This window comes from Streptococcus sp. 2342, assembly GCF_013276795.1.
Taxonomy (GTDB): domain Bacteria; phylum Bacillota; class Bacilli; order Lactobacillales; family Streptococcaceae; genus Streptococcus.
On the sequence record NZ_VMLR01000003.1, the window covers coordinates 57,672 to 173,014 of the forward strand.

Annotated in this window: 86 protein-coding genes and 1 pseudogene (2 of these 87 cut by a window edge); 68 read left to right on the forward strand and 19 right to left on the reverse strand. The window is 40.0% G+C overall.

Features of this window, described 5'->3' with window-relative positions; genetic code table 11:
* From HT689_RS02890 to HT689_RS02910, 5 genes are all read right to left on the reverse strand, one after another.
* Positions 1-673, reverse strand: the 5' portion of a protein-coding gene (locus tag HT689_RS02890; protein WP_173224883.1) for a site-specific integrase. It extends 494 nt beyond the left edge of the window; 673 of the gene's 1,167 nt are visible here — the first part of the coding sequence; its start codon is at positions 671-673; its stop codon lies off the left edge, out of view.
* 188 nt (positions 674-861) lie between these two features.
* The gene (locus HT689_RS02895) at positions 862-1,836 is read right to left on the reverse strand and encodes an Abi family protein (protein WP_173224887.1); all 975 of its coding nucleotides are present in this window, start codon (positions 1,834-1,836) and stop codon (positions 862-864) included.
* 199 nt (positions 1,837-2,035) lie between these two features.
* Positions 2,036-2,704: a Fic family protein gene (locus HT689_RS02900; protein WP_173224890.1), complete on the reverse strand. Its 669-nt coding sequence runs from the start codon at positions 2,702-2,704 to the stop codon at positions 2,036-2,038.
* Between the two features lie 141 nt (positions 2,705-2,845).
* The gene (locus HT689_RS02905; protein ID WP_173224893.1) at positions 2,846-3,385 is read right to left on the reverse strand and encodes a hypothetical protein; all 540 of its coding nucleotides are present in this window, start codon (positions 3,383-3,385) and stop codon (positions 2,846-2,848) included.
* 133 nt (positions 3,386-3,518) lie between these two features.
* Entirely contained in the window at positions 3,519-4,157 is a 639-nt protein-coding gene (locus HT689_RS02910; RefSeq protein WP_173224896.1) for a helix-turn-helix transcriptional regulator, read from the reverse strand.
* A 177-nt stretch (positions 4,158-4,334) separates the two neighbouring features.
* Here HT689_RS02910 and HT689_RS02915 point away from each other — a divergent pair, with 177 nt between their 5' ends.
* The 20 genes from HT689_RS02915 to HT689_RS03005 all read left to right on the forward strand — a co-directional run bounded on the left by HT689_RS02915 (position 4,335) and on the right by HT689_RS03005 (position 20,431).
* A complete protein-coding gene (locus HT689_RS02915) occupies positions 4,335-4,523 on the forward strand; it encodes a DNA-binding protein (protein ID WP_061438568.1) in 189 nt (62 codons plus the stop codon).
* 232 nt (positions 4,524-4,755) lie between these two features.
* Complete coding sequence (locus tag HT689_RS02920) at positions 4,756-5,361, forward strand: Rha family transcriptional regulator (RefSeq protein WP_173224900.1); 606 nt, start codon at positions 4,756-4,758, stop codon at positions 5,359-5,361.
* A gap of 11 nt (positions 5,362-5,372) precedes the next feature.
* Positions 5,373-5,633, forward strand: coding sequence for a hypothetical protein (locus tag HT689_RS02925; RefSeq protein WP_049539448.1), 261 nt, complete (start codon positions 5,373-5,375; stop codon positions 5,631-5,633).
* 336 nt (positions 5,634-5,969) lie between these two features.
* The gene (locus HT689_RS09690) at positions 5,970-6,170 is read left to right on the forward strand and encodes a hypothetical protein (protein WP_004261925.1); all 201 of its coding nucleotides are present in this window, start codon (positions 5,970-5,972) and stop codon (positions 6,168-6,170) included.
* 1 nt (position 6,171) lies between these two features.
* Positions 6,172-6,381 (forward strand): hypothetical protein, encoded by a 210-nt coding sequence (locus HT689_RS02930; RefSeq protein WP_069288583.1) that lies wholly within the window; start codon positions 6,172-6,174, stop codon positions 6,379-6,381.
* A 1-nt stretch (position 6,382) separates the two neighbouring features.
* A complete protein-coding gene (locus tag HT689_RS02935; RefSeq protein ID WP_069288584.1) occupies positions 6,383-6,655 on the forward strand; it encodes a hypothetical protein in 273 nt (90 codons plus the stop codon).
* Positions 6,642-7,532, forward strand: coding sequence for a conserved phage C-terminal domain-containing protein (locus HT689_RS02940; protein ID WP_173224904.1), 891 nt, complete (start codon positions 6,642-6,644; stop codon positions 7,530-7,532). Before HT689_RS02935 ends, HT689_RS02940 begins: the two co-directional genes overlap by 14 nt.
* 11 nt (positions 7,533-7,543) lie before the next feature.
* Positions 7,544-8,389 (forward strand): ATP-binding protein, encoded by an 846-nt coding sequence (locus HT689_RS02945; RefSeq protein WP_050252585.1) that lies wholly within the window; start codon positions 7,544-7,546, stop codon positions 8,387-8,389.
* A 5-nt stretch (positions 8,390-8,394) separates the two neighbouring features.
* Entirely contained in the window at positions 8,395-8,550 is a 156-nt protein-coding gene (locus HT689_RS02950; protein ID WP_000344069.1) for a hypothetical protein, read from the forward strand.
* A gap of 89 nt (positions 8,551-8,639) precedes the next feature.
* Entirely contained in the window at positions 8,640-8,834 is a 195-nt protein-coding gene (locus tag HT689_RS02955) for a hypothetical protein (protein WP_042900408.1), read from the forward strand.
* An 84-nt stretch (positions 8,835-8,918) separates the two neighbouring features.
* Complete coding sequence (locus HT689_RS02960) at positions 8,919-9,770, forward strand: phage major capsid protein (RefSeq protein WP_173224907.1); 852 nt, start codon at positions 8,919-8,921, stop codon at positions 9,768-9,770.
* A 10-nt stretch (positions 9,771-9,780) separates the two neighbouring features.
* Entirely contained in the window at positions 9,781-10,332 is a 552-nt protein-coding gene (locus HT689_RS02965; protein ID WP_173224910.1) for a hypothetical protein, read from the forward strand.
* A 382-nt stretch (positions 10,333-10,714) separates the two neighbouring features.
* A complete protein-coding gene (locus HT689_RS02970; protein WP_173224913.1) occupies positions 10,715-11,125 on the forward strand; it encodes a DUF722 domain-containing protein in 411 nt (136 codons plus the stop codon).
* Between the two features lie 134 nt (positions 11,126-11,259).
* Positions 11,260-11,604 carry an HK97 gp10 family phage protein gene (locus HT689_RS02975; RefSeq protein ID WP_173224916.1) on the forward strand — a complete coding sequence of 115 codons (345 nt, stop codon included), beginning with the start codon at positions 11,260-11,262 and terminating at the stop codon, positions 11,602-11,604.
* A 479-nt stretch (positions 11,605-12,083) separates the two neighbouring features.
* Positions 12,084-12,542 carry a CtsR family transcriptional regulator gene (locus HT689_RS02980; protein WP_024057371.1) on the forward strand — a complete coding sequence of 153 codons (459 nt, stop codon included), beginning with the start codon at positions 12,084-12,086 and terminating at the stop codon, positions 12,540-12,542.
* A gap of 1 nt (position 12,543) precedes the next feature.
* Positions 12,544-14,976, forward strand: coding sequence for an ATP-dependent Clp protease ATP-binding subunit (locus tag HT689_RS02985; RefSeq protein ID WP_173224919.1), 2,433 nt, complete (start codon positions 12,544-12,546; stop codon positions 14,974-14,976).
* A 527-nt stretch (positions 14,977-15,503) separates the two neighbouring features.
* The gene (gene rr06, locus HT689_RS02990) at positions 15,504-16,157 is read left to right on the forward strand and encodes a two-component system response regulator RR06 (protein ID WP_049513297.1); all 654 of its coding nucleotides are present in this window, start codon (positions 15,504-15,506) and stop codon (positions 16,155-16,157) included.
* Positions 16,154-17,497, forward strand: a complete 1,344-nt coding sequence (locus HT689_RS02995) for a HAMP domain-containing sensor histidine kinase (RefSeq protein WP_061438579.1) — start codon at positions 16,154-16,156, stop codon at positions 17,495-17,497. The genes rr06 and HT689_RS02995 overlap by 4 nt, the downstream gene beginning before the upstream one ends.
* A gap of 167 nt (positions 17,498-17,664) precedes the next feature.
* On the forward strand, positions 17,665-18,192 hold the full coding sequence (locus tag HT689_RS03000; RefSeq protein WP_050252578.1) for an isoprenylcysteine carboxyl methyltransferase family protein: 528 nt from the start codon (positions 17,665-17,667) through the stop codon (positions 18,190-18,192).
* A gap of 76 nt (positions 18,193-18,268) precedes the next feature.
* Complete coding sequence (locus HT689_RS03005) at positions 18,269-20,431, forward strand: RICH domain-containing protein (protein WP_173224922.1); 2,163 nt, start codon at positions 18,269-18,271, stop codon at positions 20,429-20,431.
* 77 nt (positions 20,432-20,508) lie between these two features.
* On the opposite strand, the gene dusB is transcribed toward HT689_RS03005, so the two are convergent.
* On the reverse strand, positions 20,509-21,489 hold the full coding sequence (gene dusB / locus HT689_RS03010) for a tRNA dihydrouridine synthase DusB (protein WP_000183308.1): 981 nt from the start codon (positions 21,487-21,489) through the stop codon (positions 20,509-20,511).
* Positions 21,476-22,348 (reverse strand): Hsp33 family molecular chaperone HslO, encoded by an 873-nt coding sequence (hslO, locus tag HT689_RS03015; protein ID WP_000357854.1) that lies wholly within the window; start codon positions 22,346-22,348, stop codon positions 21,476-21,478. Before hslO ends, dusB begins: the two co-directional genes overlap by 14 nt.
* 164 nt (positions 22,349-22,512) lie before the next feature.
* On the opposite strand from hslO, the gene HT689_RS03020 reads away from it, so the two are divergent.
* From HT689_RS03020 to HT689_RS03135, 23 genes are all read left to right on the forward strand, one after another.
* Positions 22,513-23,940, forward strand: a complete 1,428-nt coding sequence (locus HT689_RS03020; RefSeq protein ID WP_173224925.1) for a helix-turn-helix domain-containing protein — start codon at positions 22,513-22,515, stop codon at positions 23,938-23,940.
* A gap of 158 nt (positions 23,941-24,098) precedes the next feature.
* The gene (gene glpK, locus HT689_RS03025) at positions 24,099-25,607 is read left to right on the forward strand and encodes a glycerol kinase GlpK (protein WP_049511829.1); all 1,509 of its coding nucleotides are present in this window, start codon (positions 24,099-24,101) and stop codon (positions 25,605-25,607) included.
* Positions 25,608-25,648: 41 nt separating this feature from the next.
* Positions 25,649-27,475 carry a type 1 glycerol-3-phosphate oxidase gene (glpO, locus tag HT689_RS03030; protein WP_173224928.1) on the forward strand — a complete coding sequence of 609 codons (1,827 nt, stop codon included), beginning with the start codon at positions 25,649-25,651 and terminating at the stop codon, positions 27,473-27,475.
* 70 nt (positions 27,476-27,545) lie between these two features.
* Positions 27,546-28,250 carry an MIP/aquaporin family protein gene (locus tag HT689_RS03035; RefSeq protein ID WP_173224931.1) on the forward strand — a complete coding sequence of 235 codons (705 nt, stop codon included), beginning with the start codon at positions 27,546-27,548 and terminating at the stop codon, positions 28,248-28,250.
* 331 nt (positions 28,251-28,581) lie between these two features.
* Positions 28,582-28,713 carry a teichoic acid D-Ala incorporation-associated protein DltX gene (locus HT689_RS03040; protein WP_000813667.1) on the forward strand — a complete coding sequence of 44 codons (132 nt, stop codon included), beginning with the start codon at positions 28,582-28,584 and terminating at the stop codon, positions 28,711-28,713.
* 20 nt (positions 28,714-28,733) lie between these two features.
* Entirely contained in the window at positions 28,734-30,284 is a 1,551-nt protein-coding gene (dltA, locus tag HT689_RS03045) for a D-alanine--poly(phosphoribitol) ligase subunit DltA (RefSeq protein WP_173224934.1), read from the forward strand.
* Entirely contained in the window at positions 30,281-31,525 is a 1,245-nt protein-coding gene (dltB, locus tag HT689_RS03050; protein WP_173224937.1) for a D-alanyl-lipoteichoic acid biosynthesis protein DltB, read from the forward strand. Before dltA ends, dltB begins: the two co-directional genes overlap by 4 nt.
* 13 nt (positions 31,526-31,538) lie before the next feature.
* Positions 31,539-31,778 (forward strand): D-alanine--poly(phosphoribitol) ligase subunit DltC, encoded by a 240-nt coding sequence (gene dltC, locus HT689_RS03055; protein ID WP_000351967.1) that lies wholly within the window; start codon positions 31,539-31,541, stop codon positions 31,776-31,778.
* Positions 31,771-33,039, forward strand: coding sequence for a D-alanyl-lipoteichoic acid biosynthesis protein DltD (gene dltD, locus HT689_RS03060; protein WP_173224940.1), 1,269 nt, complete (start codon positions 31,771-31,773; stop codon positions 33,037-33,039). Before dltC ends, dltD begins: the two co-directional genes overlap by 8 nt.
* A 631-nt stretch (positions 33,040-33,670) precedes the next feature.
* Positions 33,671-35,263 (forward strand): glycosyltransferase family 52, encoded by a 1,593-nt coding sequence (locus tag HT689_RS03065; protein WP_173224943.1) that lies wholly within the window; start codon positions 33,671-33,673, stop codon positions 35,261-35,263.
* Positions 35,256-36,500 (forward strand): glycosyltransferase, encoded by a 1,245-nt coding sequence (locus HT689_RS03070; protein WP_173224946.1) that lies wholly within the window; start codon positions 35,256-35,258, stop codon positions 36,498-36,500. Before HT689_RS03065 ends, HT689_RS03070 begins: the two co-directional genes overlap by 8 nt.
* 89 nt (positions 36,501-36,589) lie before the next feature.
* On the forward strand, positions 36,590-41,209 hold the full coding sequence (locus tag HT689_RS03075; RefSeq protein WP_173251451.1) for an SIALI-17 repeat-containing surface protein: 4,620 nt from the start codon (positions 36,590-36,592) through the stop codon (positions 41,207-41,209).
* Between the two features lie 232 nt (positions 41,210-41,441).
* Positions 41,442-42,146, forward strand: coding sequence for an acylneuraminate cytidylyltransferase family protein (locus HT689_RS03080; RefSeq protein WP_173251449.1), 705 nt, complete (start codon positions 41,442-41,444; stop codon positions 42,144-42,146).
* Positions 42,147-42,338: 192 nt separating this feature from the next.
* Positions 42,339-42,779 carry a zinc-dependent transcriptional regulator AdcR gene (gene adcR / locus HT689_RS03090; RefSeq protein WP_001249314.1) on the forward strand — a complete coding sequence of 147 codons (441 nt, stop codon included), beginning with the start codon at positions 42,339-42,341 and terminating at the stop codon, positions 42,777-42,779.
* Positions 42,779-43,483, forward strand: a complete 705-nt coding sequence (locus HT689_RS03095) for a metal ABC transporter ATP-binding protein (protein ID WP_001269496.1) — start codon at positions 42,779-42,781, stop codon at positions 43,481-43,483. Before adcR ends, HT689_RS03095 begins: the two co-directional genes overlap by 1 nt.
* On the forward strand, positions 43,476-44,282 hold the full coding sequence (locus HT689_RS03100) for a metal ABC transporter permease (protein ID WP_049535472.1): 807 nt from the start codon (positions 43,476-43,478) through the stop codon (positions 44,280-44,282). Before HT689_RS03095 ends, HT689_RS03100 begins: the two co-directional genes overlap by 8 nt.
* Positions 44,283-44,291: 9 nt before the next feature.
* The gene (adcA, locus tag HT689_RS03105) at positions 44,292-45,797 is read left to right on the forward strand and encodes a zinc ABC transporter substrate-binding lipoprotein AdcA (protein ID WP_173224956.1); all 1,506 of its coding nucleotides are present in this window, start codon (positions 44,292-44,294) and stop codon (positions 45,795-45,797) included.
* Positions 45,798-48,157: 2,360 nt separating this feature from the next.
* Positions 48,158-49,042 (forward strand): SPFH domain-containing protein, encoded by an 885-nt coding sequence (locus tag HT689_RS03110; protein WP_050390559.1) that lies wholly within the window; start codon positions 48,158-48,160, stop codon positions 49,040-49,042.
* A gap of 202 nt (positions 49,043-49,244) precedes the next feature.
* Positions 49,245-54,152 (forward strand): ZmpA/ZmpB/ZmpC family metallo-endopeptidase, encoded by a 4,908-nt coding sequence (locus HT689_RS03115; RefSeq protein ID WP_173224958.1) that lies wholly within the window; start codon positions 49,245-49,247, stop codon positions 54,150-54,152.
* Between the two features lie 237 nt (positions 54,153-54,389).
* Entirely contained in the window at positions 54,390-58,178 is a 3,789-nt protein-coding gene (locus HT689_RS03120) for a sugar-binding domain-containing protein (RefSeq protein WP_173251447.1), read from the forward strand.
* 1 nt (position 58,179) lies between these two features.
* Positions 58,180-59,868, forward strand: coding sequence for an alpha-L-fucosidase (locus HT689_RS03125; protein ID WP_173224963.1), 1,689 nt, complete (start codon positions 58,180-58,182; stop codon positions 59,866-59,868).
* Between the two features lie 99 nt (positions 59,869-59,967).
* The gene (locus tag HT689_RS03130) at positions 59,968-60,903 is read left to right on the forward strand and encodes an Rpn family recombination-promoting nuclease/putative transposase (RefSeq protein WP_173224966.1); all 936 of its coding nucleotides are present in this window, start codon (positions 59,968-59,970) and stop codon (positions 60,901-60,903) included.
* A 705-nt stretch (positions 60,904-61,608) separates the two neighbouring features.
* The gene (locus tag HT689_RS03135) at positions 61,609-72,873 is read left to right on the forward strand and encodes a DUF1542 domain-containing protein (RefSeq protein ID WP_173224969.1); all 11,265 of its coding nucleotides are present in this window, start codon (positions 61,609-61,611) and stop codon (positions 72,871-72,873) included.
* A gap of 218 nt (positions 72,874-73,091) precedes the next feature.
* Here HT689_RS03135 and HT689_RS03140 read toward each other — a convergent pair whose 3' ends face one another.
* Positions 73,092-75,188, reverse strand: coding sequence for a GH92 family glycosyl hydrolase (locus HT689_RS03140; protein WP_173224972.1), 2,097 nt, complete (start codon positions 75,186-75,188; stop codon positions 73,092-73,094).
* Positions 75,189-75,358: 170 nt separating this feature from the next.
* Between HT689_RS03140 and HT689_RS03145 the strand changes: the two genes are divergently transcribed.
* From HT689_RS03145 to HT689_RS09695, 10 genes are all read left to right on the forward strand, one after another.
* Positions 75,359-76,639 carry a glycoside hydrolase family 125 protein gene (locus HT689_RS03145; protein WP_173224975.1) on the forward strand — a complete coding sequence of 427 codons (1,281 nt, stop codon included), beginning with the start codon at positions 75,359-75,361 and terminating at the stop codon, positions 76,637-76,639.
* Positions 76,640-76,729: 90 nt separating this feature from the next.
* Entirely contained in the window at positions 76,730-79,375 is a 2,646-nt protein-coding gene (locus HT689_RS03150; RefSeq protein WP_173224978.1) for an alpha-mannosidase, read from the forward strand.
* A gap of 83 nt (positions 79,376-79,458) precedes the next feature.
* Positions 79,459-80,328 carry an ROK family protein gene (locus tag HT689_RS03155; protein ID WP_173225253.1) on the forward strand — a complete coding sequence of 290 codons (870 nt, stop codon included), beginning with the start codon at positions 79,459-79,461 and terminating at the stop codon, positions 80,326-80,328.
* Entirely contained in the window at positions 80,322-82,202 is a 1,881-nt protein-coding gene (locus tag HT689_RS03160; RefSeq protein ID WP_173224982.1) for a beta-N-acetylhexosaminidase, read from the forward strand. Before HT689_RS03155 ends, HT689_RS03160 begins: the two co-directional genes overlap by 7 nt.
* 206 nt (positions 82,203-82,408) lie before the next feature.
* Positions 82,409-83,338 carry a sugar ABC transporter permease gene (locus HT689_RS03165; protein WP_007284784.1) on the forward strand — a complete coding sequence of 310 codons (930 nt, stop codon included), beginning with the start codon at positions 82,409-82,411 and terminating at the stop codon, positions 83,336-83,338.
* A gap of 13 nt (positions 83,339-83,351) precedes the next feature.
* Complete coding sequence (locus HT689_RS03170) at positions 83,352-84,275, forward strand: carbohydrate ABC transporter permease (RefSeq protein WP_000818350.1); 924 nt, start codon at positions 83,352-83,354, stop codon at positions 84,273-84,275.
* 103 nt (positions 84,276-84,378) lie between these two features.
* Positions 84,379-85,857 (forward strand): ABC transporter substrate-binding protein, encoded by a 1,479-nt coding sequence (locus HT689_RS03175; protein WP_061438605.1) that lies wholly within the window; start codon positions 84,379-84,381, stop codon positions 85,855-85,857.
* A gap of 263 nt (positions 85,858-86,120) precedes the next feature.
* The gene (locus HT689_RS03180; protein WP_166730973.1) at positions 86,121-87,107 is read left to right on the forward strand and encodes a rhodanese-related sulfurtransferase; all 987 of its coding nucleotides are present in this window, start codon (positions 86,121-86,123) and stop codon (positions 87,105-87,107) included.
* A 227-nt stretch (positions 87,108-87,334) separates the two neighbouring features.
* Positions 87,335-88,195, forward strand: a complete 861-nt coding sequence (locus HT689_RS03185; protein ID WP_173251656.1) for a DUF4299 family protein — start codon at positions 87,335-87,337, stop codon at positions 88,193-88,195.
* 74 nt (positions 88,196-88,269) lie between these two features.
* Positions 88,270-88,422 carry a hypothetical protein gene (locus HT689_RS09695; RefSeq protein WP_240148106.1) on the forward strand — a complete coding sequence of 51 codons (153 nt, stop codon included), beginning with the start codon at positions 88,270-88,272 and terminating at the stop codon, positions 88,420-88,422.
* On the opposite strand, the gene HT689_RS03195 is transcribed toward HT689_RS09695, so the two are convergent.
* The 5 genes from HT689_RS03195 to HT689_RS03215 all read right to left on the reverse strand — a co-directional run bounded on the left by HT689_RS03195 (position 88,419) and on the right by HT689_RS03215 (position 92,661).
* Positions 88,419-89,483 carry a DUF6574 domain-containing protein gene (locus HT689_RS03195; protein WP_173251658.1) on the reverse strand — a complete coding sequence of 355 codons (1,065 nt, stop codon included), beginning with the start codon at positions 89,481-89,483 and terminating at the stop codon, positions 88,419-88,421. The two genes, HT689_RS09695 and HT689_RS03195, sit on opposite strands and share 4 nt — an antisense overlap.
* 62 nt (positions 89,484-89,545) lie before the next feature.
* Positions 89,546-90,457, reverse strand: a complete 912-nt coding sequence (locus HT689_RS03200; protein ID WP_173251660.1) for a DUF4097 domain-containing protein — start codon at positions 90,455-90,457, stop codon at positions 89,546-89,548.
* Entirely contained in the window at positions 90,450-91,043 is a 594-nt protein-coding gene (locus HT689_RS03205) for a DUF1700 domain-containing protein (RefSeq protein WP_000198699.1), read from the reverse strand. Before HT689_RS03205 ends, HT689_RS03200 begins: the two co-directional genes overlap by 8 nt.
* Positions 91,030-91,356, reverse strand: coding sequence for a PadR family transcriptional regulator (locus HT689_RS03210; protein WP_000273857.1), 327 nt, complete (start codon positions 91,354-91,356; stop codon positions 91,030-91,032). Before HT689_RS03210 ends, HT689_RS03205 begins: the two co-directional genes overlap by 14 nt.
* 138 nt (positions 91,357-91,494) lie before the next feature.
* The gene (locus HT689_RS03215) at positions 91,495-92,661 is read right to left on the reverse strand and encodes an MFS transporter (RefSeq protein WP_173251662.1); all 1,167 of its coding nucleotides are present in this window, start codon (positions 92,659-92,661) and stop codon (positions 91,495-91,497) included.
* A 57-nt stretch (positions 92,662-92,718) separates the two neighbouring features.
* Here HT689_RS03215 and HT689_RS09950 point away from each other — a divergent pair.
* The 3 genes and pseudogenes from HT689_RS09950 to HT689_RS03225 form a co-directional block, all read left to right on the forward strand.
* Positions 92,719-92,860: pseudogene (locus HT689_RS09950) on the forward strand (glycosyltransferase family 2 protein); the annotation flags it as partial.
* A complete protein-coding gene (locus tag HT689_RS03220) occupies positions 92,846-93,646 on the forward strand; it encodes a glycosyltransferase (RefSeq protein ID WP_188110372.1) in 801 nt (266 codons plus the stop codon). The pseudogene HT689_RS09950 and the gene HT689_RS03220, both read left to right, overlap by 15 nt.
* An 85-nt stretch (positions 93,647-93,731) precedes the next feature.
* Positions 93,732-95,582 (forward strand): nucleoside-diphosphate sugar epimerase/dehydratase, encoded by a 1,851-nt coding sequence (locus HT689_RS03225; protein WP_173251666.1) that lies wholly within the window; start codon positions 93,732-93,734, stop codon positions 95,580-95,582.
* 309 nt (positions 95,583-95,891) lie between these two features.
* Here HT689_RS03225 and HT689_RS03235 read toward each other — a convergent pair whose 3' ends face one another.
* Genes HT689_RS03235 through sdaAB form a run of 3 tightly spaced genes read right to left on the reverse strand, consistent with a single transcriptional unit; the run spans position 95,892 to position 98,098 of the window.
* Entirely contained in the window at positions 95,892-96,524 is a 633-nt protein-coding gene (locus tag HT689_RS03235; RefSeq protein WP_173225006.1) for an HAD family hydrolase, read from the reverse strand.
* 21 nt (positions 96,525-96,545) lie between these two features.
* Positions 96,546-97,418: an L-serine ammonia-lyase, iron-sulfur-dependent, subunit alpha gene (sdaAA, locus tag HT689_RS03240; protein ID WP_000500043.1), complete on the reverse strand. Its 873-nt coding sequence runs from the start codon at positions 97,416-97,418 to the stop codon at positions 96,546-96,548.
* Between the two features lie 8 nt (positions 97,419-97,426).
* Positions 97,427-98,098 (reverse strand): L-serine ammonia-lyase, iron-sulfur-dependent subunit beta, encoded by a 672-nt coding sequence (gene sdaAB / locus HT689_RS03245; protein ID WP_000838910.1) that lies wholly within the window; start codon positions 98,096-98,098, stop codon positions 97,427-97,429.
* A 241-nt stretch (positions 98,099-98,339) separates the two neighbouring features.
* Here sdaAB and HT689_RS03250 point away from each other — a divergent pair, with 241 nt between their 5' ends.
* Complete coding sequence (locus HT689_RS03250) at positions 98,340-98,960, forward strand: LysM peptidoglycan-binding domain-containing protein (RefSeq protein ID WP_173251601.1); 621 nt, start codon at positions 98,340-98,342, stop codon at positions 98,958-98,960.
* A 51-nt stretch (positions 98,961-99,011) separates the two neighbouring features.
* Here the strand turns inward: HT689_RS03250 and HT689_RS03255 are convergent, their stop codons facing one another.
* Entirely contained in the window at positions 99,012-99,875 is an 864-nt protein-coding gene (locus tag HT689_RS03255) for a helix-turn-helix transcriptional regulator (RefSeq protein WP_001268183.1), read from the reverse strand.
* 409 nt (positions 99,876-100,284) lie between these two features.
* On the opposite strand from HT689_RS03255, the gene HT689_RS03260 reads away from it, so the two are divergent.
* From HT689_RS03260 to mnmG, 10 genes are all read left to right on the forward strand, one after another.
* Positions 100,285-100,842, forward strand: a complete 558-nt coding sequence (locus HT689_RS03260) for a hypothetical protein (protein ID WP_054383455.1) — start codon at positions 100,285-100,287, stop codon at positions 100,840-100,842.
* 585 nt (positions 100,843-101,427) lie between these two features.
* Positions 101,428-102,015: a hypothetical protein gene (locus tag HT689_RS03265; RefSeq protein WP_173225015.1), complete on the forward strand. Its 588-nt coding sequence runs from the start codon at positions 101,428-101,430 to the stop codon at positions 102,013-102,015.
* A 149-nt stretch (positions 102,016-102,164) separates the two neighbouring features.
* Positions 102,165-104,273: a bacteriocin-associated integral membrane family protein gene (locus HT689_RS03270; protein WP_173225018.1), complete on the forward strand. Its 2,109-nt coding sequence runs from the start codon at positions 102,165-102,167 to the stop codon at positions 104,271-104,273.
* Complete coding sequence (locus HT689_RS03275) at positions 104,270-104,911, forward strand: ABC transporter ATP-binding protein (protein ID WP_173225021.1); 642 nt, start codon at positions 104,270-104,272, stop codon at positions 104,909-104,911. Before HT689_RS03270 ends, HT689_RS03275 begins: the two co-directional genes overlap by 4 nt.
* A gap of 206 nt (positions 104,912-105,117) precedes the next feature.
* Positions 105,118-105,924 carry an ABC transporter substrate-binding protein gene (locus HT689_RS03280; RefSeq protein WP_173225024.1) on the forward strand — a complete coding sequence of 269 codons (807 nt, stop codon included), beginning with the start codon at positions 105,118-105,120 and terminating at the stop codon, positions 105,922-105,924.
* A gap of 16 nt (positions 105,925-105,940) precedes the next feature.
* Positions 105,941-107,137: an argininosuccinate synthase gene (locus tag HT689_RS03285; RefSeq protein WP_173225027.1), complete on the forward strand. Its 1,197-nt coding sequence runs from the start codon at positions 105,941-105,943 to the stop codon at positions 107,135-107,137.
* Between the two features lie 28 nt (positions 107,138-107,165).
* Positions 107,166-108,557, forward strand: coding sequence for an argininosuccinate lyase (gene argH / locus HT689_RS03290; protein ID WP_173225030.1), 1,392 nt, complete (start codon positions 107,166-107,168; stop codon positions 108,555-108,557).
* Between the two features lie 712 nt (positions 108,558-109,269).
* The gene (mnmA, locus tag HT689_RS03295; protein WP_173225033.1) at positions 109,270-110,391 is read left to right on the forward strand and encodes a tRNA 2-thiouridine(34) synthase MnmA; all 1,122 of its coding nucleotides are present in this window, start codon (positions 109,270-109,272) and stop codon (positions 110,389-110,391) included.
* 140 nt (positions 110,392-110,531) lie between these two features.
* The gene (locus tag HT689_RS03300; protein ID WP_172930787.1) at positions 110,532-110,987 is read left to right on the forward strand and encodes an NUDIX hydrolase; all 456 of its coding nucleotides are present in this window, start codon (positions 110,532-110,534) and stop codon (positions 110,985-110,987) included.
* 9 nt (positions 110,988-110,996) lie between these two features.
* Complete coding sequence (gene mnmG, locus HT689_RS03305) at positions 110,997-112,910, forward strand: tRNA uridine-5-carboxymethylaminomethyl(34) synthesis enzyme MnmG (protein ID WP_000220956.1); 1,914 nt, start codon at positions 110,997-110,999, stop codon at positions 112,908-112,910.
* 141 nt (positions 112,911-113,051) lie between these two features.
* On the opposite strand, the gene HT689_RS03310 is transcribed toward mnmG, so the two are convergent.
* Both HT689_RS03310 and HT689_RS03315 read right to left on the reverse strand, forming a co-directional pair.
* Positions 113,052-114,731 (reverse strand): ribonuclease J, encoded by a 1,680-nt coding sequence (locus tag HT689_RS03310; RefSeq protein ID WP_060805918.1) that lies wholly within the window; start codon positions 114,729-114,731, stop codon positions 113,052-113,054.
* Between the two features lies 1 nt (position 114,732).
* Positions 114,733-114,966: a DNA-dependent RNA polymerase subunit epsilon gene (locus HT689_RS03315; RefSeq protein ID WP_000639572.1), complete on the reverse strand. Its 234-nt coding sequence runs from the start codon at positions 114,964-114,966 to the stop codon at positions 114,733-114,735.
* A gap of 279 nt (positions 114,967-115,245) precedes the next feature.
* Between HT689_RS03315 and HT689_RS03320 the strand changes: the two genes are divergently transcribed.
* Positions 115,246-115,343, forward strand: partial view of a hypothetical protein gene (locus HT689_RS03320; RefSeq protein WP_173225036.1) — the 5' end (the start) only. It continues 118 nt past the right edge of the window; only the first 98 of its 216 coding nucleotides appear in the window; its start codon is at positions 115,246-115,248; its stop codon lies beyond the right edge, outside the window.

Sequence of the window (115,343 nt, forward strand, 5' to 3'; positions counted from 1 at the left end):
GACATTCACGGATGCGCAGTCCAGTAGCTAGGAGTGTCTTATAAAGCACGGTATCATAAAAATTGATAAAGGTATTTTCTAGGCTATCGAGATAGGAGAGGAAGTTTTTAAGTTCCTGATCTTGAAAGTATTTAATTTCTTGTTTATCTCTGGTTATCTTTCTGGGAATGACAACATCACGAGCAGGGTTATTGTCTAATGCCTGGATAGAAACTCCATACTGTAGAATACGTTTATTTAAGGCATGAAGATGATTGTATTCTTTATACCCCGTTCCGTCCTGATTGTACTCATCCGCCCATTTATTTACCTGAGTTTGGATAATGACAGGTGTAAGTTTATCTAGTTTGTAAGTACCAAATGAGGGCAAGAGGTAGTTATTTAAGCAACCTTTTATCTTAATCTGCGTATTAGTCTTTACGGTATACTGGTAGGTTTGCCAAAATAAGTCCACAAGTTCGCTATAGGTTGTTATATGTGAGCGTTGTTTCCGTGTCGAGCCGTTTTTCTCAAATTCTACCTTAGCCTGGGTGGTCTTGTTTTTGAGTTCTTTCTTTGTTCGTGCTGATATGGTAGTCTTGACCTTCTTACCAGTTACAGAATCAATGCCAAGATAGATACTGGAGCGGTAGACTGCTGATCCGTCTTTTTTCGTGTGTTGTGTAATTTTCATGGTTTACTCCTTTTCCATCAGCAGGCAAGCAATTAGAAAAGGTTTTGAGTTTAGACCATGCGAGGGGCTACGAGAACCCCTTATTTTCGATTTTAAGCAGTCAGACGGTAAATTGTACCAGAATAGGAAACAAGGCGGATATGGGGCTGATATGAGGGTTTTAAAAAGCCCATATATTGCAAGTAGTTCTATCTTAATGTGTCAGTGATATTATACCAATTATTCGGAAATCCAAGTGTGTCCAATACAATGCCGGCTTCAATGGAGTGCGCTTTTTTATTTAGAGCTTTGGTTCTTTTAATAATAGTGTTATGTAATTGAGCGTATTGTGTGGAAGCAAGTAGGCATTGCAAGGCAAGAAAAACATAATATACAGATTGTCTTGATGTATTGGCATTGTTATTGTAATAATGGAAATAAGCTAGTTGTGGAAGATTCTCACGACATTTATAATTGAAAAGCTTATTATTATGAGCAGTGATATTTCTAATTTCTAGTATATTTTTAATAATACTTTCTAAAGCCTTTCCACTTAAAAGGTCTTTACTAGGTCTATTTTGGATGTATTCAATATTTTCTTGTAAGAATGGTGATAAATCTCTAGCTATTTGATTTTTTATATCAGTGTTTAGATTTCTATAAAAGTTAAATGCTTGTCCTAATGTAAGTTCATTGATGATAACCCAGAAAGGAACAACGCCATGTTGTTTATAGTGGTGTTTTATAGAATTGTTTTGCTTATCCCTATTATAATCATTGAGTATTCTAGCTAATATACTGATTAAGTTTGTAATTTGTGCGAGCCTTTTTGCATCTTTTTGTGTTTCAAAATTATTAATATCTAGATAAGAGTATGGCTTTGGATATGATTCTGAAAAACGATATGCCAGTACGGATTTAAAGTGTTTTTCTGCATCTATAATTGCTTTTAAAAAAGCTGATTTAATTTCTTTATCGTAAAAGTGTGTTGCAGCTATTTCTCTAAAGTCTGCACCAGTTATAAATTTATCTTTTGATGTTTGAAAAAATTTACTATATCCGTTGACGACGTTGTAATAGTTGTTAGTTAGAAGGTATCTTTTACATTCTACTATGTTATCTATTTCTAAACCTCTAGACTGGAGAAGTTTTATTTGTTCATCTAATGTTTGAAATGGTTTCATATATGTTCCTTATATACAAAAACACCACCTAGTAGAACTAGGCGGTGTTTCGCGTACTCTGCTCCCTTGGGAGCAGAAACTCTTCTCATTGCCTAATAATACTGTAATTTTTAGTTTTTGTCAATCTTTTTGGTTTGTTTTTTAAAAATTTTTGAGTATCGAAAAATCTCAACGCTGGGAAAGTTCGCCTTTTTTCGTCCTAAAACTGTCCTTTCCGTGTTGTTTCGTAGTCCAGTGATTCTTTGAAGAGGTCAGCTAGTCCAGTTACGTCTTGATTCGCGAGGAGTTCCATATAATGCGCCCTTGAGTCTTTTGAGATGATGATAGGAGCGTTTAGATACTTCATAGCTAGGTACATGAGTAAAAGGCGCCCTGTACGGCCGTTGCCGTCGCTAAATGGGTGAATCCGTTCAATCTGGATATGGGTATCTGCTAAAATCTCTAAGATTTCTTTTTCATTCTGAGCATGATCTAAGCGATAAGCGGTATTATCAGCCCATTGCGTCATCAGGTAGGGTGTTTCTGCTGGGCTAGCCGTTTGAAATTCAGCCCCGATAATAGCATTTTGAACTTGCTTAAATTGTCCGCGATCATGTTGCAGTCTATCCACTAATAAGGCGTGAAAATCTTGAACCAGCCCCACAGTAAGGGCTTGATGATTTGCCAATGAGTCCAAGAGATAAGAAAAGGCCTGTTTATGGTTTTCAATCTCATAAAACTCACGAATACTTTTGCCGTTGCGTGGCAAGGTGCTTTCTAAGATAATGCTGACGGTTTCGGGTAGGGAAATAGTGTTTCCTTCAATACCGCTAGAATGGTAGGCCATTCGTACCAGTATATCGTCCAGGTAGTCTTGAGCGTAGTTCATGTTTCTCCTTTCTATTTGTCAATTTTGCCGTTTTTTTTGCACTTTAGTCTGTAAAATCAGTTTTCTATTCTTCAATTTCCCCTGTTTTTGCACAATAGACCTTAGAAATAGGGGCGCTATTGGCGAATATGGGGGAGTTTTTTAATTTACGATGATTTCTCCAACAGGGATAAAATCTTTTTGTTTTGAAGATTTTGCGATTAAGTCGTATTGATCAGCGGATTTTTCATATCCAAGGGAAAGAGTAGTATTGTCGTCTGGTAATTTTTTAGCAAACTCAGATATAGACATCCGAAATACGGTAATTGCATTTTGCTGATTAGTTGTAGCAGAATTTGAATTGATTGCGTCCATAGTCTCTTTTGCGCTATCTTTAGCCGTTCCAGTTAGCAAAATCATGATTGTATCATGCGGTTCGGATGAGTCTGAATCGATTACGTTATTTTGAATTTTTACGCTTATTGCGCCAGTTGATTCAGGATCTAATTTTGACTTGATTTCAGAAATTAGATTGTCGTATTTACTGTTATCTACTTTGGCTTTTGTGTTTGTTGAAGTAGTGTTTTTTTGCTCCGTTTTTGCTTGTTCTGAGCTATCTTTAGTAGTTGATTGATCGTTAGAGCAAGCTACTAGAACGGTAGCAGAAAGTAAAATAGCTGATGTGCTTAGTAATTTTTTCATAAGTAGTCTCCTATATGCTGGTGTTTTTCTGATAAAAGATTTAGTGGGCTATCCCATCTTTTTTACAATAGACCTATGGGATAGAGTATTTATTGGCGGATATGGAGCTTATATAGTGATTAGCGATTTTATATTAGTCATCATAATCTTTATGAAGAACAGGATTATCGGCTAATGAGGAAATTATTGTACTAATAGCTTCCCTTTCTTTCTTGTCTAGTGTTAAAAAATCAATAATAGTAATTTTAGTCTTATCAGGAAAGGTCATTAGACCTGCAAGAAATCTTCCGATATTTGAATCAGCATAGTCTTGCATTCCTTTTAACATAAGATCTTTTTTTTCTTGACTCCAATTTTTAAATTCTTCTTTAGCACATCTTCTATGTCCATAATAGTCTGTGATTTCTCTAAGGTTTTCTATTACGGTATCCCTTACTTTTTCACCACGAGTTAGCGCCAACAAACCATATCCTGCGAAATCTACTGGGGATTCCATGTTATCACTATATTTCTCTAGAGTAGAGGTTAGGTAGGTTGTTCTTCTTTCGTCTTCCCCTAAAAGATATCCAACATTTACCCCGAAATATTCTGCAAGTAGTAGAGCAGGTTTTGATTTGATTTCATTATTTGGATTTTCCCAATTTTGATAAGTTCGTAAAGTAATATTCAAACCTAGTTCTTTTTTTATAATATCTTCGTAAAATTCTTTTTGGGAGAATCCTTTTTCTATTCTAAGTTTTTTTAGATTATTTTTAGGTGTTTGTTTTTCCATTAGTTATCCTCTTATACGTTTATCTAAAGTATAACATAGTAGAGAGAAAAAATAAAATCATAGACGAAAAAAATTTCATTTATCGCTTGACAACGAAAATAAATTCGTTTATAATTCAAAGTGTGATGAAAAAACTTTCGTCCAAATCAAGATTTTTTAGAAAGGAGTGAGTTGATAATGTTATTAACAATAGAACATGCAAAAAAAGTTCGTCGAAAACGAGGGGAGCTTCAGCTTGGAAAAGTTCAGTTAGCCAAGAAACTAAAAATTACACCTCCTACTCTAGCAAAAATTGAAGCTGGCAACTACGATGCACCTAAGCGCATTTACGAAAGTGTGATAGAGTGGCTTTTAGAAGATTATTAGAAAGGAGCGAACCAATCGCAATACTACTCTACGTTTACAGATTTCTCATGTGGTGCTTTACCACTGGGGATTGATAAACGGATCTAGCTAAATTTTTACTAGACTACTTTGCTTGCTACCTATGGCAGTATCAAGGGTTTGTAGGGGGTGACTCCTTTCTCCCTAGAAAGTTCTTCCCCTTGGTACTGTTTTAGGTGGTAAGCATTGACAAAAATAAGAAAGGAGTGGACCGATGGAATTGGTTTACATGGACGGCAAGAAAGAGCCGTATACTACGAGCGAGATTATCGCTGAATGTGCTGAAGTACAGCACCATACTATTACACGCTTAGTCAGAGACAATAAAGCTGATTTTGAAGCGTTGGGAATACTTGGATTTAAAATCCATAAATTAGATAAGAGAGGGCAACCGAAAAAAATCTATCTTCTGAATGAACAACAAGCAACATTGCTGATCACTTACTTACGAAATACAGACCCCGTAAAAGAGTTTAAGAAGAACCTAGTCAAAGCCTTTTTTGAAATGCGTAATGAACTTTCTAAACGCTATCTTCAAAGAGAACTGGAAAAGCCAAAGCGTAAAAGCTTAACTGAAGCTATTCAAACATGGGAGAAAGCCCCCAAGCATGCCTATAGTACTCTTACAAACTTACTACTAAAGGGAGTGACAGGGAAGAATAAAGCGCAACTCATGAAGGAGCGAGAAAGTAAGAACGGCATTGATGGCTTGACAAGTGCAGAACTGACAAACTACCAACGTTTGGAAGATATGGCAATAGCTATGATTAACTTGAATAGGGGGTATTCAGAAATTAAGGAATTAATTTTTAAAGTATAGGAGTATAGAAAATGGAAAATGATTTTAAGACAGTTACAAATGCCAAGGGGTTAGAAATTCCTAAGTATCCCAAGGATTTTAAAAAGCTAGTTGAGAAAGACAGACAACTAGCCGAATATCTTTGTATGAACTACGAGAACTTGGACAGTGAAGACCTGGGCGCATTTCTTGAAACAGTAGAACAGGGAATCAGTTGGATTCTAGATCTTATCGAAAGTAAAGACTTGCTTTATAAACCAAAGTCAGGTAGTAATCATGCAAAAAGAAAATAAAAAAATCACTTGCTCAAATTTTGGCCAAGGCGAGCAAGCGACACAATTCAGAGTATAGAAATTTTTTCTATGCTTTGATTATAGCAAAAAATATCTATTTTATCAAATACCTAAAGAAAAACCGAAGAGCAGGCAAGCAATTAGAAAAGGTTTTGAAATCAAGCGCTGACAGGGTGATTCTAAGGCCTTGTTTAGCTGAAATGTGGGTGATTACCCACGAAACATCACTACAAGCGTTCGCCAACTTGGGGCAATCGCTCAGCGTTTGGAGTGGTGAAGTATACCATATAGAAAACAGGTAGGAAAAAGGACAAGGAAAGACTAATGGAGAAAAATATGACTCTAGACCTAGATAACATGACACGATCAGAATTTGATAAGCTAATGACTAAAATCAAGGATAGAAATCCGAACCTATTTCAGTTCATCATTGACTTTTTAGATGATAAAGTAACTCCAGAAGAGGTGTACGACTTTCTGAAGATGGAGCGAAGCTATCAAGTAAATTATATCAAGAATTACAAAGCGAGGGCATAGCATGAATGAACTAGATTTAAGCAATACACAGGCGATTATTTTTACCGTGATTTTGATTGGCTTTCTCATTTACCTGAACCATCGAGACCGCAAAAAAAGCGCCCAAATCGAGCGAGAAAGTACACAGACGATAGAAACAACTAGCGAGGATTTAAGCCCTGATTATGGGCGATATATTCAGCTTGCAGGGGTTAAGCCATGGGGGTACTAAGATGTTTGAAAAAATGATTGAAGATTTAAAGTCTAAGATTTTGGAAGCAGTGGAACGATATTTAAGAAGCCATGAGAAAGCACCTCAAAAAAGATTAGATTTGATAAGCAAGGTGGAACTAAAGGAAGAACTGGGCATAGGAGATAAAACCTTGACAAAATGGGAAGGTGCAGGACTACCGCAGTATATACCGCCTATTGAAGATACTAGAAAAGCGTATTATAAAGTCTCAGATGTTTTAAAGTTTTTGGGGGTAGATGATGGCAAAGACTAAAGTATATTTTTGGTTAAAAATTGATAAGAAATTTTTTGATAACCTATTTATTAAGCGACTAAAAAGTATGCCTGGCGGCTACACTATGATAGTGATTTATATCCGTCTTATGTTAGAAAGTCTTGAAAGTGATTGTATTCTGTATTACGAAGGATACTTTGAAACCTTAAAAGAAGAACTGGCCTTGAAATTAGATGTTTCTGAGGATGATATATCTATGACTATAGCTTATTTTACGCAATGTGGCCTGATTCAGATTGATGAAGATAAAAATGCCGAGTTAACACAAGCAAAAGCTTTGGTACAACAAGAAACAAACCACGCTGCATATATGAGAAGCTACCGCAAAGAGCAACAAGAGAAAGAAAAAAATCTTACATTGTTATCTAATAATTTTACAACGTTATCTACATGTAAGACAGAGAAAGAGATAGATAAAGAGAAAGAGTTAGAGCAAGATTTAAAGTTAGATATAAATAAAGAATATATAGTCGAGGGAAACTCGCCTAATGAGCAAAGCTCATCTTTCACTTTTCCTACTTGGCTTGAAGAAACAGCTATAAAAGATTTAGAGAAAACAAAACATAAAGAACTTTGGATTCCTATTGTTTATCTGAATCAAGTAGCTAATAAGCGGTATAAGTTTGTTGATAAGACAAAAAGGCTTTTACTAGCACGATTCAAAGAAGGCTATACACTTGAAGATTTTAAACAGGTGATAGATATTAAAACGGCAGAATGGAAGGATAGTCCTGAATTTTCTAAATATCTGAGACCTGAAACACTTTTCGGATCTAAGTTTGACGGTTATTTGAATCAAAAGCCTAAAACCATAAAAGGGGAGTCTAGAGATAACTTCCCAGACCTACCATTTTAGGAGTTGCAAGGATGAAGGAACAATTTAAAGAATTTAATAACAGAAAAATATCAGATAAAGTTTGTGATATTCATCAGGTAAATTACTGGGAAATTTCTATACCTGTAGTAGGGGGTTCAGAAAGAAAAATACAACCATTTTGCCCGGAGTGTGTGAAGGGGGATATTAAACAAAAAGAGAAAGACCTATTACAGCGGTTTGATGATAGACAAACATATTTTAAAACTTATGATGTATTAATGCGTGATAGTACAATTCCTAAAGAGTTAAAGGGAGCGACATTTGATAATTTCTTTGTTAAGACTACAGAGGAAGGTCAGATGTTAGAGTTTGTAAAGGGTCAAGCCCAGAAATACCTTGCAGGTATGACGGGAAATACTTTAATCAGCGGTAGCACAGGAATAGGAAAAAGTCATTTATCGCTTGCCCTGGCCAAAGAAATCAATGAGAGTTTCAGAGAGAAGAACGATCCTAAGAGTGTCTTATTTGTCAGTTTAACCGAGATTATCAAGCAGATAAAAGAAGGATGGGCTTATGGAAGAAATGCAAACTTAACAGAGTATGAGGCAGTTAAAAAGCTAGTTGATGTTGATTTTCTAATCATCGATGACCTGGGGGCAAAAAATGGAACAATCACTCCTAAGAGCGATTGGGAACAGGATTTCTTGTTTGATATTATCAACAATCGAGAAACTACGATTTTCAACACGAACCTAGATAGTAGTGAACTGCGGACGGTATACAATGCTAGAAATTCAAGTAGAATTTTGAAAGGTTTAGAGGGGAACACTTTTAAGGCTTTCACAATCAAAGATAAGCGATATACGATTAACACAGTGAGAGGAGAGAAAGGTTAATAGATATGGATGAAATGAAATTTTCAACAGAAAAAGGCTTTATTGTCTACGAAAAATGTGGTATAATAGAGATAGAAAAAGTTCCAAGATTTGGAGAGATAACTTTAGTCTACTCAGATGGGAAATTTACTCATCTAGTCAAAAAAGAAACTAAAAAATAAGTCTATTGAGAACAACTCAGGGGCATACCGTAAGCATATGATGCTAGTGGTATGTCCCTTTTTGCTTGAGAAGAAAGGAGGTGAAGAAGATGACAGTAGATACATCCTTAGGGTATGTGGTAGCTAGTAAGTTTTCTATTGATCCAGAAAAAAGACAGAAAATATTTTCAAAATGTAAAAATGAAGATAGCAGTTTAGAAAGTGGGAACCATGAAATACTAGAAAAATATGCTAACGAAAACACAAAATCAACAGTTAGAAAAAATGATTTTAAAAGCTCGTAGAGTTCTAAAAGAAAAGCTAAGAGCTAAGAACTTTAGAAAAAATTATAAACAACGAGGAGCAATAAAGAGATAAAGGAGTATAAAATGGCTAAAAAATTTAGTTTGGTAGAAAAGTATGTAAGAAGTAGAGGAATGAGTATCGATGATAAAAATTTAAAAACAGGTTTAATATTATCACAAGATATAACAAGTATCTATGACGTTCCTGAAGAAGGAAAAGAACTAGTGGATCTTGTTAATGTTATTGAGTATACGGGTACTGGTGGAACATATGAAACTGTAGATTTTGACGATGAACATCTATCAGAACTTGAATCGGAAGAGTTTAGAGAAAGTAAAATTGTAGAACTTAGAAAAAAACAGATTAGAACTAAGTTCGAACACAAGACATTTTCAGGCCGTCTCCCCTTATCGTCTGAACAAGTTGATGATGGAGAATATAATATATTAGACTTCTTAAGTAACAAAATTACCCGTCTTTGTCGTAAAACACGTAATATTGAAATTGGAAAAATTCTAAAAGAAGCACCTGAAAAAAATGTTTCTAATTTTGACGAATTGAAAGACACCATAAACGATTTGAATCCTGAACGTCATAATACTCTTGTATTAAGTCAGTCGCTATTTAAGTTTTTAGATAAAGAGAAATCTAGTGATGGAAATTATATTTTAAAAATTAACAAGAAGGAACGATACTCAGAAAACTTATACGTTGATGATGTTATTGTTGTGTCTGATGAAGTACTAGGAGTAAAAGGCGATAAAGTTGCTTTCGTTGGGGATTTGTACAATTTCGCTACTTTATTTGAAAGAAATAAAAATAGCTTACGTTGGGTAAGTGAATCCGTTATTTATGGAATGAGTTTAATGCTTTATACTCGTTTCGTTGTGAAGAAAATTGAAACGGATTGCGCTTTCTTTATAAAATGGAATTAGGAGATAGGGGATGGATATTAGAGAAGTATTATCAACATTAGAAAATCTTGATGATAAAAAAGATAATATTGCAAAAGCAAGAACAAAGTTGGAAGAAAAAAGAAAAACAATTACTGGAGAGAAGAAGGTTTCATTTGATAATATTGATTCTTTTCTTGAGGATAATACTACTTCTTTAGGACAAATTGCTAAAATGAGTGAATCAATCAATCTTTTAGAGAAAGAGTATGATACTTATTTCTGGGAGGCAAAGGCAGCGATATTTGAATATATCTTTAAAGAGACTAAACGAAGAGCTGAAGAAAAGAAAATCTATAAACGTTACCAGAAGAAACTTAGAATAATTTTAGATGCCTACGATGAAATTCAAGTACTAAAGAAAGATGTAGAAGAAATACATAAAGGCGTAGTTGGAGAAATAACTCAGGAGCATTCTCTTGCAGTATATCGGACAGAAGTAAATCCAATAAGTATCCTTCCGTTCTTAAATCCTGATGTCAGTGGGCATATGAATTTTTCTAAGGAATATCGTGAGATTAAAGAGTATTTAGGTAAAGAGTAATTCATTAGAAACAAGGCTGATTTGAATATCAAGAAATTGATAGCTATATCAAAAATGGCCTTGTTTTTAATTTTAGTAAATTAGTTTCACAAAATGAAGAAAGCATAAACTAAAACAGAGTATAGGCTTGGAAGCCATGTATATCAGTAAGTTATAGAATGGGGTGAGTTTCACAGAATGTAAGATATGAGAAACTGAGGGGATAAATTAAAGAAATTTCCCTTGAACTTGTCATACTGAAGAGTTGTCAAACTTAAAACAATGATACCTGGTAAGTGGAGTGTTGGAAGGCTTTTAGCGCTTTTTGTCAGTTTGACAGAATTTACAATTTGACAAATTGCAAGATAAAAAAATTTTTAAATTTAAGTGGAGGTACTTGCCTATGTACGAGTTGAGTAACAGAGATCTGGACGGGATAGATATTGAGTTAGGACGATATAGAACGCTTGCTAATAAAATTTATTTGAGAAGACAGGAACTGATACATAATAAGAAACATAGCACTGAAGATTATACTGGTGGGAAAGGAAAGACAGTATCTAGTCCTACTGAAGCGACAATCATTAGAATTGAAGAAGACCAAACACTAAGATATTTAGAAGGCTTCAAACTAGTTGTAGATACCTTGATGGAAAACTTAATTGAAAGTGATCTAGTCATTTTTAAAATGAGATTTTTAGAAGCTGGTATGACCTGGGAAGACGTGGCAGAGAAACTAAATAAAACTACTCGTTATATAAATAGTCGAAGAAAAGTAATCGCTAAAAGATTTATAGAACTGAAAGGATATTGACACTCCCCCCACTTTGTAAAGCATTTTCGTTGATTTTAGGTACCGGGAGCGGTAACTTTTTCCAAGTCGGAAGCTGTCAACCAAAAAGGGGGTAAAAAGTTGATATTTAAAAAAATAGAAGGAGTTTTTAGAAAATGGATCTAGCAACACAATTAGCAAATATTCTAGAAGAATATTGTGAAGAGGTTAATGAGGAAGTTGATAAAATTGCGGAGCAAGTCGCTAAAGAAACAGTCCAAGAATTAAGGGAAACTAGCCCTAAAAGAACAGGTAAATATTCAAAAGGATGGCGTAAGAAAAGAGTGAGAAAAGGGGTTTGGGTTGTATATAGTTTTAAATACGGCTCTCTTACTCATTTACTTGAATTTGGACATATTAAACGAAATGGGGGGAGGACTAAAGCGTACCCTCATTTAAGACCTGCAGAACTGAATGCGATTCAAAAATTTACAGAAAGGATTCAGCATATTTCAAAGTAAACTATAATTTAATAGTGTTAAGCGTTTTAATTAAGTGAGCGAGCTAACACATCATTATTTAAGTTCTCAGATTTATCTGAGGGCTTTTTATCCTTGCTTCTCATCATGCTATTCATTCAATAGAATAAAAGTGAGAGGGGCTTTTGCATTATCCTATATACTTTTATCTTTATATTTTGCGTGATTTTGGCTATATATAAGTTGAGAGAATATGATACAATATTAGCAGGTAATAAAAAAGCACGTTTGACCGTGCTAGTTTCTTGCCTGCTGAACTCGTCAATATTTCGCCCTTTTTAGGGCTTTTTTTATGGACTTTTTTAGGAACTTTTAAGAAAAACTAAGGCGATTTAATGCCTAAATGTTTTTAAAGAAAGTCAGTATTTTCAAGGGCTGAGCCCTAAAAATTTGACTTATAGAGTGTTAAATGATAGTATAGTCAAAGATAGTCAAGGTTTAAAGAGAGAGGTGGGTTTGTAATGAGATTTAAAAATACATCGGATCATATTGAGGCCTACATCAAGGCGATTTTAGATCAATCTGGAATTGTGGAGTTGCAACGGAGTCAGTTGGCAGATACTTTTCAGGTTGTTCCTAGTCAGATTAACTATGTGATCAAGACACGCTTTACGGAAAGTAGAGGTTACTTGGTTGAAAGTAAGCGTGGTGGCGGAGGCTACATTCGCATAGGACGGATTGAGTTTTCTAGTCATCATGAAATGCTCCGCGATTTGCTTTACTCGATTGGTGAGCGGGTCAGTCAAGAAATTTATGAGGATATTCTACAGCTTTTGGTTGAGCAGGAATTGATGACCAAACAGGAGATGAATTTGCTAGTATCAGTAGCTTTGGATCGCGTTTTAGGAGAAGAAGCTCCAGTTGTTCGTGCTAATATGCTACGACAGGTCATACAAGAGGTAGATAGAAAAGGGAAGTAAGATGAACTATTCAAAAGCATTGAATGAATGTATCGAAAGTGCCTACATGGTGGCTGGCCATTTTGGAGCTCGTTACCTAGAGTCTTGGCACTTGTTGATTGCCATGTCCAATCACAGTTATAGTGTGGCAGGGGCAACTTTAAATGATTATCCATATGAGATGGACCGTTTAGAAGAAGTAGCTTTGGAACTGACTGAAACGGACTATAGCCAGGATGAAACCTTTACGGAATTGTCGTTCTCCCATCGTTTGCAGGTTCTTTTTGATGAAGCAGAGTATGTAGCGTCAGTGGTCCATGCTAAGGTGCTAGGGACAGAGCATGTCCTCTATGCGATTTTGCATGATGGCAATGCCTTGGCGACTCGTATTTTGGAGAGGGCTGGTTTTTCTTATGAAGACAAGAAAGATCAGGTCAAGATTGCTGCCCTTCGTCGAAATTTAGAAGAACGGGCAGGTTGGACTCGTGAAGACCTCAAGGCTTTACGTCAACGCCATCGTACTGTGGCTGACAAACAAAATTCTATGGCCAATATGATGGGCATGCCGCAGACTCCGAGTGGTGGTCTCGAGGACTATACGCATGATTTGACAGAGCAAGCGCGTTCTGGCAAGTTAGAACCAGTCATCGGTCGGGACAAGGAAATCTCGCGTATGATTCAAATCTTGAGCCGGAAGACCAAGAACAATCCTGTCTTGGTTGGGGATGCTGGTGTCGGGAAAACAGCCTTGGCGCTTGGGCTCGCTCAGCGTATTGCTAGTGGGGATGTGCCTGCGGAAATGGCCAAGATGCGCGTGTTAGAGCTTGATTTGATGAATGTCGTTGCAGGGACACGTTTCCGTGGTGACTTTGAAGAACGCATGAATAATATCATCAAGGATATTGAAGAAGATGGCCAAGTAATCCTCTTTATCGATGAACTTCATACCATCATGGGTTCTGGGAGCGGGATTGACTCAACTCTGGATGCGGCCAATATCTTGAAACCAGCCTTGGCGCGTGGAACTTTGAGAACGGTTGGTGCGACCACTCAGGAAGAATATCAAAAACACATTGAAAAAGACGCAGCTCTTTCTCGTCGTTTCGCCAAAGTGACGATTGAAGAGCCAAGTGTGGTCGACAGTATGGCCATTTTGAAAGGTTTGAAGGCGACTTATGAGAAACATCATCGTGTGCAAATCACAGATGAAGCGGTTGAAACAGCCGTCAAGATGGCACATCGTTACTTGACTAGTCGTCACTTGCCAGACTCTGCTATTGATCTCTTGGATGAGGCAGCAGCAACAGTGCAAAATAAGTCAAAGCATGTAAAAGCAGACGATTCTGGCTTGAGTTTAGCTGACAAGGCCTTGATGGATGGCAAGTGGAAACAGGCAGCCCAGCTAATCGCAACAGAAGAGGAAGTGCCTGTCTATAAAGAATTGGTGACAGAGGCTGATATTTTGACCACCTTGAGTCGCTTGTCAGGTATTCCAGTCCAAAAACTGACTCAAACGGATGCCAAGAAATACCTGAATCTGGAAGCTGAATTGCACAAACGTGTTATCGGGCAAGATCAAGCTGTTTCAAGCATTAGCCGTGCCATTCGCCGCAATCAGTCTGGTATTCGTAGTCACAAGCGTCCGATTGGTTCCTTTATGTTCCTAGGACCCACAGGTGTCGGTAAGACCGAATTGGCTAAGGCTCTGGCAGAAGTTCTTTTTGACGACGAATCAGCCCTTATCCGCTTTGATATGAGTGAGTATATGGAGAAATTTGCAGCCAGCCGTCTCAACGGAGCTCCTCCAGGCTATGTGGGTTACGAAGAAGGTGGGGAGTTGACAGAGAAGGTTCGCAACAAACCCTATTCCGTTCTCCTCTTTGATGAGGTAGAAAAGGCTCACCCAGACATCTTTAATGTTCTCTTGCAGGTCTTGGATGATGGTGTCCTGACTGATAGTAAGGGCCGCAAGGTCGACTTTTCAAATACCATTATCATCATGACGTCAAACCTTGGTGCGACAGCCCTTCGTGATGACAAGACTGTCGGATTTGGGGCTAAGGACATTCGTTTTGACCAGGAAAATATGGAAAAACGCATGTTTGAAGAACTGAAAAAAGCTTATAGACCTGAGTTTATCAACCGTATTGATGAAAAGGTGGTCTTCCATAGCCTGTCTAGCGACCATATGCAGGAAGTGGTGAAGATTATGGTCAAACCTTTAGTGGCAAGTTTGGCTGAAAAAGGCATTGACTTGAAATTACAAACTTCCGCACTGAAATTGTTGGCAAATCAAGGATATGACCCAGAGATGGGAGCTCGTCCACTTCGCAGAACCCTGCAAACAGAAGTGGAAGACAAGTTGGCAGAACTTCTTCTCAAGGGAGAATTAGAGGCAGGTAGCACACTTAAGATTGGTGTTAAAGCAGGCCAGTTAAAATTTGATATTGCATAAAAGAATAAAAGTATCAGCATCTGACCATAAGTCACAGTGGAGTGATACTTAATGAAAATCAAAGAGCAAACTAGGAAGCTAGCCGCAGGTTGCTCAAAACACTGTTTTGAGGTTGCAGATAGAGATGACGTGGTTTGAAGAGATTTTCGAAGAGTATGAAACTAAAACCTATAGCTTCTAAAGGATCCGTGGTTTTCACTATTCAACCCAAAATTCATATGTTTATTACCCTCCATCGTATTTGTCTTAGAGCATGTGTAGTAGAAAAAGAGCAGTCTTATCTGAAATTTTTATCCTTTCAAAAGAGACCTGTTTCTTTTTTGCCTGTCAAACCTGTTCTAGCTGGTATTTGAAAAATCAAACTAAGCTGCAAGATGAATGATTTTCTTGTATTTACGTTGTTGTTGACAACAAGTAGCGGATAAATGAAATCCATTCCATTATCATAGATGATAGGCTGGTAGGAAATTTTCAAATAACATACAGGAAATAGATGTGTGAAGTTCCGGTAGTAGAAAGGGAGAGAGATGAACATTTTAGTTGCAGATGACGAGGAAATGATTAGAGAAGGAATTGCAGCATTTCTGACAGAAGAGGGTTATCATGTCATTATGGCTAAGGATGGACAAGAGGCCTTGGAAAAATTTCAAGATCTCCCTATCCATCTCATGGTACTGGATTTAATGATGCCTAGGAAGAGTGGTTTTGAAGTGTTAAAAGAAATCAATCAAGAGCACGATATTCCTGTCATCGTCTTGAGTGCTCTGGGAGATGAAACTACTCAGTCACAGGTATTTGATCTCTATGCTGATGATCATGTGACAAAACCTTTTTCTTTGGTACTGCTTGCCAAGCGTATTAAAGCGCTTATCAGACGTTACTACGTCATAGAGGATCTTTGGCAATATCAGGATGTAACAGTGGATTTTACCTCTTACAAAGCACATTATAAAAATGAAGAAATTGATCTCAAACCAAAGGAATTATTGGTACTAAAGTGTTTGATTCAGCATAAAAATCAAGTTTTAAGTAGAGAGCAGATATTGGAAGAAATTTCAAAAGATGTAGCTGATTTACCTTGTGATAGGGTCGTTGACGTCTATATTCGTACTCTTCGCAAAAAATTAGCTTTAGATTGCATTGTGACTGTGAAAAATGTTGGGTATAAGATTAGCTTATGATAAAAAATCCTAAATTATTAACCAAGTCTTTTTTAAGAAGTTTTGCAATTCTAGGTGGTGTTGGTCTAGTCATTCATATAGCTATTTATTTGACCTTTCCTTTTTACTATATTCAATTGGAGGGGGAAAAGTTTAATGAGAGTGCAAGAGTGTTTACGGAGTATTTAAAGACTAAGACAGCTGATGAAATTCCAAGCTTACTCCAGTCTTATTCAAAGTCCTTGACCATATCTGCTCACCTTAAAAGAGATATCTTAGATAAGCGGCTCCCTCTTGTGCATGACTTAGATATTAAAGATGGAGAGCTATCAAATTATATCGTGATGTTAGATAAGCCTGTTAGTACAGCAGATGGTAAACAGGTAACGGTGCAGTTTGTGCAGGGAGTGGATATCTACAAAGAAGCAAAGAATATTTTGCTTTTGTATCTCCCCTATACATTTTTGGTTACAATTGCTTTTTCCTTTGTTTTTTCTTATTTTTATACGAAACGCTTGCTCAATCCTCTTTTTTACATTTCAGAAGTGACTAGTAAGATGCAAGATTTGGATGACAATATTCGTTTTGATGAAAGCAGAAAAGATGAAGTTGGTGAAGTTGGAAAGCAGATTAATGGTGTGTATGAGCACTTGTTGAAGGTTATTCATGAGTTGGAAAATCGCAATGAGCAAATTGTAAAATTGCAAAATCAAAAGGTTTCCTTTGTCCGTGGAGCATCGCATGAATTAAAGACACCTCTAGCTACTCTCAGGATTATCTTAGAAAATATGCAATACAATGTGGGGGATTATAAGGATCATCCTAAGTATCTTGAAAAGAGTATTGATAAAATCGATCAGATGAGTTTCTTGCTAGAGGAAGTGTTGGAATCTTCTAAATTTCAAGAATGGACAGAGTGCAGTGAGATTTTAATGGTAAATACCGTTTTGACAGATGTTTTGTCTCGATATCAGGAATTGGCATTTTCTAAAAATCTTGTGATTGATAATCAGTTGACTACTGATACAAAAGTAAGGATGAGCTTGAAGGCTTTGGATAAAGTCTTGACAAATCTTATCAGTAATGCTATCAAGTACTCAGATCAATCTGGCATTGTGACTATTTCTGAGCAAGATGGTTATCTGTCTATTAGGAATACGTGTGCTCCGTTGAATCAGGAAGAGTTAGAACATTTATTTGATATTTTTTACCATTCACAAATTGTAACAGACAGAGAAACAGGATCAGGGTTGGGTCTTTATATTGTTAAGAATATTTTAGAGAGTCATCGTATGTCCTATAGTTTCTTGCCTTATGAACAAGGGATGGAATTTAAAATCTGCTTGTTACCAGATAGTTAGCTTTAGTAAGACTCTTTTCTTACTTGAGGATAATTTAAGGAAGCATAGTTTGAATGGTAGTGATAGAGTAAATCAAAGAACGGAATCAGTTTTCGTTCTTTTTCTTTTTCAATTCATATTGGGTTAACATAGAGATGTTACAGTAGTGGTAAAGAAAGGGGATTGTGATGATAGCAATAATCATTATCTGTGTATTTTTAATTCGCTTGTTGTTCCTAAAGAAATCAATTGCAAATGAAAAACGGCTTCGTAGGGATGGTGGGCGAGAATTTGGCATTAAAAATACCAAACGTCTTACCTTGGTTCATATTGTTTTTTATCTGGCTTGTTTTATGGAAGCCCTAGTCTATCGACCGTCTTTCAATATGATGAGTGTTGTGGGTTTGGTGCTCCTGATATTTTCTATGTTGATGTTACTACTTGTTATTCATCTGCTTGGGGATATTTGGACAGTCAAGTTGATGTTAGCACCGAATCATAAGTTTGTGGATCATGTCTTATTTAGGACAGTAAAACATCCCAATTACTTTTTAAATATCCTTCCCGAGTTGATTGGCCTGACCTTGCTGAGTCATGCCTATATGACTTTTGTTTTAGTTTTTCCAGCTTATGCAGTTATTTTGTATCGACGAATAGCTGAAGAGGAAAAGTTATTACATGAAGTTATAATTCCAAATGGAAGCATAAAGAGATAAATACAAGATTCAATTCATATACAGTTCATATTGAAATGATATAGTAGTGTTAAGAAAAATATTGGAGGAAATAATTATGTTTGCATCAAAAAGTGAGAGAAAAGTACGTTATTCAATTCGTAAATTTAGTATTGGAGTAGCTAGTGTAGTAGTTGCTAGTCTGTTCTTAGGAGGAGTAGTCCATGCAGAAGGGGTTGGAGGTGGAAATAACCCCATGGTTACATCTAGTGGGCAAGATAAGCTGAAGGAATATAGACAGCAGTTGATAAAAGAGTTGGGAGAGACAGCTTTACCTGAAGATAAAAAAGCTGAGTACAGAAAGCAGATTGAACAGGAGATGAACTATTCAGTACTAGATGAGATAGCGAATAACTTTCATCAAGAAAGTTTGGAAATACGTAATAAAGAACATGATGAAGTAGTTAAAAAAGCTAGCGTTAGTTTGTCTAATTATATGACTAGTCTTCTAAATAAATTAGATAATTCTGCTTCTGGATTTGGAGATATTCTCCAGCAAGCTCAGGGAATTGTACGAGAGTACCAGGAGAAAATTGGTGGAGCTTCTGATAGAGAAAAAATAGAGAAACTGCAGCAAGAGGGGCAAACGAAGCTAGATAAGTTGGTAGAGGACTTTAAGAATAGTTTATCAAATAAACAAAGTGAACCATCAGGAAATTCTAATTCTTCTAATGGTAGAGGTGATACGACTAAGCCTGCGAATCAAGGATTAGATTCTGATTCACCTTCTGGAAAAGAACATAATAATCCAACTCCACCAAAAGTAGAAAATCAAGGAGGAAATATAGTTTCTACTGAAAAAACTACGGAGACAAATCTTAAAGAAGCTAAAGAAACAGCTAAAACAACTTTGGATAATTATATGCTTACTCGTTTAAAAAAGGAAAATGGAGGAGTTTTTTGGTTTACAGATCTTTTAAGAGAATCCAAAGAATCTGTAGAGAAGTATAAAAGGATGTTTGATGAGGCTTCGAGTAAAGAAAAAGTGGAAAACCTAGTGAAAGAAGCTGAACAGGAGATAGAAGCTCTAGTCGTTAAACATAAGGGACGAGAAATCGGCTTAGAGCGAAATAAGGCAAAGGAAGCGGTCACTAAACATCTAACAGGATTATTAGATGACATCAAGAAAAATTTAGAAAAAGAGCAACATATCAATACTGTAGAGCTAATTAAAAAGCTAAAAGATATTGAAAAAACGTATTTGCATAAATTAGATGAATCAACCCAAAAAGCCCAACTACAGGATCTGGTTACAGAAAGTCAATCAAAACTAGATGAAGCTTTGTCTAACTTTAAAAAGGGCTTATCTTCTTCGTCAAATTCAGAATCCTCCACTAAACCAGAAACTCCAGAAAAACTAGAGAAACCTACTCCAAGCAAACCTGTGGAAAAAGAGCAGAACCCATCAGGATCCACTGCAGGAAGTCACTCCGGTTCCACTAGCTCTTCAGGAAGTTCAAGTGCTTCCACTAAACCAAAATCTCCAGAAAAAGAGCAAGAAGTAAAACCATCTACCCCAAGTAAACCATCAGGAAACGAGACAAATTCTTCATCTCCTACCAGATCTAACAGTCTTTCTCCTACTCTCTCATCTCAACCGACATCTACTGTTCAAAAGGTATTTACAACTCAAAATGGGAATGCCAAGATTACTGTTATGTTTGAAACTGCTACAGAAGCAGACTCTGTCAACCTTAAAGAGGTAACAACAAAAGAAATGATTGATAATGTTACCCATCAAACGGGGCAAGGAACAGTGCGCATATTTGATATTTCCCTTTCAAAAGATGGAAAAGAAACCCATGTGAAGGGAGAGAGAGTAGTTCGTCTTGCAATTGGTAATATTGAGTCTGAGATTCAAGTTTACCATGTGAAGAAAAATGGAGAGTTGGAGTTGCTCCCATCAACAGTCGAAAATGGGCAAGTCGTTTTCAAAACGAGTCATTTCAGCTTATTTGCGATTAAAACACTTCCTAAAAAACAAATGGCTACTGAGCCAGAGGAAAATAGGGAAGGAAAAACTCAATCTGATGATAAGGAAATGGTTCTTCTTGCTGATAAAGCAAATCAAATGAGTGAAAATCGTTCAAATTCAGATAAAAAAGATAAGCAAGCACTCCCATCAACTGGAACAATGTCAACGTTGCTTATGGAATTCTTAGGTCTAATATCTCTAGTAGGTGTTTATCTATTAAAAGGAAAAAAGACGGAGAATGACTAATTTCATATAGACATTGATTGCTTATATAAATCCAAGAAAAACCCGTAAACTTTAAGATAGTTACGGGTTTTGGTCTATTAAGCCTTATCCAATTGCAAAAGAGCCTCAATCTCTGCTAGAGTGCTAGCTTGTGAAATGGCTCCACGGAGTTTGGCAGCGCCAGATGTTCCACGGAGGTAGTGAGGAGCGAGGCCACGGAATTCACGAACTGCTACGTTTTCCCCTTTGAGGTTAATCAAACGTTTCAAGTGTTCGTAGGCGATTTTCATCTTGTCTTCAAAGGTCAAATCAGGGAGGATTTCTCCTGTTTCAAAGTAATGGTTGATTTGGTTGAAGAGGTAAGGATTTCCCATGGCAGCGCGGCCAATCATAACTGCGTCAGCACCGACTTCTTCGATACGTTGTTTGGCTTCTTGGACCGTACGAATGTCACCGTTTGCGATGAATGGAATCTTGGTCAAAGCTTGAGCGACCTTGTGAAGGGTCTCAAGGTCTGCATGACCTGTATACATTTGTTCGCGGGTACGGCCATGCATGGCGAGGGCAGAAACACCTGCTGCTTCAGCAGCGAGGGCATTTTCAACTGCCAGAGATGGATCGGCCCAGCCGGTACGCATTTTGACAGTAAGTGGAATATCAAGGACAGATTGAACCTTGTTGATGATCGAGTAAATCTTGTCTGGATCCTTGAGCCACATAGCGCCAGCTTCGTTCTTCACGATTTTGTTAACTGGGCAGCCCATGTTGATATCGACGATATCGGTTTTGGTGTTTTCTTGGATGAATTCTGCTGCGCGTGCTAGGCTGTCTTCATCGCTACCAAAAAGTTGGATAGAGACTGGGTTTTCGCCTTCATCGATATGAAGCATGTGCAGGGTTTTTTCATTGTTGTATTGGATTCCCTTGTCAGAGACCATCTCCATGACAACGAGTCCAGCTCCAAGCTCTTTTGCGATAGTACGAAAGGCTGAGTTGGTGACACCAGCCATGGGTGCTAAAACGGTACGATTGGGAATCTCAACATTGCCAATCATAAAAGGTGTATTAAGATTTGTCACGAATGAGTTCCTCCAGGTCGTTTTCATCAAAGTTGTAAGTAGTTTGGCAGAATTGACAAGTGATTTCTGCTCCGTGGTCTTCCTCTTTCATTTCCTGTAAGTCTGAGCTTGGAAGGCTGGCAAGAGCATTCATAAAGCGCTCATGGCTACAGTCACATTGGAAACGGATCTCTTCTTCAGAAAGACGCTTGTAGGCCTCGTCACCGTAGATAGCTTTGAGGAGGGCTTCGATATGGTCTTCACTTTCGAGGAGGGTTGAGATAGCTGGCATTTCTTGGATGCGTTTTTCAAAGCGAGCAATCTCTTCTTCCTTGGCTCCTGGTAAGACTTGGACTAGGAAACCACCTGCAACCTTGACCTTGTCTTCCTCGTCCAAAAGGACATTGAGGCCGACTGCTGAAGGCGTTTGTTGGCTTTCAGTCAGGTAAAAGGCAAGGTCTTCACCGATTTCCCCAGAAATGAGGGGAGTCATAGAGTTGTAAGGATTTCCAGTACCGTAGTCTGTGATAACGAGGAATTGGCCATTGCCGACAAAAGGTCCGACTAGAACTTCACCAGTTGCAGTCTTTTTGATGTCAACACCAGGATTTTGAACGTAGCCTTTGACGTTCCCCTTGGTATCAGCGACGGTGATGATAGCACCTAGAGAGCTAGATCCAAGCACCTTAACTGTTAGTTTGGTATTTCCTTTTTCATTGGCTGCGAGAATCTGGCTAGCGATAAGAGTTCGACCAAGCGCTACAGTTGAGCTAGCTTGGGTTTGGTGTTTTTCTTGAGCAGTGCGGACGGTTTCCGTGCTATCAAGGACAAAAGCACGAAAGGCTCCGCTTTCTGATATAGTTTTAATAATTTTATCCATAGCTACTATTTTAGCATAAAAATGCCCAAAGAGGGAGCCGTGTGTTTACTGATTTTCAGGATAATGGACTAGGAAATCAGCATGAAAATAAAAAGAGAAACAGATTATTTCAGCATTTGTAAGATTTATGCTATGCTTAAGGTAGAAAATGAAAGGGGTAACAAATGTATTTAGGAGATTTGATGGAAAAGGCTGAATCTGGCCAATTTTCAATCCTTTCCTTTCTATTACAAGAGTCTCAGACGACTGTCAAGGCTGTAATGGAGGAAACAGGATTTTCAAAAGCAACCCTAACCAAATATGTCACCCTACTCAATGACAAGGCTTTGGATAGTGGCTTAGAGCTGACTATCTCCTTAGAAGATGAAAATCTGCGTCTATCGATCGGTGCAACTACCAAGGGGAGAGATATTCGGAGCCTGTTTTTGGAGAATGCTGTTAAATACCAGATTGTGGTCTATCTTCTCTACCACCAACAGTTTTTAGCCCATCAGCTGGCTCAAGAATTGATGATTAGCGAGGCTACGCTTGGTCGTCACTTAGCTAGCTTAAATCAGATTTTGTCAGAATTTGATTTATCCATCCAGAATGGACGTTGGCGAGGTCCAGAGCATCAGATTCGCTATTTCTATTTCTGTCTTTTCCGCAAGGTCTGGTCGAGTCAGGAATGGGAAGGCCATATGCAGAAACCAGAGAGAAAGCAGGAAATTGCTACACTAGAAGAAATCTGCGGTGCAAGCTTGTCTTCGGGCCAGAAATTGGACTTGGTTCTCTGGTCTCATATCAGTCAACAACGTCTTCGGGTTAACGCCTGTCAGTTTCAAGTGATAGAAGAGAAAATGCGAGGGTATTTTGACAATATTTTCTACCTTCGTTTGCTGAGAAAGGCTCCGTCATTTTTCGCTGGTCAACACCTTCCTCTAGGGACTGAAGATGGGGAGATGATGATTTTCTTCTCTTTCCTCCTATCTCATCGCATTCTTCCTCTTCATACTATGGAGTATATCCTTGGTTTTGGAGGGCAGTTGGCAGATTTACTGACGCAATTGATTCAAGAAATGAAGAAGGAGGAATTGCTGAGTGATTATACAGAGGATCACGTTACTTATGAACTCAGTCAGCTTTGTGCTCAAGTCTATCTCTATAAGGGCTATATTTTACAGGATCGCTACAAGTACCAGTTGGAGAATCGTCATCCATATTTACTGATGGAACATGATTTTAAGGGGACAGCAGAGGAGATTTTTCATGCTCTACCTGCTTTTCAACAGGGGACAGATTTAGATAAGAAGATTCTCTGGGAATGGCTCCAGTTAATCGAATATATGGCTGAAAATGGTGGTCAGCATATGCGGATTGGTCTGGATTTGACATCAGGTTTTCTTGTCTTTTCAAGGATGGTAGCCATTTTGAAACGGTATTTGGAATATAATCGTTTTATTACCATTGAAGCCTATGACCGAACTCGGCATTATGATTTGCTGGTTACCAATAACCCGATTCATAAGAAGGAACAAACACCAGTTTATTATTTAAAAAATGACTTGGATATGGAAGATTTGGCAGCGATTCGTCAGTTATTATTTCCCTAAAAGGCTTGGTGCTCCCAGGCCTTTTTTGTGAAATTCACACAATCTCCTCACATTTTTTAAAAAATTAAAAAAAGTTGATGAACAAGAAAGCGCTTTATTTTGTATACTAGTTAGTGTAAAGAGGAAACACCTCAAGATCTTTATCAGGAGGACAGCACATGTCACAAGAAAAATACATCATGGCCATTGACCAGGGAACTACAAGTTCTCGTGCCATTATTTTCAACAAAAAAGGAGAAAAGGTCAGCTCGAGTCAAAAGGAATTTACGCAGATTTTCCCTCAGGCAGGTTGGGTTGAGCACAATGCCAATGAAATTTGGAATTCCGTCCAGTCTGTTATTGCTGGAGCTTTCATCGAAAGTGGTGTCAAGCCCAATCAAATCGAAGCAATCGGGATTACCAACCAGCGTGAAACAACGGTTGTCTGGGATAAGAAAACAGGGCTTCCTATCTATAACGCAATCGTTTGGCAGTCACGCCAGACAGCACCTTTGGCTGAGCAACTAAAAAGTCAAGGTTATGTGGAAAAATTCCATGAGAAGACTGGTTTGATTATCGATGCTTACTTCTCAGCGACTAAGGTTCGTTGGATTTTGGACCATGTAGAAGGCGCTCAAGAGCGAGCAGAAAAAGGGGAATTGCTCTTTGGTACCATTGATACTTGGTTGGTTTGGAAATTGACTGACGGTGCGGCTCACGTGACGGATTACTCAAATGCAGCCCGTACCATGCTTTATAACATTAAAGAACTCAAATGGGATGATGAGATTTTGGAAATTCTCAACATTCCGAAGGCTATGCTTCCGGAAGTTCGTTCTAACTCTGAAATTTACGGTAAGACAGCTCCATTCCATTTCTATGGTGGGGAAGTGCCAATATCTGGTATGGCTGGGGACCAACAAGCGGCCCTCTTTGGACAGTTGGCTTTTGAACCAGGTATGGTCAAGAATACTTATGGAACAGGTTCTTTTATCATCATGAATACTGGTGAAGAAATGCAGTTGTCTGAAAACAACCTCTTGACAACGATTGGTTACGGAATCAACGGCAAGGTTTACTATGCCTTGGAAGGTTCAATCTTCATTGCAGGAAGTGCCATTCAGTGGCTTCGTGATGGTCTTCGCATGGTTGAAAATTCACCAGAATCTGAAAAATATGCTCGTGATTCTCACAATGATGATGAAGTTTATGTAGTTCCAGCCTTTACAGGACTAGGAGCACCGTACTGGAATCAAAATGCTCGCGGTTCTGTCTTTGGTTTGACTCGTGGAACAAGTAAGGAAGACTTTATCAAGGCAACTCTTCAATCAATTGCTTATCAAGTGCGTGATATTATCGATACGATGCAAGTGGATGCTCAGACAGCTATACAGGTCTTGAAAGTAGACGGTGGTGCAGCTATGAACAACTTCCTCATGCAGTTCCAAGCTGACATCTTGGGAATCGATATCGCACGCGCTAAAAACTTGGAAACAACTGCTCTAGGAGCAGCCTTCCTAGCAGGTTTGTCAGTAGGTTACTGGAAAGACTTGGATGAGTTGAAGCTCTTGAATGAGACTGGGGAACTTTTTGAGCCATCTATGAACGAATCTCGCAAGGAACAACTCTACAAGGGCTGGAAGAAGGCTGTAAAAGCGACTCAAGTCTTTGCGGAAGTAGATGACTAATATTGGAAGAATAAAGCGACTCAGTTAGAAAGTGTGTAAATATGGAATTTTCAAAGAAAACACGTGAATTATCAATTAAAAAAATGCAGGAACGTACCCTAGACCTCTTGATTATCGGTGGAGGAATCACAGGGGCTGGTGTAGCTTTACAGGCAGCAGCTAGTGGTCTAGATACTGGTTTGATTGAAATGCAAGACTTTGCAGAAGGAACATCTAGCCGTTCAACAAAATTGGTTCACGGAGGTCTTCGTTACCTTAAGCAATTTGACGTAGAAGTAGTATCAGATACGGTTTCAGAACGTGCAGTGGTACAACAAATTGCTCCACACATTCCAAAACCAGATCCAATGCTCTTGCCAGTTTACGATGAAGATGGAGCGACCTTTAGTCTCTTCCGTCTGAAAGTAGCCATGGATTTGTACGACCTTTTGGCAGGGGTTAACAATACGCCAGCTGCTAACAAAGTTTTGAGCAAGGATCAAGTCTTGGAACGCCAACCAAACTTGAAGAAAGAAGGTTTGGTAGGAGGTGGGGTTTACCTTGACTTCCGTAACAACGATGCGCGTCTCGTGATTGAAAATATCAAACGTGCCAACCAAGACGGTGCCCTCATTGCCAACCACGTGAAGGCAGAAGGCTTCCTCTTTGACGAAAGTGGCAAGATTACAGGTGTCGTAGCTCGTGATTTGTTGACAGACCAAGTCTTTGAAATTAAGGCCCGTCTGGTTATTAACACAACAGGTCCTTGGAGCGACAAGGTACGCAATTTGTCTAATAAGGGAACACAATTCTCACAAATGCGTCCAACTAAGGGAGTTCACTTGGTAGTGGATTCAAGCAAGATCAAGGTGTCACAGCCAGTTTACTTTGACACAGGTTTGGGTGACGGTCGTATGGTCTTTGTTCTCCCACGTGAAAACAAGACTTACTTTGGTACAACGGATACAGACTACACAGGTGATTTGGAACATCCAAAAGTGACTCAGGAAGATGTAGATTATCTACTTGGCATTGTCAATAATCGCTTCCCAGAAGCCAACATCACCATTGATGATATCGAAAGCAGCTGGGCAGGTCTTCGTCCATTGATCGCAGGCAATAGCGCTTCTGACTACAATGGCGGAAATAACGGTACCATTAGTGACGAAAGCTTTAACAACTTGATTGCGACTGTTGAATCTTATCTTTCTAAAGAAAAAACGCGTGAAGATGTTGAGTCTGCTGTCAGCAAGCTTGAAAGCAGTACCTCTGAGAAACACTTGGACCCATCTGCAGTTTCTCGTGGTTCTAGCTTGGACCGTGATGATAATGGTCTTTTGACCCTTGCTGGTGGTAAAATCACAGACTACCGTAAAATGGCTGAAGGAGCTATGGAGCGCGTGGTTGACATCCTCAAAACAGAATTTGACCGTAGCTTTAAACTCATCAATTCTAAGACTTACCCTGTTTCAGGTGGAGAATTGAACCCAGCAAATGTGGACTCAGAAATCGAAGCCTTTGCGCAACTTGGAGTGTCACGTGGTTTGGATAGCAAGGAAGCTCATTACCTAGCAAATCTCTACGGTTCAAATGCACCGAAAGTCTTTGCTCTCGCTCATAGCTTGGAACAAGCACCAGGACTCAGCTTGGCAGATACCTTGTCCCTTCACTATGCAATGCGCAATGAGTTGGCTCTGAGCCCAGTTGACTTCCTCCTTCGTCGTACCAACCACATGCTCTTTATGCGTGATAGTTTGGATAGCATCGTTGAGCCAGTTTTGAATGAAATGGGACGATTCTATGAATGGACAGAAGATGAAAAAATAGCTTACCGTGCTGATGTCGAATCAGCTCTTGCTAACAACGATTTAGCAGAATTAAAAAATTAAGAAAAAATAAAAGAGGTGGCGGGCCGGACTCCTAGTCTACCCTCTCCTCCTTTTTAATGGAGACAGAAAGATGATGAATGAATTATTTGGAGAATTTCTAGGGACTTTAATCCTAATTCTTCTAGGAAATGGTGTTGTAGCAGGTGTGGTTCTTCCTAAAACCAAGAGCAACAATGCAGGTTGGATTGTGATTACTATGGGTTGGGGGATCGCCGTTGCGATTGCCGTCTTTGTATCTGGCAAACTTAGTCCTGCACACTTAAACCCAGCTGTGACGCTTGGTGTAGCCTTAAAAGGTGACTTGCCTTGGGCTTCAGTATTCCCATATATCCTAGCTCAGTTCGCAGGAGCTATGGTGGCTCAGATTTTGGTTTGGTTGCAATTCAAACCGCATTATGATGCAGAAGAAAATGCAGGCAATATCCTGGCAACCTTTAGTACTGGACCAGCAATCAAGAACACAGTATCCAACTTGGTTAGCGAAATCCTTGGAACCTTTGTTTTGGTGTTGACAATCTTTGCTTTGGGTCTTTACGATTTTCAGGCAGGTATCGGAACCTTTGCAGTGGGGACTTTGATTGTCGGTATCGGTCTATCACTAGGTGGGACAACAGGATATGCCTTGAACCCTGCGCGTGACCTCGGTCCTCGTATCATGCACAGCATCTTGCCAATTCCAAACAAGGGAGACGGAGACTGGTCTTATGCCTGGATTCCTGTTGTGGGTCCTGTTATTGGTGCAGCCTTGGCAGTGCTTGTATTCTCACTTTTCTAGTTTATACTCTTCGAAAATCAAATTCAAACCACGTCAGCGTCGCCTTACCGTACTCAAGTACAGCTTGCGGCTAGCTTCCTAGTTTGCTCTTTGATTTTCATTGAGTATTAGAAAACAATTATTTTGATAGAGCTTGAGATGGAAATCTCAGGCTCTTTTTTAAAAATATACATAGAAAAACCGCATAATCCTTAAAATAAACTGAAATCTATTGAAAACATACGGTAAACAATTGAAAAAATACTATATAAAGTGGTACAATGGTAGAAAAATAAGCTAGTAAGAGTCTATCTTATTTAGCAAAAATTACAGAAATGAATGGTTTTTCTTGATGAAACAGAGAAAAGAATTGTACCTCTTTCTTGGTCGGACAGCCTTGTATTTTCTTATCTTTCTAGGGCTGCTTTACTTCTTTAGCTATCTTGGTCAGGGTCAAGGAAGCTTTATCTATAATGAATTTTAACTTGAAGGAGAATTCCTATTGTGTCAAATAAACCAATAGTAGATATGATTGAAACCATTGAGCATTTTGCTCAGACACAGCCTAACTATCCTGTTTATAATGTTTTGGGACAGGAACACACTTATGGAGATTTGAAGGCTGATTCGGATAGTTTGGCTGTAGCCATCGATCAACTGGATTTACCAGAGAAGTCTCCTGTGGTTGTTTTTGGAGGCCAAGAATATGAAATGTTGGCAATTTTTGTGGCTTTGACTAAGTCAGGACATGCCTACATTCCCATTGACAGCCATTCGGCTTTGGAGCGAGTTTCAGCTATTTTAGAAGTAGCAGAGCCAAGCTTGATTATTGCCATCTCAGATTTTCCATTGGAGCAGGTTTCGACACCTATGATGAATCTAGCTCAGGTTCAAGAAGCCTTTGCCCAAGGGAATAACTATGAAATCACGCATCCAGTCAAGCGCGATGATAACTACTACATTATCTTTACTTCTGGTACGACTGGTAAGCCTAAGGGAGTGCAGATTTCACATGATAACCTCCTCAGCTTTACCAACTGGATGATTACGGATAAGGAATTTGCGACGCCAAGTCGTCCGCAAATGCTGGCTCAGCCACCTTATTCTTTTGACTTGTCTGTTATGTACTGGGCACCGACCTTGGCACTTGGTGGTACGCTTTTCGCTCTTCCTTCAGCTATTACTCAGGATTTTAAGCAACTCTTTGCGACTATCTTTTCATTGCCAATCGCTATCTGGACATCAACGCCTTCCTTTGCAGATATGGCTATGTTGTCTGAAGACTTTAATAGCGAGAAAATGCCCGGCATCACGCATTTCTACTTTGATGGAGAAGAATTGACGGTTAAAACGGCTCAAAAACTGCGCGAGCGTTTCCCAAATGCCCGTATTATCAATGCTTACGGCCCAACAGAAGCGACAGTGGCCCTGTCAGCAGTTGCTGTGACAGATGAGATGCTAGCGACTCTCAAACGCCTACCAATCGGCTATACCAAGGCTGATTCTCCAACCTTTATCATTGATGAGGACGGCAATAAACTGCCAAGTGGTGAACAGGGAGAAATCATTGTTTCTGGACCAGCTGTTTCAAAAGGCTATATGAACAATCCTGAAAAAACAGCGGAAGCCTTCTTTGAGTTTGAAGGTCTGCCAGCCTATCACACAGGCGATGTGGGAACCATGACAGATGAGGGCTTACTTCTTTACGGTGGACGTATGGACTTCCAGATTAAGTTCAATGGTTACCGCATTGAGTTAGAAGATGTCTCTCAAAACCTCAACAAGTCTCGTTTTATCGAGTCTGCTGTCGCAGTTCCACGCTATAACAAGGACCACAAGGTGCAAAATCTACTGGCTTATGTCATCTTAAAAGATGGTGTTCATGAACAGTTTGAGCGTGATATCGATATTACCAAGGCCATCAAGGAAGATTTAACAGATATCATGATGTCCTACATGATGCCGTCTAAATTCCTTTACCGAGACAGTTTGCCACTGACTCCAAATGGAAAAATTGATATCAAAGGATTGATTAACGAGGTGAATAAGAGATGATGGAGTTCTTTCAACAGCTTCCTCATTTAGAGCCATACGGCAATCCTCAGTATTTTGTCTATGTGATTGCTGCAACCTTGCCCATCTTTATTGGTCTCTTTTTCAAGAAACGCTTCGCCTGGTATGAAGTGCTGGTTAGCCTCTTCTTTATCGTCACCATGTTGGTGGGTGGAAAGACCAATCAATTGGTTGCCTTGGGTATTTACCTTTGCTGGGAAATATTGCTCCTGCTTTTCTACAAGCATTATCGAAAAAGCAAGGATGGCAAGTGGGTCTTTTACTTAGTTAGTTTTCTGTCCCTACTTCCGATTATCTTTGTCAAGGTGCAACCGGCTATCAATGGAACGCAGTCTTTGCTTGGGTTCTTGGGGATTTCCTACCTGACTTTTCGTTCGGTTGGGATTATCATCGAGCTGAGAGATGGAGTGATTAAGGATTTTACCCTCTGGGAATTCCTCCGTTTCCTTCTCTTCATGCCGACTTTTTCAAGTGGTCCAATTGATCGCTTTAAGCGTTTTAATGAAAATTATCAGACCATTCCTGAGCGGGATGAGTTGATGGATATGCTGGATGAATCTGTTCGCTATATCATGTGGGGCTTTTTGTATAAGTTTATCCTAGCTCATGTTTTAGGAGAGACCTTGTTGCCTCCTCTGAAGAATTTAGCCTTGCAATCAGGTGGTTTCTTTAACCTCTATGCTTTAGCGGTTATGTATACCTTTGGTCTGGAGCTCTTCTTTGACTTTGCAGGTTACTCTATGTTTGCCTTAGCCATCTCAAACTTAATGGGAATCCGTAGTCCCATTAACTTTAACAAGCCCTTTTTATCAAGGGATTTAAAGGAGTTTTGGAATCGTTGGCACATGAGTCTTTCTTTCTGGTTCCGTGACTTTGTGTTTATGCGGATGGTCATGGTATTGACCAGAAAGAAGGTCTTTAAAAATCGTAATGTAACCTCAAGTGTGGCCTACGTTGTCAATATGCTAATCATGGGATTTTGGCATGGTGTGACCTGGTACTACATCGCCTATGGACTCTTTCATGGGATTGGACTGGTCATCAATGATGCCTGGGTTCGCAAGAAAAAAACGCTCAATAAGGAGTGGAAAAAAGCAGGGAAAGCTGCTCTACCTGAGAATCGCTGGATTCAGTTGCTTGGCATGGTTGTCACCTTCCATGTCGTCATGCTGTCATTCTTAATCTTTTCTGGATTTTTGAATGATTTATGGTTTAAAAAATAAAAGGAAATAAAATATGGATATCAAATCAGAAGTTATCGAAATTATTGATGAGTTGTTTATGGAAGATGTTTCTGACATGATGGATGAAGATCTTTTTGATGCAGGTGTCTTGGATAGTATGGGAACGGTTGAGTTGATTGTGGAGATTGAGAACCGTTTTGACATTCGTGTCCCTGTAACAGAGTTTGGTCGCGATGACTGGAATACAGCTAATAAAATCATAGCTGGTATTGTGGAGCTACAAAATGCTTAAACGCTTATGGACGATCTTCGGACCGGTCTTGATAGCTGGTTTGTTGGTTTTTCTGCTCATTTTCTTTTATCCTACTGAGATGCATCATAATCTAGGAGCTGAAAAGCGTTCAGCGGTGGCTACTACTATCGATAGTTTTAAGGAGCGAAGTCAAAAAGTCAGAGCACTATCTGATCCAAATATGCGTTTTGTTCCCTTCTTTGGCTCTAGTGAATGGCTTCGTTTTGACGGTGCTCATCCTGCGGTATTAGCTGAGAAATACAATCGCTCCTACCGTCCGTATCTTTTAGGACAGAGGGGAGCTGCATCGCTTAACCAGTATTTTGGAATGCAACAGATGTTGCCACAGCTAGAGAATAAACAAGTTGTGTATGTTATCTCACCTCAGTGGTTCAGTAAAAATGGCTATGAGCCAGCAGCTTTTCAGCAGTATTTTAATGGAGACCAGTTGACCAGTTTTTTGGAACATCAATCTGGAGATCAGGCTAGTCAATATGCAGCGACTCGCTTACTACAGCAGTTCCCAAACGTAGCTATGAAGGATTTGGTTCAGAAGTTGGCAAGCAAAGAAGAATTATCGACGGCAGACAATGAAATGATTGAATTATTGGCTCGGTTTAATGAACGCCAAGCCTCCTTTTTTGGTCAGTTTTCAGTTAGAGGCTATGTCAATTATGATAAGCATGTAGTTAAGTATTTAAAGACCTTGCCAGACCAGTTTTCTTATCAAGCTATAGAAGATATTGTTAAAGCAGATGCTGAAAAGAATACTTCCAATAATAATCTGGGAATGGAAAATTATTTCTATAATACGCAGATCAAGAAGGATCTGAAGAAATTAAAGGACTCTCAGAAAAGCTTTACCTATCTCAAGTCGCCAGAGTATAATGACTTGCAGTTGGTTTTAACCCAGTTTTCTAAATCTAAGGTCAACCCGATTTTTATCATTCCACCTGTTAATAAAAAATGGATGGACTACGCTGGTCTACGAGAGGATATGTACCAACAAACGGTGCAGAAGATTCGCTACCAGTTAGAAAGTCAAGGTTTTACCAATATAGCAGATTTTTCTAAGGATGGCGGGGAGCCTTTCTTTATGAAGGACACCATTCACCTTGGTTGGTTGGGTTGGTTGGCTTTTGACAAGGCAGTTGATCCTTTCCTATCCAATCCAACCCCAGCTCCGACTTACCATCTGAATGAGTGCTTTTTCAGCAAAGACTGGGCGACTTATGATGGAGATGTCAAGGAATTTCAATAGGTGAATATAGAAGTGGAGGCTGGGACAAAAAGATTTTGATTTTAGGAATTCTTTATTATAAATTTCTAAAATCGATAGATTAGATAAAAAAGCGAACAAGACAGAATTCTGAGTGTCAGAAAACTCGTTTGTTCGCTTTTTATATTTAAGGTTAGACTTTTGTCCCAGATTCTTTTTATTAATCTTTAGGCTATCACAGATTATTCTGCCTGTTTTCATTTTACTTATTGAAAGTATTATCAGAGAATCTGGAAACAGGAGCTCCTTCAGAATATTATATTAGCATTTACTTGACTGTTCTTTTATTGGAGAGAAGACTTATCATATGCTATAATTTTAGGTAAGAAGCACTTAGAAACAGTGTATTTAAATATAGTACTCTTCAAAAATCTCTTCAAACCACGTCAGCGTCGCCTTACCGTAGGTATGGTTACTGACTTCGTCAGTTCTATCTGCAACCTCAAAGCAGTGCTTTGAGCAACCTACGGCTAGCTTCCTAGTTTGCTATTTGATTTTCATTGAGTATAAGTTGAAATGATTGATTTTGTATGATTCTATGATTATGAAGCGAATGTTTCTAAGTCCTGTTAGACAAAAAAATCTACTTGTAAAAAATTTTAAGGAGATAAATTTGAAAAATATAATCTTTTGCACGTCCCCATTTCAAGTTTTAGTCGCAAAAGAAGTCGTTCAGACTGTTTCAGAAGATTTTATTGGGATTTATCTAAAGATGTCAGATGATCAGAGACAGACTTACTATGCTGAACGGATGAAGGAATTTTGTAAGGAAGTCATTGTTTTAGAAGGAAAAACTGTTTTAGACGATATGCGGGAAGCTTTAAAAGGGAAGTCTGTCAGTAATATCTATTTAGCGAGCTTAGATAATCCTGTAGCGCTTAATCTATTTAATCCCAGTACGATGAATTTGTATAGCTTTGATGATGGTAGTACTTCAATTGTGCCGCTTAATTTCTATACACAAGGTCTTGACAGGACGATTCAAGCTACACATTTTACTATGAGGGAGGTCCTGTCATTTTCAACTAGACATTATACGGTATTTGAGGATTGCATTCTCTTTCCAAAAGAGAAACAGGTCTTTTTAAAGCTTGATATTAAACCAATTGATTTTCATAGAGCTAAGAATGGTAAAAAAATAAGTGTTTTTTTGGGGCAATTTTTAGCCTCTCTCCCTTATCAGGAATCTTTTGAAATCACTAGACAATTGACTTCAAAAATTTTAGATGAAAAGAAGATTGATTACTACTATCCTCACCCTAGAATTCCTTTGAATGTCTCACCAGATAAATTCAAAGAAACTAGGTTCTGTTTTGAAGAAGAAATTTATCTTTTGCTAGAGGAATATGAGTTCGTTGAGGTTCATAGTTTTTATTCGACAGCACTTTTATTGATAAAAGATATAGAAGGAGTATCGGTTCATGGTTATCGTACTTTTTTAACAACTCATGAATCAGATGTTTTTGCAAAATTGGGTGTACCCTATCAAAATGTATCTCAATCAGGTACACAGGTTGATATTGTTATGCCTACGTACAATAATGAAGAGACTATTCAACTCTCAATTGAATCTGTTTTAAATCAGACTCATGAAAATTTCAATTTAATTATCGTTGATGATGGTTCTACAGATAGAACAGAAGAAATTTGTAAATCCTATCATTGGGAGCCAAGAATCAAATATTTCAAAAAAGAACACGGTGGAATTTCAAAAGCTTTGAATTTTGGAATTTCTAAAAGCGATAGTATGTATATAGCTAGACAGGATGCTGATGATTTGTGGGCTCCATGGCATTTAGGCTTACTATTATATAGACTAGAAAAAGAAAGTCATTTAGATATTATTGGAGCTAAAGTGATTGCTGAAGAGGATAAACTATCTGATAAGCTTATATACAACAAATTTAATGAATTATCAGGAGAGTTGTTATGGTTATACCTTGCTTACCGAAATATATTTAACCATTCAACTGTCATTTTTAAGCGTTCTGCATATGATGAAGCAGGAGGTTATCATTCTGACTTTGATGGAATGGAAGATTGGCACTTATGGGCGAGATTGGTCACAAAGGATAATGCTCTCATTCTCAATACTGTTACAACCTATTATCGCTTATCAAATCAGCATAGACGAGAAATGGCTTTTAGATCACGATTGGCTAAAAGTCGAGGGCTGTCGTTAGAGGAGGTATTGAAACATGACTAAAGTGTTTACTATAAAGGAACATCTTCCTATCAATATCTATGGCTTTGAAAGAAGTCAATTGGCACGTCAAGAAATTTTTAAAAGTCTGCAAGTAGAGCAAGAAATTGTTTTAACAAATTTGGGGAATTTTGTAGCGAATTTTGTAGAAACATTGGAAAAGCTTGGCTTTGAAAACTTCTATCATGTTATTTTTGATCAGTCAGACCTGGCTAGACAAAAACCGAGTGTCCCAAAAGAATTTGTGCAAGACCTAAGCAATGTTACCGACGTAGAGTATACAAATAAAGGATATGTAGGTTTGGTCCACTATGAAAATGGCGATATTGAATGTTATACTTCTCAATTGCTTTATCGCTTCCATTGTCAAGAAGAACAATTTACCCTTTATGATAGTAAAGGAGAGCTACTAAAGGGAGATGTAGCTGGAAATTACCATTCTTATCAAAACCTAAGAAGTGGAGAAACCTATACGCAATGGCAATTAGTTAGTCTTTATTTAGCTAATCATTCTACGATAGATGATCGATTTATCATTGATATGGTAAATGAATATCCTCTTCAATTGAGAAAATTTTTCCAAAATACAGGCCGGAAATTATTTGCTTACACCCATTACAATATTTTAGACCCTATGATGAAGTTTGTCTTACAAGGCTGGTGTCAGAATATCGTTGCAAGTCCTGTTTTAGAGCAGATGATAGGGAAAGATAAGGTTCGCTTTTTACCTCCAATGTTTGTGGATGAAGTTTTGGAAAAAGAATATGCAACAGTTACCGATTGGTGTATCGTTGGTAATATGACCATGGTGAAACGTTGTGCATGGGCTATCGAGGCCTTTAGACAAGTTCCTGATAGTCAGCTAACGATTTATGGAAACCTACCTAAAGGTTATAGACAGGAAGACTTACCGCTGAATGTCCATTATGCAGGTTTTCTAGAAGAAGTTCCTTATGAGAAACACCGAGGCTATCTATCGTGTTCTATGAGTGAATGTTTTGCTAATTCGGCTGTGGAAGCATCTGCCAAGGGCTTGGTCTGTCTCTTGTCGGACACAGATTTAGCTCACAGATACTACAAGAATCAATCTAAAGTTGTCACAACATTTGGTGACATTGGAGAGTTAATCTTGTGGTTAAATGCTTATCAAAAAGAAGGCCGTTATGCATCGGCAACCTTTGCTAAAGACTATCAAAAGAGGGAAACTTTGGAGTTATATAAGTTTACATTATCTCTGTAAAATGCTATAATAGATGATAATACATCGATTTAATATATATATATATTAAATCGTCGAAAAACAATGAATTTTTTGGAGAATAGTATTTTATGTTTCATAATAAACAAGAAAAATTTTCCCTTCGTAAGTATAAAGATGGACGTACAGATTCTAAACTTATTGGGGCAACAATTTTAGCGACAGGTGTGGCTTTATCCATTGGTGCAAGTCCAGTATTTGCAGCTGTTTCATCAAATGGTACAGACACAGCAACAGTAGTGAGTGATACTTCAAAAGTAGCATCTACATCAGCTACAACATTCACAGATGATAAAAATTCTAAAACTGTAAAAGTGGATGCAGTATTAGGAAAAGATGTAGCCGAACCAACAAAAGCGAATCAAAACACAGGTGATGTGGACGGTAATGATACAGTAAACTTCAAAACAGAAGCAACCGTCAATTATAAACTTGAGTCTGACAAGTCATTACTGAAAACAGAAACAGTAGAAGGTGAAAAAGGTACAGTAACAACTCCTTATGATAAAAAAGGAATTGCTTATGATACTGATGGTAAAGACTATCGTGAATCAACTGTAGCCAAAACAGGAGCTGAGGTAACAGCTGAAACGGGTAAAAAAGATACAGTAGAAGCAAATAACAAGGTTTATGAATACGTTCGTTCTGAAGTAGAGGGTGCTGATAAAGCAACTTATGAAAAAAAAAGCTTCAACAACATCGAAGCAAGAGTATCTCCAGAAGGAATGCACAATAAACTAGGGGAAATCGATTATACAAAAACAACAGGGAAAGTTTATCTAGTTGAAGAAATAGCTGATGGACAATACGGAAAATTTGTAGAAGCTAATGGTGTAACTAGCGATGAAGATGCCGTTACAAAATGGAAAGCTGGCCAAGCTGATGCCAAAGATTTCAGGAAAGAAAATGTAACCCTTCAAGAAGGTGATACAGTCCTTGTAATGGATAAAGACACGTATGCGGTGGGTGATAATAAGAAAGTAACAACTACTAAAAAATATCATTCGCCATCGTTTGAAGTTGAGAATCTAACATATGCTCTAACCAAATTTGAGGCGAGTACATACTTGCTTGATGAGAAAGAGAATGTATCAAGTGAATTCTATAGAGCAGGTGCTGATGGGGTATTTGGAACCGCGGATGATGAAAAAGTGGACGAAATAGATAGGCTTTATAAACTGAATGATTCCGAAGGAGATAATATAGAATACGGCCAAGACTACTTCAAAGGAAAAAAGAAAGGTGATTCAGAATTAAAAAATGCTAGGCCAGCTGACATTTTAAAGAATGATTATCACTTTTATTACGAATTGCTGAAATATGCCGAAGAAAAAGCTAGAGATTTTGGAGATGAAGCAGGTTTAGCGAAGGTAATAGCTGCTAAAGAAGGATTAGATAATTTTATTGAAGAGAAAAGTAAAAATATCGATATAGGTTATATAAAAAAGGGGGACAATAGTGTTGAATATGGTTATAATTTAGGAAATAGTTTTTTTGATAATGATCCAGAAAGGAAGTCTTATAAGAAGGATATTGAAAATATAATCGGAGACTTCACAATTAAAAAAGAGAATACGACTAAAGAAGTAGATGGTATTATTGAAAAAACCAGAATAAGTACAAGAGTGTTCACATTTTTAACTTCTGACTCATCGGATAATGGTAGTGCAGAATATTTTAATAACGAAGAAATTAAACTTCAATACGTAGCAATTGTCACAAAAGAAAATATGACGGGAGAGCTTATTGAAACACTTGTAAGAAACCAAGAATTTAATGAATTAACTAAAAAAGGAACTGTAACAGTTGAAGAAGATGGAACAGTTACAGTAGTATCACCTGAAGAATCTGTGGAATTTAAGGTGTATAAAGGTGATACAGATGAGGAAATAAAAGGAACAAACGAACGTTACACTATAACTGATAATGATAAGATTAGCTTCTTTAGTACTAAAGACATAACAACTCATAATGAAACAACCTACACTACAAAAGAAGTGATTACTCCGATTCGTGCTTATAAAGTAATGAGTGAAGCAAAACCAGTCGTAACTCATTATTATAGGGAAAAAATCACAAAAGAAGAAGCAGGAGAAGCAAGAGCTTCTAAGCAAGGTAGCGTAGTTATCAAGTATGTCACAACTGATGGGAAACAACTGAAATCAGAAACTGATAAAAAAAATGTAACGCTAGAAACAAAAACGATTGTAAGTCTATATTCAGGTGAAACAAAAGTTGGTGAACGTACAGATGTTGCAACTGTAGAACAAAACTATGACACAACAGATAAACAATATCCGACGCTAGTAGATGCTGAAACGGGATATACATATGAGTATGTAGGTCTAAAACAAGGATCACCAGCAGCTAGTGGAAAAGTAGTAGAAGGAACAACAGAAGTTGTTTACGAATACCGTCTAGTAAGTGAAGAAGAGAAAACCCCATCTAAATCAGAAGTTACAAAAACAGGTTCAGTTGATGTAAAACACGTTGTAATCAACGAAGATGGAAGCTTGAAAACATTAAAAGAAACAGAAGTAGTGAAGAATAATGTTCCTCTAGAGTATGAAGACACTTATGTAACTTACTCAAAAGGAGTGAAGGTTTCTGAACGCACAGAAAAACGCACAGTAACAGAAAACTATGACACAACGGATAAACAATATCCGACGCTAAAAGATGAAGCTACAGGTTTAGTTTATAAATATGTAGGACCAACATCTGACTCAGCTTCAGCAACTGGTGATGTGACTGAAGGTGAAAAACACGTTATTTATAGCTATACGTTAGATAAACAAGAAGAAACAACACCATCTAAAGTAGTTGATACTAAAGGTTCTGTAGTTGTTAAATTCGTTGATGCTAATGGTAATGAAATCAAAAATGCTGAAAATGTAGTAACAGATGCAGTTATTAAAACAACGAAAACATACGCGACTAAGTCAGGTGATGTAGTTCTATCAACGCGTGATGAAGTAACAAATAACGATGTAGATTACAGTACTGAAAACAATAAAGTACAAACAATCATAACAGTGGGTGGTAAGAAATACACATTCTATCGCGTATTACCAGTAGATACTAATTTCAACAACGTAGTAGAAGAAACTGGTAAGGTGAAAGAAGGAACTACAACAGTTGTTTATCAATACGATGAAATCATTCCAGTTGATCCCACTAAACCTAATGAAGGGGATAATACTCCTCCAAAACCAGAGGATAAGATTCCTAATGATCCACAAAACCGTTCATACAAAGATCTAGGTCTATTAACAGAAGTGAAACGTAATATCTCTTACGTTTACGAAAATGGACCAAAAGCTGGGCAAGAGGCATCTACTCCTGTTAACCAAAATGCACGTTTCACAAGAAGTGAAGAAATCAATAGTAGAACCGGTGAAGTAGTATACACAAGCGAATGGACTAAAGAACAAAAACTTGCTGAAGTAGTATCACCAAAAATCGATAAATACTCTGTAGACAAAGAAAAAGTAGCAGAATTACCAGTAACACACGAATCAACTGACAGTAGTGAAATTGTAAAATACCGTGAAAATCCTGAAATTATCGAACACGATGTAGCGAAAGATAAAAAAGGTTCTGTAGTTGTTAAGTATGTAGACGCTCAAGGAAATGAAATTGACACTGCAGTTACTGTTAAAGATAATGTAGTAGTAGAAAAAGCTACGACAAAAGTCTATGCTGATTGTGATGCCGAAACAACATACACACCAACAAATGAAGAATATAGCACAGTAGAAAATCGTAAAGAAACAATAGAATTTAACGGTAAGAAATATATTTACCGACGAGTACTACCAGTGTCAACAACTCTAGGAAACTCAGATAAAGAATCAGGTAAAATTCCAGAAGGAACAACAACGGTTATTTATCAATACGCAGAAGAAGTAGAACCATTTATTCCGCCATTCCCACCAAAAGAGGAAGTGCCAGAATACAATGGAAAAGTAGATGATGCTGAAAAAGATAAAAAAGGAACAGTAATCGTTAAATTTGTAGATGTTAATGAAAACTTCCTTGCATCAGATGTTGTTGTAAAAGATAATGTAGTTGTAGCTAAAGCAAGTACTACAATTACGGGCGATAAGGCAGAGACTACATACACTGCGACTGGTGAAGAGTATGCGGTGACACCACCACAAACGATTGAAGTGGATGGAGTGACATTCCGATTGAAACGTGTTCTTCCAGCTTCTGATAAGTTCAACAATACGATTGAGGAAAAAGGACTGGTTAAAGAAGGTGTTACTACTATTGTTTACCAATATGTAATGCAAATGGATGCTCCAAAAGTAGAAGTTCCTGAGTTTGACGGTGGAGTGGTTCCGTTAGATCCTCCAGTTGTGGACATTCCAGAGTTGAAGATTCCTGAAGAGCCTAAGCCAGAGCCAAAACCGGAACCGAAACCAGAGCCTAAGCCAGAACCGACTCCAACACCAACACCTACTCCTACCCCTCAACAAAACGAAAATCCGGAAACACCTAAAGTTCCGAATAACTCAGTTCCATCAACTTATCATTCTGGTGGAAGTACTTATCCAGCTCCATCAAGGGAAGTATCTCAATTGCCAAATACAGGTACTGAGTCAAATGCAACCTTAGCAGCATTTGGATTTGTTGGCATTTTGAGTGGATTAAGCCTTGTTCTACGTAAGAAGGATAGTGAATAGTATTTGCTCAAAATATTGATTTATCAACTGTAGTAGGTTGGTGTTAGCTAAAATTTGGAGAGGACAATCACTGTCTTCTCCACTTTTTATGTTAAGAGGGATAAAATAAGAGGACTTGTGCTTGATGAGATTGTTAGTATTTTCTGATTTGGTGTTGTAATAAGGTGATTGAAAAGTGTTGCTAATCCTATCATTACTCTATCCGTTTTTATCTTATTTCTAGGAAGGTTAGATGAAAGAAAAATCTAAACCGATAGCCATTATTCTGATTCGTTCTGGATCTCGATGCTTAGTGGATAAAAATATTAAATCACTTGCAGGCAAACCCTTGGTTTTCTATACGATAGAGGTCGCTCTAGCCTCCAAGTTATTTAGTGAAATATGGGTATCGTCAGATTCTCCCACCTATCTGGAACTCTGTCGTCAAGTCTATCCAGAGATTTGCTGTGTCCACAGACCAAAAGAACTGGCCTTGTCAACAACCTCTAGTCTAGCAACTTTATGCGATTTTTTACAACCCTTTGAAGAGAATCAAGTATTCGTTAATTTACAGGTGACTTCACCCTTGAGAGAGGTAGATCACCTTACCGAATCCTATCAACTCTACTGCAAGTCTGGAGCAGATCATTTGATTTCCTGTGTCAAGGCAGACAAGAGTCGTAGTCTTTACTTGCAGTTGGAAGAGTCGCCATTTATCCGTCCACTTCAAGTTTCCAAGCACTATGCTCGTCAGAAAGAGCCTCTTTACTACTATCCCAACGGAAGTATTTGGATTTCTCGTAAGAGTCTTTACCTACGGGATGAGAGCTTTTATACAGATAAGACAGTAGCTTATGAAATGCCAAAGCTCTATTCTTATGATATCGATGATGAGTTGGATTTTGAAGTCGTGGAGACTTTGTTACAACGCCACTACCTAGGTAAGAAAATAAGATAAAATGCCTCATTGTTACTATAATAAACTTGCGCACAAAGATTGACCATCCTATGAAGAGTTCAAGAATGAAGCCGATTTTTACGTTTTTTCTTGACTCTTTTTTTGCTTGTGATATAATTAACTGGTAAACAAAATGTCAAAGAATAGTATTTTTCTCTTAAAAAGAGAAGTTCAAAAGGAAAGGAGTCAGATATGAGACAGCTAGCGAAGGATATCGATGGCTTTTTGAATGAGGTGATTTTACAGGCAGAAAATCAGCATGAAATCCTAATAGGTCATTGCACTAGCGAGGTGGCTCTGACCAATACTCAGGAGCATATTCTCATGCTCTTGTCAGAGGAATCTTTAACCAATTCAGAGTTGGCGCGTCGTCTCAATGTCAGTCAGGCAGCAGTTACCAAGGCCATTAAGTCTTTGGTCAAGGAAGGGATGTTGGAAACGTCTAAAGATCCTAAGGATGCGCGTGTGATTTTTTATCAGTTGACTGATTTGGCTCGTCCAATCGCTGAGGAGCATCATCATCACCATGAGCATACACTTTTAACCTATGAACAAGTGGCGACTCAGTTTACTCCAAATGAACAAAAAGTGATCCAGCGGTTTTTGACTGCTTTAGTAGGAGAAATCAAATAATGAGATATATTACGGTAGAGGATTTATCCTTCTATTATGATAAGGAGCCCGTTCTTGAACATATCAATTATAGTGTTGATAGTGGGGAATTTGTTACCTTGACGGGGGAGAATGGGGCAGCTAAGACGACACTGATTAAGGCCAGTCTTGGAATTCTCCAACCACGCATTGGAAAGGTGACCATTTCAAAGACAAATACGCAGGGTAAGAAATTGAGAATAGCCTACCTTCCTCAACAGATTGCCAGTTTTAATGCTGGTTTTCCAAGTACGGTTTATGAATTTGTCAAGTCCGGTCGCTATCCACGAAAGGGTTGGTTCCGTCGTTTGAATGCTCATGATGAGGAGCATATCAAGGCTAGTTTGGACTCAGTTGGTATGTGGGAACACCGAGACAAACGCTTAGGGTCTCTATCTGGAGGACAAAAGCAGCGAGCGGTGATTGCGCGTATGTTTGCTTCGGATCCAGATGTGTTTATCCTAGATGAGCCGACAACGGGGATGGATGCAGGAAGTAAAAACGAATTTTACGAACTCATGCACCACAGCGCCCATCATCATGGCAAGGCTGTTTTGATGATTACCCATGACCCTGAAGAAGTTAAGGACTATGCGGACCGCAATATTCATCTAGTCCGTAACCAAGACTCGCCATGGCGTTGTTTCAACGTTCATGAGAATGATCAGGAGGTGGGCCATGCTTAGTTTGTTATCTTATGACTTTATGCAACGTGCCTTTCTGGCCGTTATTGCCATGAGTCTTTTCTCGCCAGTATTGGGGACCTTCCTTATCTTGCGCCGTCAGAGTTTGATGAGTGATACCCTCAGCCACGTCTCGCTTTCAGGTGTAGCCTTTGGTCTGGTACTAGGGATTTCTCCAACTATTTCTACTATTGCCATTGTCTTGATTGCGGCGATCTTTCTGGAGTATCTCCGTACGGTTTATAAGAGTTTTATGGAAATCGGGACAGCTATCCTCATGTCAACAGGTCTGGCTGTTTCTCTGATTGTTATGAGCAAGGGTAAAAGCTCGAGTTCTATGAGTTTGGACCAGTATCTTTTTGGTTCAATCGTGACTATCAGTGAGGAGCAGGTTATTTCCCTCTTTGTCATTGCAGCGGTTGTCTTGATTTTGACCTTCCTCTTCCTTCGTCCAATGTATATCCTGACCTTTGATGAGGATACGGCCTTTGTGGATGGCTTGCCTGTTCGTACCATGTCCATTCTTTTTAACATGGTGACAGGGGTGGCCATTGCCCTTATGATTCCTGCTGCAGGAGCTCTTTTGGTATCGACTATCATGGTCTTACCAGCTAGTATTGCCCTGCGTCTGGGGAAAAACTTTAAATCGGTTATGCTGCTTGCCAGTGCTATTGGATTTTTGGGAATGGTAGCAGGACTTTACATTTCCTACTATGCAGAAACACCTGCAAGTGCAAGTATTACCATTATTTTTGTAACTGTCTTTTTACTAATCAGTTTAGTAAGACGTTTTATCAAATAGGAGACTAAGATGAAAAAAATTAGCTTATTACTAGCCAGTCTATGTGCCTTGTTTTTAGTGGCTTGTTCCAATCAAAAGCAAGCAGATGGCAAACTCAATATCGTGACAACCTTTTACCCTGTCTATGAATTTACCAAGCAAGTAGCAGGAGATACTTCTAATGTAGAACTTCTCATCGGTGCTGGTACAGAACCCCATGAATATGAACCGTCTGCCAAGGCAGTTGCCAAAATCCAAGATGCAGATACCTTTGTCTATGAAAATGAAAACATGGAAACTTGGGTTCCTAAATTGCTAGATACTTTGGATAAGAAAAAAGTGAAAACCATCAAGGCGACAGGTGATATGTTGCTCTTGCCAGGTGGTGAGGAAGAAGAGGGAGACCATGACCATGGCGAAGAAGGCCATCACCATGAGTTTGACCCCCATGTTTGGTTATCACCAGTTCGTGCCATTAAACTTGTAGAGCACATCCGTGATAGCTTGTCAGCAGATTATCCTGATAAAAAAGAGACCTTTGAGAAGAATGCTGCTGCCTATATCGAAAAATTACAAGCCTTGGATAAGGCTTATGCAGAAGGCTTGTCTCAAGCCAAACAAAAGAGCTTTGTAACGCAACACGCAGCCTTTAACTATCTCGCTTTAGACTATGGGCTCAAACAAGTCGCTATCTCAGGACTTTCTCCAGATGCAGAGCCATCAGCTGCACGTCTGGCAGAATTGACAGAGTACGTCAAGAAAAATAAAATCGCCTATATCTACTTTGAAGAAAATGCCTCACAAGCCCTTGCTAACACACTTTCAAAAGAGGCAGGTGTCAAAACAGATGTCCTTAATCCTTTAGAAAGTCTGACAGAAGAGGACACCAAGGCGGGAGAAAATTACATCTCTATCATGGAGAAAAACCTCAAGGCTCTAAAACAAACAACAGACCAAGAAGGTCCAGCTATCGAACCTGAAAAGGCAGAGGATACCAAGACAGTTCAAAATGGTTACTTTGAGGATGCAGACGTCAAGGACCGCACTTTGAGTGACTATGCAGGTAACTGGCAATCAGTTTATCCTTTCCTTGAAGATGGTACGTTTGACCAAGTCTTTGACTACAAGGCTAAGTTGACTGGTAAGATGACTCAGGCAGAGTACAAGGCCTACTATACAAAAGGCTATCAGACAGATGTCACTAAGATTAACATTACTGATAATACTATGGAATTTGTTCAAGGTGGACAAAGCAAGAAATACACTTACAAGTATGTGGGTAAGAAAATCTTGACTTACAAGAAAGGCAATCGTGGCGTGCGCTTCCTCTTTGAAGCAACGGATGCGGACGCTGGACAGTTCAAGTATGTTCAGTTTAGTGACCACAATATCGCCCCAGTTAAGGCAGAACATTTCCATATTTTCTTTGGAGGCACAAGCCAAGAAGCCCTCTTTGAAGAAATGGACAACTGGCCAACCTACTACCCAGATAACCTATCTGGCCAAGAAATTGCCCAAGAAATGTTGGCGCATTGATGAGAAACCGACTAGTTCATAAGAGCTAGTCGGTTTTTGGGTACTAGATAGCTAACTGCATTATAGACCTTTCAGAACTTTAAACAATAAATAAAACTCTTGAAATATCGGGGTCTGTATGTTAGAATGATTTTAATGGATAAGGTTCATTAGAACATCAAAGCCCTTAACTAGTGCGATAGTTAAGGGGTGTTTTGGTATATTCTATAGGAATAGAAAAAGACCCTCTAAACTTTGTAGAGAGCCTTAAAAAAATCAAAATAAAAAGATAACCCCAGGCACATAGGAATGCTCAACCTTTCAGTCTACCCCATTCTGGGACCCAGCGTTTATCCTTCACAAGTTATCTTATTGAGTCCATTATATCACACTTATGGAAAATGTAAGAAATTTGTATAGTATTTTTAAATGAATTGATGAAAAATCAAATACCTTTCAGAACTAAGGAATTTTAAATAATAAATAAAACTCTTGAAATATCTGGACCTGTATGTTAGAATAAAATCGATAGGCAAGGTTCATTAGAACACCAAATCCCTTAACTATTGCAGTAGTTAAGGGATTTTTTGACGTATTTTAGCGATTTAACGGGTGTTTACAGGCTAGTCATTCGGTCTACTTCCTACCATCTAGCCATTTGCAGACGAAATACAAGATAATTCCTGCTATGACGTCCGCTACAATAGTAAGAACGAGCTCTGGGGCAAGGTTCATTAGTTTCACCTCCTCTCACGAACCGTAAGGAACGTAATCGGTAACCGATGACAAAAATAGTATATCACATTAAATTTAGATCATCAACATTGCTTAATGCTTGAAATATTAGGACTTATATGCTATAATGTAATTAGTGTATAAGGTTCATTAGAACACCAAAGCCCCTAACTAGTGCCATAGTTAAGGGCTTTTTTGACGTATCTTAGCGATTTAACGGGTGTTGATAGGCTAGTCATTCGGTCTACTTCTTACCATCTAGCCATTTGCAGACGAAATACAAGATAATTCCAGCTATAACATCCGCTATAATAGTAAGAGCAAGCTCAGGTATAAGGCTCATTAGTTTCACCTCCTCTCACGAACCGCAAGGAACGTAATCGGTAACCGATGACAAAAATAGTATACCACAATAAATTTATATCAACAACATTGCTTAATTCTTGAACTATTGGAGTGCAGTTCACTGCAATGATGTTTTTGTGAGTCTTTTAAAGGGATTAGACATTACTTATTCCGTTTCACTTTAGACCTTTCAGATATCTAAGGGAACTTAAAAAATAAATAAAACTCTTGAAATATCTGGGCTTATATGCTAGAATATAGTTAATTGATAAGGTTCATTAGAACACCAAAGCCCTTAACTATTGCCGTAGTTAAGGGCTTTTTTGACGTATCTTAGCGATTTAACGGGTGTTGATAGGCTAGTCAGTCGGTCTACTCCTTACTATCTAGCCATCTGCAGACGAAATACAAGATAATTCCAGCTATAACATCCGCTACAATAGTAAGAGCGAGCTCTATGATAAGGCTCATTAGTTTCACCTCCTCTCACGAACTCATAGGAACGTAATCGGTAACCGATGACCAAAATAGTATACCACAATAAATTTAGACCATCAACCTTACTTAATGCTTGAAATATTAGGACTTATATGCTAGAATATAGTCAATTGGTAAGGTTCATTAGAACACCAAAGCCCCTAACTATGGCCGTAGTTAAGGGCTTTTTTGACGTATCTTAGCGATTTTAACGGGTGTTGATAGGCTAGTCACTCGGTCTACTCCTTACTATCTAGCCATCTGCAGACGAAATACAGGATAATTCCTGCGATGACATCCGCTATAATAGTAAGAGCGAGCTCTATGATAAGGCTCATTAGTTTTACCTCCTCTCACGAACCCATAGGAACGTAATCGGTAACCGATGACAAAAATAGTATACCACAATAAATTTATATCATCAACATTGCTTAATTCTTGAAGTATGGTAGCTTGTATATTAAAACTAACTTACATTGTGAGTAAAATTGCTATATATAACAACTTCCTTCATTAACTTGAGGGATAAAACATTATATTAAAAACATTTGTCACAAACAGATTTACATTAGCTCAATATCTGTCTGTTTCCAGTTTGACTCTTAATTGTTTAAAATCGAAATAAGGGTGGTCTAGAAAGAACTGGCATGGTGCACCTAATTTCTTACCAGTTATTTTAGCAAGAGATTAGACGACAATGTGACAATTCACCTCTAATTATTGACATTTCAGGAAAAATCGCAGTAAAAACGGCACAGCCTTCTTTAAATGTGCTATAATACTAGAAAAATACTTGTGGAGGTTCCATTATGGCAATATTTTTCATGATTTTTCTGATTGTTTGTGTGCTCCTATTGCTGATAGTCACACTGAGTACAGTTTATGTGGTTCGTCAGCAGTCGGTGGCGATTATTGAACGCTTTGGGAAATACCAAAAGGTTGCCAATAGCGGTATTCATATTCGCTTACCTTTTGGGATTGACTCGATTGCAGCACGCATTCAGTTGCGCTTGCTGCAAAGCGATATTGTGGTTGAGACCAAGACCAAGGACAATGTGTTCGTTATGATGAATGTAGCGACTCAGTACCGTGTCAACGAGCAGAGCGTGACAGATGCCTACTATAAACTCATGCGTCCAGAATCTCAGATTAAATCTTATATCGAAGATGCCCTTCGTTCTTCTGTTCCAAAATTAACCTTGGATGAATTGTTTGAGAAAAAAGATGAGATTGCCCTTGAAGTTCAACACCAAGTAGCAGAAGAAATGACTACTTATGGTTATATTATCGTGAAAACCTTGATTACTAAGGTTGAACCAGACGCAGAAGTCAAGCAATCCATGAATGAAATCAATGCAGCGCAACGTAAGCGGGTCGCAGCGCAAGAATTGGCAGAAGCCGATAAGATTAAAATTGTCACTGCAGCTGAAGCCGAAGCAGAAAAAGACCGCCTTCATGGTGTGGGGATTGCCCAACAACGTAAGGCGATTGTGGATGGATTGGCAGAGTCTATCACCGAACTCAAGGAAGCCAATGTTGGTATGACAGAAGAACAAATCATGTCAATCCTCTTGACCAACCAGTATTTGGATACCTTGAACACCTTTGCTGCAAAAGGAAATCAAACCATCTTTTTACCAAATACTCCAAATGGTGTAGATGATATCCGTACACAAATCTTGTCAGCCCTTCGCGCTGAAAAGAAATAATAGATTAAAGAGCTTGGCAACAGGCTCTTTTTGTATTACGTTTGTTAAGAAAAACAAAGAACATTGATATACATTTAACTAAAAATTATTGTATATTGTCTACTTTAATTAGGAATGATAAGGGAATAACTAGAAAGATTTGTGAATATAGACTATTTCTGATATACTAAATATACAGTAATAATGAATGATGGGAGATGGGATGAAAGAATTTCAATTTGAGAGAAAGCAGCGTTTTTCTTTGAGGAAATATGCAATAGGAGCTTGTTCAGTCTTGCTAGGAACGAGTCTATTTTTTGCTGGTATGAGTGCTCAACCTGTACAGGCTACCGAAACGAGTTCAAAACTAATTTCAAGTCATTATTTGGATGAGCAGGATTTATCTGAAAAGCTGAAATCTGAGTTGCAATGGTTTGAAGAAAATAAGATTGAGGTAAAAGAGGGAAAAGAATACTACTTTATCTATCGAAAATTGGCTACAAGATTACCAGAAACAGGTCTTTTTTCTAATGATGGGATGTTTATCTTGGGAGCAGGATTATTATTGCTTTCCTTTACTTTAATCAAGAGAAAAAGGGGAGCGTCTTACTTCCTTGTGACCGTCTTTGCTGTTGGTGGCTGGGGAGCATCCATCTCTGCTTTAGAAAATCTGGTAGAATTGCAACCAGCCCTTGTTAAAAGGGTAGAAGGTCAGTTTTTACCAAGTCCTGAAAGAGTCCAAGGATATGAATTTACGGGATATTATTTGGTAAGAGATAGTGCTAGCAAGGAACTTTCTGTTGATAAGATAGAGTCGCCAGCATTATCTCAAAAGGAGGAAAGTTCAGAACCTCAATTTAAGAAGATTGTACCACAGACTACATCTCATTTTAGCTCGACTGAAGACCTTGTGCAATCTCCTCAACCATCCTACGCAGTTGAGAAAATTGTTGAAGCTCCTGTAAGCAAACAAGCTCCTGATGAAATTTTGCCCATAGGGACTAAGGAAGAAGTTGCAGGAAATCCCCAAGTAGAACAACCAAAAGCAGAAAATAATAGTGATTATAAAACAAGTCCTGAGGAAGGTGTGTTAAATGCCACAGTAGAGAAACCAGAATTGCTAGTCACTACAGAGGAGGTTGCTTTCCAAACGATAGAACAAGAAGATGCAAGCTTAGCTAAAGGGCAAACTAAAGTTGTTCAAGACGGTGTTGTTGGTGAACGCACCATCTATACGGAAGTCACTATCGTTAATGGGGAAAAATCTAGTAAAGTTATAGAAAATATAATTACAAAAGAGCCGGTGGACAAGGTGGTTGCAGTTGGGACTAAGGAAGAAGTTGCACCAAAATCTGAGGAAGGTAGACCAGTTCAATCTGAAAAAACTCCAATAGTAGAGAATGAAACAGAGACAAAACCAGCTGATGGAATAGGACAACCAAGACCAGGAGCAGAAGAAACGCCGGGTACAGAAGCAACATCGGGCGAGAAACAAATACCTGACAAACCCGAAGCCGAGCCGAAGCAACCAGATCCAGCAACCTCAGTCATGGAATCAGGGGGCGAGGAAAATCAAACTCTTGCCCCACAAGGTACTGAGTCCCAGCCACCATCTAAAGAAACTGCTGAGACCAAAGATTCTGAGCCAGCAAGCCCAGCCGTGGAATCAGGACGCGAAGAAGATCAATCTTCTGCGGAACAAAAGGGTGAGGAGAACCAGCTGGAGAATCCAGTTGAGGGGGTAAAAGATACTGGTGAGTCTGCCCCACAAGAACCCCAAAAACAACCAGAACAAACGCCTTCATCTGCAGAGGTCAAGCCAAGTCAAGGAAACGAACCAGAATCAGCTGTTCAGCCTGAACCCTTAGCTCCCCAAGAGCAACCAACTGTCCCAAGTCCAGTAACGAAAGAAAAAGTACTGGACTATAAAACAATCTATACAGCATCGCCAGCTTTAAATTACCAAGAGCAACAAGTAGAAGTAGCAGGTGAAAATGGTAAGGAAGTGACAACTACTTCTTACAGTTTTAATGAAAGTACTGGGAAAATAGTAGAAAACACTTCAACAAAGATAGAAAAACATCCAGTAGATAGAGTTATTAAGGTTGGAAATGTAGAAGAAACAAGATCAACAGTCAAAAGACGCGAACAGTTTGTTGCGGATGAGTCACTTGATAAAGGGGTTAAAGTAGTTAGAGAACAAGGTCAAGATGAAGAAGCGACAACAATAAAAGTCTACAAAGTAAATGAACAAACAGGAGACTTGACGGAGCCAGCTGTAACGACAAAAGTCGCTAAGCCAATGCAGGCGAAAATAACGGCAGTAGGAACAAAACCAACAGTTCAATCACAAGAAATTCCTTTTAAAACAGTTTATGAAGCAAATCCAGCGTTAGATTACAATCAGAAAATAGAAGAAACACCGGGTGAAAAAGGGCGTACAGTATCAACTACAAAATACACAGTAAATCAAGAAACAGGAGCTATCTCAGAAGAAACTACAACAGAAAACACTCCAGCTAAAGACAAAATAGTAAAAGTTGGAAACGTAGAAAAGATAGTGTCACCTATTGATATTACTGAGGAAAGAAAAGATGATCCTGAACTTCCGAAAGGAAAAGAAGAGGTTCAAAGTGAAGGCGAGCAAGGGGAAACAACCGTCACTAAAACTTATGAAGTTAATTCTGAGACAGGAGAGTTAACAAATTCAACTGAGAAAACTGAAGTAACTAAAGCTATGCGCCAAAAAGTAATTTTGGTTGGTACTAAAGAAGACAAACCGCATTTACTGCCAGAAAATAGTGAGTTAGAAAATGCGGTGAATGTAACTCAAGCAAGTACTGAAATGAAGTCTATAGATTTATTGACAAACGAAAAATTAAAATCACAGTTAGCTCCATCAGACATAGAAATAAATCGAGATTTCTTCTTAAAACGAAACGAATTACGAAAAACTAATCCAAATATAACAGAGTCTGAAGTAAAAGAAATTCTACGAAAAGAATATCTTGAAAAATTATCGATTAAAGAAACACTTGATGCGACTAAAAACGATTTAGAAGCTAGTTTGAAAAAAGTTGCGGCGCACACCTTGAGTATTTTAGGTGACAATCAACAAAATAGAGAAAAAGTAAAAGGTGATATTGAAGCTAATAAAGAGAAAATATTACTAGGGTTATCCTATATCAATCGTTTTTATAATATTGATTTTGGAGATACCAACATCCGTGATATTCTAGCTTATAATCCAAGTTCGTTCGGTAAAAAAGACCTTACTTCTTTAGATTGGTTAACACACCTTGGGTCTATGAGTTATGATGAATTAAGATTAACCAATAGTCCAAAAACATTTGAGAAATACTTTGGTAAAATTACAGATAAACTAACATTATTAGATTTCCTAGATTACAATAGAACTACATTCACTAATATGGATGGCGATACGTGGTTGAAGAAAGCGACTAAAGCTATCGTAGTTGAAAAAGCTTCGAAAGAAAAACCTGATGAAAAAGTAGACTTATATACAAAATTAACTACTCCTCCTGAGAAATATGGAGCTGAAAATCGTCAAATAGAAAGTAGAAGACAACAAAATGTAGCTACATTATTAGGTTTGGTAAATATTAAAGAACCAAGCGTGTATGCTATAACTAACATAGCGACGGTAACCTACGGAAACATCGGAACGTATATGGATACTTCTTTAGAGAAAACGAATCCAGTTAAGTATAAAGAAGAATTAGAAAAAGTTAAAGTATTGATAGAACTAACAGCCACAAGACAGGCTAATTATGTTGACACTTTATACAGAATTACAAAAGAAGAAAATCGTCCGAAACTAATTACAAATAGAGTAATTGTAGATACGATGAAGAAATATACGACGAATACGTCTGCTGGAATAGCGACAACATGGTCTAAAGAATCAGGACCAACAGCGGATAAAGGGGTTAAAGACTTCATGACACCTTTAGGAATGTACTCGCCATCGCAAAATGTAGGTGCAGAAGCCAATGGAGTGGGTGTCCGTTACTTTATAGATAGAGTTCTTGATGATAGAGGTTCAGCGACTTACTCTCACGAAATGACGCATTTATTAGACAGAACAGTACTGTTTAATAATCATGGTCGTCGAGATGGTACAGCGGCAGAGTTTTATGCTAGAGGAATCTTCGAAAATTCTTACACACCAGAAAAAGATACATATTTCAACTTAAACTTCGTTTACGATGAAAGTAAGAAAAATGGCTTCTACAACAAAACACCAGATAGATTTAAGACGGATGCAGATTTGAAATCTTATATGCATGGAAGTTTTGATGTGTTATATAGTCTAGATTATTTAGAAGCGGAAGCAACAAAACAACTTTCAGCGGCAGATAAAACTAAATACTTCAAGAAAATAACTCCGATTACTTCAACTGGGACTAGAACACCCGTAACATACACAAATCCAGCAGTTCAAGCTACGCACAAGAGTGAAAAAATCTCAGAAATCACACTGGCAGAAGCGGAAAAACTAACGGATATCAATAGTTTAATTGACAATAACATTTTAGTGAATCGTTACATTATAAAAGGATTTACTGATAAAGGTGTTATTGAAGCTAATGGGTATTATTTAGTGGATATGTTTGATACCATTTATGGTGTTAGTCAAAATGACACTGGTATGAGTGGGGACATCACCTTTAGAAAACAAGCTTTTGAATTGATGGCTGCTTTGGGCTATTATGAAGGATTTGTTCCTTATGTGTCAAATCAATACAAGCAAGCAGCAGAGTCTGAGAACAAGCCTCTATCTGATACTTACATTTTCAATAACATTTTAGGAAAATCTTACGCAGCTTTCAAAAAAGAGCAAATAACTGAGCGTGTTGAGAAATTAGGTAAGTTAAAACTAATTACTATAAATTACAACGGAAAAGAAGAAGTGATTGATAGTAAAGAAAAATTACAAGAGCTTATGAATAAAGCTGTTAAAGAAGAACTTGCTCAAATAAAAGCAGGAAATACCACGGCTAAAAAGTTTGAGTTTATCGAAACACCCGTTCAAAAACTGAAAAAAGCGATTTATAAAGCTTATCTCAAAGATTCAGATGACTTTAGACAGTCGATTTACAATAGTTAAGACAAAAGGGACATCTCTCTGGAATGAACATTCAGAGGGGTGTTTTTTGCTCTCTTGTAAGGTTTGACCCTGTTTCTTGAAAATTACAGTTTGCTTGAATATGGAGTGATTTTCAGACTTTTCCACAAATTATAGAATCTTTTCTGAGGATTTAGGGAGTGATGGAGGAAATCTTGAAAGCGCTTTTGTTTTGTGCTATAGTCAAGTCAATAGACTTGTTTAAAGAGGAATGCTTATATGAGAAGAAAAGAAGTTTTACGAAATCACTGGTTTTTTAGCCAGGAGGTAGGGAAAGGAGAGGCCTTGGCGCCGGATTTGCAGAGGGAAAATTGGCAGACCATTCAAGTGCCGCATGACTGGAGTATTTACAATGATTTTGACCATTATTCGCCAGCGCAAAATGAGGGTGGTCAGTTAAACGGGGGTCAAGCCTGGTACCGGACGCAGTTTTACTTGGAAGAAGATGCCAGTCTTGTATCGGTGCGCTTGTTGTTTGACGGGGTTTACATGAATGCCCAAGTCTATATCAACGGGCAAGTGCTAGGCTATTATCCCAATGGCTATACACCCTTTTCTTATAATATCACCCCTTATCTAAGAAACGATGGGACAGCCAACCAGCTTGCGGTTTTTGTGGAAAATCAGCAACCTAGCAGTCGTTGGTACTCTGGTAGCGGTATTTACCGAGAAGTAAAATTGTTGATTACAGATGCAGTTCATCTGGATTTATATGGAATTAAGATAGAAAGTCCCAAGCTAAAGGAACAAAGAGATAGATGGGTGGAGACTCAGCTTACAAGTAAGGTTTCAAATGATGGACCTCAGTCCGTGTCGGTGTATTTGGAGCAGAGTATCTGGTATGATGGACAACAGCTGTCAGACTGGCAGGCGACAGACTCTCTAGTGATTGAGTCTGGGGACAAATATTCTTTCCAACAAGCCATATCAATTTTCCAACCCTTGCTTTGGGATATTGATTCCCCTCACCTTTACCAATTGAAGACTCGTCTTTATAAAAATGGCATTTTGGTTGATGAAGAAGAGGAGACCTTTGGTTACCGCTATATGGATTGGCAAGCGGATAAGGGCTTCTTTCTAAATGGTAGCTGGTTGAAGATTCATGGGGTTTGTCTGCACCATGACTACGGAGCGTTGGGATCTGTGGAAAACAGGTCAGCTGCTGAGAGACGCTTGCGCCAGATGAAGGAAATGGGTGTCAATGCAATTCGAATTACCCATAATCCAGCCAGTAGTATTTTGCTGGATGTGGCTGCTAAAATGGGGCTACTTATTCAAGAAGAAGCCTTTGATACCTGGTATGGAGGCAAGAAAGAATATGACTATGGTCGCTTTTTTGAGGAAGAAGCGACTCATCCAGAAGCGAAAGTAGGCGATTTCTGGTCAGATTATGATTTGCGCACTATGATCGAGCGTGGCAAGAACAATCCAGCGATTTTTATGTGGTCCTTGGGAAATGAAGTCAGCGAAGCAAATGGAGATGCCCATTCATTGAAGACGATCAAACGCTTGCTAGAAAGGGTCAAGGAAGTGGATGATAGCCGTTTTGTGACTATGGGAATGGACCAATTCCGCTTCGGAGATGGTTCTGGAGGTCATGAAAAGATAGCCAATTTGCTGGATGTGGTGGGCTTAAATTACTCGGAAGATAATATTGACGCGATTCGTAAAAGACATCCCAAGTGGCGACTTTACGGGTCTGAAACCTCATCGGCTACCCGAACACGTGATAGCTATTTTCGCCCAGCTAAGGAATGGGTTGGGGATAATCGCCGCGTGAGGAATTTTGAACAGTCGGACTATGGCAATGATCGGGTTCCTTGGGGGAAGACGGCGACGGCTTCTTGGATAGCAGATAGAAATAGGCTAGACTATGCAGGTCAGTTTATCTGGACAGGAGTGGACTATATCGGTGAGCCGACTCCTTGGCACAACCAAAATGACACACCTGTCAAGAGTTCTTATTTTGGGATCGTGGATACAGCAGGGATTCCTAAAAATGACTATTATCTCTATCAAAGTCAGTGGTTGGACCTAGATCAGCATCCCATGGTTCATATCCTGCCCCACTGGAATTGGGAAATCCACAAGAGTTATCAACAAGTTGTGGATAAGTATGGGGATATCCCTGTTCGAGTGTATTCAAATGCCCGTTCTGTAGAGCTATTTCTCAATGGAAAATCTCAAGGTAGGAAGACCTTTCAGGAGAAATGGACTTCAGATGGCAGAAAATATCAAGAGGGAGAAGGTTCTGACCAACTCTATCTCGAATGGCGTTTGCCTTATCAACCAGGAAAATTGCGTGCTGTGGCCTATAACCATCAAGGTCAGCTTGTGGCAGAAGATAGGGTGGTGACTGCAGGTAAGCCAGACAAAATCGGGTTACATGCCGAGAAAACAAAACTGGAGCCAGATAGGCAAGACCTCCTTTATCTCTATTTTGATGTATTGGACAAGGATGGAAATTGGGTGCCGACTGCTTCCAATCAGCTTCATTTTAAAATTGAGGGCCCTGCTCGCATTGTGGGTGTGGATAATGGCAGGCAGGCCAGTCGTGAACGTTACCAAGCCCAGAAAAATGGTCGGTTTAAGCGGAAAGCATTTCATGGCAGAGGTGTCCTCTTAGTTCAGAGCTTGGAGCAGGCAGGTCTAGTCAGAGTAAAGGCTAGTGCTAGAGGGCTAGAGCCAGCAAGTTTTGATCTCTTAGTGGGAGAGGCTTTGGCTACCCAACCATTGAAAACTAAGCGCTTATTTGAGATTCGAGTGGACAAGCAGGCAGGATTACAAGAAGGGGATTCCCCAGCTATTGGACTTTATCCACAAACTGTGGATAACCCTGTGAACAAGGTGGGGAATAGTGAAGTGATTTGGGAGACGAGTGGTGGTGCCCACGCCATTATCAAGCAGGGAGTGCTTCATTGCTTGTCTGCAGGCGACTTGGTTATCAGTGCTATTTATCAAGGAAAGACCTATCAAACTCATTTGCAGGTCGCAGAAAATACCTCACTAGGGCAGGCACTTTCTGTACGACCACTTCGCTTGTATACAGATAGGGGGACTTATCCACAGCTGCCATCTTCAGTCTTGGTGGACTATGAGTCAGGTAGTGCAAAACGAGTCAAGGTTGTTTGGGAGGCAATCTCGGAAGAAGATATAGAAAGCTTTCATGAATTTACGGTATCTGGTCAGCTAGAGTGTTTGGATTTAAAGGCTTCTGCTCAGGTTTGTGTCCCAGGGACTTGCGCTATTGAGCCTGAAAAGGTTTGGACGCTTGTTAAGGAAGCCCCACACTTACCAGACCGAGTCAAGCTAGTCTTATCAGATGGTAGACGAGATACGGCCAAGGTGACTTGGGATGAACTCGAACCTCAAGTCTATGCTCAGGTAGGAGAAAGTGTGCTCACAGGACAAGTAGCGGGCTGTGAGTTGCCAGCAACAGTCACCATTCATGTGACAGATGTCAGTGTAGATGGGGGAGTTATTTCCAATCAGTGGACAGGGTCCAACCTGCCTCTGGTCTTTGCTTCTCACTCAGAGCCAAATCACCCAGCCTCTTACCTCAATGACAAGGTCATTGCTCGGAAAAAATCAACAGCCAATACTTGGATTACCAAGTCAGAGCAAGCCAGCGTGGGCATTCTTTTTGGAGATGCAGGGATTTTAAAACCGCGATTTGTGGATAACCTGACCTTGTATTATGTTGAAAATCAAGAATATGTGGCCGTTGAGCCGACCTTTATCGATTATTATGTAGGGAATGAGCCTAGCTTGCCTCGGACTCCCAATCATTTGGATAAGGATTCCCTGCTCAAGCAAGAGCAGAATTGGCGCCCTGTATCAGCTATCCGAAAAGTTTCAAGCGACAAGGATGAGGAGCTTCGTTTTGAATTTGACAAGGTGGAAACTTATGCCCTTCGTCTTCGATTTGAAGGCTTGAGCAGTCCCCTAGCGTTAACAGAATTGCAAGTGTATGCCAAAAAAGTAAAGAAAAATGTAGATAGGAAGTAGTATGGTAAGAGAAATAAAACCGCATGGCCCCTTGCCTAGTCAGGCCCAGCTAGCTTATTTAGAGGATGAACTAGCAGCCTTTATCCATTTTGGACCCAATACTTTTTATAATCAGGAATGGGGGACAGGTCAGGAGGATCCTGAACGCTTTAACCCGACACAGTTAGACGCGCGTGAGTGGGTTCGCGTACTCAAGGAAACGGGCTTCAAAAAGTTGATTTTGGTGGTCAAGCACCATGATGGCTTTGTCCTCTATCCGACGGCTTATACGGATTATTCGGTCAAGGCCAGTCCTTGGAGGAATGGAGAGGGGGACTTGCTCCTTGAAGTATCCCAAGCTGCCACAGAGTTTGATATGGATATGGGGGTCTACCTATCACCCTGGGATGCCCATAGTCCCCTCTATCATGTGGACCGAGAAGCGGACTATAATGCCTATTATCTGGCACAGCTGAAGGAGATTTTATCAAATCCTGCCTATGGAAATGGAGGGAAATTTGCTGAGGTCTGGATGGATGGTGCCAGAGGAGAGGGGGCTCAAAAGGTTAATTATGAATTTGAAAAATGGTTTGAAACCATTCGTGAACTGCAGGGCGATTGCTTGATTTTTTCAACAGAAGGCACTAGTATCCGCTGGATTGGCAATGAACGAGGGTATGCAGGTGATCCACTGTGGCAAAAGGTGAATCCTGACAAACTAGGAACAGAAGCAGAGCTGGATTATCTTCAGCATGGAGATTCTTCAGGCACTATTTTTTCAATCGGTGAGGCAGATGTTTCCATCCGTCCAGGCTGGTTCTACCATGAGGATCAGGATCCTAAGTCTCTCGAGGAGTTGGTCGAAATCTACTTTCACTCGGTGGGTCGGGGAACTCCACTCTTGCTCAATATTCCGCCGAATCAAGATGGGCTCTTTGATGCAAAGGATATTGAACGTCTCTATGAATTTGCGGTCTATCGCAATGAGCTTTATAAAGAAGATTTGGCTCTGGGATCTGAGGTATCTGGTCCAGCTCTTTCCGCAGACTTTGCCTGTTACCATCTGACAGACGGCTTTGAGACCAGTTCTTGGGCAAGCGATGCAGACTTGCCAATTCAGTTAGAACTCGACTTAGGATCTCCTAAAACTTTTGATGTAATTGAGTTAAGAGAAGATTTGAAACTAGGGCAACGAATCGCTGCTTTTCATGTGCAAGTAGAGGTAGATGGTGTCTGGCAGGAATTTGGCATGGGCTTTACAGTTGGTCATAAGCGCCTCCTGCGAGGGTCGTTAGTAGAGGCACAGAAGGTGCGCGTGGTCATTACAGAGGCACAATCTATGCCTGTATTGACCAAGATTGCCCTCTATAAAACTCCTAGCTTATCAAAACAAGAAGTTGTTCAGGGACTAGCATTTGCAGAAAAAAGTCTAGCTGTAGCAAAGGGAGAGACTCTTCATTTTAAGGTTGAACGTAGCGAATGTAACACTCCTTTGGAGGCTAAGATTTCGATTCAACCGGGGACTGGTGTGCATGGTGTCGCCTATCAGGACGAGATTCAAGTCCTTGCGTTTCAAGCTGGGGAAAGCAAAAAAGATTTGACCATACCAACCCTGTATTTTGCTGCTGATAAGACCTTGGATTTCTATCTGAATCTGACTGTTGATGGACAACTGATTGATCAAGCTCATATTTTAGTTGAAACGAGATAAAATATCTTCACAATTCATTTCCTTTCCGAATAAATAGATAGAAGCATCAAATCTAGTAAATTAGATTAAAAAATGTGCTATAATGAAAGGAGAGCAAACATGACTGTACGTCATCCGGGCATTAGCCCAACCAATGACTTGGTTGCTAAGAAAATCTTTAGCAATCCAGAAATCACTTGTCAATTTATTCGCGATATGTTGGACTTGCCAGCAAAAAATGTGACCATTTTGGAGGGAAGCAACATTCACGTCTTGCCTTCCGTACCGTACTCGGCACAGGATTTCTATACAAGTATAGATGTTTTGGCGGAGTTGGATAATGGTACGCAAGTTATCATCGAAATTCAGGTTCATCATCAGAATTTTTTCATCAATCGCCTGTGGGCTTATTTGTGCAGTCAGGTCAATCAAAATCTTGAAAAAATTCGTCAACGAGAAGGTGATACACACCAGAGTTACAAACATATCGCACCAGTATACGCTATCGCAATCGTGGATAGCAACTACTTCTCAGATGACTTGGCTTTTCATAGCTTTAGTATGCGAGAGGACACGACAGGTGAGGTTTTAACTATCACAAATAATGGACAAGAAAACCATTTGGTTAAGATGGCGTTCTTGGAATTAAGAAAATACAGAGAAACCAGCAAAGATAGCATTCGCAAACCGTGGTTGGAGTTTTTCGGGAATAAACCCTTTACCCAGCACCCCGAGCGAGCCATCAGCCAAGCAGACCAACTGCTGGACTACAAGAGCTGGTCCGAGGAGGACAGGAAAATGTTTAGTCAACTACGTATGCGCGAAGAACAAGCCTTGTTAGCACAGGACTATGCCTTGGAACAAGCTGAGGAAAAGGGCTTAGAACGTGGTCGTGCAGAGGGGATTGAAAAAGGGCGAGAAGAAGGTATTGAACAGGGACTGGAGCGTGGGAAAATCTTTGCCTTCCTGGATATGGTCCGTCAAGGTCTTCTGACTTCGGAGGTTGCCAGCCAGCAATTAGGTATGACTGTCGCTGAATTTGAGGCATTGCTGTAAATAGGAACAGATGACATGTTGCCAAAATGAGGTAGCATGTTTTATTTTAGCTTTAGTTGTTAGTTGCAACAGGCAGACGATCAAGAGACTGCTAACACTTTTAGGTCGTAATTAGAATGTGGAAGTCAGTCATATTTCTACGGTGAGGAGACTCTGGCGTGTTTTGCCTTTAAATTTTAAGAGAATAGTGCATATGAGAGATAGGGTCTGGTTCTGTTAGGCTCTGCTAGAAAGCTATCAGAGAATCTGGGCATCTAACTGACAGGTTCTCTTTTTTGGAAGAAAAAAAGCCAAAAAACCTAAAAATTTTTGTATATTTATTTTACGAATGTTTTGTTTAAAAATTGTAGAATAGTTCCTTTTAGGTATCAAAGTTATCTGCTTTTCAAAATAAAAAGATTTTATCCAAATTCATTTCCGAATTTCAGGTTTTAATACAATATAATAAAATGCAGAAAATCAAAATATTTTCCTGATTTTAAAGTTAAAAAATTCATAATTTTGGTTATAAAAACGAACAAATTGTGAAAATTGTCTGAAAATGTTTTTTTTTTTTGCGAATTTGATAAGCATTTAGCTTGCATATATATCACTTATCATGTACAATGAAGAAGTAAAGTATCATATGCAAAACCTCGCCCATGGCGAGGAATCTTTGCATGTAGATATGGACATAAAAAAATATTTTTAAGGAGAACACAATAAGTGGAGAAGAAATCGCCTATGAGTCGTGTTGAACGCTTGCACCGTGAAAAGGTCACACGTTACTCAATCCGTAAATATAGTTTTGGAGCAGCCAGCGTAGCAGTTGCTGCCCTGTTCATGTTCTTCGGAAATGGAGCTGTATCAGCTAATGAGCTAAGCAAACAAGAGACATCTCTAGCAGCTCCAGGGCTAGCCTCTGAACATGAGGGACCACAAGAAGCAGACAGTGCTTCGGTAGTAGCGCCAGCCCTTGATGCCCCATCAACTCCAGCAGCACAACCAGTTGTAGAAGAACCAGCAAAACCAGCTGCACCAGAAGTAATAACTCCAGCTTTGGACAAAAAGCAACTTGAAAACTACATTTCAGAAGTTAAATCAAAACTTTCTGCAGGTACGTATGCTAATAAAACAAAGGAGAGCCTTGCTCTTTTGAATGGGGAATTGGCTTCTGCTGAGTCTACACTCGCTTCTGCAACTACTCAAGATGAATTGAACGTAGCTTACAGAAACCTTCTCAATACAGTAAACTCAAAATTAACAAGCAAACCAAAAGGTTCAAAATCAGCTCCGAAAGTAGACACTACTAACGGACAACCAACTGTAGGTAAAAAAGCAGAAAACACAGAACCAAAAGCTGGTACTAACTCAATCGAAAACACCGGTTCAAAAGACGAACGCAACGGTAAAGCGATGGATAAAGAGAATGCGTTTAGAGCTGAGACGACTGAGACTAAAGGCGACATTAGCTATACTCTGGAATATTCAAATCAATCTAAAAAAGAAATCTACTTATACAATGAAGAAAATGCGGATGTTAGTATTTCTGTAAATTCAACCGCTGGAAATATTGTAAAAGCCTATGTTAAGGGAGGAAGCGGTCAGTATTTAGATAAACGAGATATACATTCGGATCCTAAACCAGAGGAAACAGATGGTTGGGGTTGGACTTATCACTCTGTTTTAACACCAGCTCAAGGACCGGTAACAGTTCGAGTAACAGGGAAACCAAATGATAAGTTCAAAGAACTTTCTGCATATACAAAACAAGAAAACCAAGATGCTGGATTAGGTGCTAGGTTTATGCAAATTTATGATGCAGCAGGAGGAAAGATTGAAGCAGGAGCAGGTACAAACGGAGAGGGTTATTTCAGACTAGTTGTTAAATCTCAAACATACAAATACAGCATTCAACAACCAGAAAATAACGCTAATAAAATTGCTGTTTCAGATATTAACAACTTAACGGAAAATGATATTCAGAAAATTAAAGACCAAATCAAGATTGGATATTCTACAACTAGCCAAGATGCTAGACTAGAATCTAAAAAAGGTACAACTTTAGATAATAGAGCTGAAGTTGTTGAAAACATTGAAGTAAATGGACAAAATATTGTTGTAACCTATAAAGATGGTTCAGTAGACACTACTCCAGTTGCAGATGTGGCACGTACGGATCTGGATCCTGTAGTGGAGTTCCCGTTCTCTGATGAACCTAAACGAGAAATTTATGTGTACGGAGCAGAAGAAAACTCATTCGACATCAAAATTAAAGACGATGCGGATAAGATTAAAAGTGCGACTTTATTACAATGGGGAAGTAATCCGTTTAAACCTGTAGCAGGTGAAACAGATAAAGTCAATACACAATATGGATATACAGCTAATGTTATTTCTTCTGAAACAACAGCCACAGAAGCTAAGCCAGCAGTTATTACATACTCAGGTACCCCAGCTCCAGAAGGGTCATTTACACAAGCTAAATTAGAGGCTGCAACCAAAGGAGAGAACCCTCCAGGCGTAGCTTTAGGATGGCGTTACTTAAAAGTAGTCGATTCTGAAGGAAAAGAATTTGTAGGGTCTGGAAAAGAAACTGCTAATAACATGTCACTTAGAGTTATGCTTAAACCTCAAACTCAAAAATACGACATTCAAACACCAGCAGAAGCTGATAAAGTAGCAGTGGATAATGCATCGGAAGTAACTGAAGCAGAATTTAATAAAATCAAAGAAAAGCTTAAGATTGAGTACTCTAAAAACAATATGGATGCTCGTCTAGCTGATAAAAAAGGTCAAGCTGTAGAAAATCAAGCAGACCGTATCGCAAGCATTAAAAAAGTTGATAACAATCTAGTTGTAACCTATAAAGATGGTTCAACAGATACTAGACCATTGACTGATTTTGCACGTACAAACAATGCTCCAGAAGTGAAAATTCCTTACTCTGTAGACGGTAAAAAAGATGTTTACGTGTATGCGAACGAAGATTTTGAAATTCCTGTTAAGTTTACAGATGATAATGGAAAAGTAGCTTCAGCGACAATAAAACGTGGCGGAAATGTTGAACAACCAGCTAAAGACGCAGCAAACCCTAACGTTTTAGATAACGAATATGAATCAACAGTAGAAAAAATCTCTACAGAAACAACAGCAACAGAGGCAAATCCTGCAGTTGTTCATATTAAAGGAAATTATTCTAAAGCAACACCAGGATTAGCTGCTAATAAATTCCCAACGGATGAAAATGGTGAGTTTCCAATCGTAACTCGTTATGCAACAGCAACAGATACAGATGGAAAAGATATTTCTAATACTGCGACTGGTTCTTCATATGCAACTGACCCAGGTTCATTCAGAATTGTCTTAAAAGCCCAAACAGCTAAATATGATGTTAAAGAATTAGACGACGCTAACAAAACTGTTGTAAGTAATACTGCAACATTGACTCCTGAAGACTTAGCAACTGTTAAAGAAAATCTTCAATTAGAATACTCTAAGAAAAATAAAGATAAGAACATCAATAAAGATGAAGCAGTTTCTCCAGACAACGTTAAGAAAGCAGTAGATACTGTAAAACAAGATGGAGATAACTTAGTAGTAACATATAAAGATGGTTCTAAAGATACTATTCCAGTAGATAAAGTTGCTAAATTAGATAAACAACCAGCAATCGATGCAGTTACTAACAAAGCAACAGATCAAATCGCAGCTATCAATGGTAATGATAACTTATCACAAGCTGAAAAAGATAAAGCCATTGCTGATGTAGAAAAAGATAAAGCAGCAGCGTTAGAAAAAATCGATGACGCTACTAATAGTACTGCGATAACAACAGCTCAAACAGATGGTACTGATGCTGTAGCAAAAGTAAATCCAATCGGTAAAGAAAAAGCTAAAGAAGAAATCGCTAAGTCTTTGGAAGCTAAGAAGGAGGCTATTGCGAACAATGATAGCTTAACACAAGCCGAGAAGGAAAAAGCTAAAAAAGATGCTGAAGACAAGGCAGCAGCAGCCCTTGCTGAAATCGAAAAACAACCAGCAACAGCAGAAACAGCAGCTGCGGCAACAGTAGCTCAAACTACTGTAAACGATAAGCAAGCTGAAGGAACCAAAGAAGTTGCTAAAATCAACCCAATCGGTAAACAAGCAGCATTAGACAAAATCGATGAAGCCTTAAAAGCTAAAGAAGCAGAAATGGATGCCCGCACTGACCTAACAGAGGAAGAAAAGGCAGAAGCTAAAGAACAAGCTAAACAATTTGCTGATGCTAAAAAAGCTGAAATTAAGGATAAAAATGATAATGCAGAAACGCCTGAAGCAGCTACACAAGAGCAAGGTGAAATCGATACAGCAGGCGATACTGGAAAAACACAGGTAGAGGGTGTTAAGAAACCTGCTGCTAAAAAACCAGAAGCTAAAACAGAGGTAGCAACTACAGCCGATGCTAAAAAGCAAGAGATTGAGCAAGATGGAGCATTGTCACCAGAAGCTAAGAAGAAACTTCAAGATGAGGTAGATGCTGTTAAGAAAGCTTCGGAAGAGGCAATCGATGGTGCTAAGAAAAATACCGATGTTGATAAAGCTAAGAAATCAGCAGAAGCAGCGATTAAAGCCATCAACTCTGCTCGTTTACCAGCGAACAAGGTAATTGCTAAAAATCCAACAGCTTTAGACGATAAAGAACAAGCAGAACTTAAAAAAGCGATTGAAGCGGTAAACCCTCCAGGGACAAAAGTAGAAGTAAATCCTAACGGAAGTGCCTTAGTAACCTTACCAGGAAAAACAGTAGCCGAACCATTAAAACAAGAAGATTTAACAAAAGATGTAAATGCTTTAGATACTGCAGGTGGTGGTAACAACATCAACCGTCCAACGGATAAAGTGATTGTTGGAAATCCTGAAAGTTTGACAGATGCAGATAAAGAAAACATCAAAAAAGCTGTTCGTGAAGTAAACCCTAATGCTGTTGTGACAATTGATGATAATGGTACAGTAACGGTTTCAACACCAGAAGGAAATACAGCAGGATTTACAGCCAAAGAATTGGTGCGTACTTTAGCTGATGCAGCAAATCCTGATTCAGGTAATGCAGGAGTTCGTAAGCCAGCAGATAAAAAAGTTGGACTAGCGACAGACCCGGCAGCACAAGCTGAAGTAACTGAAAAACTGAAAAAATTAAATGGTGGCGACGAAAAAGTTAAAGCTGTTAAATATGACACAGAAGGAAATGCAACAGTAGTTCTTAAAGATGGAACAATTGCGACAATTCCAGCAGGTGACTTATTCAAGACAGAAGAAGACGCTAAGAAAGCAAACGGTGGAGATGACATCAACAAACCGAATGCCCAAACAGTTGTAGAAGATATTGCAGCATTAAGCCCAGAAGAACGTACTAAAGTAAAAGACGTGATTAAGGCAAAAGTTGAAGCAGTAAACCCAGGTGCAGTTGTAGTAGTTGACGACCAAGGAAATGCAGTTGTAACAACACCAGAAGGTAAAACAGCAGTTATTGACGCAGATGATTTAATTAAAAAACCTAATGAAACATCAACTGCCAAAGCTGGTAACAACATCAACAACCCAGCGGACAGAGTACGTGTTGATAACAGTAAGCAATTAACAGACCCTGAACTTGCTAGAATTAAAGCAGCAGTTGAAGCAGTGAACCCAGATGCTACAGTAGTAGTCGATGACCAAGGAAATGCGACTGTAACAACTAAAGATGGTAAAACTGCGACAATTCCAGTGGCAGATTTAGTCAAATCAGATGCTGATAAAGACAATGTAACTGGTGGAAACCAAGTAAACACTCCAGCAGATAGAGTAGTGGTAGAAAATCCAGCTGCATTAACAGAAGATGATAAAAATGCAATTAAAGCTAAAATTCAAGCAGTAAACCCAGGTGCTGACGTAGTATTTGACGAAAAAGGAAATGCAACAGTAACAACACCAGCAGGAAAAACAGCAACAATTCCAGCAAGCGATTTAGTAAAACCTAAAGCTGACTTAGCTGATCCAGCGAAACAAGATGCTGTAAACAAACCAGCAGATAAAGTAGTAGTTGTTCCAGAATTAGAAGCAGCTGATAAAGATTTACCACAAGAAGCTAAAGACGCTATTAAAGCAGCAGTTGAAGCAGTAAATCCAGATTCTACTGTAGTAGTTGATGACAAAGGAAATGCAACAGTAACAACACCAGAAGGTAAAACTGTCGTTATTCCAAAAGCTGACTTAGTGAAGAAAGAAGCTGACAAAGAAACTGCTAAAGCAGGAAACAACATCAACAAACCAGCAGACAAAGTAGTTGCTAATAAAGATGCCTTAACTCCTGAAAATATCGCAGCAATCAAGGCTAAAGTTCAAGCAGTAAATCCAGATGCAACAGTAGTAGTAGACGACAAAGGAAACGCAACTGTAGTTACACCAGACGGACAAACAGCAACAATTCCAGTAACTGACTTAGTGAAATCTCCAGAAGAAGCTAAAGATGCTAAAGCAGGAAACAACGTAAACAAACCAGCTGATAAAGTATCTGCAAACAAAGATGCGTTAACTCCTGAAGACATCAAAGCAATCAAAGCTAAAGTAGAAGCAGTAAACCCAGATGCTAAAGTATTCGTTGACAACAAAGGAAATGCAACAGTATCTACTCCAGATGGTAAAACAGCAACAATCCCTGTTGAAGATCTTATCAAAGATACAACTCAACCAAATGCAGGAAACAAAGTAAACACTCCAGCAACTAAGGTTGTTGTAACAGATCCTGCTAATATCAAGGCTGATGAAGATAAGATTAGAGCAGAAATCCTTAAAGTGAATCCAGGTGCAACAGTTGTATTTGACGAAAAAGGAAACGCAACAGTAACAACGAAAGATGGAGCTGTGGCAACAATTCCAGCATCTGATTTAGCAAAAGATGCAGCTGACTTAAGGAACCCAGACAAGCAAGATGCAGTTAAGAAACCAGCAGATAAAACACTTGTTAAGAAAGCAGGTAAATTAACTCCAGCTGAAAAAGATGCAATCAAAGCAGAAATCGCTAAGGTAAATAGAGATCCGAAGACAACTATCGTAGTTGATGACGAAGGAAATGCAACAGTAACAACTCCAGAAGGAAAAACTGTAGTAATCGCCAAAGAAGACTTAGTGAAATCTCCACAAGAAGTTGATGGTGCAAAAGCAGGAAATAACATCAACAAGCCAGCGGATAAAGTAGCAGCAGCGGCGGCAGATTTAGTTGGACCGAATAAAGATGAAGTTAAAGCTAAAATCCAAAAAGCGGTTGAAGCAGTAAACCCAGGTGCTACTGTCTTTGTTGATGACCAAGGAAACGCAACAGTAACGACTCCAGAAGGAAACACAGCAACGATTTCTGTAGATGATTTATTGAAAGATCCAGCAGCTAAAGAAACTCCATCAGCAGGAAACAAAGTAAACACTCCAGCAGAAAGAACAGTAGTAGCAAATCCAGCTGAATTAACTGATGCTGAAAAAGCTAAGATTACTGCAGCGATTCAAGCGGTAAACCCTGAAGGGACTAAAGTCGTATTTGACGAAGCAGGAAACGCAACAGTAACAGTACCAAATCAAGACGGTACTACAGCTACAGCGACAATCCCTGTAAGTGACTTAGTGAAATCAAATGCTAAAGAAGACTTGGAAAATGCAGCGAAACAAGATGCGGTTAAGAAACCTATCGATCAAACAGTAGTTGCTGATAAAGATGCATTAACTAAAGCAGATTTAGACGCTATTAAAGCTAAGGTTCAAGAAGTTAACCCAGATGCAACTGTAGTAGTTGATGCAAAAGGAAACGCAACAGTAACAACACCAGCAGGAAAAACAGCAGTAATTCCAGCGGATGATTTAGTGAAAACTGATGATGAAGTATTAAGCGATCCAAAAGCAGGTAACGTTATTAACAAACCAGCAGATCGAGTGTTTGTTAAAGATGGACAAATCACGGATGATGTTAAAGCGAAAATCGCTGCTAAAGTTCAACGTATAAATCCAGGAGCAACAGTATTCGTAGATGACCAAGGAAATGCGACAGTAACAACACCAGAAGGTAAAACTGCAACAATTCCAGTAGCTGATTTAACGAAGACTGACGCTGATAAAGCTAAAGTGAATGCAGGAAATAAAATCAATTCACCAGCAGACAGAGTCTTAGTCAAAGACAGAGACAAATTGACAGCGGAAGATATTCAAGAAATTGAGAAAAACATTTTAGAAGTTAACCCAGGAGCAACAGTAGTATTTGACGCAAAAGGAAATGCGACTGTTAAGAATGCAAATGGAGACATCGCAACAATTCCTGTAGAAGCCTTAGCGAAACCAAAAGCAGATCTATTAAAACCTGAGAAACAAGATTTAATTAAGAAACCTGTTGATAAGGTATTAGTAACAGATCCAGCTAACGTGGATAAAGAAGCTATTAAGAAAGCTGTTGAGGAAGTGAACCCAGGTTCAACGGTTGTTGTTGATGACAATGGAAATGCAACGATAACTACAGAAGATGGTAGAAGCTTTGTAATTCCAGCAAAAGATTTAGTGAAAACTCCAGAAGAAGCTAAAAATGCAAAAGCTGGAAACAACATTAACAAACCAGCTGATAAAGTAGTAGTAGCTGATCCAACTAAACCATTATCTCCAGAAGAGAAAAAAGCGATTGAAGCTAAGATTAAAGAAGTAAATCCAGATGCAAAAGCGATCTTCGTAGATGATAAAGGAAATGCAACGGTAACTATAGAAGATAAAGATGGTAATACGGAAACAGCAACAATTCCAGCGGCAGATTTAGTAACAAGTCCAGAAGAAGCTAAACAACCAAATGCAGGAAACAAAGTTAACACACCAGCAGATAAAGTAGTTGTAAGCGATCCAGATCATTTATCAGCCGACGATAAAGCTAAGATTACAGAAGCAATCAAAGCGGTAAATCCAGAAGCTAAGGTGGCATTTGACGATAAAGGAAATGCAACGGTAACAACTAAAGATGGAGAAGTTGCAACAATTCCAGCGGCAGATTTAGTGAAAACTCCAGAAGAAGCAGCGAAACCAAATGCAGGAAACAATGTCAACACACCAGCTGATAAAGTAGCGGTTGATTCTTCTAAACCATTAACAGAAGATGATAAAAAAGCAATCGCAGCTAAAGTAGCAGAAGTTAACCCGGGTGCAACTGTAGCAGTAGACGACAAAGGAAACGCAACAGTAACAGTGAATGGTAAGACAGCGGTAATTCCAGCGGCTGCATTAACTAAGACAGCAGATTCAGCTAAAGAACCAAACGCAGGAAACGATGTAGTTAAACCAGCTGACAAGACAGTTGTAGAAGATCCAGAATCATTAACAAAAGATGAGCAAGATGCAATCGCAGCTAAAGTTAAATCTGTGAATCCAGAAGCTAAAACTGTAGTTGTTGATGACCAAGGAAATGCAACAGTAACAACTAAAGATGGTAAGACAGTGGTTATCCCAGCGAAAGATTTGGTGAAAACAGCAGCAGAAGCCGCTAAGCCAAACGCAGGAAACGATGTCAACACACCAGCAGATAAGACTGTAGTAGCAAATCCGAATGCTCTAACTCCAGAAGAGAAAAAAGCAATCGAAGAAAAAGTTAAAGCAGTAAATCCAGGTGCTGAAGTTGTAGTGGACAACAAAGGAAACGCAACAGTAACAGTAAATGGTAAGACAGCAGTCATTCCAGCTGCGGCATTAACTAAGACAGCAGATTCAGCCAAAGAGCCAAACGCAGGAAACGACGTAGTTAAACCAGCAGATAAGACTGTAGTAGCAAATCCAGAATCATTAACACAAGATGAGAAAGATGCAATTGCAGCTAAAGTTAAAGCAGTAAATCCAGATGCGACTGTAGTAGTAGACGACCAAGGAAATGCAACAGTTACACCTAAAGATGGAAAACCAGTTGTAATTCCAGCAGCGGACTTAACTAAATCAGCAGCAGACGCAGCTAAACCAAACGCAGGAAACGACGTAGTTAAACCAGCAGATAAAACTGTAGTAGCAAATCCGAATGCTCTAACTCCAAAAGAGAAAGAAGCAATCGAAGCTAAAGTTAAAGCAGTAAATCCAGGTGCTGAAGTTGTAGTGGACGACCAAGGCAACGCAACAGTAACAGTAAATGGTAAGACAGCGGTCATTCCAGCGGCAGACTTAACGAAGAATGCAGATGCGGAAAAAGCACCAAAAGCAGGAAATGACATTGTTAAACCAGCTTCTAAGACAAAAGTTGCAAATCCAGACTCATTAACAAAAGATGAGAAAGATGCAATTGCAGCTAAAGTAGCAGCCGTCAATCCAGGTTCAACTGTAGTCGTAGACGACCAAGGAAATGCGACAGTAACTCTTCCAAACGGAAATACAGCAGTTATCCCAGCATCAGATTTAACAAAATCTGAAAAAGATGTGAACGATGGAAAAGCTAAAGACAACGCAGTTACACCAGCCTCTAAGACAAAAGTAGCAAATCCAAATGCCTTAACTGAAGCTGAGAAGAAAACCATCGAAGACAAAGTTAAAGCAGCGAATCCAGACGCAACTGTAGTAGTTGACGATAAAGGAAATGCAACTGTAGTGAAAGATGGCAATGTTTCAGTTATCCCATCAACAGACTTAGTTAAAGTTGAAGATGATGCTACGAAACCAAATGGTGGTAACGATGCAAACACACCAGCAGCTAAGACTGTAGTAGCAGATTCAACTCAACTTACAGATGAAGAAAAAGCAGCTGTTAAGAAAGCTGTAGCAGCAGTCAATCCAGGATCAACTGTAGTCGTAGACGATAAAGGAAACGCAACAGTAACCAAAGGTGACGGAACAGTTCTTAACATCCCAGCTACAGACTTAGTAATCCCAGCAGAAAAATTTGCTGACGAAGCTAAGACTGCTAAAGTGAAAACACCAGCTATCCGTACATTAGTTGGAAATAAAGAAAACTTAACAAAAGACGAAAAAGACGCTGTTAAGAAATCAATTGAAGCAGTAAACCCAGGCGCAACTGTAGTCGTAGACGATAAAGGAAACGCAACAGTAACAATGCCAGACGGTTCTACAGCAACAATTTCTAAAGAACAACTAGTGAAGAATGCAGAAGAAGCGAAAGCTAAAAACGGTGGTAATAATCTTGATTTCGACTTGAGTAAAGTAGAGGTAGCAGACCTTGCTAATATTACTCCAGAAGAAAAAGCGAAATTCCAATACCAGGTTCTAGGTGCTATTACAGACGTTCCAGAATTTGATCTTGATGCCTTCTTGAAAGAAACAGACGATAATGGTAATACAGTTTACACATCTAAAGATGGTAAAGTGAAAATTACGATTGATAAAGATGGTAACGCAACAGCAACAGTCGAAAAAGATGGTAAGACAGAAGCAGCTGTTAAAATTGACAAAGATGGAAATGTAACAATCGTTACAAAAGAAGGTCAAGTATTAGCAATTCCAAGAGATGATGCATTCAAACAACGTCCTTATGTACCATCAAATAGTGGAGGTAATAACGGAGCTACTAACACTGCCGCAAAAGTGGATAAAGCTAAGTTAGAAGGTGCTATCCATCAATTAGATGAATTGTTCATCCAAGAATCGGCTAAGCTTGATGCAGAAACTGCAAAAGAAGCGAATGACTTATTAGCAGACGCTAAGAAAGTATTTGCTAATGCAGACGCAAGTCAAGCAGAAGTGGATGCAATGGTGAAACGTATCGAAGACTTTATGGCGAAAGTGGCTCCAGCAACTGACCCTACAAGCCCAGCTAAGGATCAAGCTGCTCAAACACCAGCTGTAGCTCCAGCTACTGCTCAAGCAGCAAATGCCAACCAAGCAGCAACAAACGCGCGTAAAGCAGCTAAAGAATTGCCAAATACAGGTACAGCAGATTCTACTGTAGCTATGGTAGCAGCTGCCGCAAGTGCATTACTTGGTCTTGCAGGCCGTCGTCGTAAAGAAGACGAAGAAGCTTAATTGGTAGATTGTTTGATACTTATCAGATGATAAATCCAATTTTCAAAGCTTAAACTCTTCGAAAATCAAATTCAAACCGCGTTAGCTTCGCCTTGCCGTACTCAAGTACAGTCTACGGCTAGCTTCCTATTTGCTCTTTGATTTTCATTGAGTATTAAACAAATACCTCTCATAAGAAAATCTCCTAGCAGGAAAGTCTGCTAGGAGATTTTTGCATTTCAGGAAGTGGACGGCTGGCTTGGTAACCAGCTAAGGGTAAAGGTTAACTGCTCAGCTTTTAGGAGATCTTGGTGTTGAATAGTTGATACTAGGTTTTTGTCCAGTCGGCATTCTTTGACAAAGTTGAAGTGGCTGTGGTTTTGCTCCGTATGAATATCTAGCCATTTATTTTCTTTAGCAAGGTAGATACGGAGATGGTCAAAGAGAGGGATTCCGAGATCATAGCTTGATTTTCCTGGACAGGTCGGATAAAATCCGAGAGCTGACCAGATGTACCAAGCAGAGAGACTACCATTGTCTTCATCGCCAGGATAGGATTGCCGGCTTGGATGAAAGGCTTTCTGACGGAGTGTCTTGATAAGAAGGGCAGTATAGTCAGGGTAGTTGCTGTAACGGAAGAGATAAGGAATGTGGAAGCTCGGCTGGTTGGAAATGGCGAGTTGCCCAAAAGGAGCAGTAGCCATTTCGCTCATTTCGTGAATTTCGTAACCATAGCCTGTTGTCTCAAAGAGGGGAGCATCTTGACAGGTTTTCAAAAGATAGTTGCTGAAGGCTTCTTTTCCACCCATAAGCTGGATTAAGTCTGGGATGTCGTGGAGGACGCCTAAAGTTGCTTGAATGGCAGAGCATTCGGCATAGTCGCGTCCCCAACTATAAGGAGAGAAGTCAGGGCGGAAGTTGCCTCGATTGTCTCGCGCTCTCATGTAACCTGTCTCAGCATCAAATAGATGGCGGTAATTTTGTGACGCAGTTCTATAAGTGTCCGCGATGTCATTCTGACCAAGTTTTTCGGCACAGCTGGCGATACAAAAGTCGCTATAGGCATAGTCAAGAGTGTGGCTGACGCTTTCGTGGTGGTCGGTAGAGAGGTAGCCCAGTTCTTGGTATTGGGCTAGTCCGTGGCGACCATTGATGCCTAGAGGGTCGGACTTGCTGGCTGTTTCAAGCATGGCTTGGAGGAGTTCTTCTTCTAGGTCAGGGGCCATGTCCTTGCAGGCGCTATCGGAGATAATACCGTCTAAAAGGGTACCTGGCATCATACCCCGTTCATCTGGGGCTAGCCATTTTGGAAGAAAACCAGTATCGCGGTAGTTATTGAGAAATCCTTCTAAAAAGAGACGATAATGCTCTGGTATGACAAGGGCAAAGAGGGGGAATGTGGTGCGGAAGGTATCCCAGAAGCCATTGTTGCTAAAGAGGATACCGGGCTTGACAGATCCAGTAGTCAGATCCTTGTGGATGACTTGCCCTGACTCATCAACCTCATAAAAAGTCTGAGGAAAGAGGAAGAGTCTGTAGAGACAGTGGTCAAAGAAGGTTCGATCAGCCTCTCCTGTCTCTATAATGTCAAAACGATGGAGGAGATTTTCCCAATCCACTTGGGCACTTGATTTACAGCTATCAAAATCTTCTTGAGGTAGATTGATTAGAGCTTGAGAAGGAGAGATGAAAGAAGTGGCTAGCTGAATCTCGGTCTGACTACTTGCTAAGTCAATTCGACAGTCTTCGCCTTCTTGGCTGATAGCAAGGATATCCGTATTCATTTGCAGGGCAGTGAACATAGTTAGTGGATTTTTGTTGGTTTCAGTTTTACCTTCTTGTCGCAGGGCAAGAGTTCGCTTATCTACTTGCTCCACGGTCAGTTCATATGCTGCGTGAAGATAGAGGGAGAGGGCTTTGCCTTGCTTTTGTTCCAAACGAATAGAAGCACCGTAGCAAGTCGGTGTGAGCTGGGTTTCAATCTGATAGCGCAGGGAGAAAATCTTCAGATAATGAGGTTTGAAATAGGCCTTATCTATGTCATAAGAAGACTGACGATGGAAGAGGCTGTCTCCACCCAGTTGGCCTGTGATAGGTGTCAGAAGGAGCCAAGAGTAGTCGCCAATCCAAGGGCTGGGCTGGTGGGTTAATCGAATCCCCTGAAAGATAGGCAGATGCGGATCGAAAAACCAAGATCCATCCTGGTCACTGGTCTGGGGTACAAAGTAATTCATCCCAAAAGGAACGCCTGTGTATGGCAGGGTATTTCCTCGAGAAAAGGCATGCTTGCTGGCAGTTCCAAATCGGGTATCGATGGTTTCAAGTAGTGGTTTCATAGTCTTTCCTTTAGCTGTTTTTCTACATTATATCAGAAAAAGAGGGCCTTTAGAAAAGGAGTTTCAAAGATAACTATTTTGTAGAAAAATGACTATCATTTGTGTATGTATTTTCTGTCTCAAAAGCTATATACTGAAAATGAAACTTGTTTGAAAGAGGATACTGCACGATGATTTATTCAAAAGAAATTGTTAGAGAATGGCTAGATGAAGTGGCAGAGCGGGCTAAGGACCATCCAGAGTGGGTGGATGTTTTCGAGCGTTGCTACACCGACACCTTGGACAATACGGTTGAAATCCTAGAAGATGGTTCAACCTTTGTCTTGACTGGGGATATTCCTGCCATGTGGCTTCGAGATTCGACAGCCCAACTCAGACCCTACCTGCATGTGGCTAAAAGAGATGCCCTCCTGCGTCAGACCATTGCAGGTTTGGTCAAGCGTCAGATGACCTTGGTACTCAAGGACCCTTATGCCAACTCCTTCAACATTGAGGAGAACTGGAAGGGACACCACGAGACTGACCACACAGACCTTAATGGCTGGATTTGGGAACGCAAGTACGAGGTGGACTCGCTTTGCTATCCTTTGCAGCTGGCCTATCTCCTCTGGAAAGAAACTGGTGAGACTAGTCAGTTCGATGAGATTTTTGTCGCAGCGACTAAGGAAATTCTCCATCTTTGGACGGTGGAACAAGACCACAAGAACTCTCCTTATCGTTTTGTCCGAGATACGGACCGCAAGGAAGACACCTTGGTAAATGATGGCTTTGGACCTGATTTTGCAGTGACAGGTATGACTTGGTCAGCCTTTCGTCCGAGTGATGATTGCTGTCAGTATAGTTACTTGATTCCGTCAAATATGTTTGCTGTAGTAGTCTTGGGTTATGTGCAAGAAATCTTTACAGCATTGAATCTAGCTGATAGCGAGAGTGTTATCACAGACGCTAAGCGTCTTCAGGATGAAATCCAAGAAGGAATTGAAAACTACGCCTACACCACCAACAGCAAGGGCGAAAAGATTTATGCCTTTGAAGTGGATGGTTTGGGAAATGCTAGCATCATGGATGATCCAAACGTACCAAGTCTGCTGGCTGCACCTTATCTGGGCTACTGCGATGTCAACGATGAGGTTTATCAAGCAACTCGTCGTACCATTCTGAGCCCTGAAAATCCCTACTTCTATCAAGGAGAATACGCTAGCGGTCTCGGAAGTTCTCATACCTTCTATCGCTATATCTGGCCAATAGCCCTTTCTATCCAAGGCTTGACAACAAGAGATAAGGCAGAGAAGAAATTCTTGCTAGATCAGCTGGTTGCTTGCGATGGGGGCACAGGTGTTATGCACGAAAGCTTCCACGTGGACGACCCAACTCTCTATTCTCGTGAATGGTTCTCTTGGGCCAACATGATGTTCTGTGAATTGGTCTTGGATTACTTGGATATTCGCTAAGGAGCGTGCTTTCGCTCAACCGATTCTTATCAGAATCACAAGTTTACATTTAAAACGTTAAAATTTAAATTTAGAATGAGGTTTTACTTCATGGAAAATGTTGTCGTACATATTATCTCACATAGTCACTGGGACCGTGAGTGGTACTTGCCTTTTGAAAGCCACCGTATGCAGTTGGTGGAATTGTTTGACAATCTTTTTGATCTCTTTGAAAATGACCCTGAGTTCAAGAGTTTCCACTTGGATGGACAAACTATTGTCCTTGATGACTACTTGGAGATTCGCCCTGAAAATCGCGACAAAGTCCAACGCTACATTGACGAAGGCAAACTTAAAATTGGTCCTTTTTACATCTTGCAGGATGATTACTTGATTTCAAGTGAAGCCAATGTTCGCAATACATTGATTGGTCAAGCAGAATGTGCAAAATGGGGCAAATCTACTCAAATTGGTTACTTCCCAGATACCTTTGGAAATATGGGACAAGCGCCTCAAATTCTTCAAAAATCAGGCATTCACGTGGCAGCCTTTGGTCGTGGTGTGAAACCGATTGGATTTGACAACCAAGTTCTCGAAGATGAGCAGTTTACTTCCCAGTTTTCAGAAATGTACTGGCAGGGTGCGGACGGAAGTCGTGTCCTCGGTATCCTCTTTGCCAACTGGTACAGTAATGGGAATGAAATTCCAGTTGATAAAGACGAGGCCTTGACCTTCTGGAAACAAAAACTGGCAGATGTGCGTGACTATGCTTCAACCAACCAGTGGTTGATGATGAACGGCTGTGACCATCAGCCTGTACAGAAAAATCTGAGCGAAGCCATTCGTGTAGCAAATGAACTCTTCCCAGATGTGACCTTTGTTCATAGTTCTTTTGATGAATATGTTCAAGCCGTGGAAAGTTCCCTACCAGAGCAGTTATCAACGGTTACAGGCGAGTTGACCAGTCAGGAAACAGACGGCTGGTACACACTTGCCAACACTTCTTCATCTCGTATTTATCTCAAACAAGCCTTTCAAGAAAATAGCAACCTCCTAGAGCAAGTTGTAGAACCCTTGACGATTATCACTGGCGGACACAACCACAAGGACCAGTTGACCTATGCTTGGAAAACACTCTTGCAGAACGCGCCGCATGATAGTATCTGTGGCTGTAGCGTGGACGAAGTTCACCGTGAGATGGAAACTCGTTTTGCCAAGGTCAATCAAGTAGGAAGCTTTGTTAAGAGCAATCTTCTTAACGAATGGAAGGGTAAAATCGCTACAGCTAAGGCTCAAAGTGATTATCTCTTTACTGTCATTAACACAGGCTTGCATGATAAGGTCGATACTGTCAGCACAGTGATTGATGTTGCGACTTGTGATTTCAAGGAATTACACCCAACAGAGGGATACAAGAAGATGGCTGCTCTTACCTTGCCAAGCTACCGTGTGGAGGACTTGGATGGGCGTCCTGTAGAGGCTAAAATTGAGGATCTTGGGGCTAATTTTGAGTACGATTTACCAAAAGACAAGTTCCGCCAAGCTCGTATTGCTCGACAAGTGCGCGTGACCATTCCAGTTCACCTAGCGCCGCTTTCTTGGACAACTTTCCAATTGCTGGAAGGAGAGCAAGAACACCGTGAGGGTATTTACCAAAACGGAGTGATTGATACACCATTCGTAACGGTGAGTGTAGATGACAATATCACAGTTTATGACAAGACAACTCACGAAGCTTACGAAGACTTTATCCGCTTTGAAGACCGTGGTGACATCGGAAACGAGTATATCTATTTCCAACCAAAAGGAACAGATCCAATCTTTGCAGAATTAAAGGGCTACGAGGTCTTGGAAAACACAGCTCGCTACGCTAAGATTTTGCTCAAACATGAATTGACCGTGCCTGTCAGTGCAGATGAAAAGCTAGAAGAAGAGCAAAAAGGTATCATAGAGTTTATGAAGCGTGAAGCTGGACGTTCAGAAGAATTGACAAGCATTCCTCTTGAAACTGAGATGACTATCTTCGTTGATAATCCACAAATCCGTTGCAAGACTCGTTTTACCAACACTGCCAAAGATCACCGTATCCGTCTCTTGGTCAAGACTCATAACATGCGTCCAAGCAATGATTCTGAAAGCATCTATGAGGTGGTGACACGACCAAACAAACCAGCAGCTTCATGGGAAAATCCTGAAAATCCTCAACACCAACAAGCCTTTGTTAGTCTGTATGACGATGAAAAAGGTGTGACTGTATCCAACAAGGGATTGAATGAATACGAAATCCTTGGAGACGACACTATTGCAGTAACTATTTTGCGTGCATCAGGTGAGTTAGGTGACTGGGGTTATTTCCCAACACCAGAAGCACAATGCTTGCGTGAGTTTGAAGTCGAGTTTGCTCTTGAATGCCACCAAGCCCAAGAACGCTTCTCAGCCTATCGTCGTGCTAAAGCCTTGCAGACACCGTTTACCAGCCTTCAGCTTGCTAGACAAGAAGGCGGAGTGGCTGCGACTGGTAGCCTCTTGAGCCATTCTGTTCTCAGCATACCGCAAATCTGTCCAACAGCCTTTAAGGTAGCTGAAAATGAAGAAGGCTATGTTCTTCGTTACTACAATATGTGTAGTGAAAATGTACGTGTACCGGAAAGTCAACATCTCTTCCTGGACCTACTTGAACAACCATATCCAGTTCATAGAGGCCTTATTTCACCACAAGAGATTCGTACAGAATTCATCAAAAAAGAAGAAATTTAATTTCAACAAGTAAACATAAAGAGAAAGGAGGGGCGAAAAGGTAAGAACTAACTGCTGATTTGCCCCTTTTTATGGTAAAAACAATGACCATTGCAACGATTGATGTCGGAGGGACTGGAATTAAGTTTGCCAGTCTGACTCCTGATGGGAAAATACTGAATAAGACAAGCATTCCAACGCCTGAAAGTTTGGAGGATTTACTAGCTTGGTTAGACCAGCGCTTGTCAGAGCAGGATTATAGCGGGATTGCTATGAGCGTTCCAGGCGCGGTCAATCAAGAGACAGGTGTGATTGATGGCTTCAGTGCAGTACCCTACATTCACGGATTTTCTTGGTATGAGGCGCTTAGCTCTTATCAGATTCCTATCCATCTGGAAAATGATGCTAACTGCGTTGGACTCAGTGAATTACTGGCTCATCCAGAACTTGAAAATGCAGCCTGTGTCGTGATTGGGACAGGGATTGGAGGAGCCATGATTATCAATGGTAGACTTCATCGAGGTCGCCACGGTCTGGGTGGAGAATTTGGCTACATGACCACCCTTGCCCCTGCTGAAAAGCTCAACAACTGGTCGCAACTAGCGTCAACTGGAAATATGGTGCGCTACGTGATTGAAAAATCTGGTCAGACTGACTGGGACGGTCGCAAGATTTACCAAGAGGCTGCAGCTGGGAATGCCATTTGCCAAGAAGCTATTGAGCGCATGAACCGCAATTTGGCGCAAGGCTTGCTCAATATCCAGTATCTGATTGATCCAGATGTCATTAGTCTGGGAGGCTCTATCAGCCAAAATCCAGATTTTATTCAAGGTGTCAAGGAAGCTGTTGACGACTTTGTCGATACCTACGAAGAATATACGGTCGCACCCGTCATCCAAGCCTGCACCTATCATGCAGATGCTAATCTCTACGGTGCCCTTGTCAACTGGTTACAGGAGGAAAACCAATGGTAAGATTTACAGGGCTTAGTTCCAAACAAGAGCAAGCAGTAGAGTTGCTTAAAAAGCACATTTCGCTACCAGATGTAGAGGTAGCTGTCGCTCAGTCTGACCAAGCCTCTATCTCTATCAAGGGTGAGGGTGGCCACTATCAATTGACCTACCGCAAACCTCACCAACTTTATCGTGCCTTGTCCTTGTTGGCAACAGTTCTAGCAGAAGGTGATAAAGTAGAGATTGAGGAACAAGCAGCTTACGAAGATTTAGCCTATATGGCTGACTGTTCGCGCAATGCGGTGCTGAATGTCGCTTCTGCCAAGCAGATGATTGAACTCTTAGCTCTCATGGGCTATTCAACCTTTGAACTTTACATGGAAGACACTTACCAGATTGAAGGGCAGCCTTACTTTGGCTATTTCCGCGGAGCCTACTCAGCTGAGGAGTTGCAGGAAATCGAAGCCTATGCCCAGCAGTTTGACATGACCTTTGTGCCATGTATCCAGACCTTGGCTCACTTGTCAGCCTTCGTCAAATGGGGTGTCAAGGAAGTGCAGGAACTCCGTGATGTGGAGGACATTCTTCTTATTGGCGAAGAAAAGGTTTATAACCTGATTGATGGCATGTTTGCTACTCTATCTAAACTACAAACTCGCAAGGTCAATATCGGGATGGACGAAGCCCACTTGGTTGGCTTGGGACGTTACTTGATATTGAACGGTGTTGTGGATCGTAGTCTCCTCATGTGCCAACACTTGGAGCGCGTGCTGGATATTGCTGACAAATATGGATTCCACTGCCAGATGTGGAGCGATATGTTCTTTAAACTTATGTCAGCAGATGGCCAGTACGACCGTGATGTGGAAATTCCAGAAGACACTCGTGTCTACCTAGACCGTCTCAAAGACCGTGTGACTCTGGTTTACTGGGACTATTATCAGGATAGCGAGGAAAAATATAATCGCAATTTTCGCAATCACCATAAGATTAGCCATGACCTTGCCTTTGCAGGGGGAGCTTGGAAGTGGATTGGCTTTACACCTCACAACCATTTTAGCCGTCTTATCGCTCTTGAAGCGAACAAGGCCTGTCGTGCCAATGACATCAAAGAAGTCATCGTGACTGGTTGGGGGGACAATGGTGGGGAAACAGCCCAGTTTTCTATTCTCCCAAGCCTGCAAATCTGGGCAGAACTCAGCTATCGCAATGACCTAGACCGTTTGTCTGCACACTTCAAAACTAATACTGGTCTATCGGTTGAGGACTTTATGCAGATTGACCTAGCCAACCTCTTGCCAGACCTGCCAGACAATCTCAGTGGCATCAATCCCAACCGCTATGTCTTTTATCAGGATGTTCTCTGTCTGATCCTTGACCGACACATGACACCTGAACAGGACAAACCGCACTTCTCTCAGGCTGCTGAGACACTTGCTGAAATCAAAGAAAAAGCTGGTGCTTACTCTTACCTCTTTGAAACTCAGGCTCAGTTGAATGCCATTTTAAGTAGCAAAGTGGATGTGGGACGACGTATTCGTCAGGCCTATCAAGCGGATGATAAAGAAAGCCTACAAGAAATTGCCAGACAAGAATTACCAGAACTCAGAAGCCAAATTGAACACTTCCATGCCCTCTTTAGCCACCAATGGCTGAAAGAAAACAAGGTCTTTGGTTTGGATACAGTTGACATCCGTATGGGCGGACTCTTGCAACGCATCAAACGAGCAGAAAGCCGTATCGAGGCTTATCTGGCTGGTCAGCTTGACCGCATCGATGAGCTGGAAGTGGAAATTCTGCCATTTAACGACTTCTACGCAGACAAGGACTTCGCAGCCACAACAGCCAACCAGTGGCATACTATTGCGACAGCTTCAACGATTTACACGACCTAAAACAAGAACACCTTGCTTGGCGCAGGGTGTTTCCCGTGAAACATCCCTTTCTTCAAAAGTACTCCACATAAAATAATTTGTGGAGTTTTTTCTATAATTAGGAGTTTAACCTAACCTGCAAATAGGAGTATACTAATAATGTAATCGTTATCAAAAGTCTAAAAAAGAATTTTTAGATGAATATCAAAATAAAAAGGGAGGAAATTATGAATAAGTTTTCAAAAACCTTGAGAGACAACTGGATCTTTCTCTTGATGGTTTTGCCAGGGGCACTCTGGTTGATTCTATTCTTCTACATTCCAGTATTTGGGAACGTGGTTGCCTTCAAAGACTACCACATGACCAGTAATGGTTTCATAGATAGTATCATAAATAGTAAATGGGTCGGACTCGATAATTTCAGATTCTTATTTAGTTCAAGAGACGCCTTTATTATCACACGAAATACGGTTCTCTACAATCTTGGCTTTATCTTTCTAGGTTTAGTTGTATCTGTAGGGATTGCCATTATCCTCAGTGAACTCCGTTCCAAGAGAATGGTGAAGATTTTCCAAACTTCTATGTTGTTCCCTTACTTCTTGTCTTGGGTTATCATCAGTTTCTTTACAGATGCCTTCCTAAATATTGATAAAGGGGTGTTCAATCATTTATTGGAAAGTCTTGGTCTAAAAGAAGTCAACTTCTACGCTGATTTGGGAATTTGGCCTTATCTCCTACTTTTCCTAGGTATTTGGAAAGGTTTTGGATATAGCAGTGTCATGTACTATGCGACAATCATGGGAATTGATCCAACCTACTATGAAGCAGCGACAGTGGACGGAGCCAGCAAATGGCAGCGCATTCGCAATGTAACCATTCCGCAGTTGACACCATTGGTAACTGTATTGACCATCCTTGCAGTTGGAAATATCTTCCGTGCAGACTTCGGTCTTTTCTACCAAATCCCTCACAATGCTGGTCAGCTTTATAACGTAACCAACGTCTTGGACGTATATGTATATAATGGATTGACCCAGACAGCAGATATCGGGATGGCTTCAGCAGCAGGTCTCTACCAATCAGTAGTCGGATTGATTCTGGTGGTTCTATCAAACTTACTTGCAAGACGAGTTGATCCAAACTCAGCTTTGTTCTAGAAAGGAGGAGAATATGGCAGAAAAGAAAATTAAAAAAGAAAAAATTGATAATGTCGGCATTCACTCCTTCAGTAAGAAAGCAGATATCTTCTTCAGTACCATTTCGGGTTTGATTGCCCTCTCTTGTATCCTACCCTTCGTATTCGTTATCATTATTTCAGTGACGGACGAGAAAAGCCTCCTCCAATACGGCTACAGCTTCTTCCCATCCCAATTTGGATTAGACGGTTTTGAGTTCTTGGCACAGTTTAAGGATAAAATCTTACAGGCCCTCTTCATTTCTGTCTTTGTAACCGTAGTTGGGACATTTACAAATGTCTTTATCACAACAACCTATGCCTACGCTATTTCACGGACAACCTTTAAGTATCGCAGATTCTTTACCATCTTCGTTCTGCTCAGTATGTTGTTCAACGCTGGTTTGGTACCAGGTTATATCATGGTGACCCGTGTGCTTCAGCTTGGTGACACTGTTTGGGCCTTGATTGTGCCAATGCTTCTCTCACCATTCAATATCATCTTGATGCGTTCCTTCTTCAAGAAGACCATTCCAGAAGCCATTCTCGAATCGGCTCGTATCGATGGTGCTAGTGAGGCTCGGATTTTCTTCCAAATCTGTTTGCCATTGTCACTACCAGGTATCGCAACCATCACGCTTTTGACAGCTCTTGGTTTCTGGAATGACTGGTTCAACGCCCTTCTTTACATCAAGAGTGACAACTTGTATCCATTGCAATATTTGCTCATGCAAATCCAGCAAAATATGGACTACATTGCCAAAGCGGTCGGCTTGACTGGTCAACTGGGAGTTGCTCTACCGAAAGAAACAGGTCGTATGGCCATGGTTGTGGTCGCAACCCTTCCAATCGCGATTTTGTATCCATTCTTCCAACGCTACTTTGTAAAAGGTTTAACTATCGGTGGTGTGAAAGAATAGTGCTTATTGAGAAAGAACATTTCTCAGTTCCCAACTTCCCTTGTGTGAAGTTAAGATCATTACATTGTTTATAAGTTTAAAAATAAAAAAAGGAGTTTTTATCATGAAAAACTGGAAAAAATATGCTTTTGCATCTGCTAGTGTAGTCGCTTTGGCTGCAGGTCTTGCTGCTTGTGGAAATTTGACAGGTAACAGCAAAAAAGCTGCTGATTCAGGTGACAAACCTGTTATCAAAATGTACCAAATCGGTGACAAACCAGACAACTTGGATGAATTGTTAGCAAATGCCAACAAAATCATCGAAGAAAAAGTTGGTGCCAAATTGGATATCCAATACCTTGGCTGGGGTGACTATGGTAAGAAAATGTCAGTTATCACATCATCTGGTGAAAACTATGATATTGCCTTTGCAGATAACTATATTGTAAATGCTCAAAAAGGTGCTTATGCTGACTTGACAGAATTGTACAAAAAAGAAGGTAAAGACCTTTACAAGGCACTTGACCCAGCTTATATCAAGGGTAATACTGTAAATGGTAAGATTTACGCTGTTCCAGTTGCAGCCAACGTTGCATCATCTCAAAACTTTGCCTTCAACGGAACTCTCCTTGCCAAATATGGTATCGATATTTCAGGTGTTACTTCTTACGAAACTCTTGAGCCAGTCTTGAAACAAATTAAAGAAAAAGCTCCAGACGTAGTACCATTTGCAGCTACTAAGAACTTCATCCCTTCTGAGAACTTTGACTACCCAGTAGCAAACGGTCTTCCATTTGTTATCGACCTTGAAGGGGATACTACTAAGATTGTAAACCGTTATGACGTTCCTCGTTTCAAAGAACACTTGAAGACTCTTCACAAATTCTATGAAGCTGGATATATTCCAAAAGACGTAGCCACAAGCGATACTTCATTTGATCTTCAACAAGATACTTGGTTCGTTCGTGAAGAAACAGTAGGACCAGCTGACTACGGTAACAGCTTGCTTTCACGTGTTGCCAACAAAGATATCCAAATCAAATCATTCACTAACTTCATCAAGAAAAACCAAACAACACAAGTTGCTAACTTTGTCATCTCAAACAACTCTAAGAACAAAGAAAAATCAATGGAAGTGTTGAACCTCTTGAATACGAACCCAGAACTTTTGAACGGTCTTGTTTACGGTCCAGAAGGTAAGAACTGGGAAAAAATTGAAGGTAAAGAAAACCGTGTTCGCGTTCTTGATGGCTACAAAGGAAACACTCACATGGGTGGATGGAACACTGGTAACAACTGGATCCTTTACATCAACGAAAACGTTACAGACCAACAAATCGAAAATTCTAAGAAAGAATTGGCAGAAGCTAAAGAATCTCCAGCGCTTGGATTTATCTTCAATACTGACAATGTGAAATCTGAAATCTCAGCTATTTCTAACACAATGCAACAATTTGATACAGCTATCAACACTGGTACTGTAGACCCAGATAAAGCTATTCCAGAATTGATGGAAAAATTGAAATCTGAAGGTGCCTACGAAAAAGTATTGAACGAAATGCAAAAACAATACGATGAATTCTTGAAAAACAAAAAATCATAAGATCAATTGATTTCGTGTATTCATTCCTAACTCCTAAAATAAGAATCACTGCTTTCCTCAGGTTGGTCTGAGGAGGGCAGTGATTTTTTGAAATGAGAGCATAGATATCCGTGTTCTTTATCACTATTTAACCATTCAGGAAATTTCGAGAACCCTCTACAATTTCCAGTCAAATAAATTGCATTCGTTTTCTCAAGCAGGTATACTAGTATGGATAAATAAAAAATTTAGAAAATTTAAGAATAGAAAAGAGAACAAATCTTATGGCAAAAGATATTCGTGTCTTACTTTACTACCTTTATACTCCAATTGAAAATGCAGAGCAATTTGCTGCAGACCACTTGGCTTTCTGTAAATCAATCGGTCTTAAAGGCCGTATCCTAGTCGCTGACGAGGGAATTAACGGAACAGTTTCAGGTGACTATGAAACAACTCAAAAATACATGGACTACGTTCACAGCCTCCCAGGTATGGAAGACCTCTGGTTCAAGATTGACGAAGAAAATGAACAAGCCTTCAAGAAGATGTTTGTTCGCTACAAGAAAGAGATTGTCCACCTTGGTTTGGAAGACAACGACTTTGACAACGACATCAACCCACTTGAAACAACAGGTGCTTACTTGTCTCCAAAAGAGTTCAAAGAAGCGCTTCTTGATAAAGATACCGTTGTCCTTGACACACGTAACGATTATGAGTACGACCTAGGACATTTCCGTGGGGCTATCCGCCCAGACATCCGCAACTTCCGTGAGTTGCCACAATGGGTTCGTGATAACAAGGAAAAATTCATGGACAAGCGTGTCGTGGTTTACTGTACAGGTGGCGTTCGCTGTGAGAAATTCTCAGGCTGGATGGTTCGTGAAGGTTACAAAGATGTTGGTCAATTGCACGGAGGAATCGCAACTTACGGTAAAGACCCAGAAGTTCAAGGTGAGCTTTGGGATGGAAAAATGTACGTCTTTGACGAGCGTATCGCCGTAGATGTCAACCATGTCAACCCAACCATCGTAGGGAAAGACTGGTTTGATGGAACACCATGTGAACGTTATGTCAACTGTGGAAATCCATTCTGTAACCGTCGTATCTTGACATCAGAAGAAAATGAAGACAAGTACCTTCGTGGATGTTCACACGAGTGTCGTGTTCACCCACGTAACCGCTATGTTTCAGAACATGAATTGACACAAGCAGAAGTGATCGAACGCCTAGCCGCTATCGGTGAAAGCTTGGATCAAGCAGCTACTGTATAAGATCAAACAGTCCTCAGGGGCTGTTTTTCTATGCTTTGTACTCAAAAATCTAATACTCAATGAAAATCAAAGAGCAAACTAGGAAGCTAGCCGCAGGCTGTACTTGAGTACGGCAAGGCGAAGCTGACGCGGTTTGAATTTGATTTTCGAAGAGTATAAAGTTTGTTTTTGTATCTTTCAGAAAAATAAGGTATACTATATGTAAACGATTTCAAAGGAGTCCAGTTATGACGAAAACATTTTTTATTCCAAATAAACAGAGCATTTTAGGAGAACAGGAAATTTTGACTGCCAAGTCCATCTTGGCCTTGGTAGATGGTTTGGAGTCACATAGCTATGATGCTGTCTATCTCCGTCAGCCTCTTAACCGTCTCGAGTATATCGAGTGTGCGATAGTGGGGCAATCACAATTTCTCTTTAAGGTCAGCTATGCTGATGGTCAAAAGGCCTATCGTGTTGATCTTCCTGACCTACTCACAAAGACAGACTGGCAGATTATCAAAGCATTTTTAGATGCCCTGCTTGCTTACACAGGAACTGAGATTGAGGGGCTAGATGGTTTTGACTTTGAAGCTTATTTCCAAGCAGGTATTCAAGCTCATCTTGCAGACACTGCTGCTCGTTTTACGATTTGCCAAGGAATTTTTAATCCTGTTTTCTTTAGTCATGTGGACTTGAAAAGCTTTTTAGAGGAAGATGGCTTGGCTCAATTTGAAGTACGTGTACATGCGGTTCAAGAGACCGATGCCTACTTTGCAAGAGTTTCCTTTTATCAGGATGGAGAAGGCCAAGTGCACGGTGTTTACCATCTGGCTCAAGGAGTCAAGACAGTTTTACCGAGAGAACCATTTGTTCCTGCAGCCTATATTGAGCAATTGGTGGATAAGGAAGTCCAGTGGGAGATTGACTTGGTTCAAATCACAGGAGACGGCTCTAAACCAGAAGACTATGAAGCCATTGCCCGCTTGGACTATGCAAAATTCCTAGAGTCATTACCATCAGAATCTTACCACCAACTAGATGCCAATCAATTAGAAATACAACCCATCTTAGACAAAGATTTTAAAACATTAGCACAAGAAAAGTAAAGCAGAAGCAGGTCAATCGACTTGCTTTTTTGACATAGAAAAAATCCTGCCAAGGATGACAGGATTGCTACTCAATGAAAATCAAAGAGCAAACTAGGAAGCTAGCCGCAGGCTACTCAAAACACTGTTTTGAGGTTGTAGATGAAACTGACGAAGTCAGTAACCATACATACGGTAAGGCGAAGCTGACGTGGTTTGAAGAGATTTTCGAAGAGTATGAAGTTTAAAGATAGGCCAAGATACGAAGATAATCTCCAATCAGTGCCACTTCAGCTACAAAGAAGAGGAGGATAATAACTCCGTTCACAAGGACAGACAAGAATAATTGATAGAAGGAGTCGGCTTCACTTGCTTGACTTGGTCTGGTAATGATATGGAGACTAGCAAGCAGAATGATTCCAATGCTAATCACACATAAAAGGGCTGAAAATCGTAGGCTATCAAAGAAGGCAAAGAAACTAGCAATAGCAGTGAGGAAGATTGGAATTGCCAAGAGTTGACTATATTGTTGGAGAACCTTTTCTAGCGTCCAGTCCTTTTCTTGGTAGATAAATCGTCTCACGACGAAACTACCCAAGAGGAATGAAAAGAAGAAGAGTGTTGTCGCTACTAGGATAGAGATGATCGAAAAGAGATTTAATGAAGCAAATTGTTCAGGGAAGTGATTATGCATAGTTGCTATATGTCCATAGTAAGCATGTTTGATATGGTAGATACTAAAGAAAAAGGAAGATGCAGAAAACAGAATGAGCAAGAGAAAGGCTGTGTAGCTGTGTGTGCTACTTGTTTCAAGCTTGCTTGTAGGAGATTTGAGAGCCTCCACTAGCCAAGACCAAAAATCAAGTACTTGCTCTTTCCATCTATCCGTAGATTTTGGAGCTTGGTCGGGGATATAGGGACTTTCTAAGGATTTACTGAGAAGAAGAGGCTCTTTCAAGATTGTTTTTTGCTGAGGAAGTGCTTCTTGGCTTTCTTCAGCTTTAGTGACTTTTTCTGTTTCCTCAGAAAGATCTTGCTCTTCTTCAGTAGAATTAGATGCCTTCTTTTCTTCTATTTCTGTTCTCGCTTCACCGCCTTCAGGAGTTTCAATTTTCTCTTCTTGCTGGCTTTCCAGTTCGACTTCAGCTTGAGAGACTTCCTCCTCTACTTGAGTATTTTTTTCAATTGGTGTATCGAGATCGGCTATCGTTTCTTCAGCCTTGTCTGCAACCTCTTGAGCTTGCTCTTCAGGCTTGTTCTTGCTTGTTGTTTTTACAAAATCATTACTTTCAAACCATTCTTGTTTCATGGTAGAACCTCCTTTTTAGTTAGATAAATATGCTTCTATAGTAGCAGATGTAAGCGTTTTTGTCAACGTCTGCTTGGTGTGGATATTAGTTCAATATCATCATCAGATCTCGCAATGAGTTGATCCTTGACATCGGTTTTTTCAGTTTTGTAAGGGTTGCTTAATTCCGTACCTCTTGATTCAGGCTCTTCTCTTGTGAATTGGAAGATAGAACCATAGTTGCTTGAGATGTCCCAGTTAATTCGTTGGCTTTCTTTCTGGTCTAGGATGATTCGGAGATAATCTTTGGCAGTCAGTTCAACCCTACCATGGACTTGGATATTTTCAGCGTGGAAGTGATGTTCTGTTGACTCTAGCTGACTATCTGTCAGATTTGTATCAAAGATATTAACGATATTGGGCGTTGTGAGTTTACTGTTTTTGATACGACTTCCTTCAATTCGGAGGATATAGCCGTTTGTATTGAGGGTCGTATTTTCAAGGCTAGCATTTATGATGGTGGTTTGTCCGCGATTGGCTGAGATGTTGATCCCTTTTAGAGTTCTCCCTTTTGGCAGTCTGAGAATAACTTCTTCAAAACGACTAGAGTAGCTACTTGCGATATGAAGAATTCCGCCAATTCCAGAAGAGATAAATGGACTTTCAGACAGTTTCTTATCAGTGAGACTCAGAGTTCTATCGTTCTGATTGGTGATAAGATCATGGTGAGCAGAAAGAGATGGATGGTAAGAAATGTGGATTTGATCATCGAAAGAGTCTGTGATGGTCAGCGCGTGTTGGTGGAGAGTGATTTCTAGGTTTTCGACTTCCTTGCCAAAGGTTAGTTCTTCCGTACGGCTATCATAGACAGGTTCTTTGGACAAGGAAAGTAGGCTCTTAATCCCATCAGATTGGATACCTACAAAGAGCAGGATAAAGCCGATAACGGTAGTCACCACACCAAAAATGAGAAATCCTTTTGTCAATTTACGCATGCTGGTCACCTCTCTTTCCTTTTTTAAGAACAAATTGCACCAAGCGAACAATGAGTAGACCGAAGAAGCGAGCTACATAGGAAATACCTAGTAAGACTAGTGAAGAAGCACCGATAGCCAGTAAACCAGAACCGAAAATCAAGATAAAGGCTGATTTGGCTTGGGCTAGGACAGTGAAACTTTCAACTAAAAATAGGAATCCGCCGATGATACCCAGTATGGAAACCGCAAAGAAAGCCAAGATGACAGTCAAGGCTGCCACAAAGATTGCGAACAGGGACACGAGGATGGCGATTCCCAGAGGAATACCGATGGGTGCTGCAAGGAGGGCTAACAAGGCGATATGCAAAATTTGTCGGTTATTTTTTTGAGCAGGTGCCTCATTGATTTTTTTATCGAGAAGATTAGAGAGAACTTCGTGGGCCGCTTCTTTGGGAGTTCCCAAACTAGCAATGAGTTCTTCTTCTCCTTCGACTCCAGCATCGTCAAAGAGTTCCCTGAAATAGTCCATGGCTTCAATTTGGTCAGCCTGAGGCAGTTTTTTGAGATAAAGTTCTAGCTGAGTCAGGTATTCAGTTCTTGTCATGGCGGATACTCCCTTCTATGATGCCATTGATGGTGTCTGTATAGAGTGTCCATTCATCTTTTAGGGTCAAGAGTTGCTCTATACCACCATTTGTCAAGGAGTAGTATTTGCGCATGCGACCTTGGAACTCTCTAGAATAGGTTGTCAGAAAGCTATTGCCTTCCAATTTTTTGAGAATGGGATAGAGTGTAGATTCTTTGATATTAGCGATCAGCTTAATGGTTTGGCTAATCTCATAACCATAAGAATCATCCTGCTCCAGTACGGCCAAGATGAGAAATTCAATCAAGGCAGAGGATGTTGGAAAGTACATGGGGAACCTCCTTTTCTAATGTGTAAGATTTTTATATATAATTTTTCTACACATACATTGTACATCTAAATGAAAGCCCTGTCAAGAGAAATGTGTAAAATTTTTATATATAAAAAACTTCTAGCAAAAACTAGAAGTTTAGAGGATTTTATCAGCTCTGTCCACAGTAAAGAGGGCCACAGTCATCAGGATATCGACGAGTAAGAGAGCAGCTACAGCTGGTACCCAAGAGTGGAAAAGGTCAAAACTGTATCCAAAGAGGGTTGGCCCAAAGGCTGCTAGGATGTAGCCTCCTGTTTGAGATAAACCAGACAATTGGGCTGTCTTTTCAGGAGCGCTTGTCTTGAGTGAAAAGTTGACCATGAGATAAGGGAAGAGGGCGCTGGTTGCGGTTCCGATGAGGAGATGGATGGCAAGCCAGTAAAAGAAATTACCGACTGGGAAAAAGAGCATGGAAATGCCGACCACACCAGCCAGTGAGACCAGAGTGAGCATGAGCTGACGGTTGCGAGTAGATAAGCTGGTTGTCAGGCTTGGGATGGTCATTGAAAAAGGGATACTAATCAGAGAGAAGATAGAGGTCAGCAAGCCAGCTTCGTGACTAGATAGACCTGCATGGATAGCCATGGTAGGTAGCCAGGTCATCGCGGTGTAAAAGAGCAGGGATTGGAAACCTGCAAAGACAATCACTGCCCAGACCTGTTTGTTACGCATGACCTTTGTTTGGCTTTTTTGTTTGGTTTGTGGAGCCAGTCTGTGATTATAACGGTGATTTGGGAGCCAGACCAAAAAAGTTGCTAGACAGAGCAGGGTGAGGAGGATGATGAGTCCTTTCCAAGAACTGGCTTGTGTAATAGGCACGGCTAGATAGGAAGCCAGAGCCGTTGCAATCCCCATAGAAGTTACATATAAGGTAGTCAGAAAACCAATTTTCTTTGGTTGATTGGCTTGGATGAGACTAGGAAGCAGCACATTGATGACTGCGATACTTGCCCCAACCATCAAGGTTCCTAGATAGAGTAGGGGCAGATTGATTAGTCGAATGAGAGAACCGATGGTCAAGAAGAAGAGGCTGTAGGTGAAGAGATGCTCCAAGCCGATTTTCTGAGCCAGTCGGGTAGAAAAGAGCGAGAAGAGGGTAAACATGAGGAGGGGAAGGCTAGTCAAGACACCAAGTGAACTAACTTCTACTCCCAGCCCTTGCGAAATATCTCCCAAAATAATGGGTAAAACAGTAAAAGGAGTCCGCAAAGAAACACCGATTAGGATAATACCTGGAATAAAAAAGAGTGATTGCTTTTTCATATAATACCTCTTCTAGCTGATTTTAATAACAGCTTATTTTAAGGCTTTTTCCCTATAATGTCAAGTAAGGTTTCTGGCTTTCAAGATAAAAATGGGAAAGTCTTGAAAATTATGATAAAATAGTGGAAGGAAATCTATACATTGGAGAAAAACTGTGTCTGAAAAGCAAAAAATCAGCGTATTGATGTCGGTCTATATCAAGGAAAATCCGACATTTTTAAAGGGTGCTATTGAGAGCGTTCAAAATCAGACCCTGAAACCAAGCGAATTGGTTCTGGTTGAGGATGGGCCTTTGACACCTGAACTCTATCAGGTATTAGACCATCTTGAAGTTGAGTCTGATATTCCAGTGAAACGCTATCCTCTTGAGCAGAATCAAGGTTTGGGTCTGGCTCTTCGACAGGGTGTTTTGCAGTGCCAGTATGATATCATCGCTCGTATGGATACGGATGATATAGCTGTTCCAGACCGTTTTGAGCAACAGGTTCAGCTAATGGAGAAGGACAAGCTAGACCTATTAGGTGGACATATTGCAGAGTTTATTGATAATCCTGATGAGATTGTTTCTTACCGTCGTGTTCCGACTCAACATGCAGATATTGTGGCTTATCAAAGGATGAGAAGTGCCTTTAACCACATGACTGTCATGTTCAAGAAGGACATGGTTCTCAAGGCAGGCAACTATGAGGATGGCCTTTATATGGAGGATGACCTCCTCTGGCTCAATATGATTGCTGCAGGAGCCAAGACTGGAAATCTGGATCAAATCTTGTGTAAGGTTCGTGTTGGAGCAGGGATGTTTGAGCGTCGTGGGGGACTGCGTTACCTTAAACTCTATCGTCAGGCTCGTCAGCGCATGCTGAAGAGAGGGCAAATTTCTTACATGGAGTATGCCAAGAGTGTTGCCATTCAGATGGTTGTTGCCCTTTGTCCAGGATTTGTCCGACAGTTTATTTTTATGAAACTGTTACGAAAAAGCAATTAAAAGATTGTAGCAAATCGTAAACTGGATAAAAAGCGTTATAATAACAATATAAATATCCAGCTCTTTTAAGGAGGAGTAGATTGACATGAATAAAAAACTAACAGATTATGTGATTGATCTGGTGGAAATTTTAAATAAACAACAAAAACAAGTCTTCTGGGGCATATTTGATATTTTGAGTATGGTGGTTTCCATCATTGTATCTTATATCTTATTTTACGGACTAATTAACCCAGCACCTGTTGACTACATTATCTATACGAGTTTGGCCTTCTTGTTTTATCAATTGATGATTGGATTTTGGGGCTTGAACGCTAGTATCAGTCGTTACAGCAAGATCACAGATTTTATGAAAATCTTTTTTGGTGTGACTGCGAGCAGCGTCTTGTCATATAGTATCTGCTATGCCTTCTTGCCACTCTTTTCAATCCGTTTCATCATTCTCTTTATCTTGTTGAGTACCTTCTTGATTTTATTGCCACGGATTACTTGGCAGTTAATCTACTCTAGACGCAAAAAAGGAAGTGGCGATGGAGAACACCGTCGAACCTTCTTGATTGGTGCTGGTGATGGTGGGGCCCTCTTTATGGATAGTTACCAACATCCAACCAGTGATTTGGAACTGGTCGGTATTTTGGATAAGGATGCTAAGAAAAAGGGTCAAAAACTTGGTGGAATCCCTGTTTTGGGTTCATATGATGATCTGCCTGAATTAGCCAAACGCCATCAAATCGAGCGTGTTATCGTTGCGATTCCGTCGCTTGACCCGTCAGAATATGAACGTATCTTGCAGATGTGTAATAAGCTGGGAGTCAAATGTTACAAGATGCCTAAGGTTGAAACCGTTGTTCAGGGACTTCACCAAGCAGGTACTGGGTTCCAAAAAATTGATATTACGGACCTTTTGGGACGTCAGGAAATTCGTCTTGATGAATCGCGTCTGGGAGCAGAACTGACAGGTAAGACAATCTTAGTCACAGGTGCTGGTGGCTCAATCGGTTCTGAAATCTGTCGCCAAGTTAGCCGCTTCAATCCTGAACGCATCGTCTTGCTCGGTCATGGGGAAAATTCAATCTACCTTGTTTATCATGAATTGATTCGCAAGTTCCAAGGGATTGATTATGTACCAGTTATTGCCGATATTCAAGACTATGACCGTCTCTTGCAAGTCTTTGAACAGTACAAGCCAGCTATTGTTTATCATGCGGCTGCCCACAAGCACGTTCCTATGATGGAGCGCAATCCAAAAGAAGCCTTCAAAAACAATATCCGTGGAACCTACAATGTTGCTAGAGCTGTTGATGAAGCTAAAGTACCTAAGATGGTTATGATTTCGACAGATAAGGCGGTCAATCCACCCAATGTTATGGGAGGAACCAAGCGTGTGGCTGAGTTGATTGTCACTGGTTTTAACCAACGTAGCCAATCAACCTACTGTGCGGTTCGTTTTGGGAATGTTCTTGGTAGCCGTGGTAGTGTCATTCCAGTCTTTGAACGTCAGATTGCTGAAGGTGGGCCTGTAACGGTGACAGACTTCCGCATGACCCGTTACTTTATGACTATTCCAGAAGCTAGCCGTTTGGTTATCCATGCTGGTGCTTATGCCAAAGATGGGGAAGTCTTTATCCTTGATATGGGCAAACCAGTCAAGATTTATGACTTGGCCAAGAAAATGGTCCTTTTAAGTGGCCACACTGAAAGTGAAATTCCAATCGTTGAAGTTGGAATCCGCCCAGGCGAAAAACTCTACGAAGAACTCTTGGTATCAACCGAACTTGTTGATAATCAGGTTATGGATAAGATTTTCGTTGGTAAGGTCAATGTTATGCCTCTAGAAGTCATCGATCAAAAAATTGAAGAGTTCCGCACTCTTAGTGGAGATGAATTGAAGCAAGCCATTATCGCCTTTGCCAATCAAACAACCCACGTTGAATAAAAAAGAAAAGCGCATATTATCAAGTTGTTCATAAGAACCTTGGTAATATGCGTTTTGTTATGTAGAGACTTATACTCTTCGAAAATCTCTTCAAACCACGTCAACGTCGCCTTGCCGTAGGTATGGTTACTGACTTCGTCAGTTCTATCCACAACCTCAAAACAGTGTTTTGAGCTGACTTCGTCAGTTCCATCTACAACATTAAAACAGTGTTTTGAGCAGCCTGCGGCTACTTTCCTAGTTTGCTCTTTGATTTTCATTGGGTATTACTCCATTTTCTTCTGAAATGGAGTTGTTACCCAGTCTATGTTATTGAAAATACTCTAAAACTTCTATGGGTTTGTGGGCGATATAATCAGGCTGATAGTTTAGTAGATCTGCTTGCTCTCCAAATCCCCAAGTGACGGCTAATTTCTGAATGCCTGTTTCTTGAGCTCCAAGCATATCAAACTTGGTATCTCCGATGATGATGGCTTGTTCTGGCGCTAGTTGATGTATCTGCAAGGCTTGGCGAATGACATCGGCCTTATGGGGTGCTTCAGGGCTGGAACCATAAATGCCATCAAAGAAATGATAGATGCCCAAGTTTTTAGTCATATCCTGAGCGGTTGGAGTATTCTTTGTAGTGGTGATGTAGAGTGGATAACTGCTCGATAACTTCTCAAGCAAGTCTACAATCTGAGGAAAGAGTTGAGCTTCATAGATGCCTTTTTCCTTATAGTAAGAACGGTAAATTTGCACAGCCTCAGAAATTTGTTCTTTAGGCAGACAGGTCGCAAAACTACTTTCGAGGGGCGGTCCCATAAAACCACGAATCGTTTTGGCATCAGGGCTAGGCACCCCGAGCTCCTTAAAGGTATGGGTAAAGGCATTGTGAATCCCGATAGAACTGTCAACGAGGGTTCCATCCAGATCGAAAAAAATCGCTGTGATAGAGGTCATGGTTTCTCCTATTTGATAAGCTTATTCTCCGAAAATTTCTTTTTGGAGGCGACGACCAGTAGGTGTGGCAGCGAGTCCACCTTCAGCTGTTTCACGAAAGGCAGTTGGCATGCTTGCTCCTACTTGGTACATGGCATCGATAACCTCATCCACAGGAATTTTAGATTCGATACCTGCCAGGGCCATGTCTGCTGCGATAAAGGCAAAGCTGGCTCCCATGGCATTGCGTTTGACACAAGGAACTTCGACCAAACCGGCAACAGGGTCACAGATGAGGCCTAGCATATTTTTAATGACAAAGGCAATGGCCTGACTGGCCTGATAAGGTGTCCCACCAGCAGCTAGAGTCAAGGCTGCAGCACTCATAGCAGAGGCCGAACCAACCTCGGCCTGACAGCCACCTTCAGCACCCGAGATAGAGGCGTTGTTTGCGATGACTAGTCCAAAGGCACCGGCAGCAAAGAGGAAATCCAGCTGTTGCTCGTGGCTGAGGTCTAATTTTTCAATAGCAGCAGTGAGAACGGAAGGCAGACAGCCAGCACTTCCAGCGGTCGGAGTGGCACAAACCAAGCCCATTTTAGCATTGTGTTCATTGACTGCGATAGCATTTCGGGCAGCTGAGAGTATCGTATAATCTGACAGAGTTTTTCCGTTTTTGATGTAGTGATCCAATTTGGCAGCATCTCCACCTGTCAGACCACTACGAGATTTATTTTCATTGAGGCCAAGTTGGACAGAGGCTTTCATGACTTCCAGATTGCGTTCCATGAGAAGGAGGACTTCTTCACGTTCGCGACCTGTCAATTCAAACTCTGTTGTAATCATGAGTTCTGCAACATTTCCTTGAAAGTCCAGATCTGCTTGCTCGACCAATTCTTTGATAGAATAAAACATGCTTCCTCCTATTTAAAGAAATTGACATTGTGGAGATGAGGGATTTTTCGAATTTCTTCGATGGCATCATCACAGTTGCGACTGTCAACTTCGATAATCATAATGGCTTTTTCACCAGCTTTTTCACGAGTAACGTTCATCTGGGCGATATTGATACCATAGCGAGAAAGGGCCTCTGTTACGAGGGCAATCATTCCTGGAATATCTTGATGAACAATGATGATAGTCGGTGTATTCATATTAAGAGAGACGGCAAAGCCATTGAGTTCGGTTACCTGAATATTTCCTCCACCGATAGAAATACCAGTCACACTGATGGTCTTGTGCGCATTTTTAACGGTAATTTTAGTGGTGTTGGGGTGAGGAGCATTGCTGTCTTTCTGAATTGTCCAGACAATCTTGATACCACGTTTGTGGGCAATCTCCAGACTATTTGGGATTTCAGGATCATCTGTATCCATGCCTAAAATACCTGCAACAAGGGCTAGGTCTGTCCCGTGGCCACGATAGGTCTTGGCAAATGAGTTAAATAGTTGGAATTCGACTTCTGTCGGAGTATCATCAAAAATGGAAGAGACAATCTTCCCAATACGAACAGCACCAGCTGTATGGCTACTAGATGGGCCAATCATAACTGGTCCGATGATATCAAAGACAGATTGAAAACGAAGTGATTTCATCAGTTTCCCCTTATAAAAATTCTTATCTCTATTATATCAAAGAATAAAGGTCTTGACTTTAATTGTGGATGAAAACCTTTCTAATACCTTAAATAGCATAAAAATAGTATCTTTTATGACAAAAAACACCTTATTTAGGGAAATAAAAAATAATTTTGTAATATTTCTACATAAAAGTGTCAAGAAACAGTAATATTTAAAGGGTATGATAGAAGTATAGAAAGAAGGAGAATTTTCAAATATGAAATCAACAACTAAAAAGATTAAAACAACTCTTGCAGGAGTAGCTGCCTTGTTTGCAGTATTTGCTCCATCATTTGTATCTGCTCAAGAATCATCAACTTACACAGTTAAAGAAGGTGATACACTTTCAGAAATCGCTGAAACTCACAACACAACAGTTGAAAAATTGGCAGAAAACAACCACATTGATAACATTCATTTGATTTATGTTGGTCAAGAGTTGGTTATCGATGGTCCTGTAGCGCCAGCAGCACCAGCTTCAACGACTTATGAAGCTCCAGCTGCCCAAGATGAGGCTGTTTCAGCCACCGTGGCAGAAACTACAGAGGTAGAGGAGGAAACTCCAGTAGCAAGCGAAACAGTAGCAGAAGAAATTGTTGCTTCAACTGTAAGCGGATCTGAAGCAGAAGCCAAAGAATGGATCGCTCAGAAAGAATCAGGCGGTAGCTACACAGCTACAAACGGACGTTATATCGGACGTTACCAATTGACAGATTCATACTTGAACGGTGACTACTCAGCTGAAAACCAAGAACGTGTAGCAGATGCCTATGTTGCAGGACGTTACGGTTCATGGACAGCCGCTAAAAACTTCTGGCTTAACAATGGCTGGTATTAAGAACTGACGAACAGAATAATATGAAAAGGTCGAGGAAATCCCTCGACTTTTTTATATTTCCTTCGGTTGAGAATAGATCTCTACTTCTTTTTTGAGATGAGACAGCATAGAAGTTTCCTCGGTCAGCTCCAGAAGTGAGAAACCTTTTTGGATAAGTCTAGCGTCATCCCTACAAATCCCGATACGGACATAGCAGATAGCAAGTCTATCGTAGTGCTTCTTTTTCTTGGCATCCTCTAGTAAAGTATAGCAGATTTGTTGACACATGTTTTTGTCTTGATGGTATAAGTAAATGGTGGACAGATTGAGTAGGATTGCCATTCGTAAGTCATATAAATGTTGGTAGTTTTTATAGACTTCCAAGCGTTGCAAGATTTTTCCAGTAATGAGATGGAGGTGATCAATGGGAAAGCTGAAAAGGATGGTATTGAGGATTTTTAGGTCATTTTCATACCATGTATCTTGTTTTTCAATTTTTTCCCAAAGTTTTTTGACAGTCTGTTTCACTTGGTCTGACAGTTGCTCTGTACCATGTTGACGGATATGAATGACAATTTCCAGCATATCCCTTATTTCTTCTATAGGCAGGTCGTGGTGGGTCTTGAGATAGTCTTGGCATGTTTCAAAAAAATGAACTAGACTATTACTACCAATGATGGAAGTCATATTGAGATAAGTTTGCATGATTTCTGTTCGTTGGCTCGGTTGATAGAGATGGCAGATGTAGTCAAACTCTTCAAAACTCATATTGATTTGCCGGAGAAGAAATTCCATGTTTTCATATTTGGGAGTTGCTTTGCCACTTTCAATCTTTGATAGGCTAGTTCTTGAAAGGACATCTCCGCAGACCTCTTCTTGAGTCAAGCCTTTTGACTCACGTATTTCTTTATAGATATTTCCGAAATCATAACGCATAATTTTCTCCTTTTCGTGAAAAAAGTTAACAAATAATAAAATCCAATTAAAAATATTGTATCATAGTAACAGAAATAGTAAAAAAGAAAACTAAAATAGTGTGTGAAAAAAGTTAACTAATTTTAAAATAGAGTAAAGAAGAGGTATACTATAGATACGAAATACAGATAGGAGGGAAAGAGTATGAATAAAAAAGTTTTTCGTTTTTTAGTTATTCTTGCTTTCTTATTCAGCATTGCTACGGTTTTCCCATGGAACTGGCCGATATAATGCGCTAGTTGTAAAAATGAAAGGAAGGTGAGTCCAATGGATAATTTTTAAATAATTTATAATAGGGGAACTAAAATTATATTTTTAAATTAGTTTTATGGCAATTGAATAGAATAACCGATAGACTGGAGGTAGAAAGATGTTTAATAGATTGAGTAAAAGTTTAAGTTTGTTGATGATTATTACGATGTTGAGCGCAGTGTCAATACCTAGCTTTGTGGCTTATGCGGATGACAATTCATCACCTAGTATTCAATTGACTTCCGAAGAAAGAGAAATAGCATCTGAATTTCGTTATTTATTTGAAATTGCTAGTTACTTGGATGAAAATGGTAATCGAGTGATTGATATGGATGCTTTACAACAGACTTATGGTAAAGAACAAGCTCCTTATATAGCGGAGGGAATTCGAATATTATCGGATCCAAAGGAAACAGATATAGTTCTGCAGAATATGAAGTCTGATTTTTATTCTAGGAGTTGGATGAGTTGTATGCTGGACTCCACTATAGACTTTTTGGGAATAAATTTATTAACAGATATATTCGGTGGAGGTCTGGGAGGGCTATCAGGACTTATTCAAAAGAAAGCGTGGCCAAAGATTGCAAAATTGGTATTAAAATCTACCGTAAAAACTTCTGGTGTGGCAATTGCAGCTACTTTGTCATGGTATAGTTTAAAATGTTTAAACCAATAAAATATACAGTAACGGTTTTCACTATCTTAGCCTATATTATTTGGTTTTGGATGAGGATGAAATTAACTGATTTAATTGGACTTTTTATTGTAACACTGATGATTGAAAATTTTATTTTTTATTTTTTCAATGATAAAAAGAAAAAATAGGAATTTCTCTTGTTTACTAAAGTTAATAATCTAAATTTACCTCATCTCAATTAGCTAAATTTAATGTAGCTGTTGTTGTAGCAGGAGTAGCATTAAATGCTATCTCTTGTTAGGGGACTTAGTTCGCATATAGTAGGAAAAGTATTTTATAGTAGATTGAATTAGGAAGAGACAACGTAATTAAGATATTTGAGTCTGGGACAAAAGTCTAACCTTAAATATAAAAAGCGAACAAAAACAAGTTATATGGCACTCATAATTCTATTTTGTTCGTTTTTTTGTCTAATCTATCGATTTTAAAAACTTATAATAAAGAATTCGTAAAATCAAAATCTTTTTGTCCCAGACTCGTCTTGTTCTAACCTCAATATACTATAATATAAGTCGTCTCTACCCTATGTTGATTAGATTAAGTCGTGAATCAGGAGGTTAAGTGATGAACTACAATGTAAAATATCTCTTATCAGGAATATTTATTATAGTCTTTATAGGTTTTCTAGTCTGGATGCGTTATTTTAATCAGAAGAAGGAAGAAGCGCATTCGGATGTGTCTTTTGAAGCGAGGTTAGATAGTGAGGTCAAGACCTTATATAAACAACTAGGATTGGGTGAGGAACCTAACTATTTCTTAGCTTATCGCTACTTACACCCTTGGTTTAATCTAGCGATTTTACCACCAACAGTTGAAATTTTCTTAACTAAAATAGCGCTGGTGATGGTAACTCCAGATGAACTACTGATAAGAAATATTGGGAATGGGATGACTTTCACAAGTGAGCATCATCGTGATTTGCGACAAGGACTTATCCGCATTCCAAAATCAGAGATAAAAGAATTTGAGATTCGCAACTGGAAAAGAGTTTTTATATTTGGCGATTTTTTGACAATTAAAACAAGCCAACATAGCTATTATTTGCAGGTTAGAGATGATGGACTTCAAAAAGGAAGTCTTTCTACCAAACACTTCTCCGACTTGAAACGACAAGATTTTCTCGGATTATTGACAGATAAACGGACATTTTGATAGACGATTGCTCAAAAAACTAACCTCTAAACATTCAAAAACCACACAGTGTTTTCAGCCTTGAACACAATTAAGCTGAGAGAATCACTGTGTGGCTTTATTGGAAAGTTAGTTTTTCCCAGTTTCGTCTCTTCACGGGAGGTATCTCTATGAAAAAAATCAGTCATCTTTGTATGCTCCTGCTCTTGCTGTGTACTACGTTTTTTGTCTTGAATGTAAATGTTACACGAGAAATAGTGCGGATTCAGGAGATGGGCAAGACAACTTATTCATTTGACTTGTACTTGAAAGATGTCACTAAACCGACAGAAACGATTCTCCAATTTTTTGAAGAGGTTGCAAGCCAAGACAAGGTCTCTATTATCAAAGTAGATAATGGCGATGAGGTCGTCAAGGCTGGTGTTTTTGATAAGGAAACCTTCCCCTATCAGGAGTTCGGTCTGACTTCTCTTGATTTTTCAAAGAATGAGAAGGGAGTCTACAGCAACCAGGATCTTCCCAATAATCTAGGAACCATTCCCACCTTTTTAAAGGTGAAACTCATTCGACTCCAGACCTTCCAATCCTATATTGAGGATAAATCCCATACTGTAAATGGACGCTACATGATTACCTCCAGCAAAGAGATAGATCGCGATACCATTCTACAAAAGTGGAGTGATTTTTTCCAGATAGATAAGACGATTTTATTAGAACCCACTTACCGAAGTCAGGTTGGAGTGCTAAATCAAGAGTTGTTACTATCTATCATTATCTTTATCTTGGCAATCTTGCTTGTGATTTTAATGACAGTTTATCAGCCGATGATGGAGATGAAACGAGTGGGGGTTCAAAAGTTACTTGGTTTTCAAAGCAGGGCGATTTTAGCTGGTTTTGTAAAGACTAATTTTTATCTTCTCTTGGGTGGAAGTCTTGTCATTGACTTGGGACTATTTTTAGTGCTGGACTACAGGCCAAAACTTTTGTTTCCAAGTTTACTCTTATCCCAATTTCTGCTTTTACAGTTGTATTTGTTCATCAGTTGGCTGACCTACCTGATGATTCAGAAAATGACAGTCAGTTCCATGTTGAAAGGTTTTTCATCTGTCAAACTTGGTCTCATCTTCAATTATGTGATGAAAATAGGGACAACTATTTTACTGACGGCCTTACTGATTGGGGTGGGGAGAAGTCTAGAACAGCAAAACAAAGAGCTTGCTTATCAGCAACAGTGGGTAAGTCAAGGTAATTACCTGACCTTAGAAACCTTCAAACTCAATGATAATCTGTGGCAAGAAGAGCTAGCAGGGTCAGGGAAATCTACAGATTATTTCTATCGATTTTATCAGGATTTGGTAGAAAAAACGCAGGCGGGCTATGTGCAGAGTAGCAGTCTTCCTGTAAAAAATTTTGTCCAATCAGAACAGATTCAGCAATATCAGTTAACAGATACGGTGGATGTTTACTATGCCAATCGCAATTTTCTAAAGAGCAAGGGATTCAAGCTACCAGATACCGGTATTAAAAAAGTTATTTTGATGCCAGCAAGTACGAAAGGTGAAGAAGATAAAAATCAGCTCTTGGGGAAGTTAATTGCCTTTCATTCGATGAAGTATGAAGAGCAGCAAAAACGAACGATAGAGGAGATGGATGTCGAGATTGCCTATTATGAAGGAGATTGGTCATTTTTCCCATATAGTGATAAGCGAAAGGAAAATCTCTCCAATCCAATTATTAGCTTGGTCAATGATTCTGATATGATGTGGGATGAGAAAGCCTCCCTGTCAACAACTGGCTTAAATAATCCGATTAAAATTGAAAATACGGTTCAACATCAAAAAGAGATTACAGAGTTAGTTGAGAAATTGTCAGATGGAAATTATTTAAAATTTTCATCTATTCAAGCCATTCAACAAGAGAAAGTGGATTCTTATCGGGATTCTGTTCGTAATTTTAACGTTCTTTTTGCCTTATTTGCTCTTCTCAGTATGATTGTCTCCTACTTTTTACTCGTTACTACTTTCTTGTTGAAGCGCAGGGATATCATTACCAAGAAGTTTATGGGGTGGAAACTGGTCGATCGCTACCGTCCTCTCCTCGTTCTGCTCTTGCTGGGCTATAGTCTCCCTCTTCTAGTATTGATTTTCTTTGCCCATGCGTTCTTGCCACTTCTGCTGTTTGCAGGCTTTACATGTCTGGATATACTATTTGTGTTAGCCTTGGCTTCTAGGATGGAGAAAAGAAGTCTAGTAGAATTATTGAAAGGGGGCATCTTATGATTGAGTTGGAAAATATTACCAAAGTCATTGGGGGAAAAGTGATTTTGGATAACTTGTCTCTCAGGATTGATCAGGGGGATTTGGTAGCCATTGTTGGTAAGAGTGGTAGTGGTAAGTCGACCTTGTTAAATTTATTAGGTTTGATAGATGGTGATTATAGCGGACGGTATGAGATTTTTGGTCAGACAAATCTAGCGGTCAATTCTGCTAAGTCGCAAACAATAATCCGTGAACATATCTCTTATCTGTTTCAAAATTTTGCCCTGATTGATGATGAAACGGTCGAGTACAATCTTATGCTGGCACTGAAATATGTGAAATTGTCCAAGAAAGACAAGCTCAAAAAGGTGGAAGAGATTTTAGAGAGAGTAGGTTTGTCAGCTACTTTGCATCAAAAGGTCTCCGAGTTGTCTGGTGGCGAACAACAACGAATTGCAGTTGCTAGAGCCATCTTAAAACCCAGCCAGCTGATTTTAGCCGATGAACCAACAGGTTCGCTGGACCCTGAAAATAGAGATTTGGTCTTGAAGTTTCTCTTAGAGATGAATCGAGAGGGGAAAACAGTCATTATTGTGACCCACGATGCTTATGTAGCCCAACAATGTCATCGTATCATTGAATTGGGCGAGGGAAAATGAGTTCGTTCAGCTCCTTTTGACTGACTGAATACTCATATTTTCCAAAGAGAAATAGCATAAATACGCCTAGAAATGACATTTTTATGTAGTATTTCTAGGTTTTTTTGTTTTAAACTGAAAAAATTTTCAATTTAGGCTTGACAAACGATGAGGATAGTAGTATTATTTATACAACTAAAAAGAATAAACATAAAGGAGGCTTTGTTATGAATAAGATGAAGAAGGTGTTGATGACGATGTTTGGTTTAGTGATGCTCCCCCTACTATTTGCTTGTAGTAACAATCAATCGGCTGGAATTGAAGCTATCAAGTCTAAAGGAAAATTGGTTGTAGCCCTCAATCCGGATTTTGCTCCATTTGAATACCAAAAAGTGGTTGATGGGAAAAATCAGATTGTGGGTTCAGATATCGAATTAGCTAAGGCTATCGCAACAGAACTAGGTGTCGAATTGGAACTATCTCCTATGAGTTTTGATAATGTATTGGCTAGTGTTCAATCAGGAAAAGCCGACCTTGCCATATCTGGTGTTTCTAAGACAGACGAACGGAGCAAGGTGTTTGACTTTTCAATTCCCTACTATACTGCAAAAAATAAGCTCATTGTCAAAAAATCTGACTTGGCCACTTATCAGTCTGTAAATGACTTGGCGCAGAAAAAGGTCGGAGTGCAGAAAGGTTCGATTCAAGAGACGATGGCGAAAGACCTGCTACAAAATTCTTCCCTCGTATCTCTGCCTAAAAATGGGAATTTAATCACAGATTTAAAATCAGGGCAAGTGGATGCAGTTATCTTTGAAGAACCTGTTGCCAAGGGATTTGTGGAAAATAATCCTGATTTAGCAATTGCTGAAATTGAGTTTAATCAAGAAAAGGATGATTCCTACGCGGTCGCCATGAAAAAAGATAGCAAGGAATTGAAAGAGGCAGTCGATAAAACCATTCAAAAATTGAAGGAGTCTGGGGAATTAGACAAACTCATTGAGGATGCATTTAAAGCATCCATTGAAAAATAGAAAGAAGGAAAAGAACATGAGTAAAGAAAAAGTAATTTTGGCCTATTCTGGCGGTTTAGACACATCAGTTGCTATTACCTGGTTGAAGAAAGACTATGATGTTGTTGCAGTTTGTATGGATGTGGGTGAAGGGAAAGACTTAGATTTCATCCATGATAAGGCTCTTCAGGTTGGGGCAGTCGAATCTTATGTCATTGATGTTAAGGACGAATTTGCTACAGATTATGTGCTAGTGGCTCTTCAGTCACATGCCTACTATGAACAAAAGTATCCCTTGGTATCTGCCTTGAGCCGCCCTCTCATTTCTAAAAAATTGGTTGAAATAGCGCATCAGACAGGAGCGACTACAATTGCTCATGGTTGTACAGGCAAGGGGAATGACCAAGTACGTTTTGAAGTATCGATTGCAGCCTTGGATCCCAATTTAAAAGTGATTGCACCAGTTCGTGAATGGAAATGGTCTCGGGAGGAAGAAATTCATTATGCCAAGGAAAATGGGGTGCCTGTTCCTGCTGACCTTGACAATCCCTACTCTGTCGACCAAAATCTTTGGGGACGTGCCAATGAGTGTGGTATTTTGGAAAATCCATGGAATCAGGCTCCAGAAGAAGCCTTTGGCATCACAACTTCTCCAGAGCAAGCTCCAGATATGCCAGAATACATTGATATTGAGTTTAGTGAAGGTGTCCCTGTTTCCCTCAATGGAGAAGTGTTAAAATTGGCAGATTTGATTCAAAAACTCAATGAAATAGCTGGAAAACATGGGGTCGGACGGATTGATCACGTGGAAAATCGTTTGGTTGGGATTAAATCAAGAGAAATCTATGAGTGTCCAGGCGCAGTGGCCTTGCTGACAGCTCATAAGGAAATTGAGGACTTGACGCTTGTGAGAGAAGTGGCTCATTTTAAACCAATCATAGAAAATGAATTATCAAATCTCATTTATAATGCTTTGTGGTTTAGTCCGGCTACGCAAGCCTTGATTGCTTATATTAAAGAGACCCAAAAAGTTGTCAATGGAACTGCAAAAGTCAAACTGTATAAGGGGAGCGCTCAGGTCGTGGCTCGGAAATCACCAAATTCTCTTTACGATGAAAATTTGGCGACTTATACTAGTGCAGATACCTTTGACCAAGATGCGGCTGTTGGCTTTATTAAGTTGTGGGGACTTCCAACCAAGGTTCATTCTGAGGTTCAAAAAAGCGCCAAATAGGGCGATTGGATAGAGAGGTGGATGTGATATGGCTAAGAATACAAAATTATGGGGTGGTCGCTTTGAAGGTACTGTCGAAGACTGGGTAGAGCGCTTTGGTGCGAGTATATCTTTTGACCAGAAATTAGCTAAATTTGATGTGATTGGTTCCTTAGCCCACGTTCAGATGTTGGGTCAGACGGGCATTTTGAGTTTGGAGGAGTCAGAAAAGATCCAAGCAGGCTTGAAAGAGCTCTTAGAAGAGCTAGAGGAAGGACAACTTGATTTTGATATTGCAAACGAAGATATTCATATGAATATGGAAGTGTTGCTGACAGAAAAAATTGGTTCCCTTGCAGGGAAGTTACACACAGCTCGTTCTCGAAATGACCAAGTTGCGACAGATATGCACTTGTATCTCAAGGAGCAACTAGGCCATGTCCTAGATAAACTGGCCCATCTCAAGGGTGTTTTATTAGATTTGGCGGAAAATCATGTGGAGACGATCATGCCGGGCTATACCCATCTGCAACATGCCCAGCCTATTAGTTTTGCCCACCATCTGATGGCTTACTACAATATGTTTCAGAGAGACAGTGAACGTTTTGAATTTAACCAGAAGCATACAGACCTATGCCCTCTAGGTGCAGCAGCTTTGGCAGGGACGACTTTCCCCATTGATCGCCAATTGTCTAGCGATTTGTTAGAGTTTAAGCAACCTTATACAAATTCTTTGGATGCTGTTAGTGACCGCGATTTTATCTTAGAATTTCTGTCTAATGCCAGCATACTCATGATGCATATGAGCCGTTTTTGCGAAGAAATGATCAATTGGTGTAGTTTTGAGTACCAATTCATTACCTTGTCAGATACGTTTACAACAGGTTCCTCTATTATGCCACAAAAGAAAAATTCAGATATGGCTGAGTTGATTCGAGGAAAGACTGGTAGAGTTTATGGGAATCTGTTTGGACTATTGACAGTCATGAAGTCCTTGCCCTTAGCTTATAATAAGGATCTGCAAGAGGATAAGGAAGGAATGTTTGATACGGTCGAAACGATTTTAAATTCCCTCGATGTATTGGCAGGTATGTTATCTAGCTTGCAGGTAAACAAGGAAAAAATGCAAGAGTCGACAGAGAAGGACTTTTCAAATGCAACTGAGTTGGCAGATTATTTGGCAGGGAAAGGCTTGCCATTTAGAGAGGCTCATGAGGTTGTGGGAAGATTAGTGTTAGACTCTATCAAGTCTGCTAAAAATATTCAAGACTGGACTTTGGAGGAATTGCAAACCTATCATTCCCTCATTGCTGAGGATATTTATGTCTACTTGCAACCTAAAACTGCGGTTCAAAGACGAAATTCCTTGGGAGGTACAGGATTTGACCAAGTCAAATACCAGATAGAACAAGCTAAGAAAGCGAATGAAGCTAGAAAGTGATAGATTGATAGGTTCAGAATAAGAGGTGGTAACTTCTAAAACTAACTTCCAGTTTCCCCCAACCTAGCTTTTAGTATGAGAAAAACGCGTGAAATTAGTGGAAATCCGTATTAGACTAACTTCCGCTGGTTTTCTTTTTCTTGATATATAAGGGTTCAAAAGCGAAAAGACACAGAAAAAAGTGCACGACAAATAGCCCTAAAACAGAGTCGTCTTAGAGTAACTTCCAGTTGCTAGCGTTTAGTTTGAGACTTTTCGCACGAAAAGTCTCAGGCTTAATTCTAGCATAATTCGTCGTCTGAGACTAACTTCCAGTTTTGGGAGAGAGCTGGAAGTTACTTTGAGAAGTTACGCAGAACAAGAGGTTGGTCGATTGACAACCTCTTTCTTGTCTTCTCTAACCAAGCATGTTATAATGAATACTGCTCAAGCGACCTTCAATCGTTAAGCACACACGACCTTCAATCGTGAACTAGTCATTTCGTTTATCTTTTATTACGTCGTTAACTCGAAATGAGATGCAAGCTTAGCTTGTCTGATTTATAACCTCAATCAGTCTCCCAGACTGATTGAGCGAACTCAAGTTATGCCTGCGACTCGTTGCCTAGTCCTAAAAGCAAACGAAAAGACTATACTCGAAGAAATTCTATTGAAAGTCATAGTAAATAGAATTTTGAGGGGTATAAATAAACGAATAGATGGGAGACTTACCATGAGTGATAACTCTAAAACACGTGTTGTTGTGGGGATGAGTGGTGGTGTTGATTCGTCGGTGACGGCTCTTCTTCTCAAGGAGCAGGGCTACGATGTGATCGGTATCTTCATGAAGAACTGGGATGACACAGATGAAAACGGCGTCTGTACGGCGACCGAAGATTACAAGGATGTGGCTGCGGTGGCAGACCAGATTGGCATTCCCTACTACTCTGTCAATTTTGAAAAAGAGTACTGGGACCGCGTTTTTGAGTATTTCCTAGCGGAATACCGTGCAGGGCGCACGCCAAATCCAGACGTTATGTGTAACAAGGAAATCAAGTTCAAGGCCTTTTTGGACTATGCCATGACCTTGGGGGCAGATTATGTTGCGACTGGGCATTATGCTCGAGTAGCGCGTGATGAGGATGGCACTGTTCACATGCTTCGTGGCGTGGACAATGGCAAGGACCAGACCTATTTTCTCAGCCAACTTTCGCAAGAGCAACTTCAAAAAACCATGTTTCCATTGGGACATTTGGAAAAGCCTGAAGTTCGCAGATTAGCAGAAGAAGCAGGCCTTGCGACTGCTAAGAAGAAAGACTCGACAGGAATTTGCTTTATCGGAGAAAAGAACTTTAAAAACTTTCTCAGTAACTACTTGCCAGCTCAGCCTGGTCGCATGATGACTGTGGATGGTCACGATATGGGCGAGCATGCAGGTCTTATGTACTATACGATTGGTCAGCGTGGAGGTCTCGGTATCGGTGGCCAACATGGTGGTGACAATGCCCCTTGGTTCGTTGTCGGAAAAGACCTGAGCAAGAATATCCTCTATGTAGGCCAAGGTTTCTACCATGATTCGCTCATGTCAACCAGCCTAGAAGCCAGTCAAGTCCACTTTACTCGTGAGATGCCAGAGGAATTTACGCTAGAATGCACAGCAAAATTCCGCTACCGTCAGCCTGATTCTAAGGTGACCGTCCATGTCAAAGGAGATAAGGCAGAGGTTATCTTTGCAGAACCGCAACGCGCGATTACACCAGGTCAGGCAGTTGTCTTTTACGATGGCGAAGAATGTCTAGGTGGTGGTTTGATTGACAATGCTTACCGAGATGGACAAGTTTGTCAGTACATTTAGATTGACAAATTTTCTCAATTTGCTACAATAATAAAAGCAATAGAAATGATGGTCAAAGCTCATGGATGTTGCAGGCTTTTTTGTCCTGCACCTCTTTGGAGTTTTGACTGTTTTTGTGTCGTTTAAGGGAAAGGATAGAAATGACTCAACAAGACTTTCGGACAAAAGTAGGCAATACGGTTTTTGGTGTTCGGGCGACAGCTTTGATTGTCCAAAATCGTAAGCTTCTAGTCACCAAAGATAAGGGCAAGTATTACACAATTGGTGGTGCTATCCAAGTCAATGAAAGAACGGAAGACGCGGTAGTCCGCGAAGTGAGGGAAGAACTGAGTGTTAAAGCTCAAGCTGGGCAGCTAGCTTTTGTGGTTGAAAATCATTTTGAACAGGACGGTGTTTCCTATTACAATATCGAGTTTCATTATCTGGTGGACTTGCTTGAAGATGCTCCATTGACCATGCAGGAAGACGAAAAAACGCAGCCTTGTGAGTGGATTGACATAGACAAGATTAAGGGTATCAATCTAGTTCCAGCCTTTCTAAAAACAGCCCTGCCAGATTGGGACGGCCAACTAAGACACATTCATCTTGAGAAATAGGAGAGAAATATGACATATCATTTTACTGAAGAATACGATATTATTGTAATTGGTGCGGGACACGCTGGGGTTGAGGCTTCCTTGGCTGCTAGCCGTATGGGATGCAAGGTCTTGCTTGCGACCATTAACATTGAAATGCTGGCTTTCATGCCTTGTAATCCCTCTATCGGTGGTTCTGCCAAGGGAATTGTCGTGCGTGAAGTTGATGCCCTCGGTGGCGAGATGGCCAAGACCATTGACAAGACTTACATCCAGATGAAGATGCTCAACACTGGGAAAGGTCCTGCCGTTCGTGCCCTTCGTGCGCAGGCTGACAAGGAGCTTTACTCTAAGGAGATGCGCAAGACAGTTGAAAATCAAGAAAATCTGACCCTTCGTCAGACCATGATTGATGAGATTTTGGTGGAAGATGGCAAGGTTGTCGGTGTTCGTACAGCGACTCATCAAGAGTATGCTGCCAAGGCTGTTATCGTGACGACAGGAACAGCCCTCCGTGGGGAAATTATCATCGGAGACCTCAAGTACTCATCAGGTCCTAACCACAGCTTGGCTTCTATTAACCTTGCTGACAATCTCAAGGAATTGGGCCTCGAAATTGGTCGTTTCAAGACAGGAACTCCTCCACGTGTCAAGGCTTCTTCTATCAATTACGATGTGACAGAAATTCAGCCAGGAGACGAAGCTCCTAATCACTTCTCTTACACTTCACGTGATGAGGATTATGTCAAGGATCAGGTGCCATGCTGGTTGACCTATACCAATGGTACCAGTCATGAAATTATCCAAAATAACCTCCACCGTGCGCCTATGTTTACAGGTGTGGTCAAGGGAGTGGGACCTCGTTACTGCCCGTCGATTGAGGATAAGATTGTGCGCTTTGCGGACAAGGAACGTCACCAACTCTTCCTTGAACCAGAAGGGCGCAATACTGAGGAAGTCTATGTTCAAGGACTTTCAACCAGTCTGCCTGAGGATGTCCAGCGTGACTTGGTTCATTCCATCAAAGGTTTGGAAAATGCAGAGATGATGCGAACAGGTTATGCCATCGAGTACGATATGGTCTTGCCTCATCAATTGCGTGCAACTCTGGAAACCAAGAAAATCTCAGGTCTTTTCACTGCTGGTCAGACAAATGGAACGTCAGGTTACGAAGAAGCTGCTGGGCAAGGGATTATCGCAGGTATTAATGCGGCTCTGAAAATCCAAGGCAAGCCTGAGTTGATTTTGAAGCGCAGTGACGGTTATATCGGGGTCATGATTGATGACTTGGTGACCAAGGGAACGATTGAGCCTTATCGCCTTTTGACCAGTCGTGCTGAATACCGCCTCATCCTCCGTCATGACAATGCTGATATGCGTTTGACTGAGATGGGACGTGAGATTGGTCTTGTGGATGATGAACGCTGGGCTCGTTTTGAAATCAAGAAAAATCAATTTGAAAATGAGATGAAACGCCTAGACAGTATCAAACTCAAGCCAGTCAAGGAAACCAATGCCAAGGTTGAGGAGATGGGCTTTAAACCGTTGACCGATGCAGTGACAGCCAAGGAATTCCTTCGCCGTCCAGAAGTTTCTTACCAAGATGTGGTAGCTTTTATAGGACCAGCTGCAGAGGACTTGGATGATAAGATTATCGAATTGATTGAAACAGAAATCAAATACGAAGGCTATATTTCCAAAGCCATGGATCAGGTTGCTAAGATGAAACGCATGGAAGAAAAACGCATTCCAGCCAATATCGATTGGGATGACATTGATTCTATTGCAACCGAAGCTCGTCAGAAGTTCAAACTCATCAATCCAGAAACCATCGGCCAAGCCAGCCGTATTTCGGGAGTAAACCCAGCAGATATTTCTATTTTGATGGTGTATTTGGAAGGTAAAAATCGTAGTATTTCAAAAACTCTTCAAAAATCAAAATGATACGTCGTCGGCTTCGGCTCACCTAACTCAAGTTATGATTTCACCTAGCCTTCTAGTCTGATTTCGATTTTTATTGAGTTTCAATCTCAAAAGAAAGCATAGAGAAAAACAGCTCCGAAAAATCGGGGCTGTTTTGTTGACTTATTCTTCATCTGGTGTGAGGATCATCGGGATGATAATCGGTTCACGTTCTGTATTTTCATAGAGGAAGGGGCGAATAGCGTTGACAATGGCACCATTGACAGATTGCACGCTAGCGTCCTTGTTTTTCAGTGCGATACGAATTGCATTGAAGAGGATGCGTTGGCTTTGGCGAATCAAGTCTCCAGACTCTCTCATATAGACAAAGCCTCGACTGAGGATGTCTGGACCAGATAGAATCATCTGCGACTTGAAGTCAACAGTTGCGACTGCCAGAACGACACCGTCTTCAGATAGATCACGACGATCTTTGAGGACAGCAGCACCGATTTCACCGATACGATTTCCATCGACATAGATGTCTTGGGCGTTGAAATGACCTGCGATACGAGCTGAGTCAGCAGTAAGGGCAAGCACATCACCATTGCTCATGATAAAGATATTGTCCTTCTCAACACCAGTATCCACTGCTAGTCCAGCGTGGACTTTTTGCATGCGGTATTCACCGTGGACAGGCATGAAGTATTTTGGCTTAATCAAGCGGAGCATAAGTTTTTGCTCTTGCTGGCCACCGTGTCCAGATGTATGGATATTGTTAACCTTACCGTGGATAACTTCGACACCAGCTTCTGAAATGATGTTAATCAGCTTGTTGACGCTAGTCGTATTTCCAGGGATTGGACTTGAAGAGAAGATAACGGTATCGCCGGGTTGGAGTTGCACCTGACGGTGGGTTCCGTTGGCGATACGAGAGAGGGCCGCCATAGGCTCACCCTGACTACCTGTACAGAGGATCAGAATTTCTCCTGCAGGGTAGTCTTTGATTTCATTTGGCTCGATAAAGGTTCCCTTAGGAGCTTTTATGTAACCAAGCTCAATTCCGTTGACAATGGCCTTTTCCATCGAACGACCAAAGACTGCAATCTTACGTCCAGTCTTAACAGCGGCTTCTGTTGCTTGCTGGAGACGGAAGATATTTGAGGCAAAGGATGCAAAGATGATACGTCCCTCTATGCCTTGGATAATCTTCATGATGGACTGGCCAACGACTTTTTCAGAGTTGGTAAAGGTTGGCACTTCCGCATTTGTTGAGTCAGACAGGAGACAGAGCACGCCTTCTTCACCAAGCGCAGCCATACGGTGCAAATCTGCTGGTTCACCAACTGGTGTTAAGTCAAACTTGAAGTCACCCGTACAGACAATTTTCCCTTGAGGAGTATGAATGACAATCCCCAAAGGTTCTGGAATAGAGTGTGTAGTTCTAAAGAAAGTTGCCTTGAGATTTTTAAAGGTCAACTCAGTGTTGTGGTTGATTTCGTAAAGTTTGGCGTTGCGCAAGAGGCCGTGTTCTTCGAGTTTCCCACGGATCAAAGCCAAGGCAAGCGGTCCAGCATAGATAGGGACATTTGCTTGCTTGAGCAGGAATGGAATCCCACCGATGTGGTCCTCGTGTCCGTGGGTAATCAAAACAGCCTTGACGCGGTCGATGTTGTCTACGATGTAAGAGTAATCAGGAATAACGTAGTCGATACCCAGCAAGTCATCTTCTGGGAATTTAATCCCAGCATCGACGATGATAATCTCATCTTGGTATTCAATCCCGTAAGTGTTTTTCCCGATTTCTCCCAGACCACCGATGGCAAAAACGCCGACTTCTTCAGGTTTAAGAGTGTAGGCCATATTAGAACTCCGTAATTTCGAAGGCGCCAGTTTCTTTTTCGTAATCTAGCAATTTGTCAGACAAGAGTTCGATATACTCGATATTGTACTCTGGGCGATTTTCTTCGACAAGTTGGCGAGCAGCGATGCGACCCTCAAGTTCTGAGCTGGCATCGATGTCTAGGTAAAGTGCGCGTGTTGTTTCACGGCGTGGGCTACGTTCTTTTGTTTCTTGATAAAAAACTTTGTAAATCATATAGTTCCTTTCTATTTACAGGTCAGCTTATTCCAAACTTTTAGCATAGATTTGCTTGATTTCATTCCATTTTGTGTCTAGATTGACCTTGATTCGTTACAATTATTTCAATTATACCACAAAATGAAAAATTAGTAAAAGACGGAAACGAGAAAGTCATGGGACGATTTGCTGGGTAAGCGCTTGCAAAAATAAAGAAAATGTGTTATGTTGATAATGGAAGTGAAACTTATCGCTTGTCATAATTCCATATAGATTTTAAGTCAAGGAGGTTGCCCTATGTATAACTTATTTGCTTTTGCTATTGGAGCTCGCTTGGTAGCTTTTATTGTTTTTGTTGCTTGCGTTTATGGAGGGAATCTTCTATTTGCCAAACT

Excerpts from the sequence above, each read along its gene's own strand:
- HT689_RS02905 (WP_173224893.1), bottom strand. The coding sequence starts at position 3,385 with ATGAAAAAATTACTAAGCACATCAGCTATTTTACTTTCTGCTACCGTT.
- HT689_RS03120 (WP_173251447.1), top strand. The coding sequence starts at position 54,390 with ATGAGAAGAAAAGAAGTTTTACGAAATCACTGGTTTTTTAGCCAGGAG.
- hslO (WP_000357854.1), bottom strand. The coding sequence starts at position 22,348 with ATGGATAAAATTATTAAAACTATATCAGAAAGCGGAGCCTTTCGTGCT.
- HT689_RS03080 (WP_173251449.1), top strand. The coding sequence starts at position 41,442 with ATGAAAGAAAAATCTAAACCGATAGCCATTATTCTGATTCGTTCTGGA.
- HT689_RS03310 (WP_060805918.1), bottom strand. The coding sequence starts at position 114,731 with ATGGCCTACACTCTTAAACCTGAAGAAGTCGGCGTTTTTGCCATCGGT.
- HT689_RS02915 (WP_061438568.1), top strand. The coding sequence starts at position 4,335 with ATGTTATTAACAATAGAACATGCAAAAAAAGTTCGTCGAAAACGAGGG.
- HT689_RS02925 (WP_049539448.1), top strand. The coding sequence starts at position 5,373 with ATGGAAAATGATTTTAAGACAGTTACAAATGCCAAGGGGTTAGAAATT.
- HT689_RS03210 (WP_000273857.1), bottom strand. The coding sequence starts at position 91,356 with ATGTACTTTCCAACATCCTCTGCCTTGATTGAATTTCTCATCTTGGCC.
- HT689_RS02965 (WP_173224910.1), top strand. The coding sequence starts at position 9,781 with ATGGATATTAGAGAAGTATTATCAACATTAGAAAATCTTGATGATAAA.
- HT689_RS09695 (WP_240148106.1), top strand. The coding sequence starts at position 88,270 with ATGAAAATCAAAGAGCAAACTAGGAAGCTAGCCGCAGGCTACTCAAAA.
- dltB (WP_173224937.1), top strand. The coding sequence starts at position 30,281 with ATGATGGAGTTCTTTCAACAGCTTCCTCATTTAGAGCCATACGGCAAT.
- HT689_RS03300 (WP_172930787.1), top strand. The coding sequence starts at position 110,532 with ATGACTCAACAAGACTTTCGGACAAAAGTAGGCAATACGGTTTTTGGT.
- HT689_RS03225 (WP_173251666.1), top strand. The coding sequence starts at position 93,732 with ATGAATAAAAAACTAACAGATTATGTGATTGATCTGGTGGAAATTTTA.
- HT689_RS03165 (WP_007284784.1), top strand. The coding sequence starts at position 82,409 with ATGAATAAGTTTTCAAAAACCTTGAGAGACAACTGGATCTTTCTCTTG.
- sdaAA (WP_000500043.1), bottom strand. The coding sequence starts at position 97,418 with ATGTTTTATTCTATCAAAGAATTGGTCGAGCAAGCAGATCTGGACTTT.
- HT689_RS03040 (WP_000813667.1), top strand. The coding sequence starts at position 28,582 with ATGAAACAGAGAAAAGAATTGTACCTCTTTCTTGGTCGGACAGCCTTG.
- HT689_RS03110 (WP_050390559.1), top strand. The coding sequence starts at position 48,158 with ATGATTTTTCTGATTGTTTGTGTGCTCCTATTGCTGATAGTCACACTG.
- HT689_RS03035 (WP_173224931.1), top strand. The coding sequence starts at position 27,546 with ATGATGAATGAATTATTTGGAGAATTTCTAGGGACTTTAATCCTAATT.
- HT689_RS03070 (WP_173224946.1), top strand. The coding sequence starts at position 35,256 with ATGACTAAAGTGTTTACTATAAAGGAACATCTTCCTATCAATATCTAT.
- HT689_RS03175 (WP_061438605.1), top strand. The coding sequence starts at position 84,379 with ATGAAAAACTGGAAAAAATATGCTTTTGCATCTGCTAGTGTAGTCGCT.
- mnmG (WP_000220956.1), top strand. The coding sequence starts at position 110,997 with ATGACATATCATTTTACTGAAGAATACGATATTATTGTAATTGGTGCG.
- HT689_RS02940 (WP_173224904.1), top strand. The coding sequence starts at position 6,642 with ATGGCAAAGACTAAAGTATATTTTTGGTTAAAAATTGATAAGAAATTT.
- HT689_RS03075 (WP_173251451.1), top strand. The coding sequence starts at position 36,590 with ATGTTTCATAATAAACAAGAAAAATTTTCCCTTCGTAAGTATAAAGAT.
- HT689_RS09690 (WP_004261925.1), top strand. The coding sequence starts at position 5,970 with ATGACTCTAGACCTAGATAACATGACACGATCAGAATTTGATAAGCTA.
- HT689_RS03200 (WP_173251660.1), bottom strand. The coding sequence starts at position 90,457 with ATGCGTAAATTGACAAAAGGATTTCTCATTTTTGGTGTGGTGACTACC.
- HT689_RS03125 (WP_173224963.1), top strand. The coding sequence starts at position 58,180 with ATGGTAAGAGAAATAAAACCGCATGGCCCCTTGCCTAGTCAGGCCCAG.
- glpK (WP_049511829.1), top strand. The coding sequence starts at position 24,099 with ATGTCACAAGAAAAATACATCATGGCCATTGACCAGGGAACTACAAGT.
- HT689_RS03115 (WP_173224958.1), top strand. The coding sequence starts at position 49,245 with ATGAAAGAATTTCAATTTGAGAGAAAGCAGCGTTTTTCTTTGAGGAAA.
- HT689_RS03145 (WP_173224975.1), top strand. The coding sequence starts at position 75,359 with ATGATTTATTCAAAAGAAATTGTTAGAGAATGGCTAGATGAAGTGGCA.
- HT689_RS03155 (WP_173225253.1), top strand. The coding sequence starts at position 79,459 with ATGACCATTGCAACGATTGATGTCGGAGGGACTGGAATTAAGTTTGCC.
- HT689_RS03000 (WP_050252578.1), top strand. The coding sequence starts at position 17,665 with ATGATAGCAATAATCATTATCTGTGTATTTTTAATTCGCTTGTTGTTC.
- glpO (WP_173224928.1), top strand. The coding sequence starts at position 25,649 with ATGGAATTTTCAAAGAAAACACGTGAATTATCAATTAAAAAAATGCAG.
- HT689_RS02895 (WP_173224887.1), bottom strand. The coding sequence starts at position 1,836 with ATGAAACCATTTCAAACATTAGATGAACAAATAAAACTTCTCCAGTCT.
- HT689_RS02910 (WP_173224896.1), bottom strand. The coding sequence starts at position 4,157 with ATGGAAAAACAAACACCTAAAAATAATCTAAAAAAACTTAGAATAGAA.
- HT689_RS03100 (WP_049535472.1), top strand. The coding sequence starts at position 43,476 with ATGCTTAGTTTGTTATCTTATGACTTTATGCAACGTGCCTTTCTGGCC.
- HT689_RS03250 (WP_173251601.1), top strand. The coding sequence starts at position 98,340 with ATGAAATCAACAACTAAAAAGATTAAAACAACTCTTGCAGGAGTAGCT.
- dltC (WP_000351967.1), top strand. The coding sequence starts at position 31,539 with ATGGATATCAAATCAGAAGTTATCGAAATTATTGATGAGTTGTTTATG.
- HT689_RS03020 (WP_173224925.1), top strand. The coding sequence starts at position 22,513 with ATGTATTTAGGAGATTTGATGGAAAAGGCTGAATCTGGCCAATTTTCA.
- HT689_RS03235 (WP_173225006.1), bottom strand. The coding sequence starts at position 96,524 with ATGACCTCTATCACAGCGATTTTTTTCGATCTGGATGGAACCCTCGTT.
- adcA (WP_173224956.1), top strand. The coding sequence starts at position 44,292 with ATGAAAAAAATTAGCTTATTACTAGCCAGTCTATGTGCCTTGTTTTTA.
- HT689_RS02935 (WP_069288584.1), top strand. The coding sequence starts at position 6,383 with ATGTTTGAAAAAATGATTGAAGATTTAAAGTCTAAGATTTTGGAAGCA.
- dltD (WP_173224940.1), top strand. The coding sequence starts at position 31,771 with ATGCTTAAACGCTTATGGACGATCTTCGGACCGGTCTTGATAGCTGGT.
- HT689_RS02960 (WP_173224907.1), top strand. The coding sequence starts at position 8,919 with ATGGCTAAAAAATTTAGTTTGGTAGAAAAGTATGTAAGAAGTAGAGGA.
- HT689_RS02900 (WP_173224890.1), bottom strand. The coding sequence starts at position 2,704 with ATGAACTACGCTCAAGACTACCTGGACGATATACTGGTACGAATGGCC.
- HT689_RS02975 (WP_173224916.1), top strand. The coding sequence starts at position 11,260 with ATGGATCTAGCAACACAATTAGCAAATATTCTAGAAGAATATTGTGAA.
- HT689_RS02920 (WP_173224900.1), top strand. The coding sequence starts at position 4,756 with ATGGAATTGGTTTACATGGACGGCAAGAAAGAGCCGTATACTACGAGC.
- HT689_RS02955 (WP_042900408.1), top strand. The coding sequence starts at position 8,640 with ATGACAGTAGATACATCCTTAGGGTATGTGGTAGCTAGTAAGTTTTCT.
- HT689_RS03275 (WP_173225021.1), top strand. The coding sequence starts at position 104,270 with ATGATTGAGTTGGAAAATATTACCAAAGTCATTGGGGGAAAAGTGATT.
- HT689_RS03185 (WP_173251656.1), top strand. The coding sequence starts at position 87,335 with ATGACGAAAACATTTTTTATTCCAAATAAACAGAGCATTTTAGGAGAA.
- HT689_RS03285 (WP_173225027.1), top strand. The coding sequence starts at position 105,941 with ATGAGTAAAGAAAAAGTAATTTTGGCCTATTCTGGCGGTTTAGACACA.
- HT689_RS02980 (WP_024057371.1), top strand. The coding sequence starts at position 12,084 with ATGAGATTTAAAAATACATCGGATCATATTGAGGCCTACATCAAGGCG.
- HT689_RS03005 (WP_173224922.1), top strand. The coding sequence starts at position 18,269 with ATGTTTGCATCAAAAAGTGAGAGAAAAGTACGTTATTCAATTCGTAAA.
- HT689_RS02995 (WP_061438579.1), top strand. The coding sequence starts at position 16,154 with ATGATAAAAAATCCTAAATTATTAACCAAGTCTTTTTTAAGAAGTTTT.
- HT689_RS03315 (WP_000639572.1), bottom strand. The coding sequence starts at position 114,966 with ATGATTTACAAAGTTTTTTATCAAGAAACAAAAGAACGTAGCCCACGC.
- HT689_RS03265 (WP_173225015.1), top strand. The coding sequence starts at position 101,428 with ATGAACTACAATGTAAAATATCTCTTATCAGGAATATTTATTATAGTC.
- HT689_RS03260 (WP_054383455.1), top strand. The coding sequence starts at position 100,285 with ATGTTTAATAGATTGAGTAAAAGTTTAAGTTTGTTGATGATTATTACG.
- HT689_RS03180 (WP_166730973.1), top strand. The coding sequence starts at position 86,121 with ATGGCAAAAGATATTCGTGTCTTACTTTACTACCTTTATACTCCAATT.
- HT689_RS03280 (WP_173225024.1), top strand. The coding sequence starts at position 105,118 with ATGAATAAGATGAAGAAGGTGTTGATGACGATGTTTGGTTTAGTGATG.
- HT689_RS03160 (WP_173224982.1), top strand. The coding sequence starts at position 80,322 with ATGGTAAGATTTACAGGGCTTAGTTCCAAACAAGAGCAAGCAGTAGAG.
- HT689_RS02970 (WP_173224913.1), top strand. The coding sequence starts at position 10,715 with ATGTACGAGTTGAGTAACAGAGATCTGGACGGGATAGATATTGAGTTA.
- HT689_RS03095 (WP_001269496.1), top strand. The coding sequence starts at position 42,779 with ATGAGATATATTACGGTAGAGGATTTATCCTTCTATTATGATAAGGAG.
- HT689_RS02950 (WP_000344069.1), top strand. The coding sequence starts at position 8,395 with ATGGATGAAATGAAATTTTCAACAGAAAAAGGCTTTATTGTCTACGAA.
- argH (WP_173225030.1), top strand. The coding sequence starts at position 107,166 with ATGGCTAAGAATACAAAATTATGGGGTGGTCGCTTTGAAGGTACTGTC.
- HT689_RS03140 (WP_173224972.1), bottom strand. The coding sequence starts at position 75,188 with ATGAAACCACTACTTGAAACCATCGATACCCGATTTGGAACTGCCAGC.
- HT689_RS03215 (WP_173251662.1), bottom strand. The coding sequence starts at position 92,661 with ATGAAAAAGCAATCACTCTTTTTTATTCCAGGTATTATCCTAATCGGT.
- HT689_RS03130 (WP_173224966.1), top strand. The coding sequence starts at position 59,968 with ATGACTGTACGTCATCCGGGCATTAGCCCAACCAATGACTTGGTTGCT.
- HT689_RS03220 (WP_188110372.1), top strand. The coding sequence starts at position 92,846 with ATGTCGGTCTATATCAAGGAAAATCCGACATTTTTAAAGGGTGCTATT.
- adcR (WP_001249314.1), top strand. The coding sequence starts at position 42,339 with ATGAGACAGCTAGCGAAGGATATCGATGGCTTTTTGAATGAGGTGATT.
- sdaAB (WP_000838910.1), bottom strand. The coding sequence starts at position 98,098 with ATGAAATCACTTCGTTTTCAATCTGTCTTTGATATCATCGGACCAGTT.
- HT689_RS03255 (WP_001268183.1), bottom strand. The coding sequence starts at position 99,875 with ATGCGTTATGATTTCGGAAATATCTATAAAGAAATACGTGAGTCAAAA.
- HT689_RS03150 (WP_173224978.1), top strand. The coding sequence starts at position 76,730 with ATGGAAAATGTTGTCGTACATATTATCTCACATAGTCACTGGGACCGT.
- HT689_RS03205 (WP_000198699.1), bottom strand. The coding sequence starts at position 91,043 with ATGACAAGAACTGAATACCTGACTCAGCTAGAACTTTATCTCAAAAAA.
- mnmA (WP_173225033.1), top strand. The coding sequence starts at position 109,270 with ATGAGTGATAACTCTAAAACACGTGTTGTTGTGGGGATGAGTGGTGGT.
- HT689_RS03195 (WP_173251658.1), bottom strand. The coding sequence starts at position 89,483 with ATGAAACAAGAATGGTTTGAAAGTAATGATTTTGTAAAAACAACAAGC.
- HT689_RS02930 (WP_069288583.1), top strand. The coding sequence starts at position 6,172 with ATGAATGAACTAGATTTAAGCAATACACAGGCGATTATTTTTACCGTG.
- HT689_RS03170 (WP_000818350.1), top strand. The coding sequence starts at position 83,352 with ATGGCAGAAAAGAAAATTAAAAAAGAAAAAATTGATAATGTCGGCATT.
- HT689_RS02945 (WP_050252585.1), top strand. The coding sequence starts at position 7,544 with ATGAAGGAACAATTTAAAGAATTTAATAACAGAAAAATATCAGATAAA.
- HT689_RS02985 (WP_173224919.1), top strand. The coding sequence starts at position 12,544 with ATGAACTATTCAAAAGCATTGAATGAATGTATCGAAAGTGCCTACATG.
- HT689_RS03270 (WP_173225018.1), top strand. The coding sequence starts at position 102,165 with ATGAAAAAAATCAGTCATCTTTGTATGCTCCTGCTCTTGCTGTGTACT.
- rr06 (WP_049513297.1), top strand. The coding sequence starts at position 15,504 with ATGAACATTTTAGTTGCAGATGACGAGGAAATGATTAGAGAAGGAATT.